Source organism: Pseudomonas tensinigenes (genome assembly GCF_014268445.2).
GTDB classification, from domain to species: Bacteria; Pseudomonadota; Gammaproteobacteria; order Pseudomonadales; family Pseudomonadaceae; genus Aquipseudomonas; species Aquipseudomonas tensinigenes.
Window position 1 is genome coordinate 880,435 of the sequence record NZ_CP077089.1, and the last position, 115,343, is coordinate 995,777.

At 60.2% G+C, this 115,343-nt stretch carries 97 protein-coding genes (1 of these 97 running past the window's edge); 43 read left to right on the top strand and 54 right to left on the bottom strand.

The window, feature by feature from the left end:
* Nucleotides 1–85: 85 nt before the first annotated feature.
* Nucleotides 86–988, bottom strand: coding sequence for a LysR family transcriptional regulator (locus HU718_RS03800; protein WP_150728861.1), 903 nt, complete (start codon nt 986–988; stop codon nt 86–88).
* Between the two features lie 163 nt (nt 989–1,151).
* On the opposite strand from HU718_RS03800, the gene amaB reads away from it, so the two are divergent.
* From amaB to HU718_RS03845, 9 genes are all read left to right on the top strand, one after another.
* Nucleotides 1,152–2,642 (top strand): L-piperidine-6-carboxylate dehydrogenase, encoded by a 1,491-nt coding sequence (gene amaB, locus HU718_RS03805; protein ID WP_186612895.1) that lies wholly within the window; start codon nt 1,152–1,154, stop codon nt 2,640–2,642.
* 90 nt (nt 2,643–2,732) lie between these two features.
* Nucleotides 2,733–4,016 carry an L-pipecolate oxidase gene (gene amaA / locus HU718_RS03810; RefSeq protein WP_186612893.1) on the top strand — a complete coding sequence of 428 codons (1,284 nt, stop codon included), beginning with the start codon at nt 2,733–2,735 and terminating at the stop codon, nt 4,014–4,016.
* Nucleotides 4,017–4,384: 368 nt separating this feature from the next.
* Nucleotides 4,385–5,518 (top strand): ABC transporter substrate-binding protein, encoded by a 1,134-nt coding sequence (locus HU718_RS03815; protein WP_038360427.1) that lies wholly within the window; start codon nt 4,385–4,387, stop codon nt 5,516–5,518.
* A gap of 240 nt (nt 5,519–5,758) precedes the next feature.
* Entirely contained in the window at nt 5,759–6,673 is a 915-nt protein-coding gene (locus tag HU718_RS03820; RefSeq protein WP_095121858.1) for an ABC transporter permease subunit, read from the top strand.
* A 3-nt stretch (nt 6,674–6,676) separates the two neighbouring features.
* A complete protein-coding gene (gene livM / locus HU718_RS03825; RefSeq protein ID WP_095047315.1) occupies nt 6,677–7,978 on the top strand; it encodes a high-affinity branched-chain amino acid ABC transporter permease LivM in 1,302 nt (433 codons plus the stop codon).
* Complete coding sequence (locus tag HU718_RS03830) at nt 7,975–8,847, top strand: ABC transporter ATP-binding protein (protein WP_016985385.1); 873 nt, start codon at nt 7,975–7,977, stop codon at nt 8,845–8,847. Before livM ends, HU718_RS03830 begins: the two co-directional genes overlap by 4 nt.
* Nucleotides 8,844–9,560 carry an ABC transporter ATP-binding protein gene (locus HU718_RS03835; RefSeq protein ID WP_186612891.1) on the top strand — a complete coding sequence of 239 codons (717 nt, stop codon included), beginning with the start codon at nt 8,844–8,846 and terminating at the stop codon, nt 9,558–9,560. The genes HU718_RS03830 and HU718_RS03835 overlap by 4 nt, the downstream gene beginning before the upstream one ends.
* Nucleotides 9,561–10,398: 838 nt before the next feature.
* Nucleotides 10,399–11,163, top strand: coding sequence for an SDR family oxidoreductase (locus tag HU718_RS03840; protein ID WP_102899433.1), 765 nt, complete (start codon nt 10,399–10,401; stop codon nt 11,161–11,163).
* 174 nt (nt 11,164–11,337) lie between these two features.
* Nucleotides 11,338–12,243: a cation diffusion facilitator family transporter gene (locus HU718_RS03845; RefSeq protein ID WP_186612889.1), complete on the top strand. Its 906-nt coding sequence runs from the start codon at nt 11,338–11,340 to the stop codon at nt 12,241–12,243.
* Nucleotides 12,244–12,379: 136 nt separating this feature from the next.
* Here HU718_RS03845 and HU718_RS03850 read toward each other — a convergent pair whose 3' ends face one another.
* From HU718_RS03850 to HU718_RS03880, 7 genes are all read right to left on the bottom strand, one after another.
* Nucleotides 12,380–13,513, bottom strand: coding sequence for an AGE family epimerase/isomerase (locus HU718_RS03850; protein WP_186612887.1), 1,134 nt, complete (start codon nt 13,511–13,513; stop codon nt 12,380–12,382).
* Nucleotides 13,514–13,696: 183 nt separating this feature from the next.
* A complete protein-coding gene (locus HU718_RS03855; RefSeq protein ID WP_186612885.1) occupies nt 13,697–14,269 on the bottom strand; it encodes a HupE/UreJ family protein in 573 nt (190 codons plus the stop codon).
* 27 nt (nt 14,270–14,296) lie between these two features.
* Entirely contained in the window at nt 14,297–14,911 is a 615-nt protein-coding gene (gene ureG / locus HU718_RS03860; RefSeq protein WP_007915910.1) for an urease accessory protein UreG, read from the bottom strand.
* Nucleotides 14,912–14,922: 11 nt separating this feature from the next.
* The gene (locus HU718_RS03865; RefSeq protein ID WP_186612882.1) at nt 14,923–15,597 is read right to left on the bottom strand and encodes an urease accessory protein UreF; all 675 of its coding nucleotides are present in this window, start codon (nt 15,595–15,597) and stop codon (nt 14,923–14,925) included.
* Nucleotides 15,594–16,094 carry an urease accessory protein UreE gene (ureE, locus tag HU718_RS03870; protein ID WP_008087160.1) on the bottom strand — a complete coding sequence of 167 codons (501 nt, stop codon included), beginning with the start codon at nt 16,092–16,094 and terminating at the stop codon, nt 15,594–15,596. Before ureE ends, HU718_RS03865 begins: the two co-directional genes overlap by 4 nt.
* 301 nt (nt 16,095–16,395) lie before the next feature.
* Nucleotides 16,396–17,028 (bottom strand): TetR family transcriptional regulator, encoded by a 633-nt coding sequence (locus HU718_RS03875; protein WP_077570695.1) that lies wholly within the window; start codon nt 17,026–17,028, stop codon nt 16,396–16,398.
* Between the two features lie 172 nt (nt 17,029–17,200).
* Complete coding sequence (locus tag HU718_RS03880; protein ID WP_016985394.1) at nt 17,201–17,623, bottom strand: hypothetical protein; 423 nt, start codon at nt 17,621–17,623, stop codon at nt 17,201–17,203.
* A 385-nt stretch (nt 17,624–18,008) separates the two neighbouring features.
* On the opposite strand from HU718_RS03880, the gene HU718_RS03885 reads away from it, so the two are divergent.
* Nucleotides 18,009–20,084 (top strand): AsmA family protein, encoded by a 2,076-nt coding sequence (locus tag HU718_RS03885; RefSeq protein ID WP_186612880.1) that lies wholly within the window; start codon nt 18,009–18,011, stop codon nt 20,082–20,084.
* Between the two features lie 117 nt (nt 20,085–20,201).
* Here HU718_RS03885 and HU718_RS03890 read toward each other — a convergent pair whose 3' ends face one another.
* Together HU718_RS03890 and HU718_RS03895 are read right to left on the bottom strand one after the other, a co-directional pair.
* Nucleotides 20,202–20,735 carry a ferritin-like domain-containing protein gene (locus HU718_RS03890; protein WP_016985396.1) on the bottom strand — a complete coding sequence of 178 codons (534 nt, stop codon included), beginning with the start codon at nt 20,733–20,735 and terminating at the stop codon, nt 20,202–20,204.
* A gap of 98 nt (nt 20,736–20,833) precedes the next feature.
* Nucleotides 20,834–21,769 carry a LysR substrate-binding domain-containing protein gene (locus HU718_RS03895; RefSeq protein WP_186612878.1) on the bottom strand — a complete coding sequence of 312 codons (936 nt, stop codon included), beginning with the start codon at nt 21,767–21,769 and terminating at the stop codon, nt 20,834–20,836.
* Between the two features lie 120 nt (nt 21,770–21,889).
* Here HU718_RS03895 and HU718_RS03900 point away from each other — a divergent pair, with 120 nt between their 5' ends.
* The 3 genes from HU718_RS03900 (at nt 21,890) to HU718_RS03910 (ending at nt 23,804) form a co-directional block, all read left to right on the top strand.
* Nucleotides 21,890–22,528 (top strand): FMN-dependent NADH-azoreductase, encoded by a 639-nt coding sequence (locus HU718_RS03900; RefSeq protein ID WP_186612876.1) that lies wholly within the window; start codon nt 21,890–21,892, stop codon nt 22,526–22,528.
* Nucleotides 22,529–22,834 carry a DMT family transporter gene (locus HU718_RS03905; protein WP_134175805.1) on the top strand — a complete coding sequence of 102 codons (306 nt, stop codon included), beginning with the start codon at nt 22,529–22,531 and terminating at the stop codon, nt 22,832–22,834.
* A 91-nt stretch (nt 22,835–22,925) separates the two neighbouring features.
* The gene (locus HU718_RS03910) at nt 22,926–23,804 is read left to right on the top strand and encodes an esterase/lipase family protein (protein WP_186612874.1); all 879 of its coding nucleotides are present in this window, start codon (nt 22,926–22,928) and stop codon (nt 23,802–23,804) included.
* Between the two features lie 129 nt (nt 23,805–23,933).
* On the opposite strand, the gene HU718_RS03915 is transcribed toward HU718_RS03910, so the two are convergent.
* Entirely contained in the window at nt 23,934–24,821 is an 888-nt protein-coding gene (locus tag HU718_RS03915; RefSeq protein ID WP_186612872.1) for a DMT family transporter, read from the bottom strand.
* Between the two features lie 96 nt (nt 24,822–24,917).
* On the opposite strand from HU718_RS03915, the gene HU718_RS03920 reads away from it, so the two are divergent.
* The 3 genes from HU718_RS03920 (at nt 24,918) to HU718_RS03930 (ending at nt 27,663) form a co-directional block, all read left to right on the top strand.
* On the top strand, nt 24,918–25,712 hold the full coding sequence (locus HU718_RS03920; RefSeq protein WP_186612870.1) for an AraC family transcriptional regulator: 795 nt from the start codon (nt 24,918–24,920) through the stop codon (nt 25,710–25,712).
* Between the two features lie 63 nt (nt 25,713–25,775).
* Complete coding sequence (locus HU718_RS03925) at nt 25,776–26,081, top strand: PsiF family protein (RefSeq protein ID WP_102899421.1); 306 nt, start codon at nt 25,776–25,778, stop codon at nt 26,079–26,081.
* 568 nt (nt 26,082–26,649) lie between these two features.
* Nucleotides 26,650–27,663, top strand: coding sequence for an AI-2E family transporter (locus tag HU718_RS03930; protein WP_064388695.1), 1,014 nt, complete (start codon nt 26,650–26,652; stop codon nt 27,661–27,663).
* Nucleotides 27,664–27,776: 113 nt separating this feature from the next.
* Here the strand turns inward: HU718_RS03930 and HU718_RS03935 are convergent, their stop codons facing one another.
* A complete protein-coding gene (locus HU718_RS03935) occupies nt 27,777–29,045 on the bottom strand; it encodes an Hsp70 family protein (protein ID WP_186612868.1) in 1,269 nt (422 codons plus the stop codon).
* Between the two features lie 292 nt (nt 29,046–29,337).
* Between HU718_RS03935 and HU718_RS03940 the strand changes: the two genes are divergently transcribed.
* Both HU718_RS03940 and HU718_RS03945 read left to right on the top strand, forming a co-directional pair.
* Nucleotides 29,338–30,288, top strand: a complete 951-nt coding sequence (locus tag HU718_RS03940) for a DnaJ C-terminal domain-containing protein (protein WP_095121889.1) — start codon at nt 29,338–29,340, stop codon at nt 30,286–30,288.
* 23 nt (nt 30,289–30,311) lie between these two features.
* Nucleotides 30,312–30,617, top strand: coding sequence for a chaperone modulator CbpM (locus HU718_RS03945; protein WP_016984795.1), 306 nt, complete (start codon nt 30,312–30,314; stop codon nt 30,615–30,617).
* A 123-nt stretch (nt 30,618–30,740) separates the two neighbouring features.
* Here HU718_RS03945 and HU718_RS03950 read toward each other — a convergent pair whose 3' ends face one another.
* Nucleotides 30,741–31,868: a sensor histidine kinase gene (locus tag HU718_RS03950; protein ID WP_186612866.1), complete on the bottom strand. Its 1,128-nt coding sequence runs from the start codon at nt 31,866–31,868 to the stop codon at nt 30,741–30,743.
* Between the two features lie 325 nt (nt 31,869–32,193).
* Between HU718_RS03950 and HU718_RS03955 the strand changes: the two genes are divergently transcribed.
* A complete protein-coding gene (locus HU718_RS03955) occupies nt 32,194–33,600 on the top strand; it encodes a hypothetical protein (protein WP_186612864.1) in 1,407 nt (468 codons plus the stop codon).
* A gap of 56 nt (nt 33,601–33,656) precedes the next feature.
* On the opposite strand, the gene ureC is transcribed toward HU718_RS03955, so the two are convergent.
* The 20 genes from ureC to cbiE form a co-directional block, all read right to left on the bottom strand.
* Nucleotides 33,657–35,357, bottom strand: coding sequence for an urease subunit alpha (gene ureC, locus HU718_RS03960; protein ID WP_150707189.1), 1,701 nt, complete (start codon nt 35,355–35,357; stop codon nt 33,657–33,659).
* Nucleotides 35,358–35,496: 139 nt separating this feature from the next.
* Entirely contained in the window at nt 35,497–35,802 is a 306-nt protein-coding gene (locus HU718_RS03965; RefSeq protein ID WP_150707190.1) for an urease subunit beta, read from the bottom strand.
* Nucleotides 35,802–36,335: a GNAT family N-acetyltransferase gene (locus HU718_RS03970; protein ID WP_016984790.1), complete on the bottom strand. Its 534-nt coding sequence runs from the start codon at nt 36,333–36,335 to the stop codon at nt 35,802–35,804. The genes HU718_RS03965 and HU718_RS03970 overlap by 1 nt, the downstream gene beginning before the upstream one ends.
* Before the next feature lie 5 nt (nt 36,336–36,340).
* On the bottom strand, nt 36,341–36,874 hold the full coding sequence (locus tag HU718_RS03975) for a GNAT family N-acetyltransferase (protein ID WP_150707192.1): 534 nt from the start codon (nt 36,872–36,874) through the stop codon (nt 36,341–36,343).
* Between the two features lie 9 nt (nt 36,875–36,883).
* Nucleotides 36,884–37,186, bottom strand: coding sequence for an urease subunit gamma (ureA, locus tag HU718_RS03980; protein ID WP_007915951.1), 303 nt, complete (start codon nt 37,184–37,186; stop codon nt 36,884–36,886).
* A gap of 157 nt (nt 37,187–37,343) precedes the next feature.
* Nucleotides 37,344–38,183, bottom strand: a complete 840-nt coding sequence (locus tag HU718_RS03985; RefSeq protein WP_186612862.1) for an urease accessory protein UreD — start codon at nt 38,181–38,183, stop codon at nt 37,344–37,346.
* A gap of 43 nt (nt 38,184–38,226) precedes the next feature.
* Nucleotides 38,227–38,925 (bottom strand): urea ABC transporter ATP-binding subunit UrtE, encoded by a 699-nt coding sequence (gene urtE / locus HU718_RS03990; protein ID WP_053116875.1) that lies wholly within the window; start codon nt 38,923–38,925, stop codon nt 38,227–38,229.
* Between the two features lie 140 nt (nt 38,926–39,065).
* Entirely contained in the window at nt 39,066–39,935 is an 870-nt protein-coding gene (gene urtD, locus HU718_RS03995) for an urea ABC transporter ATP-binding protein UrtD (protein ID WP_007918913.1), read from the bottom strand.
* Complete coding sequence (gene urtC, locus HU718_RS04000) at nt 39,932–41,011, bottom strand: urea ABC transporter permease subunit UrtC (protein ID WP_110719601.1); 1,080 nt, start codon at nt 41,009–41,011, stop codon at nt 39,932–39,934. Before urtC ends, urtD begins: the two co-directional genes overlap by 4 nt.
* Nucleotides 41,011–42,513 (bottom strand): urea ABC transporter permease subunit UrtB, encoded by a 1,503-nt coding sequence (gene urtB / locus HU718_RS04005; RefSeq protein WP_102899409.1) that lies wholly within the window; start codon nt 42,511–42,513, stop codon nt 41,011–41,013. Before urtB ends, urtC begins: the two co-directional genes overlap by 1 nt.
* A 479-nt stretch (nt 42,514–42,992) precedes the next feature.
* Complete coding sequence (gene urtA / locus HU718_RS04010; RefSeq protein WP_007914554.1) at nt 42,993–44,258, bottom strand: urea ABC transporter substrate-binding protein; 1,266 nt, start codon at nt 44,256–44,258, stop codon at nt 42,993–42,995.
* Between the two features lie 292 nt (nt 44,259–44,550).
* Nucleotides 44,551–45,930 (bottom strand): PepSY-associated TM helix domain-containing protein, encoded by a 1,380-nt coding sequence (locus HU718_RS04015; RefSeq protein WP_186612860.1) that lies wholly within the window; start codon nt 45,928–45,930, stop codon nt 44,551–44,553.
* Nucleotides 45,931–46,050: 120 nt separating this feature from the next.
* Nucleotides 46,051–48,171 (bottom strand): TonB-dependent copper receptor, encoded by a 2,121-nt coding sequence (locus tag HU718_RS04020; RefSeq protein ID WP_186612858.1) that lies wholly within the window; start codon nt 48,169–48,171, stop codon nt 46,051–46,053.
* Nucleotides 48,172–48,255: 84 nt separating this feature from the next.
* On the bottom strand, nt 48,256–48,702 hold the full coding sequence (locus tag HU718_RS04025) for a DUF2946 domain-containing protein (RefSeq protein ID WP_186612854.1): 447 nt from the start codon (nt 48,700–48,702) through the stop codon (nt 48,256–48,258).
* Between the two features lie 21 nt (nt 48,703–48,723).
* Entirely contained in the window at nt 48,724–49,203 is a 480-nt protein-coding gene (locus HU718_RS04030; RefSeq protein WP_186612852.1) for a copper chaperone PCu(A)C, read from the bottom strand.
* A 48-nt stretch (nt 49,204–49,251) separates the two neighbouring features.
* Nucleotides 49,252–49,650, bottom strand: coding sequence for a DUF2946 domain-containing protein (locus HU718_RS04035; protein ID WP_150707199.1), 399 nt, complete (start codon nt 49,648–49,650; stop codon nt 49,252–49,254).
* A 47-nt stretch (nt 49,651–49,697) separates the two neighbouring features.
* On the bottom strand, nt 49,698–50,009 hold the full coding sequence (locus tag HU718_RS04040; RefSeq protein WP_102899403.1) for a hypothetical protein: 312 nt from the start codon (nt 50,007–50,009) through the stop codon (nt 49,698–49,700).
* Nucleotides 50,010–50,350: 341 nt separating this feature from the next.
* Entirely contained in the window at nt 50,351–51,106 is a 756-nt protein-coding gene (locus tag HU718_RS04045; protein WP_186612850.1) for a cobalt-precorrin-6A reductase, read from the bottom strand.
* Nucleotides 51,103–52,200 carry a cobalt-precorrin-5B (C(1))-methyltransferase gene (locus HU718_RS04050; protein ID WP_186612848.1) on the bottom strand — a complete coding sequence of 366 codons (1,098 nt, stop codon included), beginning with the start codon at nt 52,198–52,200 and terminating at the stop codon, nt 51,103–51,105. Before HU718_RS04050 ends, HU718_RS04045 begins: the two co-directional genes overlap by 4 nt.
* Complete coding sequence (gene cbiE / locus HU718_RS04055; protein WP_186612846.1) at nt 52,193–53,404, bottom strand: precorrin-6y C5,15-methyltransferase (decarboxylating) subunit CbiE; 1,212 nt, start codon at nt 53,402–53,404, stop codon at nt 52,193–52,195. The genes HU718_RS04050 and cbiE overlap by 8 nt, the downstream gene beginning before the upstream one ends.
* Before the next feature lie 132 nt (nt 53,405–53,536).
* Here cbiE and cobG point away from each other — a divergent pair, with 132 nt between their 5' ends.
* The 6 genes from cobG (at nt 53,537) to HU718_RS04085 (ending at nt 72,621) form a co-directional block, all read left to right on the top strand.
* Nucleotides 53,537–54,832, top strand: a complete 1,296-nt coding sequence (gene cobG, locus HU718_RS04060) for a precorrin-3B synthase (protein ID WP_275957399.1) — start codon at nt 53,537–53,539, stop codon at nt 54,830–54,832.
* Nucleotides 54,825–55,451, top strand: coding sequence for a precorrin-8X methylmutase (locus HU718_RS04065; RefSeq protein WP_102899398.1), 627 nt, complete (start codon nt 54,825–54,827; stop codon nt 55,449–55,451). Before cobG ends, HU718_RS04065 begins: the two co-directional genes overlap by 8 nt.
* Nucleotides 55,448–56,182, top strand: coding sequence for a precorrin-2 C(20)-methyltransferase (locus tag HU718_RS04070; protein WP_437180869.1), 735 nt, complete (start codon nt 55,448–55,450; stop codon nt 56,180–56,182). Before HU718_RS04065 ends, HU718_RS04070 begins: the two co-directional genes overlap by 4 nt.
* Nucleotides 56,182–57,882 (top strand): precorrin-3B C(17)-methyltransferase, encoded by a 1,701-nt coding sequence (gene cobJ / locus HU718_RS04075; protein WP_150707204.1) that lies wholly within the window; start codon nt 56,182–56,184, stop codon nt 57,880–57,882. The genes HU718_RS04070 and cobJ overlap by 1 nt, the downstream gene beginning before the upstream one ends.
* Before the next feature lie 306 nt (nt 57,883–58,188).
* The gene (locus HU718_RS04080; RefSeq protein ID WP_186612844.1) at nt 58,189–65,286 is read left to right on the top strand and encodes a TcdA/TcdB pore-forming domain-containing protein; all 7,098 of its coding nucleotides are present in this window, start codon (nt 58,189–58,191) and stop codon (nt 65,284–65,286) included.
* A gap of 273 nt (nt 65,287–65,559) precedes the next feature.
* Nucleotides 65,560–72,621 (top strand): TcdA/TcdB pore-forming domain-containing protein, encoded by a 7,062-nt coding sequence (locus HU718_RS04085; protein WP_186612843.1) that lies wholly within the window; start codon nt 65,560–65,562, stop codon nt 72,619–72,621.
* A 77-nt stretch (nt 72,622–72,698) separates the two neighbouring features.
* On the opposite strand, the gene HU718_RS04090 is transcribed toward HU718_RS04085, so the two are convergent.
* The gene (locus HU718_RS04090; protein WP_095121928.1) at nt 72,699–73,295 is read right to left on the bottom strand and encodes a MarC family protein; all 597 of its coding nucleotides are present in this window, start codon (nt 73,293–73,295) and stop codon (nt 72,699–72,701) included.
* Nucleotides 73,296–73,529: 234 nt separating this feature from the next.
* Between HU718_RS04090 and HU718_RS04095 the strand changes: the two genes are divergently transcribed.
* The 3 genes from HU718_RS04095 to HU718_RS04105 are packed head-to-tail and all read left to right on the top strand — an operon-like array spanning nt 73,530 to nt 75,727.
* Complete coding sequence (locus HU718_RS04095) at nt 73,530–74,330, top strand: hypothetical protein (protein WP_150730333.1); 801 nt, start codon at nt 73,530–73,532, stop codon at nt 74,328–74,330.
* 57 nt (nt 74,331–74,387) lie between these two features.
* Nucleotides 74,388–75,089, top strand: coding sequence for a hypothetical protein (locus HU718_RS04100; RefSeq protein ID WP_186612841.1), 702 nt, complete (start codon nt 74,388–74,390; stop codon nt 75,087–75,089).
* Nucleotides 75,086–75,727 carry a hypothetical protein gene (locus HU718_RS04105; protein ID WP_186612839.1) on the top strand — a complete coding sequence of 214 codons (642 nt, stop codon included), beginning with the start codon at nt 75,086–75,088 and terminating at the stop codon, nt 75,725–75,727. The genes HU718_RS04100 and HU718_RS04105 overlap by 4 nt, the downstream gene beginning before the upstream one ends.
* A gap of 22 nt (nt 75,728–75,749) precedes the next feature.
* Here HU718_RS04105 and HU718_RS04110 read toward each other — a convergent pair whose 3' ends face one another.
* The 12 genes from HU718_RS04110 to gcbA form a co-directional block, all read right to left on the bottom strand.
* Entirely contained in the window at nt 75,750–78,524 is a 2,775-nt protein-coding gene (locus HU718_RS04110) for a hybrid sensor histidine kinase/response regulator (RefSeq protein WP_110719615.1), read from the bottom strand.
* A 99-nt stretch (nt 78,525–78,623) separates the two neighbouring features.
* Nucleotides 78,624–79,919, bottom strand: coding sequence for a phosphoribosylamine--glycine ligase (purD, locus tag HU718_RS04115; RefSeq protein ID WP_102899391.1), 1,296 nt, complete (start codon nt 79,917–79,919; stop codon nt 78,624–78,626).
* A 172-nt stretch (nt 79,920–80,091) separates the two neighbouring features.
* Entirely contained in the window at nt 80,092–81,699 is a 1,608-nt protein-coding gene (gene purH, locus HU718_RS04120; RefSeq protein ID WP_186612838.1) for a bifunctional phosphoribosylaminoimidazolecarboxamide formyltransferase/IMP cyclohydrolase, read from the bottom strand.
* Between the two features lie 83 nt (nt 81,700–81,782).
* Nucleotides 81,783–82,103 carry a DNA-binding transcriptional regulator Fis gene (gene fis / locus HU718_RS04125; protein WP_003221275.1) on the bottom strand — a complete coding sequence of 107 codons (321 nt, stop codon included), beginning with the start codon at nt 82,101–82,103 and terminating at the stop codon, nt 81,783–81,785.
* Nucleotides 82,100–83,110, bottom strand: coding sequence for a tRNA dihydrouridine synthase DusB (gene dusB / locus HU718_RS04130; RefSeq protein WP_186612835.1), 1,011 nt, complete (start codon nt 83,108–83,110; stop codon nt 82,100–82,102). The genes fis and dusB overlap by 4 nt, the downstream gene beginning before the upstream one ends.
* A 185-nt stretch (nt 83,111–83,295) precedes the next feature.
* Nucleotides 83,296–84,573: a DUF3426 domain-containing protein gene (locus HU718_RS04135; protein WP_095121944.1), complete on the bottom strand. Its 1,278-nt coding sequence runs from the start codon at nt 84,571–84,573 to the stop codon at nt 83,296–83,298.
* Between the two features lie 30 nt (nt 84,574–84,603).
* The gene (prmA, locus tag HU718_RS04140; RefSeq protein ID WP_150707211.1) at nt 84,604–85,482 is read right to left on the bottom strand and encodes a 50S ribosomal protein L11 methyltransferase; all 879 of its coding nucleotides are present in this window, start codon (nt 85,480–85,482) and stop codon (nt 84,604–84,606) included.
* Nucleotides 85,483–85,740: 258 nt separating this feature from the next.
* On the bottom strand, nt 85,741–87,099 hold the full coding sequence (gene accC, locus HU718_RS04145) for an acetyl-CoA carboxylase biotin carboxylase subunit (protein WP_102899385.1): 1,359 nt from the start codon (nt 87,097–87,099) through the stop codon (nt 85,741–85,743).
* Nucleotides 87,100–87,116: 17 nt separating this feature from the next.
* A complete protein-coding gene (gene accB / locus HU718_RS04150) occupies nt 87,117–87,575 on the bottom strand; it encodes an acetyl-CoA carboxylase biotin carboxyl carrier protein (protein ID WP_095121948.1) in 459 nt (152 codons plus the stop codon).
* Nucleotides 87,576–87,623: 48 nt separating this feature from the next.
* On the bottom strand, nt 87,624–88,076 hold the full coding sequence (aroQ, locus tag HU718_RS04155; RefSeq protein ID WP_007914604.1) for a type II 3-dehydroquinate dehydratase: 453 nt from the start codon (nt 88,074–88,076) through the stop codon (nt 87,624–87,626).
* A 241-nt stretch (nt 88,077–88,317) separates the two neighbouring features.
* A complete protein-coding gene (locus HU718_RS04160) occupies nt 88,318–90,264 on the bottom strand; it encodes a methyl-accepting chemotaxis protein (RefSeq protein ID WP_186612833.1) in 1,947 nt (648 codons plus the stop codon).
* Nucleotides 90,265–90,315: 51 nt separating this feature from the next.
* Entirely contained in the window at nt 90,316–91,986 is a 1,671-nt protein-coding gene (gcbA, locus tag HU718_RS04165) for a diguanylate cyclase GcbA (RefSeq protein ID WP_102899383.1), read from the bottom strand.
* 423 nt (nt 91,987–92,409) lie between these two features.
* Here gcbA and HU718_RS04170 point away from each other — a divergent pair, with 423 nt between their 5' ends.
* The 7 genes from HU718_RS04170 (at nt 92,410) to HU718_RS04200 (ending at nt 100,116) form a co-directional block, all read left to right on the top strand.
* Nucleotides 92,410–93,477 (top strand): DUF2333 family protein, encoded by a 1,068-nt coding sequence (locus HU718_RS04170; protein ID WP_186612831.1) that lies wholly within the window; start codon nt 92,410–92,412, stop codon nt 93,475–93,477.
* A gap of 3 nt (nt 93,478–93,480) precedes the next feature.
* Complete coding sequence (locus tag HU718_RS04175; RefSeq protein ID WP_102901632.1) at nt 93,481–94,038, top strand: NUDIX hydrolase; 558 nt, start codon at nt 93,481–93,483, stop codon at nt 94,036–94,038.
* Between the two features lie 306 nt (nt 94,039–94,344).
* Nucleotides 94,345–94,716, top strand: a complete 372-nt coding sequence (locus HU718_RS04180) for a translation initiation factor Sui1 (protein ID WP_007914613.1) — start codon at nt 94,345–94,347, stop codon at nt 94,714–94,716.
* Nucleotides 94,717–94,935: 219 nt separating this feature from the next.
* A complete protein-coding gene (gene speA / locus HU718_RS04185; RefSeq protein WP_102901631.1) occupies nt 94,936–96,849 on the top strand; it encodes an arginine decarboxylase in 1,914 nt (637 codons plus the stop codon).
* Between the two features lie 233 nt (nt 96,850–97,082).
* The gene (locus tag HU718_RS04190) at nt 97,083–98,432 is read left to right on the top strand and encodes a type VI secretion system Vgr family protein (RefSeq protein ID WP_186612829.1); all 1,350 of its coding nucleotides are present in this window, start codon (nt 97,083–97,085) and stop codon (nt 98,430–98,432) included.
* Nucleotides 98,429–99,223, top strand: a complete 795-nt coding sequence (locus tag HU718_RS04195) for a DUF4123 domain-containing protein (protein ID WP_095121960.1) — start codon at nt 98,429–98,431, stop codon at nt 99,221–99,223. Before HU718_RS04190 ends, HU718_RS04195 begins: the two co-directional genes overlap by 4 nt.
* 17 nt (nt 99,224–99,240) lie before the next feature.
* Nucleotides 99,241–100,116 carry an alpha/beta hydrolase gene (locus tag HU718_RS04200; RefSeq protein WP_186612827.1) on the top strand — a complete coding sequence of 292 codons (876 nt, stop codon included), beginning with the start codon at nt 99,241–99,243 and terminating at the stop codon, nt 100,114–100,116.
* On the opposite strand, the gene HU718_RS04205 is transcribed toward HU718_RS04200, so the two are convergent.
* Together HU718_RS04205 and HU718_RS04210 are read right to left on the bottom strand one after the other, a co-directional pair.
* The gene (locus HU718_RS04205; RefSeq protein WP_186612825.1) at nt 100,110–101,459 is read right to left on the bottom strand and encodes an MATE family efflux transporter; all 1,350 of its coding nucleotides are present in this window, start codon (nt 101,457–101,459) and stop codon (nt 100,110–100,112) included. The two genes, HU718_RS04200 and HU718_RS04205, sit on opposite strands and share 7 nt — an antisense overlap.
* Before the next feature lie 230 nt (nt 101,460–101,689).
* Nucleotides 101,690–101,983 (bottom strand): hypothetical protein, encoded by a 294-nt coding sequence (locus tag HU718_RS04210; protein WP_064388791.1) that lies wholly within the window; start codon nt 101,981–101,983, stop codon nt 101,690–101,692.
* 245 nt (nt 101,984–102,228) lie between these two features.
* Between HU718_RS04210 and HU718_RS04215 the strand changes: the two genes are divergently transcribed.
* From HU718_RS04215 to HU718_RS04235, 5 genes are all read left to right on the top strand, one after another.
* Nucleotides 102,229–102,531: a MazG-like family protein gene (locus HU718_RS04215; protein ID WP_034151553.1), complete on the top strand. Its 303-nt coding sequence runs from the start codon at nt 102,229–102,231 to the stop codon at nt 102,529–102,531.
* A complete protein-coding gene (locus HU718_RS04220; protein WP_150730313.1) occupies nt 102,531–103,280 on the top strand; it encodes a methyltransferase in 750 nt (249 codons plus the stop codon). The genes HU718_RS04215 and HU718_RS04220 overlap by 1 nt, the downstream gene beginning before the upstream one ends.
* Nucleotides 103,281–103,292: 12 nt before the next feature.
* On the top strand, nt 103,293–103,907 hold the full coding sequence (locus HU718_RS04225; protein WP_110719626.1) for a DUF4136 domain-containing protein: 615 nt from the start codon (nt 103,293–103,295) through the stop codon (nt 103,905–103,907).
* A 54-nt stretch (nt 103,908–103,961) separates the two neighbouring features.
* A complete protein-coding gene (locus HU718_RS04230) occupies nt 103,962–104,519 on the top strand; it encodes a DUF4136 domain-containing protein (RefSeq protein WP_150706232.1) in 558 nt (185 codons plus the stop codon).
* 237 nt (nt 104,520–104,756) lie between these two features.
* The gene (locus tag HU718_RS04235) at nt 104,757–106,745 is read left to right on the top strand and encodes a pilus assembly protein TadG-related protein (protein ID WP_186612823.1); all 1,989 of its coding nucleotides are present in this window, start codon (nt 104,757–104,759) and stop codon (nt 106,743–106,745) included.
* On the opposite strand, the gene HU718_RS04240 is transcribed toward HU718_RS04235, so the two are convergent.
* Nucleotides 106,742–109,495, bottom strand: coding sequence for a PAS domain-containing sensor histidine kinase (locus HU718_RS04240; protein ID WP_186612821.1), 2,754 nt, complete (start codon nt 109,493–109,495; stop codon nt 106,742–106,744). The genes HU718_RS04235 and HU718_RS04240 overlap by 4 nt on opposite strands.
* The gene (locus HU718_RS04245; RefSeq protein WP_102901622.1) at nt 109,492–109,935 is read right to left on the bottom strand and encodes a TadE/TadG family type IV pilus assembly protein; all 444 of its coding nucleotides are present in this window, start codon (nt 109,933–109,935) and stop codon (nt 109,492–109,494) included. Before HU718_RS04245 ends, HU718_RS04240 begins: the two co-directional genes overlap by 4 nt.
* A 75-nt stretch (nt 109,936–110,010) precedes the next feature.
* Here HU718_RS04245 and HU718_RS04250 point away from each other — a divergent pair, with 75 nt between their 5' ends.
* From HU718_RS04250 to HU718_RS04260, 3 genes are all read left to right on the top strand, one after another.
* Nucleotides 110,011–110,481 (top strand): A24 family peptidase, encoded by a 471-nt coding sequence (locus HU718_RS04250; protein ID WP_186612819.1) that lies wholly within the window; start codon nt 110,011–110,013, stop codon nt 110,479–110,481.
* A 126-nt stretch (nt 110,482–110,607) separates the two neighbouring features.
* Nucleotides 110,608–111,396, top strand: a complete 789-nt coding sequence (locus tag HU718_RS04255) for a response regulator transcription factor (RefSeq protein ID WP_186612817.1) — start codon at nt 110,608–110,610, stop codon at nt 111,394–111,396.
* A 1,147-nt stretch (nt 111,397–112,543) separates the two neighbouring features.
* Entirely contained in the window at nt 112,544–112,906 is a 363-nt protein-coding gene (locus HU718_RS04260) for a DUF6124 family protein (RefSeq protein WP_186612815.1), read from the top strand.
* A 116-nt stretch (nt 112,907–113,022) separates the two neighbouring features.
* Here HU718_RS04260 and HU718_RS04265 read toward each other — a convergent pair whose 3' ends face one another.
* The 4 genes in view from HU718_RS04265 to HU718_RS04280 are tightly spaced (at most 22 nt apart) and all read right to left on the bottom strand, a layout consistent with a single transcriptional unit that may run on beyond the window.
* Entirely contained in the window at nt 113,023–113,295 is a 273-nt protein-coding gene (locus HU718_RS04265; protein ID WP_150730310.1) for a DUF3613 domain-containing protein, read from the bottom strand.
* A gap of 10 nt (nt 113,296–113,305) precedes the next feature.
* Complete coding sequence (locus tag HU718_RS04270; RefSeq protein ID WP_150730309.1) at nt 113,306–114,028, bottom strand: tetratricopeptide repeat protein; 723 nt, start codon at nt 114,026–114,028, stop codon at nt 113,306–113,308.
* Nucleotides 114,029–114,050: 22 nt separating this feature from the next.
* Nucleotides 114,051–114,935 (bottom strand): type II secretion system F family protein, encoded by an 885-nt coding sequence (locus HU718_RS04275; protein WP_095121988.1) that lies wholly within the window; start codon nt 114,933–114,935, stop codon nt 114,051–114,053.
* Between the two features lies 1 nt (nt 114,936).
* On the bottom strand, nt 114,937–115,343 hold the 3' portion of the coding sequence (locus HU718_RS04280; protein WP_150730308.1) for a type II secretion system F family protein. It continues 478 nt past the right edge of the window; only the last 407 of its 885 coding nucleotides appear in the window; its start codon lies off the right edge, out of view; it ends in the stop codon at nt 114,937–114,939.

Below are 115,343 nucleotides of genomic sequence, written 5' to 3' on the forward strand. Positions count from 1 at the left end.
CGCGAAGGCGTCATTTCAGTCGAAATGGGTATTGAATGTGCCGGACTCTTCGCGAGCAGGCTCGCTCCCACATAATTCAATCGGTTCAGTCATTCGGGCTGTCGATCTGCTCCAGCATCCACTTCACAAAATCCCGTACCTTCGGCACTTCCGCCGCATGCTCCGGGTACGCCAGGTAATACGCGTCGGAACTGGGCATTGCATGCTGCCAGGGAATGACCAGTTTGCCGTCGGCCAATTCCTCTTCCACCAGAAATCGCGGCAACAACGCCACGCCACAGCCAACCTGCGCGGCACGGATGCACATATAAAAGGTTTCGAAACGCGGCCCGTGGTAACTGTGTTCGGTTTGGTAACCCTGACTGTCGAACCAGTCGTGCCATGCTTGCGGGCGCGAGGCATTTTGCAGCAGCACCAGATCGGTGAGTTGCGTCGGATCAGTGAACGGCTTGTCCGGCAGGCTGCCCGGCGCGCAGACCGGCACCAGTTCTTCGCCGAACAGTTTCAGGCATTCAGTGCCGGGCCGTGAGCCCTGACCAAAATAGAACGCCAGGTCGCTGCGCCCTTGCAGCAGATCATCCGCTTCCTGCTCATTGCACAGATCCAGATGGATCGACGGATGGCGCAGACGCCAGCCTTTCAGGCGCGGCACCAGCCAGCGCGCGCCGAAGGTTGATGGCGTAGAGACGCGCAGGACTTCAGTCTCACCGCCGTAGGAGCGCAGGTAATGCGTCGACATTTCCACTTGGGTGAGGATTTTTCTTACTTCAACCAAGTACAAATCCCCAGCCGGGGTCATCTGCAAGCGCCGCCGCACCCGGCGGAACAACAAGTGCTGCAACAACTCTTCAAGCTGCGCGACCTGTTTGCTCACCGCGCTCTGGGTCAGGTTCAGTTCCTCGGCGGCGCGGGTGAAGCTCAAGTGCCGGGTCACGGCCTCAAAACACTGCAGGGCGGTGATCGAGGGCAAGTGGCGTTTGTTCAGCATGGCCGATCCTTTTCTTGTCTTTCTGTGCGCAGCATGAATAAACGGAATGATATCTCGCGTAAAGGTCGTTTGTTGCCTTGCCATTGTGACGCTACAACTAAAGGCCTGCCCGGTCGCGAAACAGTGGCCGCACACATTCAGTTTTTTGCTTGAGGAGTGACCCATGGTTGCCGCATTGCTTGATCGTCTAGGGGTGAACCCGGCCCTTTATCAGAACGGCAAAGTGCCGGTGCATTCGCCGATCGACGGCAGCCACATTGCCGCCGTGAACTGGGAAGGCCCGGCTGAAGTCGAGCAGCACATCAGTCGCGCAGATCATGCGTTCGAGCAATGGCGCAAGGTGCCGGCCCCGCGTCGCGGCGAACTGGTGCGTCAATTCGGTGAAGTGCTGCGCGAATACAAGGCTGATCTTGGCGAGCTGGTTTCCTGGGAGGCCGGCAAGATCACCCAGGAAGGTCTGGGTGAAGTGCAGGAGATGATCGACATCTGTGATTTCGCCGTCGGCCTGTCCCGCCAGTTGTACGGTTTGACCATCGCCTCCGAGCGCCCGGGCCACCATATGCGTGAAACCTGGCACCCACTGGGCGTGGTCGGGGTGATCAGCGCGTTCAACTTCCCGGTCGCAGTGTGGGCGTGGAACACCACGCTGGCGCTGGTCTGCGGCAACCCGGTGGTGTGGAAACCGTCGGAGAAAACCCCGCTGACCGCACTGGCCTGCCAAGCGCTGTTTGATCGTGTAGTGAAGAACTTCACCGACGCCCCAGCGAATCTTTGCCAGGTGATTATTGGTGGTCGCGACGCTGGTGAAGCCTTGGTCGATGACCCGCGTGTTGCGTTGATCAGCGCCACTGGCAGCACACGCATGGGCCGCGAAGTGGCGCCGAAGGTTGCCGCTCGTTTTGCTCGCAGTATTCTGGAGTTGGGCGGCAACAACGCGATGATCCTCGGCCCAAGCGCCGATCTCGACATGGCCGTGCGTGCGATTCTGTTCAGCGCCGTCGGTACCGCCGGCCAGCGTTGCACCACCTTGCGTCGTTTGATCGCTCATGAATCGGTTAAGGAAGAAATCGTCACCCGCCTCAAAGCCGCGTACTCGAAAGTGCGCATCGGCAACCCGCTGGAAGGCAATCTGGTCGGTCCGCTGATCGACAAGCACAGCTTCGAAAACATGCAGGATGCGCTGGAACAGGCATTGAGCGAAGGCGGTCGGGTGTTTGGCGGCAAGCGTCAGCTCGAAGACCAATTCCCCAACGCCTATTACGTCTCGCCGGCCATCGTTGAAATGCCGGAGCAGAGCGACGTGGTCTGCAGCGAAACCTTCGCGCCGATTCTGTACGTGGTCGGTTACAACGATTTCCAGGAAGCGCTGCGCCTGAATAACGCGGTGCCACAAGGCCTGTCGTCGTGCATCTTCACCACGGACGTGCGCGAAGCCGAGCAGTTCATGTCGGCGGTCGGCAGTGATTGCGGCATCGCCAACGTCAACATCGGCCCGAGCGGTGCGGAAATTGGTGGCGCGTTTGGTGGCGAGAAAGAAACCGGTGGTGGTCGTGAGTCCGGCTCGGACGCCTGGCGCGCGTACATGCGCCGCCAGACCAACACCGTGAACTACTCGCTGGAGTTGCCGCTGGCGCAGGGCATCACATTCGATTAAGCAGCAGCGAGCTTCAAGCCCCAAGCTACAAGCAGATCGGCTTGCTGCTTGTAGCTCAAAGCTTGCAGCTGCTCCGACAGGAGCTTGGCAATGCCGTTACGCGAAGAGTGTCTGTGGGAAAAACTCACGCCACAAAGGCCGGATAACACCGCGCTGCGGGGCGAAGTGAAGGTCGATGTCTGCGTGATCGGCGCCGGGTTCACCGGGTTGTCGGCGGCGCTGCATCTGTTGGAAAAAGGCAAAAGCGTCTGCGTGCTGGAAGCGCATCGCGCCGGTCACGGCGGTTCCGGACGCAACGTCGGGCTGGTCAACGCCGGCATGTGGATCCCGCCGGACGAGATAGAAGCCGGTTTCGGCGAAGCGGTCGGCAGTCAGCTCAATCGCATGCTCGGGGGCGCACCGGCGCTGGTGTTCAGCCTGGTGGACAAGTACAACATCGATTGCCAGTTACGCCGCGAAGGCACGTTGCACATGGCGCACAACGCCAAGGGCGAGGCGGATTTGCGCAGCCGCGAGCAACAATGGAAACGTCGCGGCGCACCGGTTGAACTGCTGACCGGCAAGGCCTGCGAGCAAGCCACCGGCACGCAAAAAATTGCCGCCGCATTGCTCGATCGCCGCGCCGGGACGCTCAATCCGATGGCGTATGTCACCGGGCTGGCCAACGCGGTGAAAGGTCTTGGCGGGCAGATGTTCGATCATTCGCCAGTCACTCGCCTCGAGCGGCAGGGCTCGAATTGGTCGGTGCAGACTGAGCATGGTTCTGTACTGGCCGAGCAAGTGGTCATCGCCTCCAACGCTTACACCGAAGGCGACTGGACCGAACTCAAGCGCAACTTCTTCCCCGGTTATTACTATCAGGTCGCTTCGGTGCCGCTGACCGAGGACGCCGCGCAGCAAATTCTCCCGGGTGGGCAGGGCTCGTGGGATACGCGGCAGGTGCTGAGCAGCATTCGTCGCGACAAAGAAGGGCGCTTGTTGCTCGGCAGCCTCGGCAACGGCAATCAGAAACCGACCTGGTTTCTCAAGGCCTGGGCCGACCGCGTGCAGCAGCATTACTTCCCCAATCTGCAACCCGTCGAGTGGGAATGCACCTGGACCGGGCGCATCGCGTTCACGCCTGATCACCTTATGCGCCTGTTCGAGCCTGCGCCGGGACTGGTGGCTGTCACCGGTTACAACGGTCGGGGCGTCACCACTGGCACCGTGGTCGGCAAAGCCTTCGCCGACTATCTGTGTCACGGCAATCCGCAAGCCCTGCCAATTCCCTTCGCACCGATGCAGCCCCTGGCCGGTGTGGGCTTGCGCAGTTGCCTGTACGAGGCCGGGTTCTCGCTGTATCACGCGGGCCAGTGCCTGCGCATCGTCATTTGAGTGTTGAAATATGTTGCCGGAAGCGGCGCTTTTCGATGCAGCGACTAGCCTGTAATGGTGCGGGTTGTAGCAGTCCCGCACCAGCAGTGTGCAGTTCGGTGACGCGGGCTGTTACAGGCTGGTTGCACGTCGTTTGGCGCCGCGGTTGCAATGATGGCGCGTGCGGGTTGCGCCTGAAAAAATAAATGGTTTCACCTTCCGCGGTTTAGACGGTTGCACGCCCAATGAAAATGGGAACGAAACAGTCGAAATAACAAGAAAGCAGCGACTTTTTGAAGAATAAAAAACCGATGGCACGGCCCTTGCTCTGAGCATTCAGTGAAGTGAAGTCGCAGTGCCAACTAAAAAAAACCTTGGAGCACCACCTCATGTCCCAGACGTTTTACAAGAAAGGCTTTCTGGCCCTCGCAGTGGCTACTGCGTTGGGTGTTTCTGCGTTTGCTCAAGCTGATGTGAAAATCGGTGTAGCGGGTCCAATGACTGGCGCCAACGCGGCATTTGGCGAGCAGTACATGAAGGGTGCACAGGCGGCGGCTGACGCGGTGAACGCGGCTGGCGGCGTCAACGGGGAAAAAATCGTACTGGTCAAGGGCGATGACGCCTGCGAGCCGAAACAGGCCGTGACGGTCGCCAAGGACCTCACCAACCAGAAAGTCGCCGGCGTGGTCGGTCACTTCTGCTCCTCTTCGACCATTCCAGCGTCGGAAATCTACGACGAAGCCGGGATCATCGCGATCACCCCGGGTTCGACCAACCCGCAAGTCACCGAGCGCGGTCTCAGCGCCATGTTCCGTATGTGCGGGCGTGACGACCAGCAAGGCATTGTGGCCGGTGACTACATCGTCGACGTGCTCAAGGGCAAGAAAGTCGTCGTGCTGCACGACAAAGATACCTACGGCCAAGGCCTGGCGGATGCCACCAAGGCGCAACTGGTCAAGCGCGGCGTGACGCCCGTGTTGTACGAAGGCCTGACCCGTGGCGAAAAAGACTTCAGCACCATCGTCACCAAGATCCGTGGCGCCGGCGCCGACGTCGTCTACTTCGGCGGTCTGCACCCGGAGGCCGGCCCGCTGGTTCGCCAACTGCGTGAACAAGGCCTGAAAGACGTCAAGTTCATGTCCGATGACGGCATCGTGACTGACGAACTGGTGACCACCGCCGGTGGCCCGCAATTCACCGATGGCGTGCTGATGACCTTCGGCGCCGACCCGCGTCTGTTGCCTGAGAGCAAGACCGTTGTGGACGCATTCCGCAAGGCCGGTACCGAGCCTGAGGGCTACACCCTGTACGCCTACGCTTCGGTGCAGACCCTGGCTGCCGCGTTCAACGGCGCGAAGTCCAACAAGGGCGAAGAGGCTGCGGCCTGGCTGAAGAAAAATCCGGTGAAAACCGTCATGGGCGAAAAAACCTGGGATTCCAAGGGCGACCTGAAAGTCTCCGACTACGTGGTTTACCAGTGGGACAAGGACGGCAAATATCACCAGCTGGAAAAACAGAAGTAAGGGCTGACGCGATCAACTCATCCCCACCGATCCAATGTGGGAGCGAGCCTGCTCGCGAAGACGGAATGACTGCCAACACATGTGTTGAATGATCGACCGCATTCGCGAGCAGGCTCGCTCCCACAGGGACGGTGTGGGATGGGCTGATCGTGGCTGACATTGCTCCGACGTAAATCTGTATTTTTCCTAGAAGAACCGCACACCCCGGGTGTGCAGGTTCTCACTGCGTGAGATTGCGTTATGGATGGTATTTTCCTGCAGCAACTGGTCAACGGCCTGACCCTCGGGTCGGTCTATGGCCTGATCGCCATCGGCTACACAATGGTCTACGGCATCATCGGCATGATCAACTTCGCCCACGGCGAGGTTTACATGATTTCTGCTTACCTGGCGGCAATCAGTCTGGCTCTGCTGGCTTACTTCGGTATCGAATCTTTCCCGCTGCTGATGCTCGGCACACTGATCTTCACCATCGTCGTTACGGCGGTGTATGGCTGGGTCATCGAGCGAGTCGCTTACAAACCCCTGCGCAACTCCACCCGACTGGCTCCGTTGATCAGCGCCATCGGTATCTCCCTGATCCTGCAAAACTACGCACAGATCGCTCAAGGCGCCAAGCAACAGGGCGTGCCAACCCTGCTGAGCGGTGCGTGGCGTGTCGACATCGGTACCGGTTTCGTGCAACTGACCTACACCAAAGTTTTCATTCTGGTGGCCGCATTCGTCGGCATGGGCCTGCTGACCTACATCATCAAGTACACCAAGCTCGGACGCATGTGCCGTGCGACCCAGCAAGACCGCAAGATGGCTTCGATCCTCGGCATCAACACTGATCGGGTCATTTCCTATGTGTTCATCATCGGTGCAGCCATGGCGGCGCTGGCCGGCGTACTGATCACCATGAACTACGGCACTTTCGACTTCTATGCCGGCTTCATTATCGGCATCAAGGCGTTCACCGCGGCGGTGCTTGGCGGGATCGGTTCACTGCCTGGGGCCATGCTCGGCGGGATCATCCTCGGCATTTCCGAGTCGCTGTTCTCCGGTCTGGTCAACTCCGACTACAAAGACGTGTTCAGCTTCTCGCTGCTCGTACTTGTTCTGGTCTTCCGGCCGCAGGGCCTGTTGGGCCGTCCTCTTGTGTCGAAGGTGTAAGCGATGTCTTCAACCACTCAAAAATCCATCGATATCAAAAAAAGCCTGGTTGAGGCGATTCTTGCCGGCCTGATTGCCCTGATCGTTTTCGGCCCGATTGTCGGCGTTGTGCTCGAGGGTTACAGCTTCAACCTCGAACCGACCCGCGTGGCCTGGATCATCGGCATTGTCATGATTGGCCGCTTTGCCCTCAGCCTGTTCCTGCAAACGCCCAAGGGCCTGAAAATTCTCGACGGATTCGAGAGCACCGGTTCCGGTGTGCATGTGCTGCCGGCCGATCACAAATCCTCGCTGCGCTGGATCATCCCGCTGCTGATTGTGCTGGCCGTCATCGTGCCATTTGTCTCCAATTCCTATCTGCTGGGCGTGGTCATCCTCGGGTTGATCTACGTGTTGCTGGGGCTGGGGCTGAACATCGTGGTCGGTCTGGCCGGTCTGCTCGACCTTGGTTATGTGGCGTTCTACGCCATCGGTGCCTACGGTCTGGCGCTCGGTTATCAGTATCTCGGTCTGGGTTTCTGGACGGTGTTGCCGCTGGCGGCGATCACTGCCGGGCTGGCCGGGTGCATCCTCGGCTTCCCGGTGTTGCGTCTGCACGGCGACTATCTGGCAATCGTGACCCTGGGCTTTGGTGAAATCATCCGCCTGGTCCTCAACAACTGGTTGTCGCTGACCGGCGGCCCGAACGGTATGCCGGCGCCACTGCCGACGTTCTTCGGTCTGGAATTCGGCAAACGGGCGAAGGATGGCGGGGTGCCGTTTCACGAGTTTTTCGGCATCGCCTACAACCCGGACGTGAAGTATTACTTCATCTACGCGGTGTTGTTCCTCGTGGTGCTGGCTGTGCTGTACATCAAGCATCGGCTGGTGAAAATGCCGGTCGGCCGTGCCTGGGAAGCTCTGCGTGAAGATGAGATCGCCTGCCGCTCGATGGGCCTGAACCACGTGCTGGTAAAGCTCTCGGCCTTCACCATCGGTGCGTCGACCGCCGGTCTTGCGGGTGTGTTCTTCGCCACCTACCAAGGCTTCGTCAACCCGACCTCGTTCACCTTCTTTGAATCGGCGCTGATCCTCGCCATCGTCGTCCTCGGCGGCATGGGCTCGACCATTGGCGTGGTGATCGCTGCATTCGTACTCACCGTCGCCCCGGAACTGCTGCGCGGCTTCGCCGAATATCGCGTGCTGCTGTTCGGCATCCTGATGGTGTTGATGATGATCTGGCGACCACGCGGGCTGATCCGTATCAGCCGTACCGGGGTCACTCCACGCAAAGGTGCCATTCACTATGAGAGGACTGCGCCATGAGTGAAGTCGTACTCTCTGTTGAAAAACTGATGATGCATTTCGGTGGCATCAAGGCCTTGAGCGATGTCAGCCTGAAGGTCAAACGCAACTCGATCTTCGCCCTGATCGGCCCCAACGGCGCCGGCAAGACCACGGTGTTCAACTGCCTGACCGGGTTCTACAAAGCCTCGGGCGGCAAGATCGAACTCAATGTGCGCGGCCAGCAGACCAACGTCATCCAGTTGCTGGGCGAGTCGTTCAAACCGACCGATTTCGTCTCGCCGAAATCCTTCCTCAGCCGCATGTACTACAAGATGTTCGGCGGCACGCACCTGGTAAACCGTGCAGGTCTGGCGCGAACCTTCCAGAACATTCGCCTGTTCAAGGAAATGTCGGTGCTGGAAAACCTGCTGGTGGCTCAGCACATGTGGGTCAACCGCAACATGCTTGCCGGCATCCTCAACACCAAGGGCTACCGCAAGGCCGAAAGTGACGCGCTGGACTGCGCGTTCTACTGGCTGGAAGTGGTCGATCTGGTGGACTGTGCCAACCGTCTCGCCGGTGAGCTTTCCTACGGTCAGCAGCGCCGTCTGGAGATCGCCCGGGCCATGTGCACGCGGCCGCAGATCATCTGCCTCGACGAACCGGCCGCCGGCCTCAACCCTCAGGAAACCGAAGCGCTGAGCGCGATGATCCGGCTGCTGCGCGACGAGCACGATCTGACCGTGGTGCTGATCGAACACGACATGGGCATGGTTATGAGTATTTCCGACCACATCGTGGTGCTGGACCACGGCATCGTCATCGCTGAGGGCGGGCCTGAAGCGATCCGTAACGATCCGAAAGTGATCGCGGCCTACCTGGGCGCCGACGAAGAGGAGCTGGTATGACGCAACCGATCCTCGAACTCAAAGACCTCGATGTCTTTTATGGCCCGATCCAGGCGCTCAAAGGTGTTTCGCTGCAGATCAACGAAGGGGAAACCGTCAGCCTGATCGGCTCCAACGGTGCCGGTAAATCAACGTTGCTGATGTCGATCTTCGGTCAGCCACGGGCGACCAGTGGGCAGATTCTTTATCAGGGCGTCGACATTACCCACAAGTCCTCGCACTACATCGCTTCCAACGGCATTGCGCAGTCGCCGGAAGGGCGGCGGGTGTTCCCCGACATGACCGTCGAGGAAAACCTGCTGATGGGCACCATCCCGATTGGTGACAAGTACGCGAAAGAGGACATGCAGCGTATGTTCGAGCTGTTCCCTCGGCTTGAAGAGCGGCGCACGCAGCGGGCAATGACCATGTCCGGTGGCGAGCAGCAAATGCTCGCCATCGCTCGTGCGCTGATGAGCCGACCGAAGTTGTTGCTGCTGGATGAGCCAAGCCTTGGCCTGGCGCCGATTGTGGTGAAGCAGATCTTTGCGACCCTGCGGGAACTGGCGAAAACCGGCATGACCATTTTCCTCGTCGAGCAGAACGCCAACCATGCGCTGAAGCTGTCGGATCGCGCGTATGTGATGGTCAACGGCGAGATACGCCTGACCGGCACGGGTAAGGAACTGTTGGTGAATGAGGAGGTGCGTAACGCCTATCTGGGCGGGCACTGATTCCTCGACGTTATGCACAGCCCCGGCGACGCAAGTCCCGGGGCTTTTTTACATCTCAAACCCTCCTCAACCCCCTGTGGGAGCGAGCCTGCTCGCGAATGCGGTGTATCAGTCACTTGATTGTCTGGATATGCCATCGCTTTCGCGAGCAGGCTCGCTCCCACAGTTGAATTGTGCAGATTCCAGAATTGTGGAAAACAAATTCCCGAAGCTGCCAAAGCGCGACATATAGACGCTGCAAATGGCTGTTTTTCCACAGTTTTGACTTGTCCCCGGTTACTGTGGAGCTGGCTGTGAATAACGTGGGTGTATCTGGCTGCAGGCCTTGTAATCCGTGGCGTGCAAGTGTGTGGTTGTTTTTTGATCAGGTGTTTTTGCTGAAGCTGAAGGCGTCGTTGTCAACCTTTTTCTAGGCATCGCCTCTTAGGCAATTCAATGTGAGCAAGCCTGTGGATAAGTCTGTGATTAAACTCTGGAAAGACTGCGCTGAGGGCCGTAATTGCTGGCCTCGCGCAATCACTGTGCCGAGTGATCAGTCGTGCAAAATGCCATGTCCCGCACATCCACCACTTCAGGGTCAAGCAAAAAACTTTCTATTTCGCCCGCAAAGCCTTGTGTGGCGCGGCTTTGCGCGGTTCCACTTGCCCCCGGAAACTGTGGAAGGGACTGTGGATAACATGCGTGCACATGGCTACAGGCCACGGTGGCTATAGCGTTGGTGCAGTTGGTCGTTTTTTGTACAGCTTGTGGGTGTTGCCCGTGAATGCGTGGGCGGGCATGCTGCCTGCTGATTTTCTATTCCAAGGGCTGCCCCGGCGGCCGAAGCAAGGAGAACACGATGTCCAACACCCTGTTTATCACCGGCGCGACGTCCGGATTTGGTGAAGCCTGTGCCCGCCGTTTTGCCGAGGCTGGCTGGAAACTGGTGCTGACCGGCCGTCGTGAAGAACGCCTGACCGCGCTGTGTGCCGAGTTGTCGAAGCAGACCGAAGTGCATGGTCTGGTCCTCGATGTGCGCGATCGCAAGGCGATGGAAGAGGCGATTGCCAACCTGCCGCCATCGTTCGCCAAACTGCGTGGCCTGATCAACAACGCCGGTCTGGCATTGGGCGTGGACCCGGCGCCGAAGTGCGATCTGGACGATTGGGACACTATGGTCGACACCAACGTCAAAGGCCTGATGTACGCCACCCGCCTGCTGCTGCCGCGTCTGATCGCCCATGGTCGTGGCGCCGGCATCGTCAACCTTGGCTCCATCGCGGGCAACTATCCGTATCCGGGCAGCCATGTGTATGGCGCGACCAAGGCGTTCGTTAAACAGTTTTCGCTGAACCTGCGCTGCGACTTGCAAGGCACCGGCGTGCGCGTCAGCAACATTGAGCCGGGGCTTTGCGAAAGCGAGTTCTCGTTGGTGCGTTTCGCTGGTGATCAGGAGCGTTACAACGCGACTTACGCCGGTGCCGAGCCGATCCAGCCACAGGACATCGCCGAGACGATTTTCTGGGTGATGAATGCGCCGGCGCACATCAACATCAACAGCCTGGAATTGATGCCGGTGAGCCAGACCTGGGCGGGTTTTGCCATTGAGCGTAACAAGGCTTAAGACCGCGCTGAAGCCATTCGCGAGCAGGCTCGCTCCCACATGGAATGCATTGCAAAGTGGGAGCGAGCTTGCTCGCGAAGGGGGCAAATCGGCCAAAACAGGGCGATAAGGTAAACTCCCCTCGCAACAACCCAACCGCACCCCGCGGTTTTCAAGGTTTTTCGAGGAGTCAAAGTGAGTAACCGAGGTGAGCAGGCACTGCTCAAACAATCGACCATTCTGATGTTGGCCGTGGCGATTGCCGGGATCGTCACCGGTTTTGTTTCAGGTTCGCAATCCATCCTGTTTGATGGTTTTTTCTCGCTGATCGCAACGTTCATCAAAGTCCTGATGCTGATCACCGCCAAGCTGATCGCCAAGGAAAGCAACCACCGTTTCCAGTTCGGTTTCTGGCACCTGGAGCCGATGGTGCTGCTGATCGAAGGCAGCTTCCTGATGTTGATCGCGATCTACGCGTTTCTCAACGGCGTGTTCGGCATCATCAACGGTGGCCGCGACATCGAGTTGGGGTTGGTGATCATTTATGCCGCGGTGTTTACCGTGGTCGAATTCGCTTATTTCTTCTACGTACGTCGGCGTAACCGCAAGCTTAAATCCAGCCTGATCCAGTTCGACAACATCAGTTGGCTGGTGGACGCGATGCTGTCCGTGGGCCTGTTGATAAGCTTCCTTGCGGCACTGCTGCTCAAGTCTCAGGGTTATGGACAGTGGGCGGTGTATGTCGACCCGCTGATCCTGATCGTGCTGGCGCTGACCATGTTGCCACCAGCGTTCAAGATCCTTGGCCCGGCGCTGCGCGATGTACTGGGGATTGCCCCGGACACGCTGGATGATCAGGTGCGACAGGTAATGGACGCGGCGAAAACCGAGCATGGTTTCGACGATTACGTGTCGTACGTGCAGAAGCACGGGCGGGCGCGGTTTATCGAGATTCATGTGGTGTTGCCGGCGGATTATGCACTGAGCAATGTCGGACAGCTGGATGCGTTGCGCGAGGAGATTTCGGCGAAGCTGGGCAAGCCGGATGCGGCGCGCTGGTTGACCATCAGCTTTACCGGGGACAAGAAGTGGATCGCCTAGCGACCGCGTAACGGCCATTCGTCGGATCGCCGCCCGGAGCCGGCTCGCTCCCACATTGAATAGCGTTGAACACACTATTTGTGAACTGCACAAATCAACTGTGGGAGCGAGCCTGCTCGCGAAAGCTATTTGTCAGTCAGCGAAGATATTCAGCCAAGCCGCTATAGCAAGTCGCCAAGTGATAAGGCGTAGTCGAAGGCATGTCCTTGCGGCTCACTTCGCCCAACTCATCCCGACACTCATGCCAGCCACCCGCATGCAGAAACCGCTGCTGCAACGCCTGCAACTGGCGCAGCACCACCGCCTCACTGCCCTGACGCAAGGTCAGCGCGCGCAGATATTCCGCCTGAGCCCAGATCCGCTGAGTCGAGTCGCGCGGGCGTCCATTCGTTTCCAGATCGAGCATCGCCCGCACCGCGCCGGATGACTGCACCACACCGTATTGCTCGGTGAAGGCAAACGCGCGGTCGAGCGCCGCATGCAGTTTCGAACCCCGCAGCAACGCTGACGATTCGAGCAGGAAATACCATTCGAACTGATGCCCCGGCTCATACCAGTTATCCACAGCGCCGAGCGGCTTCTCCATCAGCACGCCGTATTGCGGATCGACGAACTGCCTGTGCATGGCTGTGCATAACTCCAGCAATGCCTTTTGCGTATGGGCATCTTCGCGAACCGCCAGGGTGGCGAGAAACGCTTCGGCCAGATGCATCAACGGGTTTTGCAGCGGACCGGTTTGCAGGGTGATCCAGTCGCGTTCCAGGCACGCTTCGTACAAGCCATCACCGGTCGCAAAGCGCCGGCCAATGATTTCCAGCGCCGCATTCAACGTCGACTCAGCCAACGGATCGCCGGACTTTGCCCAGTAATGCGCGCAGGCAAACAGGATAAAGGCGTGGGTGTAGAGATCCTTGCGCTGATCCAGCGGCTTGCCCAGCGCATCGATGCTGTAGAACCAGCCGCCATGCTCGGCATCATGAAAGTACCGTTGCAGCGAGCGGAACAGCGCCGCGGCGCGGACTTCAGCGTTATCCACAACCCCGATCAGACTGGAAAACAGATACAGCTGCCGCGCACAGGCCATCGCCCGATAGCGCTGCGGTGGCAGCGGCTGATGCGCGGCGTCCAGCGCCTCGTAGGGCAGCGCCATGTCGGCGTTCCAGCCCGGGCCTTGCCAGAGCGGCACTATGACGTTGACGAAGTGCTGTTGCACGTCGCCGAACAGGGCGGTCAATTCAGGCAGGGAGGTGGAGCGGGAAGCATGGGGCATGGGCGGACGTCGTCACGGGCTGGGGCGATTGCGCGACATGGTAGCAGAGAGACCGGCCTGAGCGATGTGGTGTCTGTCAGACCGCCTTCGCGAGCAGGCTCGCTCCCACAGTGGATTTGCAGCGTACACAAAACCTGTGGGAGCGAGCCTGCTCGCGAAGAGGCCAGTGCAGGCGCTAAAAGATCAGCCGGCCAGCAACCAGGCCCCAGTCACTGCCGAAGCCGCTCCGGCCAAGCGCACCAACGGCGCAGCCGCCCGAGGCAGGAAACGCACCACGGCATAACCCGCTGCATGCAGCGCTGCTGTCGCAGCCACGAAACCCGCCGCATACGCCCATGGACTGCTCATGTCCGGCAGCTCCAAGCCATGCGCCACACCGTGGAACAACGCAAACACCGCCGTCGCCACCACCGCCATGACCAACGGCGGACGCACCGCCAGTGCCACGGCCAAGCCCAGCGCCAGCACCGACGCGGCAATCCCGCTTTCCAGCGCCGGCAATTCCAGCCCTTCAAACCCGAGCAGGCCGCCAATCAGCATGGTGCCGACAAATGTGCACGGCAGCGCCCAACGCGCTGCGCCTTGCTGCTGCGCGGCCCACAGACCGACAGCGACCATTGCCAGCAAATGGTCGAGGCCGCCGATCGGGTGGCTGATGCCGGCCACCAGCCCGCTATCGCCATGCCCCGGGTGAGCGAAGGCCAATGCCGGAGTCAGCAGCAGCGCCACAGCGCCAAGAATGCGTTTGAGTGTCATGAATAAGCTTCCTTGTTGATCAGTGAATCAGGCTGCGGTCAGCAGGCCCTGGCGTTCGATGAAGGCGATGATTTGTTCAAGGCCCTGACCGGTTTTCTGGTTGCTGAAAACGAACGGCTTGCCGTTGCGCATGCGTTTGGTGTCGCTGTCCATCATTTCCAGCGAGGCGCCCACCAGCGGCGCGAGGTCGATCTTGTTGATCACCAGCAGATCGGATTTGCAGATGCCCGGCCCGCCCTTGCGCGGCAGCTTGTCGCCGGCCGAGACGTCGATCACGTAGATGGTCAGGTCGGACAGTTCCGGGCTGAAGGTCGCCGAGAGGTTGTCGCCGCCGGATTCCACCAGAATCAGATCGAGCCCCGGAAAACGCCGGTTCAGTTGATCGACCGCTTCCAGGTTGATCGAGGCGTCCTCGCGGATCGCCGTGTGCGGGCAGCCACCGGTTTCCACGCCGATGATCCGCTCCGGTGCGAGGGCTTCGTTGCGCACCAGAAAGTCGGCGTCTTCGCGGGTATAGATATCGTTGGTGACTACGGCGAGGTTGTAGCGCTCGCGCAGCGCCAGGCACAGGGCCAGGGTCAACGCGGTTTTGCCGGAACCGACCGGGCCGCCGATGCCGACGCGCAGAGGTTGGGTGTTCATGGTTGTTTCTCCTAAGAGCGAAAGAGGCGGCTGTACTGGCGCTCGTGGGCCATGCACGCCAGGGACAGGCCGAACGCGGCGCTGCCCATGTGTTCGGGGTTGATTCGGCTGGCGTCTTGCTGCGCTTGTTGCAGCAGCGGCAGCAGTTCGCTGGTCAGGCGCTGGGCGGCCTGCTGGCCCAGCGGCAGGGTTTTCATCAATACGGCGAGCTGGTTTTCCAGCCAGCTCCACAGCCACGCGGCGAGGGCATCCTGCGGGCTGATCCCCCAGGCGCGTGCGGCCAGCGCCCAGCACAGGGCCAGATGCGGTTCAGGGCATTGATCGAGAAAGCGGCGGGCGGATGCGTCGAGTTCTGGCAAGCCATTGAGCAACTGCTGCAACGAATAGCCCATCTGCCGACTTTCCAGATGCAACTCGCGGGTCTCGCGGCTGGCGCGATGGCTTTCGCAAAGGATCTGTAATTCAGCCCACTGTTCATCCGCCGCCGCCTGGCAATGCGCAAGCAACAGCGGCGCTTCGAAGCGTGCGAGGTTGAGCAGCAACTGATCGCTGATCCAGCGCCGGGCGCTGTCCGGATTGTTGACGCGGCCGTTATCCACAGCCATTTCCAGACCTTGCGAATAGCTGTAGCCGCCAATCGGCAGCTGCGGACTGGCCAGGCGCAGCAGCGCCCAGGCCGGATTCACAGGCGTACGCCGAACTGATGGAGTTTCGGCGCGTAATTGAAGTCTTCGTCACCGTGGCGTGAATGGTGATGGCCGCCGCCGTAGGCTCCGTGCTCAGGCTGGAACGGCGCCTCAATGGCTTCAACCTGTGCGCCGAGTTGTTCAAGCATCGCTTTGAGCACGTAATCATCGAGCAGGCGCAGCCAGCCGTCGCCAACCTGTAGAGCCACGTGGCGGTTACCCAAGTGATAAGCGGCGCGGGTCAGTTCGAAAGCGTTGGCGCAGGTAACGTGCAACAGTTGCTCGGGACGGGCGCAGACGCGGACGATGCGGCCGTCTTCAGCCTGTAGGCATTCGCCGTCATACAGCGGCGGCTGACCGCGCTCCAAAAACAACCCGACGTCTTCGCCCTCGGCACTGAAACAGCGCAAACGGCTTTTGCTCCGCGCTTCGAAGGTCAGGTGCAACTCGGCGGCCCAGACGGGTTGAGGGTCGATTCTGCGGTGAATCACCAGCATCGGAAAGCTTCCAGCTATGGACAATACTCTGGCTAGAGCAAGGGCCTTGCCAATCGGACGAGATGTAGGAAATCCCTGTCGGAGCGTAGTGGATGTTTCAAGATGTTGCGGGGATTTGGAAGGTTTTGGTGCATGAAGGTTTTTACATGCACCAAATAGAGGCCGTGACGCATGACCCTTGTGGGAGCGAGCCTGCTCGCGAAAGCGGTGGGTCAGCAATATAGATGTTGGCTGATACGACGCTTTCGCGAGCAGGCTCGCTCCCACAGGGGGGATATGGTGTGTCAGTGATAGAGGGGAGTTACTCGGTACTGCCGAGGCCTTGCCAATGCTTCAGGCCGATAAAGATAAAACGCAGTTGCTGGGTGATCTTCGCCTGCGGCGTCAGATGCTCCGGCAGGGCTTCGGCGGGCGGGTCGATGATGTCGGGGAGGGTGGCGAATACCGATTTGACGATCAGGTCAGCCATCACGCTCAGGCCCTCGGCATCCAGATGCTGAAGCTTGGGCATCATCGTCAGGTCAGCAGCCAGGTCGGAGCTGATGTTCTCGCGCAACCGCCCGATCGCCTGACGCACCGGCAGTGAACCGCCGTACTGCTCACGCGCCAGAAACAGGAATTGCGAGCGATTGGCGCTGACCACGTCGAGGAAGATCCGCACCGAAGCATCAATAATGCCGCCCATGACGAATTCGTTGTGGCGCACCAGGCGAATGGTCTCGCGGAAGGTCTGGCCGACTTCGCTGACGAGCACCAGGCCTAACTCGTCCATATCGGCAAAATGCCGGTAGAAACCGGTGGGCACGATCCCGGCGGTTTTGGTCACTTCGCGCAGGCTCAGGCTGCCGAATCCTCGGCCGCTTTCCATCAGGTGGCGGGCAGCGTCCATCAAGGCGTTGCGGGTCTGTTGTTTCTGTTCGGCGCGGGGCAGCATCGCAGAGTGTGTTCTTTGGCAGGACAAGCGCCGCACTCTAGCAAATCGGCTTTATCGGCGTCGAACGGCAGCGGGGGAGGCAGCGGGGAATTGGCATCTCATTTGTAGCGATGGTGCATAAAGTCAAAAGCCCAATCGGGGGATCGGGCTTTTTTTCAGGGCCGCCATGGGCTCAGCTCACAGCGCTATTGCGTTCGATAACACGGTCACCACCACCTTCGGCAACAGCCTGGCCTTGTGGGGTTTTGTCGTAGCCGTCTTCAACCAGACCTTTTTCTTCCAGGCGATTACGGCCGTTTTCAGCGACAGCCTGGCCTTGTGGGGTTTTGTCGTAGCCGTCTTCGACCAGACCTTTTTCTTCCAGACGATTGCGACCGTTTTCAGCTACCGACTGACCCTGTGGGGTTTTGTCGTAGCCATCTTCAGCCAGGGTCTGACCTTGTGGAGTTTTGTCGTAGCCATCTTCGGCTAGGGTTTGGCTGAACACCGAGTGGCTGTCTTTGACTTGCGGAGTAGCTTGATCGGCAGCCGGCAGGGCGAACGCAGTGCTGGCCAGCATCGAGAGGGTAAGGCTAAGCAGTAATTGGCGTTTCATGATGGGTTGCTCCTTGGGAGGGCGATAAAGTGGGTACGAGGGCAATGCTACTCTCGATAAGTCGATATAAAAGTTCATAAACGCAATGGTAATAATCAACAGAATTGATTGTTCTGCCGGGATGCTCTAGATCGGGCCTTTGCGGGCGACGGTTTTGCACCGGGGTGGGTATTTTCGACTCACTCGCGCCTCGCAAAAGTGCGGGTCGTGGTAACACCGTTCGACTGATCGGTCAGATTTCGCGCGGCTTTTTGCGCGGTAATTGGCCTTTCGATTAAACCTGCGGCTGGTTTGCCAGTCGTAGATTTCATGAGGGCCGCTTTGGCCCGCCGTTTCAGCCGTGCGCCGCAGTCTTTGCGTGCGGTCGTGATCAGGAGCTTTGTGCATGACGCGCACTGGAAAAATCTTCAGCTGGACCTTCGTCATCCTCGTGCTGCTACTGGCTGTGCTGGTATTGATCATCGTGTTCTTCGACTGGAACCGGATCAAACCGCCGCTCAACGCCAAAGTCTCGGAAGAACTGCACCGACCGTTTGCCATCAATGGCAACCTCGCGGTGATCTGGCAGCGCGAGCCGGACGAGGGTGGCTGGCGTGCGTGGGTGCCGTGGCCGCATGTGGTCGCTGAGGATTTGAGCCTGGGCAACCCGGACTGGTCGAAAAAACCGCAGATGGTCACGCTCAAGCGTGTCGAACTGCGTATCTCGCCGCTGGCGTTGTTGGCGCAACGGGTAGTGATTCCGCGCATCGACCTGACCGAACCCAATGCCGAGCTGCAGCGTCTGGCCGATGGCCGCGCCAACTGGACGTTCAAGTTCGACCCGAAAGATCCGAACGCTGAGCCGTCGAATTGGGTCGTCGACATCGGCGCCATCGGTTTCGACAAGGGCCACGTCACCCTCGACGACCAGACGCTCAAAACCAATCTTGATGTGCTGATCGATCCGCTGGGCAAGCCGATTCCCTACAGCGATATCGTTGGTGCGAAAGCGGCGAAAACCGCGCAGGACAAGGGCGGCGCACCGCAGGATTATGCGTTTGCCTTGAAGGTCAAAGGTCAATACCACGGCGAGAAACTCAGCGGGCAGGGCAAGATCGGCGGTCTGCTCGCCTTGCAGGACGCGAGCAAGCCCTTCCCGTTGCAGGCGCAGGCGAAGATCGGCGACACCAGCATCGAACTCGCCGGCACGCTGACCGATCCGCTCAACCTCGGCGCCCTCGATCTGCGTCTGAAACTGGCCGGTGCCAGCCTCGGCAATCTTTATCCACTGACCGGCGTGACCCTGCCGGACACGCCGCCGTATGCCACCGACGGCCATTTGATCGCCAAGTTGCATGATGAGGGCGGGGCGAAATTCACCTATGAGCAATTCAACGGCAAGATCGGCAGCAGTGACATCCATGGCGACCTGACCTACGTCGCCAGCCAGCCACGGCCGAAACTCAGCGGCGCATTGCTCTCCAATCAACTGCTGTTCGCTGACCTCGCACCCCTGATCGGCGCCGATTCCAATGACAAGCAAAAGGCCCGCGGTGGCGATAGCAAACAACCGGCGGACAAGGTGCTGCCGGTAGAAGAGTTCAAGACTGATCGCTGGCGCGCGATGGACGCTGATGTCGAATTCACCGGCAAGCGCATCGTCCATAGCGAAAAACTACCGTTCAACGACCTCTATACCCACCTGAAACTCAACGACGGCGAACTGAGCCTGGAGCCGCTGCGCTTCGGCGTCGCTGGTGGCAATCTCGATGCACAGATTCGCCTCAACGGTCGCACCGAACCGCTCGAGGGCCGGGCGAAACTGACCGCTCGCAGGTTCAAGCTCAAGGAACTGTTCCCTACCTTCGAACCGATGAAAACCAGCTTCGGTGAGCTCAACGGCGACGCCGACATCAGCGGGCGCGGCAACTCGGTGGCCAAGCTGCTGGGCGGCGCCAACGGCAAATTGAAGATGCTGATCAACGATGGCGCGATCAGTCGTGAGCTGATGGAACTGGCCGGGCTCAACGTCGGTAACTATGTGGTCGGCAAGATCTTTGGCGACAAGGAAGTGAAGATCAACTGCGCAGCGGCGGACTTCGACATCAAGACCGGTCTGGCCACCACGCAGTTGTTTGTCTTCGATACCGAGAACGCGATCATCTATATCGACGGCACCGCGAACATGGCCACCGAGCAACTGGATCTGACGGTGACGCCGGAATCCAAGGGCTGGCGTTTGATTTCCCTGCGTTCGCCGCTGTATGTGCGGGGCAAGTTCATCAAGCCGGATGCGGGCGTGAAGGCCGTGCCGCTGCTGCTGCGCGGGGCGGGGATGGTTGCTCTAGGTGTGATTGCAGCGCCGGCGGCGGGGCTTTTGGCGCTGGTGGCGCCGAGTGGTGGTGAGCCGAATCAGTGTGCGCCATTGCTGGAACAGATGAAGGCGGGCAAGGCGCCGGTTACCGTCAAACCTACCAAATAGTTGGTGCCCGCAAGGGCCCCTTCGCGAGCAGGCTCGCTCCCACAGGGGACCGCATTCCTTCATGTGGATGCGGTCGAATGTGGGAGCGAGCCTGCTCGCGAAGGCGGTTAAGAGGGTTTAGAGGTCGTTCAGGATGTCGGCCATGTCATCGGCATGCTCTTCTTCCTGCGCCAGGATATCTTCGAAGATACGCCGCGTAGTCGGGTCTTTCTCGCCGATGTACTGGATGATTTCGCGGTAGCTGTCGATGGCGATCCGCTCGGCCACCAAGTCTTCGTAAACCATTTCTTTCAGGGTTTCCCCGGCCACGTATTGCGCGTGGGACATCTTCGACAGCATGTCGGGGTTGAACTCCGGCTCGCCGCCCAATTGCACAATGCGCTCGGCCAGGCGGTCGGCGTGCTGGGCTTCCTGGGTGGCGTGCTCGAGAAACTCTTCGGCGGCCACATGGGCTTTCACGCCATTGGCCATGAAGTAGTGGCGCTTGTAACGCAATACGCAGACCAGTTCGGTGGCCAGCGATTCATTGAGCAAGCGCAGCACCTCTTCACGGTCGGCACTGTAGCCCTCGGTGACGGCGCCGTTCTCGACGTGTTGGCGCGCGCGGTCGCGCAGTGTTTGAACATCTGACAGATGCAGGTCGTCGCTCATTTCGATCTCCTGGAGGCTAATCCGATGGGCGCCACGTTCTGCGGACGCGGTCGCTACCTAAGCTGTGAGTCATGAGCGTTGCAAAAAGTTTTATCGGTTTACGCAACCCCTGTAGGAGCTGCCGAAGGCTGCGATCTTGGCGCCAGCCCGGACAAAACTGCCTCCCCCCGCAACCAGGCAAAAAACGCCCGCACCGGCGGATGCCGCTCGCGCCCCGGCACGCACAACGCGCTGTACCCGGCGCCATCGACTTGAACCTCACCCTTGTACGGCAGCAGCAAACCGCTGGTGACGCTCTCCGACACCAGAATATTGCTCGCCAGCACCAGCCCTTGTCCGGCGATTGCTGCTTGCAGGGCGTAGTGCTCCTCATCGTATTCGCGGACTGCCGGTTGCTGGTTCAACCAGTTTTCGCCGGCCTTCGCACACCATGCCTCCCAGCCATGGGCATACAGTTTCGAGTTGTGCCAGCGCACGCTGATCAACGTCGGCGTGCGCCGCGCGGCCAGTGCCACTTGCTCGGGCGAGCCGTACACGCCGAACGACTCATCGAACAGGCACAGGCCATAGAGGTTCGGATAATCGTCGAGGCTATAACGCAAAACCAGATCGACACTGGCGTCCTGATGCAGATCGATGACTTCGCAGTGGGTGTCGAGGCGCACGTTGATGTTTGGATGCTGCGCATAAAAACGCCCGAGGCGCGGTACCAGCCACAGCGCCGCGAAGGCGGCGGTGGTCGATAGCGTCAGCGTGCTGGCGTTGCGCTGCGGGCGCAGGGTGTCGACGCTTTGCGCCACCTCCAGTAAGGCACCGTGCAGGCTGCGAAACAGGCGCTCGCCGCCTTCGGTCAGGCGCACTTGGCGTGGCAGGCGCTCGAACAACGCGACGCCGAGCCAGTCTTCCAGCGAACGGATCTGATGCGATATTGCCGTAGGCGTGACCGACAGCTCTTCGGCGGCAGCCTTGAAGCTCAGCAATCGTGATGCCGATTCAAAGGCGCGCAGGGCGGTCAGCGGTAGCGAGGCGAACATTTAAAACTCCAAGGATGAAATGAATTCATCCCGACTGATTTTTGCTCATTTGAGACCTGGGCGTGACGCCTGCAATCTGAGGCGACACAGCCATCAAAGTCTAGCCTCAAGGAGTTTCAGATGAGCAAAATTCTTGCGATCCATGCCAGCCCGCGTGGTGACCGCTCTCACTCGCGGCGCCTGGCGGAACATTTTCTCAGTGCCTGGCAGGTGCGTCATCCGCAGGCGCAGCTGACTCGCCGTGAGGTCGGCCGGGCGCTGATTCCGGCGGTAAACGAAGCCTTTGTCGCTGCCGCTTTTTATCCGGAACCTGAAGCGCGTCCGTTGTCGATGCAGGCGGATCTGGCATTGAGCGATCAACTGGTCGGCGAGTTGTTCGAGCATGACCTGCTGCTGATTTCCACACCGATGTACAACTTCAGTGTCCCCAGCGGCCTAAAGGCCTGGGTCGATCAGATCGTGCGTCTGGGCCTGACCTTCGATCACACGCTGGACAACGGTGTCGCCCAGTACACGCCTTTGTTGCAGGGCAAGAAAGCCTTGATCGTCACCAGTCGCGGCGGTTTTGGCTTCGGTCCGGGCGGTGAACTGGAAGCTTTGAACCACGCCGATCCATGGTTGCGCACGGCGCTGGGTTTCATCGGCATCAACGACGTCACGGTGGTCGCGGCCGAGGGCGAAGAGTCCGCCGAACGCACCTTTGCGGTGTCGGTGGCCGAGACCGAGCAGCGTTTGCTCGACCTCGCCCGGGTGTTTTAGGTGGCCTGGCTGTTCCTGCTGATCGCCGCCGGGTTTGAAGTGACCTTCGCCATGGGCATGAAGTACGCCGAGGGCTTTACCCGGCTCTGGCCTTCTGTGATTACGGTGATTGCAGCGGTTGGCGGGATCTACTTCCTGACACTGGCGATGCGCGAGTTGCCGGTGAGCATCGCCTACCCGATCTGGACCGCGATCGGCTCACTGGGCACGGTGTTCCTCGGTTTCGCCTTGCTCGGCGAGAGCCTGACGCTGGTCAAACTGCTGTCAGTCGGGCTGATTGTGGCGGGGGTGGTGGGCCTGAAGTAGGCTGGTGGTTGAGTTGTCATCATCAGGGAGGATGCTTGGCGGGCGTTTTGCACACCTTGCATCCACTCACCGACCACAAGGATGTTTGCCCATGTCGACGCGTTATCCACTGGTGCTGGTGCCCGGCATGCTCGGGTTTATCCGGCTGGTCCTCTATCCGTACTGGTACGGCATCATCAAGGCGTTGCGCCGTGGTGGTGCGACGGTGATCGCGGTGCAGGTGTCGCCGCTTAACTCCACAGAGGTGCGCGGCGAGCAATTGCTGGCGCAGATTGATGAGATCTTGCGCGAGACCGGGGCGCAAAAGGTCAACCTGTTCGGCCACAGTCAGGGCTCGCTGACGGCGCGCTATGCGGCGGCGAAACGGCCGGATCTGGTGGCTTCGGTGACATCGGTGGCCGGGCCGAATCATGGCTCGGAGCTGGCTGACTATCTGCAGAAACACTACCCGGCGGACAGCGCCAAGGGGCGGCTGCTGGAAGCGTTGCTGCGTTTTGTCGGCTGGCTGATGGCGCTGCTGGAAACCGGTTACCACGGGCCGAAACTGCCGGTGGATATTCACGCCTCGCACCAATCGCTGACCACTGAGGGCGTGGCGCTGTTCAATCAGCGTTATCCACAGGGCTTGCCCGAGATGTGGGGCGGGCACGGGCCGGAAGAGGTCAACGGCGTGCGCTATTACTCGTGGTCGGGGACGTTGCAGCCGGGCAAGACCGATCGTGGCGGCAATCTGTTTGACGGGACGAATCGAAGTTGCCGCTTGTTTGCGAAAACCTTCGTGCGCGAGCCGGGGCAGTGCGACGGGATGGTCGGACGGTACAGCTCGCATCTGGGCACGGTGATTGGCGATGACTATCCATTGGATCACTTCGACATTGTTAACCAGTCGCTGGGGCTGGTCGGCAAAGGTGCGGATCCGGTGCGGCTGTTTGTCGAGCATGCGGCGCGGCTTGAGGCTGCCGGGGTTTAACAGTCAGACCGCGTTATCGTTCTTCGTCGGAACGCCGCCCGGAGACAGGCTCGCTCCCACAAATGACCGCATTCCTTCAGTTGAAATGCAATCCAATGTGGGAGCGAGCCTGCTCGCGAAGAGGCCCTATCAGGCGACGCTTAATTTGCGGCCCAACACGGTGGTCCAGCGCTCGGAAAGAATCACCCCACCCAAGGTCAACAATCCCCCGACCAAGTGATACATCGCCAACTGCTCCTTCAACACCACCGCCGCAATCAGCGCGGTAATCAACGGCAGCAAGTTAAAGAACAACGTCGTGCGGCTCGGCCCCAGACGCTGCACAGCCTGCATCCACGCCAGCGGCGCGAGCATCGACGCCAGCAGACACGCATACAGCACCAGTGGAATGTTCTGCAGAGTCAGCCCGGTCTTCGGCGAAGCGGCATACAGCGGAAACAACACGACAATCGCCACCAGCACCTGCAGATACAGCAACACCAGCGGCGGCAGGCGCAGCTGCCATTTTTTCAGCAGGGTGCTGTAAATCGCATAGGCCAGGGTCGCGATCAACATCATCGCATCACCCATGTTCACACCGTGCTGCAGCAACGCGCCGAGGCTGCCGGACGACACCACCACCAGCACACCGGCAAACGACAACACGGCACCGACCAGCGCGCCGGCGGTCAGGCGCTGCCCGAGGCTGATGATCGCCATGGCCAGCGACATCAACGGCATCAGCGACAGGATGATGCCCATGTTGGTCGCCGTGGTCAGAGTTGCGGCGAAGTAGGCGAGGCTTTGATAGACCGCCATGCCGAGTACGCCGAGGACGAAAATCCTGCCCAGGTTCGGGCGGATCTGCGGCCAGTGCGCGATCACCGCTTTGAGCATGAACGGGGTGAACAGCAAACCGGCGAGCAGCCAGCGGTAGAAACCGATCTCGGCCGGGAAAATCGCCCCGACCGCGAGTTTGTTGATCACGGTATTGCCGGCCCAGATAAAAATCGCCAGCAGCGGAAACGCGTATTGCATGAGTTGAAACCATTACGTTGATGAAGGGCGATTATCCCTTGTCTGGATGCAGGCCTATACTTCGAACCGGACAACCTGCCTCTGAAACCGGACAGCATGAACAGTAAACACATCGATCTGCTGGATTTCAGCGAACTGCCGTCGGCGGTGTACTTCCGTTATGCCGATTTCAACGCCCATGAATTTGCTGCGCCGCATCGTCATCCGTGGGGCACGCTGGAGTACGCGGCGCACGGCGTGCTGCACATGGACGTCGACGGCAGCCGCTTCATGTCGCCGCCGCAATACGCGGTGTGGGTGCCGCCGCAGGTCGAGCACAGTTTCTACAGCCATCAACCGGTCAACTATCGCGCGGTGTGCCTTGATCCCAAGGTCTGCACCAATCTGCCTCGGCGTGCCTGCACACTGGCGATCAGCGACATTCTCAAAGCGATTCTCAAGGACTTCGCCGCCCGCGACGTGAAGATTCCCGAACTCGATGCCGATCAGCGACTGGCGCAAGTGTTGGTCGATCAACTGCAACAGGCCCCGGTGCATGAGTGTTATCTGCCCTACGCGAGTAGCCCGGGGTTGTTGGCGATCCTCGAAACCTTGCAGGCCGAGCCGGGCAACAATCAGCCGCTGGCGCATTGGGCGCTGCGAGTGCATGTCAGCGAACGCACGCTGGCCCGGCAATTGGTTCGGGAGCTGGGGATGAGTTTTGGCGAGTGGCGCCAGCGTCTGCGTTATCTCGCCGCGATCGAGGCGCTGGAAACTTCGCGCAGCGTGCAGGAAATCGCTTTTGATCTCGGTTACAGCAGCGGCTCGGCATTTATCGCCATGTTCGCGCGGCAGGCCGGGTGCACGCCGGAGCAGTATCGCCGTAGCCATCTGGAAGGCAGGAAGGTGTAACAGGATTTGGCTACACTCCAGCAGAGGCCGCCCCCCTCGGTGCGGCGACAAGGAGAAAACTCCATGAAGATGTTGCGTGTGCCGTTGTTGATGATTGGTTTGCTCCTGTGTTCCCAGGGTTTCGCCGCCACGGCGCAACAGAACAAGATGACCACCTGCAATGCCGATGCGACCGCCAAGAGTCTGAAAGGCGATGAGCGCAAAACCTTTATGAGCACCTGCCTCAAGGCAACGCCAGCGGCCAACGATGCCAAGGCCCTGACTCCGCAGCAGCAGAAAATGAGCACCTGCAACGCCGATGCGAAAACCAAGGCGCTGACCGGCGATGCACGTAAGGCGTTCATGAGTGATTGCCTGAAGAAAAAATAACTGGATTCGGTGGGGTACCTGGTCGACGCGTCCGCTTGAGATTTGCCCTCACCCTAACCCTCTCCCAGAGGGAGAGGGAACTGACCGCGGTGTTTTCAGATATCCATCGACCTGAACTATCTGGCCGATTCTGGATTCAATACAGGACTGGCAGGTCACCGGATTTCTTCGCCACTCCTCGATCGGTTCCCTCTCCCGGAGGGACAGGGGATTGACCGCGTTGTTTCAAGGCATTCGTCGACCTGAAAAAACCGGTCGATTACGGATTCCACGGCGCTGTTTCAGGTCACTGGATATCCAGAGCATCCCCCAATCGGTCCCCTCTCCCGGAGGGACAGGGGATTGACCGCGTTGTTTCAAGACATTCGTCGACCTGAAAAAACCGGTCGATTATGGATTCCATGGCGCTGTTTCAGGTCACTGGATATCCAGAGCATCCCCCAATCGGTTCCCTCTCCCTCTGGGAGAGGGCTAGGGTGAGGGGGGCTGAAGTACCGCATATACCTAGTGCTTACCCCGGAACGCTGGCAGACTGCCAATCCTTTTACGCCGTTCGTTTTGAGGCTGTATGCCAACGTTTTCTGAGCGTCATGTAGTGTTCTGGGTCAGTTGCATCATCATTTTCGGCGGTTTGCTGCTGGTGCTGCCGCTGCGCTTGTTGCCCAGTCTGTTGGCCGGTTTGCTGGTGTATGAACTGGTCAACATGCTCACTCCGCAACTGCAACGGCTGATCGAAGGCCGCCGCGCGCGCTGGCTGGCGGTGGCGTTGCTGGGGACGTTGGTCGTCAGCGTTCTGGCGCTGATCTTCGCCGGCGCGATCAGTTTTCTCCTGCACGAAGCAGAAAATCCCGGCGCTTCCCTCGATAAATTCATGGGCGTGGTTGATCGCGCACGCGGGCAATTGCCGCCGTTCATCGACGCCTACCTGCCCGCCAGTGCTGCGGAATTTCGCGTGGCGATCGGCGAGTGGATGAGCAAGCACTTGTCCGACCTGCAACTGGTCGGCAAAGACGCGGCGCACATGTTCGTCACGCTGCTGATCGGCATGGTGCTCGGCGCGATCATCGCCTTGCAGCGCATCCCCGACGTGACCAAACGCAAACCGCTGGCCGCCGCGCTGTTTGACCGTTTGCACCTGCTGGTGCAGGCGTTTCGCAACATCGTCTTCGCGCAGATCAAGATTTCCCTGCTCAACACGTTCTTCACCGGAATTTTTCTCGCGGTGATCCTGCCGATGTTCGGCATCAAACTGCCGCTGACCAAAACCCTGATCGTGCTGACCTTCCTGCTCGGCCTGTTGCCGGTGATCGGCAATCTGATGTCGAACACGCTGATCACCATCGTCGGCCTGTCACTGTCGATCTGGGTGGCGATTGCCGCGCTGGGTTATCTGATCTTTATCCACAAGCTCGAGTACTTCCTCAACGCGCGGATTGTCGGCGGGCAGATCAGTGCCAAGTCGTGGGAGTTGCTGCTGGCGATGCTGGTGTTCGAGGCCGCGTTCGGCTTGCCGGGGGTGGTGGCGGGGCCGATTTATTATGCGTACCTGAAGAGTGAGTTGAAGTTGGGAGGAATGGTTTAACAGCAGCTTCGAGTTGCAAGCTTCAAGCTACAAGTAAAAGCAGAAGCGCGAGTCGCAGTGGCTCTTGCTTTTGCTCTTACTTGCCGCTTGCAGCTTAAAACTTGCAGCTGCCGTTAAACGCCATAGCGTTTGCGGGCTTCAATCGCCAATCCGCTACCAATGCTGCCAAAGATATTCCCTTCGACATGCCGCGCATTCGGCAGCATCGCCGAGACGCTGTTGCGCAGCGCCGGAATCCCGCTCGAACCGCCGGTGAAGAACACCGTGTCGACCTGATCCACCGCCACACCGGCATCGTTCAACAGCTGGGTAACACTGCCGCGCACCCGCTCCAGCAGCGCATCAATCGCCGATTCAAACAGCGCTCGGGTCAGCTCAACACTCAAACCGGCTTCGATGCGGTCCAGCGGCACATGGCGGCTGTCGGTATGGGTCAGCTGAATCTTGGTTTCTTCGACTTCCATCGCCAGCCAGTGCCCGGCGCGCTGTTCGATCAGCTTGAACAGGCGATCGATGCCACCGGTGTCTTCGATGTCGTAGCGCATGCTGCCCAGCGCCAGGCTGGATTTCTGCGAATACACCGAGTTGATGGTGTGCCAGGTCGCCAGGTTCATGTGGTGGCTGGTCGGCATGTAGGCGCCGCTCTTCATGCGGCTGCCGTAGCCGAACAGCGGCATCAGGCCTTGCAGGCTCAACTGTTTGTCGAAGTCGGTACCGCCGATGTGCACGCCGCCAGTGGCGAGGATGTCGTCGTGACGGTTATCGAAACCGCGACGCTCCGGCGACAGGCGCACCAGCGAGAAGTCGGAGGTACCACCGCCGATGTCGACGATCAGTACCAGTTCTTCTTTCTCGATGGTCGACTCGTAGTCGAACGCTGCCGCAATCGGTTCGTACTGGAAGGAGACTTCCTTGAAGCCGATCTTCTTGGCCACGTCGACCAAGGTGTCTTCGGCTTCCTGGTCAGCCAGCGGATCGTCATCGACGAAGAACACCGGACGCCCGAGCACCACTTGTTCGAATTCCCGACCGGCGGCGGTTTCCGCACGGCTCTTCAACTGGCCGATGAACAGGCCGAGCAAGTCCTTGAACGGCATTGCCGTGCCGAGCACGCTGGTGTCGTGCTTGATCAGCTTGGAACCGAGCAGGCTTTTCAGCGAGCGCATCAGGCGGCCTTCGTAGCCTTCCAGGTACTCGTGCAGGGCCAGACGACCGTACACCGGGCGGCGTTCCTCGATGTTGAAGAAGACCACCGACGGCAGGGTGATCTTGTCGTCTTCCAGCGCGATCATCGTTTCCATGCCGGGGCGCAGCCAGCCGACGGTGGAGTTGGACGTGCCGAAGTCGATGCCGCAGGCACGGGCTGGAGAGGCGTCTTTCATGTCTTTCGGTTCCGGTCAAAAAAACGGCCGCGCAGTGTATGTCAGTGCGCGCCAGATTCGAAGGCCGGTCATCTGCTATTTCACGACTAAACTGCCTTGAAACCTCAAGCTTTGCCCCAAACTTGCTGGCATGGGCCGGCAGAACCACCGGCGGTCGCAAGAACCGCCGTCCACTGCCGATAAACTTCTGCTGCGCCACCCGGTCACAACCTTGAGATCGGTCAACCCGGCACGCGCGAATCGGCGCATGCTGGCATCGGCGCGAAATCGATAACGGATGGTGATTCCTTCAATGGACTTCAAAGACTATTACAAGATACTCGGCGTGGAGCCGACAGCAGACGACAAGGCAATCAAGGCTGCCTATCGCAAGCTGGCGCGCAAATACCACCCCGATGTCAGCAAGGAAAAGGACGCCGAGGCCAAGTTCAAAGACGCCTCGGAAGCCTATGAAGCGCTGAAAAGCGCCGACAAACGCGCCGAATACGACGAGCTGCGCCGTTATGGCCAACATGGTCAGCCGTTCCAGGGGCCACCGGGCTGGCAGAGCCGAGGCGGCTTTGGCGGTGGCGGTGGCGACACCGGTGACTTCTCGGACTTCTTCAGTTCGATCTTCGGCAATCGCGGCCCCGGTTTCGGTGGCGGTGAAGGTCGGCAACAACGCAGTGCAGGGCGCCGAGGGCAAGACGTGGAAATGGAACTGCCGATCTTCCTCGAGGAGACGCTGGCGAACGAATCGAAGAAAGTCACCTTCCAGGTGCCGCAATACAACGCCAACGGCCAGCACGTCAGCAACACCAGCAAAAGCCTGAACGTGAAGATCCCGGCGGGCGTTACCGACGGCGAGCGCATTCGCCTCAAAGGCCAGGGCGCCCCGGGCGTCGGTGGCGGGGCGAATGGCGATCTGTACCTGACCATTCGTTTTGCGCCGCACCCGAAATTCGATGTCGAAGGCGAAAACCTGATCATCACCTTGCCGCTGGCGCCGTGGGAACTGGCGCTGGGTGCTGAAGTAGCGGTGCCGACCCTGACCGGCAAGATCAACCTCAAGGTCCCGGCCGGCAGCCAGAATGGCCAGCGCATGCGCGCCAAGGGTCATGGCCTGAAAAACAAGGCCGGCGAGCGCGGTTATCTGTTCGTGCAACTCAAAGCCGTGATGCCGAAAACCTCCGACGACGAGGTCAAGGCACTGTGGCAGGAACTGGCAAAGAAAGCCGCGTTCAATCCGCGAGAGAACTTCTGAATTCGACGACGGAGTAGCCCATCATGAGCAGCCCCCTGATCGTTCAACTGGACCTGGCAGAATTCTGTGAGGCGGCCGATTTGTCGGACGTCTACGTGATCGAAATCGTCGAGCACGGCATCCTCGAACCTCAGGGCGCGCAGCCCCGGGAATGGCGCTTCACCGATTACGAATTGGCCTTGGCCAAGCGTGCGGCAAAGTTGCGCCGTGATCTGGAGCTGGAGTGGGAAGGCGTCGCCCTGGCGCTGGATCTGCTGGAAGAGGTGCGCGAGCTACGCGCCGAGAACCGCATGTTGCGGCAACGGTTGGGGCGGTTGGTAGTTGAGTAGATAGCCTGATGTTTTCCGGTTGGTTGATCGGGCCTCTTCGCGAGCAGGCTCGCTCCCACAGGAATACGCATTCCAATGTGGGAGCGAGCCTGCTCGCGAAGAACGATAACGCGGTATCGCTGACTACACCCTCTTGGGCAAGACCACGCTGAACCGTGTGCCGTCGGTCTCATTCGAGCTGACTTCAATCGTCCCGCCATGGGCGTTGACCACTTCCCTGACGATAAACAATCCCAGCCCCAGGCTGGTCGAAGGCTGCCCCGGTTCTTCATCGGCGCTGCGCACCAACGGGTCGAAAATAGTCCCCAGCGTCTCTTCCGGAATCGGTGTGCCGAAGTTGTGCACCGACAGGCACACCGCGTCCGCTTCCTCCTGCAACGTCAACGTTACCTGCTGTGTGTTCGAGCCATGCTGCAACGCATTGCCGATCAGGTTCTGCAGCAATTGATTGATACGCCCCGCGTCCCACACACCTCGTGTATCGCCGTGAATGTGCAGCACCGGCGAGCAATGCGGGTTGCCGGCGCAGGCTTCGGCAATCGCCGCCTGCGCCGCCTCGGCCAGATCCATCGGGGCCGGCTCGATCGGCAGGCTTTTACCGAGACGACTGCGCACCAGCTCCAGCAAATCACTGATCATTGCCGCCATGTGCCCGACGCTGCGTTTGATGTTGTGAGCGCACATCAGCGCTTCGCCCTCGAGCGTGGATTTGCGCAGCAACAGGTCGTTGGACATGCCCACCGCCTGCAACGGTGCGCGCAGGTCATGGCCGAGTATCGCCAGGAATATATCCCGTGAACGGTTGACCTGTTCAGCGTAGGCCGCCGTCGACTCGGCGAGCGCTTCATCAATGGCTTCATTGAAGCGGATCATGTCCTGAAAGCAGGCCATGTCCGGTGATTCAAGACTGTCGACCCAGCGCCGAATCACACAGGCACGCAAGTGACGAAATTCCGAGGTCATCTGGACCAGGTCAAAACCGACAGTGTGGCGCAGCTCGCCATGACTGGCGCCGGCCTGGTCCAGACTCGGGGTCATTTCCGGACCTTCACCCTTGGCTTTGGCCGCTTGCTCCTGCGCTGTCTGTGGTTTGCTCATGTCTCGTGCGGCGGCCAGCAAGATAGCTTTGGCGTGGTCACGCAGTGCAGTGGCGTCCAGATAATCGGCAGCGGGGGTAATGGTGGCTGCAAATTCCTCCCAGTCATCGACGATACAGTCCACGTGCTGCCTGATGAATTCGGATAGACGCATGGCCGGTTCCTTTCTGGAGAGTCTCGCGATACTAGTCTCTTTGCCCGACGGTAAAAACTACCGTTCAGGGGGGTGTCTTGCAGACTGGATGGCGAGTTCGTTCCTGCTGACTTTCCTGCTTGTGAAATTCGCTAATCAGTTAGCCGAGTACGCGGCTATTAACAATATTCCGGTTTTTAATTTCTTTTGCCAACTGCATAGTCTGGTCGGGCCTGTGGTGGAGAAATGGAACTCTCCCTTCAGGGCACCATGCAAAAAAGTTAGAGATTCAGGTTTCGGATAAGCAAAAGGGCAATGTCGCCCTTAACGTTCAAGGATGAAAACCATGCCGCTAAAGCCGCCCTCCAAGGGTGCCGTCACCAGTGATGTGCACACACGCGCGACACCCACGCCCGATGGGCATACGTCGCCTGGGCAAGCGCCACCACGTACCGATTTCGGCCCTGCCACCGCCACGCCTTCGCGATCATCTTCTGCGCCGGGCGGATCCGCGCTGACTCTTGACGCGGATGCCACGTCGTCCACGCCCTCGGTTGCAGTGCGACAAATCCCATCTTCCTCAAGCAGGGCGACCAGGGCAGATCAACTGCCGTGGGCGGATTATCTGAGCAAAGCACCGATCGGGCTTCTGCGGCCGGCCGAGGCGCCGGGGCTGTGGACATTGAAGGGCCGTCGGTATGCCAAAGTACCTGACGGCGTGGTACAGGTGGGGGAGGACTCTCTAACGGGACAATTACGGGCCAAGCTGGCCAGTCAACTGAACCCCAAAGGCCCCGTGCTCGTTTGGGATCCCGACGTGCATCTCTGGCACCCGCTGGAGGAATCCGGGTCGCCGATCCTGCGCTCCAACCGCCGCAAGAGTTCTGTGGAAACACCGCTGTCCGACGACGAGTTCGAGATGGCTCTGGAGTTCTTGCCGGACCGGTCGCAAACCGTGGATGACGTGTTTGAGTTGGCCTCCGAATCGATGCCGATCCAGCCGTATACCGCGCAGGAACTCAGCTTCATGAGGCAAGAGGTACGCTATACATCGTTGAGTAATCAACGAGGCTCCTACAATCGCGCCAACAACGGCAAGTACCCGCTCCGGGACAGTCTCGGCAGGCCCGTGCGTATCCGCACATTGCAGAGCAAAGTTACTTTTGACTCGGGAGAAACCTACACCTCAGAGCAAATCAAGCCATATATAAAGTTTGAAGGTTATGAAACGGTTGCCAGGCTCTATGAGGAAAAGCTGCAACTGCGCCAATTTACCGAAGCAGACGTGCAGGTGCCGGGTGAACGAGCGCTGATCGGTCAGTCGATGGTGTTGGCGAACAGACGGATCGCCAAAGGTGAGGTCGTCGGCGTCTATGGTGGGACCATTCGATCAGGGAGGTTCCTGCTCCCCGCCGAGCAAGTGTTTTCGATGACCATTGGCATGGATGTGGTCCTCAGATCAGGTCAACTCGGCCCTGGCCCGATCGCCGTCGTGGGAGACAACATCATTTCCAGGATCAATACCCACTTTATTTATGACGATGCCGGCAAACCCCTGCGGCAAGCGCCGGACGGCTACAACATCAACCTGATAGGGTTTAAGGTCGAGGCTGATCTGCCGAACAGTGACGGTGTCACCCGCAAGACTTACTTGTTGAATAGCGCATTTGCGCTTGAAGACATTCCTGCCGGCACCGAACTGCGCTGGAACTATAACTACAGTGACGAAGACATCGGCCTGCTTTTCTCATGACGAGAAGCTGTTCGGCGCAATACGGGCAGCAGTGCCCGTATTGGTAAACGTCGCCGTTAGAACAGAAAATACCGTTGCGCCATCGGCAACACATCAGCCGGCTCACACCAGAGCAGCACACCGTCCGCCTTGACCTGGTACGTCTGTGGATCAACATCGATGTCCGGCAGATAGTCGTTGTGGATCAGGTCGGTTTTCTGCACGTCACGGCAACCTTTGACCACGGCAATTTTCTTCTTCAACCCCAACGCTTCCGGTAAACCTGCCTCCTGCGCGGCCTGACTGATAAAGGTCAGACTGGTGGCGTGCAGCGAGCCGCCGTAACTGGCGAACATCGGCCGGTAATGTACCGGTTGTGGCGTTGGGATCGAGGCGTTGGCGTCGCCCATCAGGCTCGCGGCAATCGCGCCGCCCTTGAGTATCAGCGTCGGTTTCACGCCAAAGAAAGCCGGGCGCCACAGCACCAGATCCGCCCATTTCCCCACTTCAACCGAACCGACTTCATGGCTGATGCCATGGGTGATCGCCGGATTGATCGTGTATTTGGCGATGTAGCGTTTGGCGCGGAAATTGTCGTTGCCTGCGCCGTCCTGCGGCAGTGGGCCGCGCTGTTTTTTCATCTTGTCGGCGGTCTGCCAGGTGCGCGTGATGACTTCGCCGACGCGGCCCATGGCCTGGCTGTCGGAGCTGATCATCGAGAACGCACCGAGGTCGTGAAGAATGTCTTCGGCGGCAATCGTTTCGCGGCGGATGCGGCTTTCGGCAAACGCGACGTCTTCAGCAATGCTCGGGTCGAGGTGGTGGCAGACCATCAGCATGTCGAGGTGTTCGTCGATGGTGTTGCGGGTGAACGGTCGGGTCGGGTTGGTCGAACTCGGCAATACGTTGGGGAAGCCGCAAGCCTTGATGATGTCCGGCGCGTGACCACCGCCGGCACCTTCGGTGTGATAGGTGTGAATGGTGCGGCCCTTGAACGCGCCGAGGGTGGTTTCGACGAAACCGGACTCGTTGAGGGTGTCAGTGTGGATCGCCACCTGCACGTCGAACTGGTCGGCAACGCTCAGGCAGTTGTCGATGCTTGCCGGGGTGGTGCCCCAGTCTTCGTGCAGCTTGAGGCCGATGGCGCCGGCCTTGACCTGTTCGATCAGCGGTTCCGGCAGGCTGGCGTTGCCTTTGCCGGTGAGGCCGATGTTCATCGGGAAGGCGTCGGCGGCCTGAAGCATGCGCGCCAGGTGCCACGGGCCGGAGGTGCAGGTGGTGGCGTTGGTCCCGGTGGCTGGGCCGGTGCCGCCACCGATCATGGTGGTGACGCCGCTCATCAGCGCTTCTTCGATCTGCTGCGGGCAGATGAAATGGATGTGCGTGTCGATGCCGCCGGCGGTGAGGATCATGCCCTCGCCGGCGATCACTTCGGTGCCGGCGCCGATGGCGATGGTTACGTTCGGCTGCACGTCGGGGTTGCCGGCCTTGCCGATCGCGGCGATGCGCCCGTCCTTGAGGCCGACGTCGGCTTTGACGATGCCCCAGTGGTCGATGATCAGCGCGTTGGTGATCAGCGTGTCGACGACTTCGGCCGCCAGCAGTTGGCTCTGGCCCTGGCCGTCGCGGATGACTTTGCCGCCACCGAACTTCACTTCTTCGCCGTAGGTGGTGAAGTCTTGTTCGACTTCGATCCACAGCTCGGTGTCGGCCAGGCGCACCTTGTCGCCGACGGTGGGGCCGAACATGTCGGCGTAGGCTTGACGGGAAATCTTCATTCGTTCGCCTTGAGATTCAATTGGTTTTGAAATCGCTCGCAATACTCGCTTTCGCGAGCAGGCTCGCTCCCACATTTGATCGCGGTCTCATGTGGGAGCGAGCCTGCTCGCGAAGGGGCCAGAGCGGACACCGTGTTACTTAGAGGTCACCCATGATCCGTCCGGCAAACCCGAACACCCGCCGATGCCCGGCATAATCCACAAGCTCAACCTCACGACTCTGCCCCGGTTCGAAGCGTACCGCCGTCCCCGCCGGAATATTCAGACGCATGCCCCGGCTCGCCGCGCGATCAAAGGTCAACGCGTCGTTGGTTTCGAAAAAGTGATAGTGCGAGCCGACCTGAATCGGCCGGTCGCCGCTGTTGGCGACCTTCAGGCTGACGGTGCGACGGCCGGCGTTGAGTTCGATGTCGCCGGGCTGGATCTGGTACTCGCCAGGAATCATCACTGGGCTCCTTGCAGAATCTTGTAATAGAGGGCGGTTGGCCGATAGGTGCCGTGCGGGTCGCAGGCGTAATCAGGAATCTGACCCGCGCGGGTGTAACCCAGCGCCTTGTAAAAATCTTCGGCGGGCGAACCGGCCTCGGTGTCGAGGTAAAGCATGCCGCGCTTGTGTTTGGGCGCTTCGAGTTCCAGCGCACTCATCAATTGCTGGCCGAGGCCGCGCCGCCGTGCGTGTTCGCGCACCAGTAGCTTCTGCACCTCGGCGCGGTTGAGACCGTTGGCCTTCTGGCACAGACCCAACTGCACACTGGCCAGCACCTGCTCGTCCTTGACCACCACCCAGAGCAGCACGCTGCCCTTGTTGACGTTGTCCTGCACCTCATCGAAATACGCGCGCGCCTGCGCGGCATCAAGGTCGGCCATAAAGCCGACGCTGGCGCCATAACCCACGGCATCCAGCAGCAGATCGATCAGACCCTGACGGTAATGCGCAAAACTTTCAGCATTGACGCGGCGCAGTTGGGCGGCGTTCATCGGTGTCACTCCTTGTTGGCGTCAGGCGGCTCCGCGCCAGGGTTGAGGGTCAGTTGCATAAATGTCAGGTCGAGCCAGCGACCGAACTTGGTACCGACTTGCGGCATCTGCCCGGTGATGCTGAAACCGGCGCGCTCGTGCAGACGAATCGAGGCGGCGTTGCCGCTTTCAATGGCGGCGACCATCACGTGCTTGTCGCAGGTCTTCGCCCGTTCGATCAGCACGCTCATCAGTTGGGGGCCGAGGCCGTTGCCGCGCTGATCGCTACGCACGTAGACCGAGTGCTCGACGGTGTGGCGAAAACCGTCGAACGGCCGCCAGTCACCGAACGAAGCGTAGCCGAGTACGCTGTTGTCGCCGTCGACGATCACCAGAATCGGATAAGCCTGGGCCTGACGGGCGCTGAACCACGCCTGACGGTTGCCGAGGTCGACGGCTTGTTCATTCCAGATCGCCGTGGTGTTGAGTACGGCATCGTTGTAGATGTCGCGGATCGCCGGCAGATCGGCGTGGACGGCATCGCGGATCGAGTAAGTCATGGCGCGGCCTCAGACGATCGGTTGGTGGACGGTAACCAGTTTGGTGCCGTCGGGGAACGTCGCTTCGACCTGGATTTCCGGGATCATTTCCGGGATGCCTTCCATCACTTGTTCGCGGCTGAGCAGGGTGGTACCGAAGTGCATCAGCTCGGCCACGGTCTGGCCGTCACGCGCGCCTTCGAGCAGCGCTGCGGAGATATAGGCCATGGCTTCCGGGTAATTGAGTTTCACACCGCGGGCCAGCCGCCGCTCGGCGACGAGGCCGGCGGTGAAGATCAGCAGCTTGTCTTTTTCGCGTGGGGTCAGGTCCATTGTGGGGTTCCGTCAGGGCAGATTTAAAAGAGTGGGGACTGTTGGCACAGATCCCTGTGGGAGCGAGCCTGCTCGCGAATACGGACTCACATTCAGCATATTTGTTGGCTGACATGACGCTTTCGCGAGCAGGCTCGCTCCCACATTGAATTGCATTTCAGGTGTTCCAGATTCGGGGTGGCTGAGCCTCACGGCCCAGCAGCACCGGGCGTAGCAAGCGCCATAAATCGATAAGCCATGCGCGGGCGAGCAGTGCTTCAGACGCCAGACAACGGGCGACCAAAAGGCCGGGCAACTGGGTCAAATCCCCGCGCACTTTGTGATCCAGCGAGCGGCAGCGCTCCAGCAACTCAGCATCAATCTCACCGGTGACCAACAACGTCGCAAATACCGGATTGCCATCCAGTCCGATTGGCGAATCAAGTAAACCGTCATCTCCGACAATGCGCTGACGTTCATGCCAGAGCAATCGACCGTCGCGACGAATATCCAGATGCGCTTGAAAATGCCCGAGGTCGAAACGTTCGCCACTGGCCGGGCGACCCAGCGCCACCACATCCCAGTAGAACAGCCGCGCATCACCCTCAAGATCAATCGAAGTGGTCAGCTCGGCCTGCGCCGCGCTGTAGACGATGGTCTCCTGCGGCAGCCATTCCAGCGTCGCCCCGGCAGCCACTTTCAAGTCGAGCTGCTGATAAGCCGGCCCACCGGCGCGATACCACTTCGCCGCGCCGGGGCTGGTGATCTGCGCCCAGGCGTCGGCTTCGACGCGCGCGCTGATGTCCAGTCGATCACCGCCGGCAATCCCGCCCGGCGGGTGGACGATGATGTGCTGGCAGACCTCGGGGCCTTCGGCGTACAGGTGTTTTTGCACCCGCAGCGGGCCGAGGTGTCGGCGCATGACCGGGCGCGTGCAGTCGCCGAAACGGGCGTAGGCGAGTTCCAGCTCGGCGTGCCAGCTCGGGGTAAACAGGGCAGGTGCAACAGTCGAATTCATGGTGTGTAATTATCGTTAGGAAGCTACAGATTAATTCGTTGTACTAGATCGTTACCAGCCCGCGTACACCCTCGGCCTCCATATTTTCACCGCGACCCTGCTGGACGATCTCGCCCCGGGACATCACCAGATACTGATCGGCCAGTTCCGCGGCGAAATCGTAGAACTGCTCGACCAGCAGAATCGCCATATCACCGCGCGCCGCGAGCTTCTTGATCACTGCGCCGATCTCCTTGATCACCGAGGGTTGGATGCCTTCGGTGGGCTCATCGAGGATCAGCAAGCGCGGGCGGCTGGCCAGTGCGCGGCCAATCGCAAGCTGTTGCTGCTGACCGCCGGAGAGGTCACCGCCGCGACGCTGCTTCATTTGTAGCAGCACCGGGAACAGTTCGTAGATGAAACTTGGCACTTCTTTGGCTTCACTGCCGGGAAATCGCGACAGGCCCATCAGCAGATTTTCTTCAACGGTCAGGCGTCCGAAGATTTCCCGGCCTTGCGGCACGTAAGCAATACCGGCGTGAACGCGCTGGTGCGGCTTGAAGGTGGTGATCGGTTTACCTTCCCAATTCACTGCGCCTTCCTTGGCCGGCAAAAGGCCCATCAGGCATTTGAGCAGGGTGGTTTTGCCGACGCCGTTGCGGCCGAGCAGGCAGGTGACTTCGCCGACCTTCACGTCGAAAGACAGGCCACGCAGGATGTGGCTACCGCCGTAGTACTGATGCAGCTTGTCGACTTGCAGCATGTTCGAATTCCTTCTGTTGCACACAGAATCCTGTGGGAGCGAGCCTGCTCGCGAATGCGGCATGACATTCAGCATTTTCAGCGCCTGATGCACCGCTTTCGCGAGCAGGCTCGCTCCCACAGGTTTTGTATTCGCAAACCTTAGCGGCCGAGGTAGACCTCGATCACGCGCTCGTTTTCCTGCACTTGCTCAAGCGAGCCTTCCGCCAGCACGCTGCCTTGGTGCAGCACGGTGACGTGGTCGGCGATCGAGCCAACAAAGCCCATGTCATGCTCCACCACCATCAACGAATGCTTGCCGGCCAGTGACTTGAACAACTCAGCAGTGAACTCGGTTTCAGCATCGGTCATCCCCGCCACCGGCTCATCGAGCAGGAGCAATTGCGGGTCCTGCATCAACAACATGCCGATCTCGAGGAACTGCTTCTGGCCGTGGGACAACAACCCCGCCTGACGATTGACTGAAGTAGTCAGGCGAATTGTCTCCAGCACTTCGCTGATCCGGTCCTTCTGTTCGCCACTCAAACGCGCACGCAAACTGGCCCACACCGACTTGTCGGTCTTCTGCGCCAGCTCCAGGTTTTCAAACACGCTCAGCGCTTCAAACACCGTTGGCTTCTGAAACTTGCGGCCTATACCGGCCTGGGCGATTTGCACTTCGCTCATCTGCGTCAGGTCGAGGGTTTCACCGAACCAGGCCTTGCCGTGACTGGGCCGGGTCTTGCCGGTGATCACGTCCATCAGCGTGGTTTTGCCCGCGCCGTTAGGGCCGATGATGCAGCGCAATTCGCCGACGCCGATGTACAGGTTGAGATTGTTCAGCGCACGGAAGCCGTCGAAGCTGACGCTGATGTCTTCCAGTGTGAGGATCGTGCCGTGGCGGGTATCCAGCCCCGGGCCGACGCGTTGGCCGAGGCCGATCGAGTCGCGGCTGGTGCCGGCGTCCTTGTTCGGTTCCACGGGAAAGAAGGCCGGTTCCAGCATGAATTCAGCGCTCGCCGTGACTCTCATTGTTCACCTCGTTTCTTCAGCAGACCGATCACGCCTTTGGGCAAGTACAGCGTCACGACGATGAACAGCGCGCCGAGGAAGAACAGCCAATATTCCGGGAATGCCACGGTGAACCAGCTCTTCATGCCGTTGACCACACCGGCGCCGAGCAGTGGGCCGATCAGCGTGCCGCGACCGCCGAGGGCCACCCACACCGCCGCTTCAATCGAGTTGGTCGGCGACATCTCGCTCGGGTTGATGATGCCGACTTGCGGCACATACAACGCCCCGGCCAGGCCACACAACACCGCACTCAACACCCACACAAACAACTTGAACCCGCGTGGGTCGTAGCCGCAGAACATCAAGCGGTTTTCCGCATCGCGCAATGCTGTCAGCACGCGACCGAACTTGCTCTGCGCCAGGCGCCAGCCGATGAACAGACTCGCCACCAGCAACAACACCGTGGCCAGAAACAACACCGCGCGAGTGCCCGGTTCAGTGATGCCGAAACCGAGGATGGTGCGGAAATTGGTAAAGCCGTTGTTGCCGCCGAAGCCGGTCTCGTTGCGGAAAAACAGAAGCATGCCGGCGAAGGTCAGGGCCTGGGTCATGATCGAGAAATACACGCCCTTGATCCGCGAGCGGAAGGCGAAAAATCCGAACACCAGCGCCAGCAACCCCGGCGCCAACACCACCAGACACATCGCCCAGAGGAAGCTGCTGGTACCGGTCCAGTACCACGGCAATTCGCTCCACGACAGGAAGGTCATGAACGCCGGCAAGCCATCGCCAGCGGCCTGACGCATCAGGTACATGCCCATCGCATAACCGCCGAGGGCAAAAAACAGACCGTGACCCAGCGACAGCAAACCGGCATAACCCCAGACCAGATCCAGCGCCAGGGCGACGATGGCGTAGCAGAGGATTTTGCCAACCAGCGTCAGCGTGTACGCCGAGACCGACAGGGCATTTTCCGCTGGCAACAACGACAGCAGCGGCAGGGCGATCAGCAGTGCAAGAATCACCGCGCCGACCGCGATCGTGACTTTCGGCCCGGCCTTTTGTGTGGCCGTGACTAACAGAGGCTGGTTCATCAGTCGATCACCCGTCCTTTCAGTGCGAAGAGGCCTTGCGGACGTTTCTGGATAAACAGAATGATCAGCGCGAGGATCAGGATCTTGCCGAGCACCGCACCGATCTGCGGTTCGAGAATCTTGTTGGCGATACCCAGGCCAAATGCCGCCAGCACGCTACCGGCCAGTTGCCCGACACCGCCGAGCACCACCACCAGGAACGAGTCGATGATGTAGCTCTGGCCGAGGTCCGGGCCGACGTTACCGATCTGGCTCAGCGCCACGCCGCCGAGTCCGGCGATACCGGAACCGAGGCCGAAGGCGAGCATGTCGACGCGCCCGGTCGGCACGCCGCAGCAGGCGGCCATGTTGCGGTTCTGGGTGACGGCGCGAACGTTGAGGCCCAGGCGCGTTTTGTTCAGCAACAGCCAGGTCAGCACAACGACGAACAAGGCGAAGGCGATGATGACGATGCGGTTGTATGGCAGAACCAGATTCGGCAAGACCTGAATCCCGCCGGACAGCCATGCCGGGTTGGCGACTTCAACGTTTTGCGCGCCGAACAACAGGCGCACCAGTTGAATCAGCATCAGGCTGATGCCCCAGGTGGCGAGCAGGGTTTCCAGCGGGCGGCCATAGAGATGACGAATCACCGTGCGCTCCAGCGCCATGCCGATGGCCGCCGTGACAAAGAACGCCACCGGCAGTGCGATCAAGGGATAAAACTCGATCGCTTGGGGGGCGTAGCGCTGGAACATCAACTGCACCACGTACGTCGAGTAGGCACCGAGCATCAGCATCTCGCCGTGGGCCATGTTGATCACGCCGAGCAGGCCGAACGTGATCGCCAGACCGAGTGCGGCGAGCAGCAGAATCGAACCAAGCGACATGCCGCTGAACGCCTGACCGAGCACTTCGCCGATCAGCAGTTTGCGTTTGACTTGGGCGAGGCTGGTTTCGGCGGCGGTGCGTACGCCGGCATCGCTCTCGACGCCGGGTTCGAGCAGGCCTTCGAGGCGCGTGCGCGCCAAAGGATCGCCGGTTTCGCCGAGCAGGCGTACTGCGGCAAGACGCACGGCCGGATCGGTATCGACCAGTTGCAGGTTCGCCAGCGCCAGGCTCAGGGCGGCGTGGACGCCTTCATCTTTTTCGCCAGCCAGTTGCTGGTCGAGGAATTTCAGCTGCGCGGGTTTCGCGCTTTTCTGCAATTGCTGCGCGGCAGTCAGACGGATTTTGGCGTCGGCGGCGAGCAATTGATGGCTGGCCATGGCGGTGTCGATCAGACCCCGCAGGCGATTGTTCAGGCGCAGGGTTTTCGGTTGGCCATCGATGGTCAGTTCGCCTTGTTGCAGGGCGTTGATCAGTTCGATACGGGCCGGATCGGGCTGCGCGGCCCAGGTTTCCAGCAGTTTGGCTTGCTGCACAGGATTGGCCGCGACGAAGTCTTCGGCATCGCCGGCATGGGCCAGCATTGGCAGCAAGAGTGCGATGGCTATGAGAAAGCGGTGTATGGCAGTGGGCATTAGTGGAGTTTCCTTTCTTGCGGTGGCCGATGGAGCGGTGTCCGGCTGTGAATCCGCCCCTCACCCTAACCCTCTCCCAGAGGGAGAGGGGACTGACCGAGTTGTCAGGTCATCCAACACCGACCTGACATTCCTGCGTCGAACTCAAGTTCTGAAAGCCATAGATATCTGCTCCCTTCCCCCCTCTCCCAGAGGGAGAGGGGACTGACCGAGTTGTCAGGTCATCCAGCACCGACCTGACATTCCTGCGTCGAACTCAGGTTCTGAAAGCCATAGAGATCTGCTCCCTTCCCCCCTCTCCCAGAGGGAGAGGGGACTGACCGAGTTGTCAGGTCATCCAACACCGACCTGACATTCCTGCGTCGAACTCAGGTTCTGAAAGCCATAGAGATCTGCTCCCTTTCCCCTCTACCCCTTGGGGGAGAGGGTTGGGGTGAGGGGGAAAAGATCTTCGCCCCACCCCAAAACCCAAGTCAGACTCAGTTGCTCTTCACCGCATAATCCGGCTTCTTGTCGTTGCCCTGAATGAACGGGCTCCACGGTTGAGCGCGGATCGGCCCTTCGGTCTGCCACACCACGTTGAACTGACCGTCGGCCTGAATCTCGCCGATCATCACCGGTTTGTGCAGGTGGTGATTGGTCTTGTCCATGGTCAGGGTGTAACCCGACGGCGCCGCAAAGGTCTGGCCGGCCAGCGCTTCACGCACTTTGTCGACGTCGGTGGACTTGGCTTTCTCAACCGCCTGCGCCCACATGTGGATGCCGACATAAGTGGCTTCCATCGGGTCGTTGGTCACGGCTTTATCCGCGCCCGGCAGGTTGTGTTTCTTCGCGTAGGCTTTCCAGTCAGCGACGAATTTCTTGTTCTGCGGGTTCTCTACCGACTCGAAGTAGTTCCATGCCGCAAGGTTGCCCACCAGCGGTTTGGTATCGATGCCGCGCAGTTCTTCTTCGCCGACCGAGAACGCCACAACCGGCACGTCGGTGGCTTTCAGACCCTGGTTGGCCAGTTCTTTGTAGAACGGCACGTTGGAGTCGCCGTTGACGGTGGAGATCACGGCAGTCTTGCCACCGGCGGAGAATTTTTTGATGTTGGCAACAATGGTCTGATAGTCGCTATGACCGAACGGTGTGTAGACCTCTTCGATGTCCTTGTCGGCGACGCCTTTGGAATGCAGGAACGAGCGCAGGATCTTGTTGGTGGTGCGCGGGTAGACGTAGTCGGTGCCGAGCAGGAAGTAGCGTTTGGCGCTGCCGCCTTCTTCGCTCATCAAATATTCAACCGCCGGGATCGCTTGCTGATTAGGCGCGGCGCCGGTGTAGAAGACGTTCGGCGACATCTCTTCGCCTTCGTATTGCACCGGGTAGAACAGCAGACCGTTAAGCTCTTCAAACACCGGCAACACCGATTTACGCGACACCGACGTCCAGCAGCCGAACACCACGGCAACCTTGTCCTGAGTCAGCAACTGCCGGCCCTTTTCGGCGAACAGCGGCCAGTTCGATGCCGGGTCAACCACCACCGGTTCGAGCATCTTGCCGTTCACACCGCCCTTGGCGTTGATCTCGTCGATGGTCATCAGCGCCATGTCTTTGAGCGACGTTTCGGAGATCGCCATGGTGCCGGACAACGAATGCAGAATCCCGACCTTGATGGTCTCGGCGGCCTGGACAGTCCAGGTCATGCCCATCGCGGCAATGGATGCCGTGAGTGTGAAAGCCTTGATCAAACTGCGACGCTTCATTGTGCGATCTCCATGAACGTTTGAAGTTTTTTTGGTTGGCAGATGCGGACGACTGAAGGGTGTTTTGCAAGGGCTGTGCCCGGTCGGGTTTGGGCAGGAAAATGTCGTGTTAGAGCGGTTGCGCTGCTGAGCTCTGCACCATGAAGGGACGCACATGAGGCGTTGGTGCAGGCGGTCGCGCCAGAATGGGGCGCGAACAATCCGTGTAGGAGCTGCCGCAGGCTGCGATCTTTTGATGTTGTTTTTCAAGATCAAAAGATCGCAGCCTGCGGCAGCTCCTACATGGGGTGGATCAGGATGAAGTCGAGGCGGACTCGGTTTGCCTGCTCAGGCGCGACAGCAGCAGGCGATCCAGTAGCCACACCACCACCAGCGAAGCCCCCACCAGCGGAAAAATCACCGCCAGCGCGAGCATGATCACCACCCCGGTTTTCCACTTCGGCAAATCATGGCGCAGCGGCGGCACACCCAATTTGCCCTGTGGCCGACGCTTCCACCAGATCACCACGCCGCTGACGGCACTGAGCAGAATCATCAGGCAGATCAGCAGCACGACGATCTGGTTGAAGGTGCCGAACATCTTGCCCTCGTGGAGCATCACGCCGATTTCCGTGGCCCGCGCAACCGTGCCGTATTGCTCGAAACGCACATCGGCGAGGACCTTGCCGGTGTACTGATCGACGTGCAGGGTTGCATCGTTGCGCGGGTCATCGGCGAACACGGCGATGGTGAACACGCCGGTGGCGGTGGTCGGCAAGGTGATGCTGTAACCCGGCTCGACTTTGCGCTGGGTGGCAATGTTCTGCACGTCTTGCAGGCTGATGGCGGGTGCTGCGGGGCCAGCGTTGGTGGCGCCGTGGTTCATGTGTTCGGCGTGGTCGCCGGACATCGGCATCGGCGTGTTTTCCATCGCCCATGGTACGGTCTGGCGCGTGGCGGTGTTCAGGCTGCGGGCTTCGACGTCGGAGGTCGGCACGTTGTCCCACATCGCCGCCGGGAACACGTTCCACACCTGCGCGTATTGCTTGCCCCAGAAACCGGTCCAGGTCATACCGCTGAGCAGCATCACCAGCAGCAGGGTTGCGCCCCAGAACCCGGTGACTGCGTGCAGATCGCGCCACAACACGCGACCGCGACTGTTCAGCCGCGGCCACAAAATGCCCGCGGCCTGACCGCGCGGCCACCACAGGAACAGGCCGGACACCACCAGCACTACGCCCCAACCGGCAGCCATTTCGATAAGACGATCACCGACGGTGCCGATCATCAATTCGCCGTGGATGGCTCGGGCGATGGCTTGCAGGTTCTGCTTGGCATCCTGCTCGCCGAGGATGTCGCCGTGATACGGATCGACGAATACGTTGAGTTCCTGGCCGGCGTTTTTCACCACAAACTGTGCGCTGCGTTCGGCGTTGACCGGCGGCAGGTACTGGGTGATCTGACCTTGCGGATAGGCGCTTTTCACCCGTTGCAGCAAGTCATCGGCGGGCACCGTGTGATGGCCGGCCGGGACGTTGAGCAGGCTGCTGTACATCAGTGAATCAAGCTGCGGTTTGAACAGATAAATGATGCCGGTCAGGGCCAGCATCACCATGAACGGGGCGACGAACAGGCCTGCGTAAAAATGCCAACGCCAGGCCAGGTTGTAGAAATTCGGTTTGGGCTGTTTCATCACGTGTGCTCCGCTGGGCGAATTTTTTAGATCAAGAGATCGCAGCCTTCGGCAGTTCCTACAGGGAGTACGCGCTCCCCTGTAGGAGCTGGCGCAGCCTGCGATCTTTTGACTTTCTTGTTAGAAACTCATGTCGACCTTGGTCCAGAGCGTGCGCCCCGGTTCATTGATCGCTTGCGGGTCGTTGGCCGGGTAGCCGAACCCGGCGTTGCCCGCCAGGTTCAGGTGTTCGGCGTAAGCCTTGCCGAACAGGTTGTCGACGCCGCTGCTGACCTTCCAGTTCTTGTTGATCCGGTAGGCACCGTTAAGCGAGAACACGCCGAAGCCCGAACTCTTGTCGTAATCCTTGCCGACCACGTTGCCCTTGTTCTGGTCGATGCGGTTTTGCGCGGCGACTACTCTCCACAGTGCCCCGGCGCTCCAGTTGTCTTCGGTATAGGTCAGACCGAAGCGTGCATCCAGCGGCGGCATCTGCGGCAGAGCCTTGCCGTCACTGCTGTTCTTGCCCCAGGCGTAGGCCAGGGTCGCATCGGCTTTCCAGTGGTCGGTGAGTCTGTAGGCGGCACCGAGCTCACCGCCCATGATCCGCGCGTCGATGTTCTCGGCGCGCGAGGTGCTCATGCCCATCATTCCGGGCGTGTAGTCGAAGAGGATGTAGTCGCGCACGAAACCGACGTAGCCCGAGGCCCAGGCTTCGAGCCCGGCGCTCTTGTAGTTCACGCCGAAGTCGAACTGCGTGGTCTTTTCCGGTTTGATCGAATCGAACGCGTTGACCGAGCCGGCCGGGCCGGACTTGGGCGAAAACAGCTCCCAGTAATCCGGGAAGCGCTGCGCGTGACCCAAACCTGCATAGAGTGTGGTCGGGCTGTCGGCAAGGTCATGCTCGTAGCGGATGAAACCGCTCGGCAGGGTGTCGGCACGGGTGTCATCGGCGGTCGGGTTCGGGCGAGTCATCATTCCCGAACCGGTGCTCTGCCGGTAATCCTTAGCCGAAGCGCGGTCGACACGGGCGCCGCTGATCAGCCGATCACGGTCGGCGGCGTACCAGGTCATTTCGCTGAACACGCCGTAGTTATGGAAATCGGCGTCCTTGCTGTAGGGCTGATCCTTGTAGGTGTCGATGCCCATGCCGCTGCGTTGGCGGTGTTCGTTGGTCTGCGCGTCGAGGCCGGTGATCAACTGGATATCAGCCCAACGCCAAGTGGCTTTGATCCGTGCGCCAAGGGTGCGGCGATCGACGTTGGACGCCATCGGCCCCGCCATCATCCCGGTGCCGGACGGCGTGCGCAGGGTGTAGTTGTCCATCACGTGGTCGGCGTAGTTGTAGTAGACCTGCGCTTCGAGTTTCTCCAACACATCAGTGATGTTGGATTTTTCCAAACGCAGACCGAGGCTTTCACGCAGGAACTGCGAGCCGTCCATGCCGCGTCCGGCGTAGCGTGCTTCGCCGTCACCCTTGCCGGCGGTGAGCTCGATCAGGGTGTCGGCGTCCGGGGTCCAGCCGACGGCGACGTCGCCGTTCCACTTGTCGTAGCGCGAGGCGACGATGTTGTTGTTGCCGTCGCGGTAATCGTCGGAATGCGCGGTGTTGCCGATTACCCGCACGTAGCCCAACGGGCCGCCAGCAGCGGCATCGACGACCTTGTCGAAGCGTCCGTGGGAGCCAGCCAGAATGCTCGCGTTCACCCGTGTGCCGAGTTCGCCGAAGCTCTCCGGTTCACGATCAAACAGCACCGTACCTGCCGATGCACCCGGACCGTAAAGCACGGTTTGCGGACCTTTGATCACGGTGAGTTTGTCGTAGGTTTCCGGCGAGATATACGAGGTTGGCGCGTCCATCCGGCCCGGGCAGGCACCGAGCATCATGCTGCCATTGGTGAGGATGTTCAGGCGTGAGCCGAACATGCCGCGCAGTACCGGATCGCCGTTGGTGCCGCCATTGCGCACCAGCGCAAAGCCCGGAATGGTCTTCAGATAATCGCCGCCGTCACTGGCCGGCACCGGTTGGCGTGGATCTTTGGGGTTGGTGACGATGGTCAGTGGCGAGCTAGGGGCGATTGCAGTAATCACCGTCGGGCTGAGTTCTTCGTTGTGCGCGGCGTGATCATCGGCCAGCACCAGCGGGGACAGCAGGACGCCGCAAAGGACGGCGGTAGCGTGCCTGAAACGAATCCGCGATTCGTTCAAAGCGAAGGATGCCGGGGTGGAACCCGAGCGTGGAACAGCAGCAAACCTGGACATGACAATTTCCATCAAACAGTCGTAAACGACACGGCCGGCAGCCTGAAGCTGTCTTCTCAACCGTGTGCAATCAAAGGTGCGTGTTTACGTGGCGATGGGCGGGGCGCGGGTGCGGGCGCCGGGGAAGAAGGTTTGCCGGGCGTGGCCCAGGTGTGGCGAGGGCGGGGTGAAGGTGTTCAGCGGCGGGATATTGAAGGCGACGAAATCGCCACCGCCGGTCAGTGCCGGGCAATTGAACAGCAGGCTGCAATAGCCGCATTTTTCCCACAGCACGTGGTGCGAGGATTGCGGTGGGCAGTGTTCGGCATTCGATTTCGCCTCATGCCCGGAGTGATCCATGCCCGGCATGTCCATCGACATGTCCATGCTCATCGGCATCGAAGTCGAGGCGTGTTGATCCATCGGCATCGACTGAGAAATCAGTGGGCCGATGAAGATCATCAACATGGCGAACAGGGCGATCCAGCTGCCGCGGGTCAGGTGTTCAGTCTGACGGCGTTGCCGGGAGGGCCTGGCGCTCAGCGGGCGCATGGGCGGAGTCTGCCGGAAGGCTTACTGGGCGTGCGCGTGGGCCTGCGTGGTTTCCGGCGGTTTCTTCTGCACCGAGACTTCGACGGTGATGTCACCGGCCTTCTCGAAATGCAGCGTCAGCGGGAAGCGTTTGCCGTCGCTGAGCAGGCTGCGGTCTCTCGGGTTGAGCAGCATCACGTGATAGGCCATTGGCGCGAAGGTCACATTGCCGCCGGCCGGAATGGCCACGCTCGGCACTTGCTGCATCTTCATCAGATCGCCCTGCATGACGTGCTCGTGCAGTTGCGCTTCTGGAGCTATCGGCGAGTCGACGCTGAGCAACCGATCGTCAGTTTTGCCGGCGTTGTGAATGATGAAATACGCGGCGACCGTCGGTGCATTCGGCGGCAACTCTTGCGACCACGGATGGGCGATTTCCAGCTCGCCGGCCTTGTATTCGTGAGCATGGGCAAAGCACGCCGGCAGCAGCAGCGCAGCGATAACGATGAGTTTGTTCAACATGGCAGTTCTCCAGAACGATTTGAAACGCAGGTCAATTGCGCGAACAAATCAAACCAGAGGGGAAGCGCGGGGATTGAGACTCGGCCATTGCTGGCGCGGCGTGGGTGTTTGCAGAGAGGCGGGCGCGACGCTGCGATTGCTTTCATAACGGGCGAAGTAAAGCTGCGGCGAATGCCCCGGCAACGCCACCAATGGCGCCGAGCCAGAGCAGCACCAGCAATGCTGCATGTTCGAATGCGTGTCGTTGGCCGGGGCTTTTTGATCGATGGGGCCGATATTGATCGCCACCATCTTGGTCCCGCTGCCGGTGCAGAAACTGCTCCAGAGCAATTGCTCGGCCGGTGAATTGGCCGCCTGCGCCATCGCCCCGGTCATCGGCATGGCGAGCATGTTGAACAGCACTGCAAAGCAGGCGATCCAGGCAATTGCTAGCCGGTGTCGGTTCATGGGACAGATCCATTGGGTGGGCGATCAGGCGCGGCTATTTAGCCTGATCAGGGCCGATAAGTAAAAAAGCGTCGTGCGGTCTGGTGTCGCAGCGCTGCCTGCAAGAGCTTGAGAAGCCTGCGCCCCAGCTCGATTTCGCCGTTATAAATGAGTGTAGCGGCTTCGATTCGCATTGCCTGGGCGAAATTCGAGTCGCTTTCTATTCGTGCACGAATGGTCTGCTTGTAGTCTCGGAGCGCCACCCGGTTGAGCTGCCCATCGCCCGAATCTTCGATCTCATAACCCTTGATGTATTCGCTAAGATCGGCAGGCGTTTTGAGGTAATCCTTGACGTCGAAACGGGAGAATTTTTCTGACATTGGATATGTACGCCCTTGGAATCAAAGACGTTGAGCGTAGAGGTGGACGCTGAATGCCGATAGTCAGTGATTCGTTAAGTTGTTGTGGGCAGTGTCCGGTGCGTTTGTAGGATTCAGGTCAGATATCCGGCCGAGCCCGTGACATTGTGGGAGCGAGCCTGCTCGCGAAAGCGGTGGGTCAGGCAATGATGTGCAGACTTTGCCGACGTTTTCGCGAGCAGGCTCGCTCCCACACTGTTCGGTGGCGACCACATTGCCTGTTCACCCCGCGAACCCAGTGGAAGCGGCGGTGCGACGATTCGACTTGCCGGCGCAGGCGGCCGTGAGATCTGTGCTTATTTTCAGATACGGTTAAAGGTCGCGAGGGCAGCGAGGGCAGCGAGGGCAGCGAGGGCAGCGAGGATTTTGTCGACCGAGGCAAACTCCCGATCAACCCCCGGCAACCCCGGCCGCTTCAACACCAGCACCGGCACCGCACGCTCGCGCGCCACTTCCAGCTTCGGCTCGGTCGCGGTGCTGCCGCTGTTCTTGCTGATCAACACATCGATCTGCCGCCGTTCGAACAGTGCGCGCTCATCCTGCAGCAGAAACGGCCCCCGCGCGCCGATCACTTCGCAGCGTCCGTTGCCGGGGTAGACGTCGAGGGCGCGCAGAGTCCAGAACTGGTCCTGAGGGATTTCATCGAGATGTTGCAGTGGTTCGCGGCCGAGGGTGAACAACGGCCGGCGAAACGGCTTGAGGGCGGTGATCAACTCGGCCCAGTCGCTGACTTCGCGCCAATCACCACCGGGCTGCGGCTGCCACGCCGGACGGCGCAATGCCCAGCAGGGAATGTCGGTCAGTCGCGCGGCGGTCGCGGCATTCTGGCTGATCTGTGCGGCATAGGGATGCGTGGCGTCGAGCAGCAGATCGATGCCTTCGTCGCGAATGAATTGCGCCAGACCTTCAGCGCCCCCGTAGCCACCGACGCGCACCTGACAGGTCAGATCCGTCGGCACCCGGCCAACGCCAGCGAGGCTATAGATATGTTCTGGCCCCAGTGTGCGGGCAATCGCCAGCGCTTCGGTCACGCCGCCCAGCAACAATATCCGCTTCATGCAAAACCTCCGGCATGCCCGACAATGCCGCCCTGACGATCAATCGCAAACACCTCGACCTGCACCTGCGCGGGCACCACGCTGCGGGCGAAATTCAAAGCATGGCGGCAGACTTCATCTCCCAGCGCGATCCCCGCTGAACTGGCCATGGCCAGCGCCTGCTGGCTGGTGTTGGCCTCGCGAATGCTTTGTTGCAACGCCTCATCGGCGCCAATCGCCGCCGCCCACGCAGCCAGTTGCGGCAAGTCGATGCTCGAATGCCGCGAGTGCAGATCCATATGCCCGGCGGCCAGTTTGCTGATCTTGCCGAAGCCGCCGCACAGGCTGAGTTTATCCACAGGCACTTTGCGCAGATGCTTGAGCACTGCGCCGACGAAGTCGCCCATTTCGATCAGAGCGATTTCCGGCAGGTTGTAGACCCGACGCATGGTGTCTTCGCTGGCGTTGCCGGTGCAGGCGGCGATGTGCAAATAACCGTTGGTTTTCGCCACGTCGATGCCTTGATGGATCGAGGCAATGTAGGCCGCGCAAGAGAACGGCCGAACGATGCCGCTGGTGCCGAGGATCGACAAACCACCAAGAATGCCCAGCCGTGGGTTCATGGTTTTCAGCGCCAGTGCTTCACCACCCTCGACGTTGACCGTGACGTCGAAGCCGCCGGCATAACCCGTCTCGGCGGCGAGCAGCGTCAAGTGATCGCTGATCATTTTGCGTGGCACCGGATTGATCGCCGGCTCACCGACGCCGAGCACCAGTCCCGGCCGCGTCACGGTGCCTACGCCGGCACCAGCATTGAAGCGAATCCCCGGTTCGGCCATAAGCCGTACCCGCGAATAGAGCAGAGCGCCGTGGGTCACGTCGGGATCGTCACCGGCATCCTTGATCGTGCCGGCCTCGGCACCGTCCTCGGTCAATCGGCAGAACTCCAGGCGCATCTGCACCTGCTTGCCTTTGGGCAAGACAATTTGCACGGCATCGGCCGACAGCCCACCGAGCAACAGGCGCGCGGCGGCGAGGCTGGTGGCGGTGGCGCAGCTGCCGGTGGTCAGGCCGCTGCGCAGGGGTGCGGGTTGTTCGGCAGTTTCGTCACGCATCGAGGGGTTTGACCAGGTCGAGCAGGGTGATTGGCAGCGCCTGACGCCAAGTGTCGAATTCGCCGAGCGGCTGCGCCTGGGCGACGTGTATGCGCGTCAGTTCGCCACCGTAACGTTCGCGCCAATTCATCAGGGCCACTTCGCTTTGCAGGGTCACCGCGTTGGCGACCAGACGGCCACCGGGTTTGAGCTGTTCCCAGCAGGTTTCGAACACGCCTTCACGGGTGACGCCGCCGCCGATGAAAATCGCATCCGGGCGCTCCAGTCCGGCCAATGCCTGCGGTGCCTTGCCGCGAATCAGATGCAGGCCGGGCACGCCCAGTGCATCGCGGTTGTGCTCGATCAGTTGCTGGCGACCTTCGTCGGCTTCGATGGCCAAGGCGCGGCAGCTCGGGTGCGCGCGCATCCACTCGATACCGATCGAACCGCTGCCGGCGCCGACGTCCCAGAGCAGTTCGCCGGGGGTCGGGGCGAGGCGGGCTAGGGTGATGGCGCGTACGTCGCGCTTGGTCAACTGGCCGTCGTGCTGGAATGCCGAGTCGGGCAGACCGGCCAGGCGCGACAGGCGCGGGGCGTTGCTATCGGCCTGGCACTCGATGGCGATGACATTGAGGTCGGCTATCGGCGCGTCGTCCCAAGCGTTGGCGGTGCTGTCGATGCGCCGCTCGGCGTCACCGCCAAGATGCTCGAGAACGCTCAGGCGACTCGAACCAAATCCGCGCTCACGGAGCAATTGCGCAACAGCCGCCGGACTCTGACCGTCATTGCTCAGCAACAACAGCCGCACACCGCTGAACAGTTGTGCATTGAGTGCCGCCAGTGGCCGGGCCACCAGCGACAGCGTCACCACCTCCTGCAACGGCCAGCTGAGGCGGGCCGCAGCCAGCGAGCACGACGAAGGTGCGGGCAGAATCAACATTTCGTCGCTTGGCACCTGGCGGGCGAGGCTGGCACCGACGCCGTAGAACATCGGGTCACCACTGGCCAGCACGCAGACCGCTTCGCCGCGCTGCTCAAGCGCCGGTGCAAGGGAAAACGGGCTGGGCCACAATTGCCGCTCACCGCGAATACACACCGGCAGCAGATCCAGTTGGCGCTGGCCACCGACGATCCGCGAGGCACCCAGCAGGGCACGCCGGGCGTTTTTGCCCAGGCCCTTGAAGCCGTCTTCACCGATTCCCACTACCGTCAGCCAGGGTGACATCTATATTCCTCTAAACACGCCGTTCCGACGGGCAGTCTTTTCATGCCAGCGGACAAAGCAGGCATAATACCGCGCCTTCGCCCGCGAAGCGCCTTTCCCACGCAGCCGGTCCGCCCCTTGAACGAACGCCCGATGTCCACCGCTTTACGCCCCTCGGCCTGTCCGGGGTTGCTGCGTATCGTCCAGGCACTGGACGGCGGTATCTGCCGGATCAAGCTCAATGGCGGGTCGATCAGTGCCGATCAGGCTGACGCGGTGGCCGAGGCTGCCGAACAGTTCGGCGCGGCGATCGAGGCGACCAATCGGGCCAATCTGCAGATTCGCGGGATCGGTGAGCAATCCACAGCGCTGATCGAGCGTTTGCTTGCTGCCGGTCTCGGCCCACGCACCGCCGCCGGTGACGATGTGCGCAACCTGATGCTCAGCCCGGCCGCCGGCATCGACCGGCAGATGCGCGTCGACACCCGTGCACTGGCCGAGCAGATCCTCGACACCTTGCAAAGCCATCCACGCTTTCATGAGTTGAGCGCCAAGTTCGCCGTGCAACTCGATGGCGGTGAAGCACTGGCGATGCTCGAACATCCGCATGACCTGTGGTTGTCGGCGTTTGAGCGCGACGGTGAACGATTGTGGGCATTCGGCCTGGCCGGGTGCCCGACGGATCGCGCAGTCGGCGCCGTGGCGGCAGAAAACGGCCATGCGCTGGTGGTCGCGGTGCTGGAATTGTTCCTGCAACTGGCCCGCCCCGAGCAAACGCGGATGCGCCATTTGCTCGATGAACTGCCGATGCTGGCCTTTCTCGACGCCCTGCGCACGCGCGTGCCGATCAAGTCGGTCAGCCAGTGGCAGCGCACTGCCGTTGCGCGGGATCTGCACATCGGCGTTCATCCGCAACATACCTCGGGGCGGGTGTACGTCGGCGCCGTGCCGCCGCTCGGGCGTCTTGATCCGGCGATGTTGCGCGCCGCTGCACAACTGGCTCGGCAGTACGGTGACGGCAGCCTGCGGTTCACGCCATGGCAAAGTCTGCTGCTGCCGAATGTCGAAGCGGCCGATGCACCTGTGGTGCTTGAGGCACTTGGGCAGTCGAACCTGCTGACCGATTCCGGCGAGCCGTTGGCACAACTGATCGCCTGCACCGGTGCCAATGGCTGCGGCAAAGGCCTGGCCGACACCAAACAGGATGCGCGCCATCTGGCGCCGCTGCTGCCCTCGGGTATCAGCGTGCACCTGTCCGGCTGCCCGCGTTCGTGCGCTGCCGCTCACCGCGCGCCAGTCACTTTGCTGGCGGTCAGCCGCGGTCATTACGACCTCTATTTTCGCGATGCAACGCTGCCGGGTTTCGGCGCGCTGCACGCACGCAACCTTACTATTGAAGCGGCCGCGACCCTGCTCGCCGCCCGCTCTCGGAGCCCCCTTGATGCTTGATTACATCCGCGACGGTCAGGAGATCTATCGCAACTCCTTCGCGATCATTCGCAGCGAGGCCAATCTCGCGCGAATCCCGGCCGATCTGGAAAAACTCGCGGTGCGGGTCATCCACGCCTGCGGCATGGTCGAGGCCATCGACGGTCTGCAGTTTTCCGAAGGCGCGGGCAAGGCCGGGCGCGATGCGCTGGCCGCCGGTGCGCCGATCCTCTGTGACGCGCGGATGGTCTCCGAAGGCGTGACCCGCGCACGCCTGCCGGCCAACAACCAGGTGATCTGCACCCTGCGCGACGACAGCGTGCCAGAGTTGGCCCGTGAGTTGGGCAACACCCGTTCCGCCGCCGCGCTGGAACTGTGGCGGCCGCACCTTGAGGGCAGTGTGGTGGTGATCGGCAATGCGCCGACCGCGTTGTTCTATCTGTTGGAAATGCTGGATGCCGGGGCACCGAAACCGGCGCTGATCCTCGGCTTCCCGGTGGGTTTCGTCGGCGCCGCCGAATCGAAAGCCGCACTGGCCGCCGACAGCCGGGGCGTGCCGTTCGTGATCATGCAAGGCCGCCTCGGTGGCAGCGCCATGGCCGCCGCCGCCGTTAACGCCCTCGCCACGGAGATCGAATGATGCAGGCCAAAGGACGTTTGATTGGCCTGGGCGTCGGCCCGGGTGATCCGGAACTGATTACCGTCAAAGCCCTGCGCCTGCTGCGCGAATCGCCGGTGGTGGCGTACTTCGTCGCCAAAGGCAAAAAGGGCAATGCGTTCGGCATCATCGAAGCGCATCTGCAAGACGCGCAGAATCTGCTGCCGCTGGTCTATCCGGTGACCACCGAAGCGCTGCCGGCGCCATTGTCTTACGAACAAGTGATCAGCGATTTCTACGATGAGGCTGCCGAAACCGTCGCGGCACATCTGGATGCCGGGCGCGACGTCGCGGTGATCTGCGAAGGCGATCCATTCTTCTACGGCTCCTACATGTACCTGCACGATCGCCTCGCCAGCCGTTACGACGCGCAAGTGGTGCCGGGCGTTTGTTCGATGCTGGGCGGCGCTTCGGTGCTGGGTGCGCCGTTGGTGTATCGCAATCAGAGCCTGTCGGTGCTTTCCGGCGTATTGCCCCATGAAGAGCTGAAGCGACGTCTGGCCGATGCCGACGCGGCGGTGATCATGAAGCTGGGGCGCAACTTCCCCAAAGTGCGTCAGGTGCTGGAAGAACTCGGTCTGGCCGAACGCGCGCTGTACGTCGAGCGCGCAACCATGGCCAATCAGAAGATTGTGCCAATGGATCAGGTCGAGCCGATGTCGTCGCCGTACTTCTCGCTGATCATCGTGCCGGGCGAACGGTGGCAAGGCTGATGACTCAATCCACCCCCGCCATCGTCATTCTCGGTCAGGGCAGCCTGGCCACCGCGCGGCGCATTCAGCAGGTCTATCCAGCGGCGCAGATTCACGGCCTCGCCGGGCGCGTCGAAGGCGCCGATCGCACCTATCAGGAATTCGGCGCGACCGTGCGCGAGTTGTATCAGCAAGACACACCGATCATTGCCCTGTGCGCGGCCGGCATTGTCATCCGCACACTCGCGCCGCTGCTGCTGGAGAAAGGCGCCGAACCACCGGTACTGGCCGTCGCCGAAGACGGCAACGCGGTGGTGCCGCTGCTTGGTGGTCTCGGCGGGGTAAATGTCATGGCGCGGGACATCGCTGCCGGGCTGCAAGTCGCAGCGGCGATCACCACCAGCGGCGAGTTGCGTTTTGGCACGTGCCTGCTCAACCCACCGAGTGGTTACGCGCTGGGCGATCTGGAACTGGGCAAGCGATTTGTCTCCGATCTGTTGGCCGGGCACAGCGTGCGCATCGAAGGCGCGGCGCCCTGGCTGGATCAGGCGCAATTGCCGGAAGATCCGCAGGCGCAGCGCTCGATTCATGTCGGCAGTGCCGAGCGTGTGGCGTGTGCCAATGAGTTGTTGATTTATCCGCGCAGTGTCGCGGTGGCAATCAGCGCCGAAGTGGCGGATTTGCCGAACGTCGTCCGCGCGGCGTTGCAGCAAGCGAATCTTGCAGTGCAGGCGCTGGCCTGTCTGTTGGCGGCCGAGACCGAAATGGCCTCGACGAATCTGCATGAAGCGGCAATGGAATTGGGTGTGCCGTTGCGCTTTGTCTCGGTATTGAACGATATCGAGGCGACGGCATTGGCGGCTGTGCCACAGGCGAAGGTCGTCATTGCCAACGACATGGCAATCGCTATTGCCGAGCAGCCTTTGGACGTCGCGCAAATCGGCCGAGCACGTGGGCGTGTGGCGGTGATCGGTCTCGGTCCCGGCGCTGCCGAACTGATGGTGCCGGCGGTAAAAGCCGAACTGGCCCGCGCCACCGATGTGCTCGGCTACGAAACCTACGTGCGCATGGCCGGGCCTTTCCGTGATGATCAAATCCAGCACTGCACCGACAACCGCGAAGAAATGCAGCGTGCTCGTCACGCCTTCAGGCTGGCGGCCGAGGGGCGTTCGGTAATTGTTGTATCGTCCGGCGACCCGGGCGTATTTGCCATGGCGGCGGCGGTGCTGGAGGCGTTGCACGAGTCCGATGATCCGGCGTGGCACAGCGTTGACCTGGAAATCCTGCCGGGTGTCTCGGCCTCGCTGGCCACCGCCGCGCAGGCCGGTGCGCCGCTGGGCCATGACTTCTGTGTGATGTCGCTATCGGACAATCTCAAACCGTGGTCGATCATCGAAAAACGTCTGGACCTGGCTGCCGAAGCGGATCTGGCGCTGGCGTTCTACAACCCGATCTCCCGCGCCCGTCCGTGGCAACTGGGCCGGGCACTGGAAATCGTCGCACAGCACCGCACGCCGCAAACCCCGGTGGTTCTGGGCCGTGACATCGGTCGCCCGGGCCAGACCTTACGCACCACGACGTTGGGCGCGTTGACTGCGGACCAGGTGGACATGCGCACGATGGTATTGATCGGTTCTTCGACCACGTGCACGTTTCCACGGGCAACCGGTGGGGATTGGGTTTACACGCCGCGTTGGTATGGTGAAAAGCCGATTGTCTGAGTTTGCCATTATTGATCGCCGGGGGAAGTTGTAAATAACTTCTCTCGTCGTGACATCAGGTCAACACTTGCGAAGTTGAATGCCGGCAGTAAGACAAGGCCACGCCCTTTCCGGGGGACGTGGCCTTTTCGCTGTTTACGACAAAAGAAATAACAGGCGCAGTTGTTGCTGAATCATACCGTTGTGCAATTTGAATGTTGGTCGATGTTTCATTCGACATTATTTGAGCTTGTTCAAGTTTGAGTGCGCCGTGTTTATTCAATAGTTTTGCCCGACTTAGAACTGTTGAATCAAGGAAGAATACGGATGAGTGCTACGGGAAACACTGCAGGCGAACTTTCATTCACTTCGGCTGCAGAGTATTCGACACTTCAAGGGGCATTGAGCGAGTTTGCCGACTCAGGCGAGTATGCGGCGCTGGCCGAGTCTCATGAACTTGCCAGCAAGACCTTCACAGCGGTCGAAAAACTGCTGCCGGCGAAACTGTTTCAGGAGCGACTCGAGGCCTTGATGGATCGCAAGTCGACGCCGGCGCCTTTGGCCATCCATCGGATTCGAACCCGGTTGAATCGCTATGTGGCGAGATTGTCAGCCACGGTGGACATGCTGAACGGCGTCGCCCGGCCCGTGCCGAACATCATGCACTTCGTCTGGGTCGGTGGCAGTGAGGTGGGCAACAATCAGCGCGATTACATGAACATCTGGCGCAAGGTGCTGGAGCCGCAGGGGTATCGGTTCAATCTCTGGTACGACAGTGATGCACTGCTCGCCTTTGAGATGAATCGGGTGATTCTCGACAGTGCAAGAGCGGATGCGATGGCATCGGAAGGCGACAAGGTCACCAAGCCCCTGCAGTTGTCGCAGATGATTGAAGACCGCGCGCGGGTATTGAAACATCAGATGTTCGATTACCTGAACCAGCCACAATGGGCTGGTCGGGCGGACGAGGCGCGTATCGATCTGATGGTTCGTGCTTACGGCAAGGATCGCGCGACGCTTGAGGCTTTCCGTCAGCAGTGCCTGGAGACGCATCAGGCCATGGTCGGCACGGACTTGCAGTTGCGTGACGTCCGCCACGAATTTGCCGGGCATTTCCTACAGGATGTCTATCAGCGTGAAGTGGCCATGCGCGGCAATTTTGCCGCGGCGAGTGATGTCGTGCGGTTGCAGGCCGAGTACCTGGAGGGGGGGCGTTACAGCGACATGGATTACTTGCCGCCACTGGCCGAGACGTTGGGCGGCGTGGATATCAGTGGTTTTGATGGCAATCAGCGACTCGGGGTACTGAAACTTTTACTGGATCACAACCAAGCGCTGATGCCCGGCCGGGATCCGCACCGCTATACAGAGATAACCGGCGAAATTGGAGCTCGGCATAAAGAGGCATTAACCACTTTTGCGCGCGGTAAACCCGGTATTCATGAGGTTTTCGTCGCACCGCAGGAGCGCGCTGTGCCGCAGGATGCCCTTCGCTTGGGAACTGCCCATGGCAGTGCGAATACCGGGGAAATGAACGCGCATTTCATCGCCCACCCGGGCAGTGCCATGACCCTGTCTTACATGCAGATGATTCGAAGCAATTATGACTGCCTGCTAGAAGTGGAGAGCCGCTTGCTCGCTGCCGGCATCGACATTGCGGATGAGGGACGGGCGTTGCCCATCATTCAAAATGTGGTCAATGAAAAGGCGGCCGAGGGCAAGTTTCCCGATTCAAAAACTCACTATTCGTCAGCGAAGCTGATCGATGCCATTCGCACGTATTATCAGGACGGTATTCGGGTCGATGCACGCGGCACCATTGCCCTTACCGGGCCGGGTGCGGCGGCGGCAGGACTTGGCAAATATATCGAACAGCGTCTGCAATCCGATCATATCGATGAGGTTCGCAATCGACTGAAATTGGTCGAGGGCTATAACGTTTCCACGGAAGAGGAGCGGATCTCCGGCTGGACCGTGAATGGCGATGAAAACAAATGGCTTGAGCAAGAGCAGGACAAATGGCGCAACGGCAAACTCAAGTCACGTTACGCTGGTCAGTTGGCGGATCTGCTGAGGCCGCAGACCCTGACCTTTAAACAAGGCTGGCCGGTAATCGAGGGCAAACCGGTGCTGTTGACCTCGGTGCTGCAACAGCTGATGGATGACTTGGGCGAACCGTTCATTCGCGCAATGAAAGACAAGTTGAGCGGCGATGTCACTTTCAACGAAGCTTTTGCCATCGGTTTCGATGCCCGCCAGCAAATTCTCGCCCAGCCTGCCCTTGAACTGCCGCCGTCTTACGGGGCGGAGTCCACCAGTAACCTGAACGAACTGTTGGTCCGGGTTGCCCGCGGCTCGCTCGTCGTCGAACAACTCAGCCCGTTGCTGCGCGTGATGCTGGGCGGAATGTTCGGCGCGGCGAGCCTGGATATCGATGGCTTTGCCGGTGCGTGGAAGGACCTTTCCAGCCTCGCTGCGCAAACCGCCGAAGATGGGCTGTTTGCCCGCTTCAACGCTCTCGAAAGTGCCTTGCGCCAGCACGCGTCGCCGGCCTTCAAGGCAGGCCTGGCAAGCGTTGAACCTTCCACCACGTACACCGCCCGCGAACTCAAGGTGCGTGCCTTGGGCGAGCCATTGACGTTGCGTCAGTGGGGTGAACGTATCGCCCGGATCAACAGCACGGCACGCCGTGAATATCACGCGCAGATTCTGCGCAGCGGTGAGGCGGTTCGTACCGAACTGTTCAAGGCTGGCGCCATGTCCGCCAGGAAAGTGCCGCAGGACCTGCTCATGACCACGCCGGGCGATCCTGGTCGTCGATGCTATCCGCTGGCACTGATGATGGCGGCAGCGCTGACCGGTGGTGAGGCGGCTGAGCGTGCCCTGATCGGCCGGGTGGCGAACGTCAGCCATGCCCCGGAGGACGCCGACTCGCGGGCTTTGTTATTGGCGCTGGACGAATTGCAGGCTGTGCCGCTGACAGCCGTGGGCAAGCCACACGGCCATCATGGCCTAGACTCCATCGCACAAATGCTGGAGGCGAAAGCCGCTTCGACGGTCATGCTGCTCGACACCGGCAATCACGCGTTGCTGGTGGGGAAAACAGTGCAGGGCAGCCAGACGGTTTACCGGTTTTACGAGCCGAATTTTGCGATTTACGGGTTTGCCCGGGTAGAGCAACTTAAAGAGGGCATGCAGCGCTATCTGAGCAGAGATAACGCTGCAATGGCCCGGCTATACGGTCTCGCGGAGGGCGACCGTGCGCGGTTCAATGTTGTCGAGCTCGATACCACGGCGATCATCGGCCGGACACTTTTGTCGAATACGCCGCTGGGCAGCTTTTTGCAAAACGCTCCGATTGTCGATCCAGGCAGCGCTTCGGTCTGGCAAAAACAAGCCGTTGGACGCCAGCGATCGCTGGGTGAAAACGCCCGGATGGGCGCCAGTCTGGCGCAACTGGATGCGCGTTATTGGGCGCAGGCATTCGAGCAGGCCACCGGTCAGTTACGTACCGAAAACAAGTTGGGCGGTGAGTTTCTGCCGCTGCTGGAAACGCTGCACAAGCACCCCGACGCAGGCTACAGCGTGACGCTGGTAGACGCGCGCAATCCGCAAAACGCTCGAGTCGTTACCACCACCGACGCGCGCTTCAGCAAAGTCCAACAGCACATCCAGCGTCTGGTGCAGTCCCTGGCCGGCAAAAATACTGCAGCGGGCGAGGCCGACGGCGGTAGTCGGTTGAGTTTCGCCTTTGCGATTCAGACGCTGATTACCGAGATGCGCCATCGCGAATACCAGGCCGGGGAAGAGCAGGTGCCGGCGTTGTCGATCGCCCTGCAGGTGCAGGTCTATGTCAGTTATGCCCAGTTAGGTTATGGCGTATTGAACGATGCGGCACAGATCGTCAGTCTGGTTCGTCAAGTGGCTGCCAGTGAGCAGGCATTGGCGCTGCGCCAGTCATCGCTGTCCGGTCGGCTGCTGGGCCGGGCGTCCGTAGCTGCCGGGATTGTCTTCTCCGCCGTCAATATAGGGTTTGACCTCTATGGTCTGGCAGTGGCGACCAATCAGGAACAGCGTTCACGGTTGGCCACGCAACTGGTATTCAATGTCGCGGCTCTGGCGCTGGATATCACCGCATTGGCGGTTGGCGGAGCGGTGGGCGGTGCCGCTGCGATTCTGTCGGTGCCGCTGCTCGGCGTCGGCATTGGTGTGACGGCGATCGCCAGCAACCTGGGACAGATCAGCGACAAGGCCAAAGGCGTGGGCGCGTACTTGCGCAAGATCCAGGACGCCTACGGCCCTGGCGTTTACACGCGCAAGGACGGGGCGCTGAGTTTTGAACCCGAAGCCGTCATCACCGAGCTGGACTTGCAAGGCAACCGGATCCGTTTCGACAGTCAGAAGTTTTACCCCATGGATCGCGGTGGACTTGAGCTGCCGCAGTTCAACAATCACCCGTCGCGACTGCATCAGGCGATCGATATCCGCGAGACGCTCGGACTGCCGCAAGTGGTCAGTCTCATCCGGCCGGCGCCCGGTGACGTAGAGACGGTGGTGCTCCCGTGTACACCGCAGTGCTACTTCGGTTATGAGTACCAGGTCGGAACGTCCGGCTATGCCTATGAGCCACAGCCTGGCGAGTTGGCGCGCGAGCCCCGGCAAGCAAGCGAAAAGGCCTCAGCGAGCTTCCTCAGCACGTTTCTGCCATTTGGCGTCCTGGCTGATGAGCTCCACCAGCCACTCATGCAAACCTGGTATCCGAGCCTGCGCAACAGTACCGTCAACAAGCTGGAGTACGACAGGCATGGCAACCAGCGTTTCTATTTCTTCGCCAACACACCGTTCCCGCACATCCTCTACAAGCTCTACCCGTTCAACAAGCCCACACGGATTGTGGTGACGCTGGACGAACAGGTGCGCCAGTTGCTGGTGCCGACATTGCCGGCAGAATGGAAGCAGTGCATTTCCTACGAGATCTTCAGCCGTTCACCAGGTGCTCGCCAGCTCTGGTTGACTCCCGGTCTGGTTGCCGTTTTCCTGCGCAATTACGCGGCGACCCAGTGGGTACTTCATGCGCCATGGGTCAGCGAAAACAAGGTGCGATTTGAAGAGTCGTTTCTCAGTGTCGATGGAATACGGATCGAGGGTCAGGTGGACTTCATCCAACTGAGCAATGGCGAGATGTTCAGTCTCGACTGGAAAAACCAGCGTCTGCTGCTGGTGTCTGTCACCCAGGAGCAACAGGATTCGCAGGCTGCGCTGCTGGCACGCGTTCGGACACGCGTGGTGGAGCGACGCGTTGCAGCGGCTTTTGTGCCGTTACACAAATTCCGGGTGCCTATGGACGCTGCGCTGCGGCCCGTCCTGGTCACCGCCTACTACGACGTTGCGCGTGCCCGGCTGTTGTATGCGCGCAACCTGCCAGAGGATGTCAATGACGGCGTTGTATTGGCTGCAGCCAACGCCGGGCAGGCATGGTTTTATCACCCCGGGCACGCGACGGTCTGGCGGGTCGATGCGATCACCGGCACGGTCAAGCATCGCTACCGACTGATGAACCCTGGCGGTGGTGCAAGGATCATTGGCTGCGAACAGACTGCCAACGGCCTGCGTCTGCGGCAGAAAATGCTTGAAGTCAACGGAGGGGTAGAGATCGCATTCGAATACCTGCTGACCGAATATTCTGCATTGCTTACCGGCATCCATACATCAGCCGCCTGGAGCGATTACACGCCTAGGCGTCCGGCCGATTACTGGCATGCATTGGTGGCTCGTTTCAATACGCCGCAGACCTATGCCGATGGCACGTCTGGCATGGCGTCGAGCCTGAGCACCTGGGGGCCCGCCGGGTTCGTGCAGATTCGCAGCCATGAGAAAGAAACGCTGCGAGATCTGGGCTGGATCCGTCTGGCTGACCGGCTGTATTTCCAGTTGGCCCATAGCACCGGGCTCAAGCTGGACACGATCCTGCTGACCTGGAATGACGGCTTGGACGACGTGCCGCTGTTCTACAGCAAACAGGCCCGATTGCTGCGTCGTGGAGCCGGGCCGGCGGGTGGGCAAGTCGTCGCCGAGGATGTCATCGATGTCAGTTCATTCGCTGAGCGCTACATCGCAACCCGGGCAGACGGACGCCTGTTTGAGGTCGACAAGCAAGGCGCGCTGCAATTCGTTGGCATCGGCACCCACTGGTTGCGCAGCCATGCCGACTGGCTCACCGCATTACCGGCGCTGGCCAATGATTATCGGGATGCGCCGTTTTCGATCATCGGGTTGAGTAACGTTTCCGGCCTGCACTCAGTGGCGGCGTGGTGTATCGGCGCGAAGGTATTGCTCGCTGAGGTCGGTGAAGGTACGGAGCTGGCCTTGCTTGGGCTGACGCCCGACAAGCAGGCCGCGTGGCTGCTGGACGTTTCGGCGGGGCAGCTTTATCGCCAGGCGCTGGTGCAGATCCAGACGTTGCGCGCAGCGTTTGCCAACGGCCCGCGGTTACTCGATCGCACGTTGCTGCCAGTGGCGGAAAAAGTCTGGGGGCAATGGTCATTCGCCGAGGTGCTGACGCAGGGGCAAGGGTTGCTCGGGCGTACCCGCCAAGGCGTTAACCTGGAACTGCTCGATCAACAGCCGGCACGTATCGTCGGCGTCGAAAAACAATGGTCATTCATCCCCGGGCAGGCCGCCGAGCAGTTGCAGGCCCGCTTGAAGGCGTTATTGAGCGGACAAGCCCATGCACCGGTTGTGCACGTCGAAGACTCCCTGGGTCGCTATACGTACTTTGTGCCGGAACTGGATCGCCTCTTTGATATTTCGGGTCGGGCCGATGGTCAGTGGTCGGTGTTTCTTGGCGCGCGCGACACATCGGTGGCCATGCTGTTCGACCCGATTGACAGCCTGATCTACAGCCGGGGGGCGGCGCAGGGCATCCGGGTTCAAGACAGTTACGCCCGGCGCGAAGGCGAGCTTCTGGCGCTCGAGGTGAGTGGTGAGGGCACCGATATCATGGCAATGCTGCCTGACGGGGTCGAAAAACTGATTCTCACCTATGGTGCCAAGGCATTGAGCTATCGGGTGTCGGAACAAGCCTGGCAACGGCTGGACTGCATCGTAGTCGATCGCCAGCGTCCGCAAGGTGCAGTCGATACGCCTATCTGTACTTTGGTACTGGACGTGGACGCTGCCGAGCGCCTGTTGGTGTCTTTGGTCGACGGGCAGTTGGTAATCTCAGACCCGGATACGGCCCACAGCCTGATCGTGCGTAATGTCGCGCCGGAAGATGACGAGTCAGGCAGGCCACTGCAGATAAGCATCAGGCTCGGCGCGGTGGACTACCGGCGAGGTGTCAACCAGTGGCTTGATGCGCTGGCATACGTACAGTCCGATGTAGAGGTTGCAACACTGGAGAAGTTAGTAAAACAGCTGGCCTGAAATATACAGCCAAACTAAAACGTAAAAAGGTCGTGGTCGAGAGTTCACGACCTTTTTACGTTTAATTGTTTTTATTTGTTTTAGGTTGTTCAGGTTTTAAAGGTGTTGATGCTCGGCGGAAATATACGGAAAGCGATTGTTCTGATGATTGATCAGATATTTAAGTTGCACATGATTTCTGAAAATAATTGAGTTTGTTCTTTTTTGAGATTTGCCGATTTAATGATTAGCGTGGTGCTCGTTACTATTCTTTTGAAAGATTTCGAGGGCATCATGCGAGATATTGAAGTTGCAGTTGGCGAGGCTTTTGTGAACTTTGCAGCGCTCTTTGCGCGTAGTGATTTTGAACAGGCGTTACTACTGCATAAAAACAACAAACACTACGACGCGCTGCTGCGCTATTACGCCGCCTGTGCCGGCGCCAAGGATTCACAGCAGTTGCTTGAGCCCTTGAGGCTATTACGTCAGACGCTGGAGCCTTTGCTGGGATCGAGTCGGGTGCGGCGTGAGGTGGAACCGCCGTTGCCAACCGAGCAAGCGTCCGCCCCGGATCTGGCGCGAATTTACGAGCGGGTCGAAGCCTTCGAGTCGCGGGTGCATGTGGGGGTCGAACTGCTCAAAACCGCGCCGACACGCGTTGCAAAAACGCTGCACTTCGTCTGGCTGGGGGGCGGGCTTGGCGAAATTCAGCGTGATTACCTCAATGTCTGGAAACAGGTGCTCGCCGGGCAGGGGTACACGCTCAATCTCTGGTACGACAGCGATGCGCTGCTGGCATATCAGACCAACAAGCTGATGGTCGAGGCGGCCAAGGCTGACGCCCTGGCCCATGTCGGCGATAAAACCGTCGATGAAAATGCGCTGGCTGACCTATACGAAGAGCGTGCCATTGTGCTGAAGCGGCAGATGCAGGCACACCTCAATGAGGCTGTGGCCAAAGGGCAATCCGCCGATGACGCACGGATTGATCTGCTGGTTCGCGCCTATGGCCAGGATGCGGCGTCATTGCAGGTACTGCGCGAGCAGAACCGTCGCACCCTGCAAGCCATGGCCGGAGGCGATCTGCAGTTGCGCGACCTTGACGCGGCGTCTGTTCCCTTGCAGCTTCAGAGCCTCTACGAGCAGGAAATGCGTTTGCGCGGCAATCTGGCGGCAGCTTCGGATATCGTGCGGGTCGAAGTGCTGTATCGCGAGAGTGGCAGCTATGCCGATGTCGATAACTTGCCGCCTTTGGTGGCGAAGTTGGCGGGGGTCGATCTTGAGGTTCTGGGTGTCGACGCCCGCCTGGGTATTTTGCAACTGCTGCTCAACCATAATCCCGATTGGATGCCGGGGCGTCAGCCCTCCAACAGCTATGCCAAGCGCATCCCGGCAGAGCACCGTGCGGCATTTGAAGCGTTCGCTCAGAGCCGCCCGGCACTGAGCCAGGTTTTCCAGGCCCCGACCGATTTGCTGGCTCGCCCCTTCATGTTGCGAGCAGTCGCCGAAGGCAATTCGATGACCAATGCGTTCCTGATGGCCCATGCCGGATCGGCGACGCTGCAAGCGGTGATCGAACGTATCCGCTTCAACTATCAGTTGGTCGACGACACGCTACGCCAGGCGGCGCAGCGTGGTGTCGCACTGACTGACTCTGAAGGTGTGTTGTCGTTGGCGCAGACGATTCTGGAACAGACTTACGGCCCGTTCCGCGAACTGCCGAATCAGGAAGAAATGCTCGCAGGCTTTCTCGCCAGTGCGGCTGCGAGCTACTTCAGCGACGGGATCCGGCGCCAGAGCGAAGGCACCATCTATCTGACCGGCCCGGGTGCGATACGCGACGCCATGGCCGATTACGCCAGAGTGCATCTCACTCCGGAGCAGGCCAGGGAAATTCGCACCGAGGCCGCCATTGCACGCTACGCCTCGGTCAACCGTGCCACCGAAGAAGAGCTGGATCACTCCTGGAAAGACAACGCGACCGATCCGGTGAAATGGGTCGAGGATGAGCAGGCGCGCTGGAAGCAAGGCCATTACAAAACCCGCTACAAGGGCGATGTCGCGCAATTGCTCAAAGGTTCGAGCATTGAGTTCGAGCAGGGTTGGCCTCTGATTGAAGGGCGTGCGGTGCTGCTGACCGATATCTTGCAGCGTCTGGTCGACGGGCTCGGCGATCGCTTTGTCGAGGCCATGCGTCAGGGCTTCGACGGGCCGATGACGTTCGAGGATCCTTTGCCCCTGAGTTTTGCCGATCGTCAGCTCATCAAGGATCAGCCGCTCAGAGCGCGACCTGCGGCTTTTCCGCCAGACAGGCGATTCCTGAATCTGGGGCTGGATGAAGTGCTGAGCGCGATGGCCCATGGTGAGCTGACACTGGCCGAGACAACGCCACTGCAGCGCTTGGCGTTGGGCGTGTTGCTGGGAATCGACTCGCTGCACAGCCAACGCTTTGACGCGTACAGCGGTGATTTGGATAACCTGGCCAACAGTGTTCGTGAGCTGGGTGCTTCGAGTCGCTATGCCGTCATTGAACGACATCTGTATACCCGCAAAGATGCAGCGTTCCTGAGTGGTCTGGCCGGCGAGATCGCTGAATCGGCAGCATCGGTCAGCGCGCTGGATCTGAAAAAAGCTGCGCTGATAAAGGCGCAGACCCTGCAACAGTGGGGACGCTACGTTGCACAGATACAACAAGTGGCCACGCTTGAACATCGCTTGCAGATTGGCCAGCAGATGGATCAGGTCTTCAGTCAAATCGAAGTCAGCGGCGTGAAACCCGTACCGCAAGATCTACTGCTTGATGGCGTTGGCGAAACGATTGGGGGGCGCTGTTATCCCCTGGCCTTGATGATGGCCGCTGGCATTGCGACGGGCGAAGCGGCTTCCCATCACCTGCGCGAACGTTTTTACCTGGCCGTTCTTGAGCCACAGCAGAATGATTCGATTGTTTTTGTACAAGCGCTGGAGGAACTGCGAGGGACCCGGCTGAGTGAGGTGGGCACGACGCTCTCGCGGGCCGATCTGGGTCAGATCACCACGGCACTGGAGAACCATACAAGCACCCGAACGTTGTTGCTCAACTCGGACAATCACTCGATGCTGGTGGCGAAAACCGTAGAGGGTGAAAAAGTCCTCTATCATTTTTACGACCCCAACTTCGGCGTGTTCGAATTCGAGAGTGCCGCGATGCTCAAGCGGGCGCTGGAGCACTTTTTCCTGAAGATGGGCATGGCCAAATATTATGCGGCCTACGGTGCCGAGATCCGGCCGACGTTCGACCTGATCGAGTTGCAGGGCGAGCGCGTGGCGGCCTTGCCATTGTCCACCGGGTTCGAGGTGGCGAAGATGCTCAAGGGCGAGCCGTTGCCCGGGCAGCCAGCCGGCAAGTTGCGCCAGCGTCTGAACAGCGCCCATGGTCGATCACTGGTCGAAAATTCTCATCTGGGGGCCAGCCTGCTCGGGCTGGACAGTCATTGGTGGGGGCAGCAGATCGCTCATGCGACGACAGCGCTGCAAGACCTTCATACGTCGACCACGCCGTTGGTGCCATTGTTCGACACCCTGGAAGTCACCCCCGAGGGCCAGTATCGATTGCATATGATCGACCCGGCGCAGCCTGAACTTGTGGTGCAGGTTGTCAGCGACGACCACCGACTGCTGCGGATCAAAAACTGGTTGTCCGAGCAGTTTACGACGCTGGCGCGCAAACCGGTCGCAACCGTGGCGGTACTGGATCCGACCGAGGCTGGCAGTGTTCATACCCTCAATGCCGGTTTCGCGATCCAGGCGCTGATGAACGCCTTGCGCGGACGTGAAGGCGAAGGCCGCACGCTGACCACCGCGGTACGTCTGCACGCTTACCTCAATTACGCGCAGTTGCTGCATGGCAATGTCGTGGATGTAGTCGGTCTGGTTCAACTGGTCAAAACCGCGTTGGGGGAAGAAAAGATCATCGCCCGCACTTGTGCCTCAGTAGTCTCAGAGGCGTTGGGCCATGCAGCCAATGAAGGTATCGGGGCCGTGCTGGGACTGGCCAACGTCGGGTTTGATATTTATCAGTTGGTAACCGCTGGCGACGATGTTGAAAAAGCGCAATTCGGCACGCAACTGGCGTTTGACTCCGCCAGTCTGGCCTTGACGGCCGGCGGGGTCGGAGCGGCAGTAGCTGGCGCGTCGACTGCCGCTGCGGTGCTGGGCGGCGCCGGGGTGATTTTGGGCGGGTTGGCTGTGGGCGTGGCGGCGCTTGCCCAAGGGTTTGCCGCCATCGCACGCAACGCCCAGGAAGTCGGGACGTTTTTTGCGGATCTGCAAGAGGCCCATCGCGGCGTCGGTTATCGCTTCGATGCCGCCCTGAAGGCGTGGGTTGTGGCGCCGGCGCTGGTGGTCAAAAGAATCGATCTGGCAGCCACTGCGCTGATACTCGACAGCCCCAGGCTTTACCCGTTACGCGACCACTTCGGTGTGCCGGATTTCGACGCCGACTATTCCCGGGCGATCAATGTGCGCCAACACCTGGGTTTGCCCGGGCAGCTTGAGTTCGCACCGGCCGAGGGACAAGCCATCGTCCTGCCGTGCACCCCCGAGACCTGCTATGGCTATGAATACAAGGCGCTGCCGTTTGCTTCTTCGCGGCATGACCGCGGTTTCGACATCGCCCGCCGTCTGGAAAAACGGCAAGCAAACGGCAACTGGCTGTTTCTGTTTTCGTTTTACTCATTTCCTTCGCACTACATCGTCAGCCGTCTGCTTCCTCAGTATCGCGAAACCGTTATCGAGGTTCTTCTGGACAGGACTCAACGCACGCTGGTGGTCCCGTCGCTGCCCAGCGCCTGGAAAAATCAGGTGTCATACAAGATTTTCGGCGTTGGCGCGCATTGCACCCTGGCGCTCAGTCCAGACGCTCACATAGAACTCGTGTCGTCGAGCCAGCACTCCTCCAGATGGGTACTGGAGGCCGGTTGGGCGCGCGAAAGTGATGTCCGGATCGAGCAACTGGGCGATCTGTATATCGGTAATGTTCACGTGAAAGTGACCGGTCATGGACGTCATTCGCTGCTGATTCGCACGGGCGATCATCAATTGTTCAGCGTTAATCGTGGCAAGCGTCAGTTGGATGTCCTCCAGCAAAGCGCTCCGGAAGGGCTTGATGAGCAAGCGTTACTGACGCATTTCAGAGCGCTGGCCCGCGAGCATCGCCTGGTACTGCCCTATACGCCGGTGCGTGACTGGCTGATCCCGTTCGAGTCGCCGCAGGCGCCGCGCTCCACCACCGCCTGGTATGACGCCCGGGAAGACCGTTTCGTCTACATCCGCAACGAAGACATCGCTGATACCGAGGACGCACAACTGGCACTGGTGGCCGATGGGTATGCGTATTTCTATCTGCCGGACAGCTATGACATCTGGCAGGTCGATGCCGTCAGTGGGCTGGTCAGGTATCGCTATCGGTTGATCGTGGCTGAGGGCGAAAGCCTGATTGGCCCTGTCGAGATGGATGCACATGGCGTGATTCATGTCGAGCAGACTGTCACCGGCGCCCATGGGCCCCGACGGTTCAATTACCTGATTCACCGGCAGCAACTGCTGCTGAGTTCCGTCACCCACGACATGGCGCCGGAGCTGCAGGCGACTGTATTCGCCAGCGAAATCCTGGGCGACTGGGCATCGGTGCTGGGCGAGCACACAGTGCTTCGTCCCGTCGCTGAGCGAGACGGTGAGACGACCGTCGACTGGCAACCGGCGACGTACGTTTCCGTCAGTTGGACATTCGACACAGACAAGCGCGATATCGTCTGGATTCGCAGTCTCGATCGCTTGTTGATTCATCCATTGCCTGTGGCGCGTCATGCCCGTGGCTGGCCGGACTCGATCAAGAATCTGGCGGACCTGGTGCTGTTGCCGATGGCGCAGCAAAAAAATGTCTACTTCATCTACAACCGTCTGGACCAGACCCTTTGTCGCCGGCAGCGGGTGGTGGCGCAAGGTGTCGAACAGTGGTCGGATCGCTGGGTGCAGCCGCCAGGGCTCAAGCAAATCGTGGCGGTCGAGAACGGCTACCTGATTCTGGACGACGAGGGACGACTCTTTAATCTGTCTGTCCAAGGCGAGTTCCCCCTGTACGGTGTCGGTGAGCAGTGGCTGAAGGATCATGCGCACTGGTGGCTGGCGCTGGAGTCGCTTGCCAAACGTTATCCGGTGGACAGTTTTGCGATCGTTGGTTTACGCAACCTGGCCGGAGACGGCAACCTGAGTGCCTGGTGTGTGAACGGCCGCCTGCTCTTGTGCGATCCGGGACGCGACGTTCCAGTGCGCTTGCTGGGCATGGCCTCCGATAATCGGGCGGCCTGGCTGTTCAATATGTCCACAGGTGAAATCTGGACACAGGGGTTCGTTGAACCACAGCAGCTTGTCCGGGCATTTGCAGAAGGGGCGCAACTGCTGCACAGCGACGTTCTGCCAGTTCCCGAGCGGGCGTGGCGTGACTGGCGGTTTAGCGACGTTGCCGTGGATGGCTCCGGGTTGCGCGGTACAACCGTTGACGGCGTAACGCTGCAACTGGGGCATCAGCAGACAGCCTTGGTCACCGCTGTCGACCGTCGTTGGGTGGCGGCACAAGGCGAGCACCTGGTAGAGCACATGCAAGCCTTGTTGGCCAGGGTTGAACATGGCGCGTTTGTGTCAGTGGAGTCCGCGCCTGGCCATTTGCAGTGGTACGACGTGCGCAGCGCTCGGCTGGTGAGCATTGCCGCCGACCGCCTGCCTGCGGACGTTGTCATGCTGGGCACCCGCAATCAGGTCAATGTCTTACTGCACGAGCGTCGGCAGGGCACGGTGCAGGCGTATCCAGGCATGCACAGCTTCGGGCCGTTCGACTATCTTCAGCGCGATGCACAGGTCATGACCCTTGAAGGCCACGACAAAATAAATGATCTGCTACCGCTGATTGCCGACGATGTCAGCACGCTGGTCGTGCGATTGGGACAGGGCGGTGTGACCTGTCATTTGTCGAAGGACGCCTGGTCGAGACTGGACGCGGTTGTCGTCGACTGTCGCCATGCACTGGGGCAATCGCCGGCGATCCCGGGCAAGTTGATCTGGGACTTCGACACGCCGGATAACCTGTTGTTCGAGATCGTGCAGGAGCATTTGGTCATCGTCGATCCAGCCAATGAGCATGCACTGATATTCCGTGATGTGGGCTCATCCGATCCGTCATTGCGCGGGGAAGTATTCCTCGCCTTCAAAGCCCGGCAATCCTTGCCGATCTCCGCGTGGGTGCGGCAGTTGCAGACCAGGAAAGGACGTGGCAGCGTGACATTCCAGGCACTGACCGCCGAGCCGGCCATTGCCGGCTAAGCCCGCCTCACGATAGAACGCCGCGAACAAGGCTGTTCGCGGCGTTCTGCTGTCCGATCATGGTTCGAGGCACTGGTTCAGGACACCAGATAGCCTTTGACCCCGGTGAAGATGATCTGCGCTGCCAGTGCGCAAACAAACAAACCCATCAAACGACTGACAATCTGCAAACCCTGGTCGCCGAGAATCCGCTCAATGCGGTTGGACAGGTAGAGCACCACGCCGACGGTGAAACTGGCCAACGCAATACTCATGATCGCCGTGAGTTTGTCGTCCCAGTGCGGCTGGCTGACCCCCATCACCAGCAGTGCACCGATAGTGCCGGGGCCAACGGTCAACGGAATGGTCAGCGGTACGATGGTCACGTCCTGCTGCACGTTGTCGGTTTGTACCACGGACTTGCCTTGCGCCATGCCCAGCGCAGAGATGAACAACACGCTGCCGGCACCGATACGGAAGGCATCGACCGTGATGCCGAACACATCGAATATCACCCGCCCGAACAAATACAGCAGCACACTGGAGACCAGAGTGGCGATCGCCACCTTCCAGGCCAGGCGCCGTTGCTCCTTGCGCGAATAACCACGGGTCAGGCTGATAAAGCAGGACAACACGAAGAACGGGCTATAGAGCACCAGCATCTTCAGGTAAACGCTGAACAACACGTGGAGCATGGTCTTGGCTCGCAGCAGGAGAGTGTGGGAAGGAGTCTATCAGTCGTTCAATGACTTGTGGGTGTCATCACTTTAAAGTCTTTTGATGTTGTTGTGTTATTGGTTGTTTGTGTGTTGTTTAGTTGCTTTGGTAATTGGTGTTACATGTTTTGGTTTGTTGTTGGTTAATGCTTTGGTTATGGTTGTTTTCACAAGTTCATGAGGACTTGTTTTAATAAGGATAAGGAATCCATGATGCATAACCAATACATTCAACGAGCTTATATTTCCAACTGCGTTGGCAACTTGCAGCAATATGAAATTGATGAGCCTGCGGCTATTCAGAGTCGCAGTTTTGCTCTGAGTATCGACTCGGGAGACGTGGTTGAAGCCCCGACCAAAGGTTCTATCGTTGGCGAAGGTATCTTGTCCTTCTCGGGTGGTCTCAGTGACCAGAATCGATCCGATGCGCAGAACGCTTTTCTCTTCGCCAGTCTGGTGGCGAACAAAAAGTATCCGCTGGAGCATCAGGGCCAGGAGTGGTATCTGTTATTCCGCGAGGTCATGACCAACGCCGGCTGGACACCGGTCAGCAAGTACTACAGTAACCTGGAAGTCGCCGGTACCAGTGTCCGGATGGATAAACTGGTGCTGGAAATTCTCGGCTCGGTGATTGCAGGTGTCGCCGTCCCGGGTCCCACCACCGCGTTGATGCTGAAAGTCGCTGGGGACGCCATCGCCGCGTTGCAAAAACGTGACACAGCCCTGACGGTGTACGAGCGAAATCTGCTGAACAATGGCGTCGGTGGCGTTACGGCCGCAGCCTGCACTGAAGTAAACGGCGAAGCCATCATGGCGATGGGTGCCGTACGTTTCCTGCGCAGGAACACTTCAACCAAAGTCTTGTTCGTAGACGTGGATGTCCGCAATGTTAAGTTGTACCGTGGTGAAACGGTATTTGCCAAAAATACACTGGTCGCTGATGCAGCTCGCGATACTATCCGGAAAAAACTGGGTTTGAATGCTGTTTCGAAAATCGAAGAATATGATATTTAATTGATGTGAAAGGGTGGTCGAAAGTCGGCCGCCCTTTTTTGTATGGGAGAAAACAATATGACTGACGATTGTTTGATATTGGTTGTCGGCGCTTCCATTCTGGTTTTGCCTGAAACGGATCAGATGGAAGTTTATGATGATCTGATTGACTCAACGTTATTGGCGCAACTGGTGGCCAACAAAAGGATTGAAAAGTCTCCGGGCGTGAATTGGTACGAGGCTTATGTAGGCGTTCTCGATGACTTCTGGTTACGCCATCAAAAGTCCAGTCAGACCTGGAAGGTCAGCGACGAAGCGGAAGAAACTTCCCTGGATTTTTTTACCGCCGCGCTAAGCCAGGCCGCTTTGGGGCAAACCCGCACAATGACCAACGTGCTGGCACGAATGGCAAAGATGCCGGGCGAAGAGCCTGCCATCCAGTTGTTGCGCAGTTACATGACAGTTTCTGACGCGGGGCAATCGATCACCGCACCGGCATCGTCGATGGATGTGCGCTTGCTGGTCACCTGCGCGAACTCACCGTCCTCGATCACAACCTCGTATGTCCAATTCAAGACTCGCGAAGCGCTGACTTCCAATCCGTTGCAACAAGTGTTTCAACCCGCTGATGTACGAGGCGTGGTCCAGGCGAATCACGCGCGGGCCAATCTTTCCGAAACCCTTTATGGGCCTGCGCGCAGGGCCATTGCCTTGAAAGTCAGGGATCGGCGTGCCAGCAGCGTCGCAACATTGACTCTGCCGGCGGAGATTGAATCGTGACGGATCTCAATACACCGCAGGCCGCAGTGGTGGGTGCCAGTGTCGTGGCATTTGCCGGTGGTCTGCCGGCGTCACATCGGGACGACATCTACATGAGCACCGCCTATGCACAACGGGCTACACGCGCGGCGTTCAATGACGGACTGTCGGGTGACTGGTTCGAGTATTACTGCAACGTGCTCAGGTTTGTCGGCTGGGATATGCCGAAACCGCAAACACTGGCGCCATTGAATAACCGCCGGATGGCCACGCAGGCCACGCAGCGTATCTCAAGCAACCTCGGCGAAGCATTCTGCGAGCCAATGCGCCGTGCTCTGGTGGCGATGGAGCGAAACGCAGTGGCGCTCAACCTGTTTGAGTCCGCCAGCCTTCGCGCTAACGCGGGTTTTTTTCAGATGATTCCCTGCGTCCTGAACGGACCGAACAAGGTGGAAATGGGCGTCTATCATCGACAGTTTCAGATTGAGCGAGCCGTGCCGGGATTTCTGTTCAGCGAAGATCAAACACTGATCCACGACAGCGTTGAACAGTTCGCCGCCATCACCTTCAATACCCTCCACTACGCACAGTTTCGAGAGAAGGTGAAAAAGTCGGTAATTACTGGCTCGCTCAAGTACTTGAGCGATCTGGAAATATGATCGACTCGGCGACCAGGACAACTCAGAACGTCGAGGCTGTCCGGTTCTGCTGATCACGCTGGGCGACCCAGTGCTCGATCAGCTCGCGCAACTGCGACAGCTCGACGGGCTTGGACATGTGCCCGTCCATCCCGGCCTGGCGCGCGCGCTCTTTGTGCTCGGCGAGAATGTGCGCCGTCAATGCCACGATGGGCGTGCGAATGCGTTGGTTACTGACTTCCCATGCGCGCAATTGCTGGGTCGCGGAGAAACCGTCGAGTATCGGCATTTCGCAGTCCATCAGCACCAGATCGTAGCGTTGCGCCTTCATCGCTTGCAGCGCTTCCTCGCCATTGCTGGCGGTGTCCGGTTGCAGATTGAGCTTGCCGAGCATGCCGCGAATCACTTTGGTCGAAATCGTATTGTCTTCGGCAACGAGGATGCGGAAATCGCTTGGCACTTTCGCTGCGGTGGCCGGGCTGACCACTTGCGGCTGGAACACCACCTGGCCTTTGTTGCGCTGGTTCAGTTCATCGGCGAGCGTCGTCTTGAGGGTGTAGCCGGCCACCGGTTTGGCGAGGATGCGTTTGATCCCCGAGTTGCGCGCAATGATCTTGCTTGGCGCATTGCTGATGCCGGTAAGCATGATCAGCAAGATGTCGTGATTCAGACTCGGGTCTTCCTTGATCTTGGCCGCGAGCTGCATGCCGGTCATGCCCGGCATGTTCTGATCGAGCAGTACCACATCAAAGTAGTCACGCAAGTGCGCCTTGGTGCGCAACAGTGCCAGCGCTTCTTTGCCTGATGGCACGGCGCTGACGTTCAAGCCCCAGGCACTGCATTGCTGGACCAGTACTTTGCGGCAAGTGTCGTTGTCATCGACCACCAGCACCCGTGCGCCTTGCAGCGGACTGTCGAGGTCGGAGGTCGGATGTTCCAGACGATCCGGATCCAAAGGCAGGGTCAGCCACAAGGTGCTGCCCTGAGTGGTGCCGCTCTTGATGCCGAACTCACCGTGCATCAGACGGATCAATTGCCGTGCGATCACCAGCCCCAGATTGCCGCCCAGGCGATTGGCCGAGAGGAAATGCTTGCTGTGCAGTTCGGCGTGCATCAAGGCATCACGCTCTTCCTGCTCCATTGGCTGGCCGCTGTCCTGCACGGCAATGCGCAGGCGCGGTTTGCTGCTGCGCTCATCGAGGGCGACGACGATCAGTACTTCGCCCTCGTCGGTTTTCTTCAGGGCGTTCTCCAGCAGGCTCAGCAGTGTCTGGCGCAGGCGTGTCGGGTCACCGCTGATCACCCGTGGCACTTGCGGCTGGATAAAGCTGATCAGTTCGACATTCTGCTGCTCGGCCTTGGCGCGGTAGATGCTCAGGCAGTCATCGATCAAGGCATTGAGGTCGAACTGCACATCATCCAGTTCGATCTGTCCGGATTCGAGCTTGGAGATGTCGAGGATCTCGTTGATCAGCGTCAGCAGTTCGTTGCCGGCACTGTGGATGGTCTGTACGTAGTCGCGTTGCTTGACCGACAGCGGTGTGCCCAGCAGTAGCTCGGTCATGCCCAGCACGCCGTTCATCGGCGTGCGGATTTCGTGGCTGATCTTGGCGAGGAATTCGGCTTTGGCGTTGATCTCGGCATTGCTCGCGGCGAGGTCGCGGCTGACGCTGAAGCGGCTTTCGGTGATGCTGCGCTGGCGCTCGCCCAGGGCGATGCTCATCAACAGACCGCTGATGCAGATGAACGCCATCAGGGTCATGATCAAGCCTTGCGGCGAGACCAGTGTCAGCCCCAGCAAGGCCGGAAGAATGATCAGCGTGCCGATGTTGAACACCACCATCGCCGCGACGAACAAGCGCGCCGGGCGATAACCCTTCTGCCAGTGATAGAACGCGACAAACAACATGCTCAGGCCGGCCAGGGCCACCAGTGCATAAGTGATGATGTTCAGCGGCAGGGTGTTGACGAACAGCAACAACAGGCTGCAGGTCACGATAAACAGAATGTCGCCCAGCAACAGTTTGTTCAGCGGGTGCGGGCCGAGCGGGGCGAAGAAGCGCAACGCAAACATCAAGCCGGCGGGGGCGGTCAGCAGTAGGGCCAGATAGGCGCCCGGTGTCTGGATCGCGTGCCAGTTCGGCAGCCACGGGCCGGCGAGGTTGAGCAACAGCAACAGACTGAGGCCCAACAGGCCTTCGCAGACTGCCAGCCATAAGCTGCTGCGCGAGCGCGAGTAGGCGTAGCGCACCAGATTGTGCAACAGCAGCATGCCGAGGCAGCCGAACAGTAAACCGAAGACCAGCGTCTGATTGTGGTTGGCCGCGCTCATCACCGCCGATTGCAGGGTGACGTGCGGGCGCAACTGATGGTCGGACACCAGGCGCAGATAGACCTCGAGGGGTTTGTCGCTCTGTGGCAACGGCAGCATGAAGTCGCTGCTCGGCAACGGCCGTTCGGCCTGCGGCTGGTCGGTGCCGGTGTTGCGTTGCTCGATCAGCTGGTTGCCGTCGAGCACGTAGAGATTGAGCTGTGACAGGTCGGGGGCAAAGATGCGCAGCACTTGTTCGTGCTTGCCCGGTGCCAGCCGGAAACGCAGCCACAGGGCGCCATCGGGCGCGGACGCGGTGAGGCGGTCAAGGTCGATGGGGCTGAATTGATTGGTGTAGCGAGCGGAGCGGATGTCGCTCAGTTGCAGATTGCCCTGATCGTCGAGCAATACCGACCATCCACTGCCTTGCGCGGCCTGGGCCGGGAGCATGCAGAGCAAGGTCAGCAACGTGACGGTGAAGCTTATGGCAATCCTGAGCCAGCGCACGGCGAAATCCCTTCGTAGGTTGATGCCAGAATATAACGATGCGCGACGGTGGAACAGCCCGGCAGGGAATGGCATTCCTCGCCGGGCTACAACGACAGCTTATTCCTGGGTTTCGCCACGTTCACGGGCAATGGCACGGTAGCCAATGTCCTTGCGGTAGAAGCAGCCTTCCCAGTCGATGGCCGCTGCCAGCTTGTACGCTTGCTGCTGAGCTTCACCGACGCTGGCGCCCATTGCGGTGGCGCACAGTACGCGACCACCGGCGGTAACGACGTTGCCGTCCTTCAGCGCGGTGCCGGCGTGGAAGACTTTGCCTTCTAGGCTGGCGGCTGCATCCAGACCGTTGATCGTCGCGCCTTTGGCGTAGTCGCCCGGGTAACCGCCAGCGGCCAGCACGATGCCGACGCTCGGGCGTGGATCCCACTGCGCTTCGACCTTGTCCAGCGCTTGCGCCAGCGCGGCTTCGACCAGCAGCACCAGGCTCGATTGCAGACGCAGCATCACCGGTTGGGTCTCCGGATCACCGAAGCGGCAGTTGAACTCGATGACTTTCGGGTTACCGGCCTTGTCGATCATCAGACCGGCATAGAGGAAACCGGTGTAGACGTTGCCTTCTTCGGCCATGCCGCGCACGGTCGGCCAGATCACCAGATCCATCACGCGCTGGTGCACGTCGGCGGTGACCACCGGGGCAGGGGAGTAGGCACCCATGCCGCCAGTGTTCGGGCCGCTGTCGCCGTCGCCAACACGCTTGTGGTCCTGGCTGGTGGCCATCGGCAGCACATTCTTGCCGTCGACCATAACGATGAACGAAGCTTCTTCGCCGTCGAGGAATTCTTCGATGACCACGCGCGAACCGGCGTCACCGAAAGCGTTGCCAGCGAGCATGTCACGCACGGCGTCTTCGGCTTCAGCCAGAGTCATGGCGACGATCACGCCTTTACCAGCGGCCAGGCCATCGGCCTTGATCACTATCGGTGCGCCTTTTTCACGCAGATAAGCCAGGGCTGGCTCGATCTCGGTGAAGTTCTGGTAGTCGGCGGTCGGGATCTTGTGGCGCGCAAGGAAATCCTTGGTGAAGGCTTTCGAGCCTTCCAGTTGCGCAGCACCGGCGGTCGGGCCGAAGCAGTCCAGACCACGTGAGCGGAACAGGTCAACGACGCCAGCCACCAGTGGCACTTCCGGACCAACGATGGTCAGGGAAACGTTTTTCTCGGCGAAGTCGGCCAGTTGCTCAAGGGCCAGCACGTCGATGGCGACGTTTTCGCACTTGGCCTCAATGGCGGTGCCTGCGTTGCCCGGTGCGACGAAAACCTTCTGCACGCGCGGATCCTGAGCCACTTTCCAGGCCAGGGCGTGTTCACGGCCACCGCTGCCAATGATCAAAACGTTCAAAGAGAGACTCCTTCGGAGAAAGCTGCAAGCTATAAGCTGCAAGCGAGAGCGAATGTGTGGCTCTTAACTACAGCTTATTGCTCTGAATTAATAAGGCTGCAACTGCAAGAAGGAGCGACACCGGTCTGCTCTTTCTTGCAGCTTGCAGCTTGAGACTTGTAGCTGCCGTGTATCAGTGACGGAAGTGGCGCATGCCGGTGAAGACCATCGCGATGCCGGCTTCGTCAGCAGCAGCAATCACTTCAGCATCACGCATCGAGCCACCCGGCTGGATCACCGCAGTGATACCGACCTTGGCCGCGTTGTCCAGACCATCGCGGAACGGGAAGAACGCGTCGGAGGCCATCACCGAACCGGCCACTTGCAGACCGGCGTGCTCAGCCTTGATCGCAGCGATACGGGCCGAGTTTACGCGGCTCATCTGGCCAGCGCCGACACCGATGGTCTGACGGTTCTTGGCGTAGACGATGGCGTTGGACTTAACGTACTTGGCAACCTTCCAGGCGAAGATCAGGTCGTGGATTTCCTGTTCGGTCGGCGTGCGTTTGGTCACGACTTTCAGGTCATCGGCGCTGATCATGCCGATGTCGCGGCTCTGCACCAGCAGACCGCCGTTAACGCGCTTGTAGTCCCACGCAGCAGCGCGGTCAGCCGACCACTCGCCGCAGGCCAGCAGGCGCACGTTGGCTTTGGCTGCAACAATGGCGCGAGCTTTTTCGCTGACGCTTGGAGCGATGATCACTTCAACGAACTGACGCTCGACGATCGCTTTGGCGGTCTCGGCATCCAGTTCACGGTTGAAGGCAATGATGCCGCCGAACGCCGATTCGGTATCGGTGGCGTAAGCCAGTTCGTAGGCCTGACGGATGCCGCCTTCAGCGTCCGGGCTGACTGCCACGCCGCATGGATTGGCGTGCTTGACGATCACGCAGGCTGGCTTGACGAAGCTCTTCACGCATTCCAGCGCGGCGTCGGTGTCGGCCACGTTGTTGTACGACAGCTCTTTGCCTTGCAGTTGGGTCGCAGTGGCGATGCCGACTTCGGCAGGCTTGGCTTCCACGTAGAACGCCGCGCTCTGGTGCGGGTTCTCGCCGTAGCGCATTTCCTGGGCCTTGATGAACTGGCTGTTGAAGGTGCGCGGGAATTCGCTGCGGCCTTCAGTGCTCAGGGTTTCAGCGGCCTGGTTCACGGTGCCCATGTAGTTGGCGATCATGCCGTCGTAGGTGGCGGTGTGTTCGAAGGCCTTGAGCATCAGGTCGAAACGCTGAGCGTAGGTCAGGCCGCCGGCCTTCAGGCCTTCGAGCACGCTGGCGTAATCGCTGGCATTTACCACGATCGCTACGTCTTTATGGTTTTTCGCTGCCGAACGGACCATGGTCGGGCCGCCGATGTCGATGTTTTCGATGGCGGTCGGCAGGTCGCAGCCTGGCTTGTTGATGGTGGCTTCGAACGGGTACAGGTTGACTGCAACCAGATCGATCGGCTTGATGCCGTGCTCGCTCATGATCGCGTCGTCGATACCGCGACGACCGAGGATGCCGCCGTGGATTTTCGGGTGCAGGGTTTTCACCCGACCGTCCATCATCTCGGCGAAACCGGTGTAATCCGCGACTTCCACTGCGGCAACACCGTTGTCGCGCAGCAGCTTGAACGTCCCGCCGGTGGAGAGGATCTCGACGCCCAGAGCTTCGAGCTCCTTGGCGAATTCGAGGATCCCGGTCTTGTCGGAAACGCTGATCAAGGCGCGGCGGATCGGCAGGCGGGTAGTCTGGTCGGTCATCTCAATTTCCATCAAAAGCAAAGGAAGTCAGCAAAAAAGGCGACCGTTTTTTACGCGGGCGCCTTTCTGGTTTGATTGAATGCTTACAGCAGATCGTACTGCTTGAGTTTCTTGCGCAGCGTGCCGCGGTTAAGTCCCAGCAGCTCACTGGCCTTGGTCTGGTTGCCCTTGACGTAGTTCATCACGCTTTCGAGCAGGGGAGCCTCGACTTCGGAGAGCACCAGGTTGTACACATCCGTGACGGACGCGCCCTCAAGGTGGGCGAAATAATTGTGCAGCGCCTTCTCGACACTCCCGCGAAGGGTCTGACCTTCTTCGCTCGGGGTATTGAGGTGCTGTTTCAAATTCACGTTGTCGCTCACGGGTGCTGTTCCACTCACTAAAGTCTCGGTCATCATCGTCATGCGGCCACCCCTTCTTCGTCCCCTGTCAGGCTCTTGTAATGCTCGGCGAAGAACTCCCGAACATTGGCGCATTGTGTTTCCGTACCATCCAAACGATTGAAGTGGGCGCGAAACTCCTTGGCGCCCGGCAAGGTTGCGAGATACCAGCCCACATGCTTGCGCGCAATGCGCACGCCCATCACATCCCCATAGAAAGCGTGAAGTGCGGCCAGATGCTCTAGCAGTATGTGTTCCACCTCGATCAGTTCCGGTGCCGGCAATTTCTCGCCTGTGCGCAGGTAATGATCGATCTCGCGAAAAATCCATGGCCGCCCTTGGGCAGCGCGGCCTACCAACAGGCCATCGGCACCGGTCGCGTCGAGCACGTAACGGGCCTTTTCCGGCGAATCGATATCGCCATTGGCAAACACCGGGATCGACACGGCCTGCTTGATTGCGGCAATCGTGTCGTACTCGGCTTCGCCCTTGTACAGATCGGCGCGAGTGCGGCCATGCACTGCCAGCGCGGTGATCCCGGCCTGCTCGGCGATCTTCGCCACGGTCAGGCCGTTCTTGTTGTCGCGATCCCAGCCGGTGCGGATCTTCAGGGTGACCGGCACATCAACCGCCGCCACAACGGCCTGCAGGATCTCGGTCACCAGTGCTTCGTCCTTCAACAACGCGGAACCGGCGGCCTTGTTGCAGACCTTCTTTGCCGGGCAACCCATGTTGATATCAATAATCTGTGCGCCCAGTTCGACGTTGGCCCGGGCCGCGTTCGCCAGCATCTGCGCGTCGCCACCGGCAATCTGTACCGAGCGTGGCTCGGGATCGCCTTCGTGGATCATGCGCATGCGCGACTTGCGGGTGTTCCACAGGCTCATGTCGCTGGTGACCATTTCCGAGACAACAAGCCCTGCGCCCAGACGCTTGCACAGCTGACGAAAGGGCTGGTCGGTGACCCCCGCCATCGGGGCGAGAATCAAGCCGTTCTGCAATGTGTATGGGCCGATGCGTACCGCCGACATAGGACTTCCCTGAAGTGGGGCCGGATCATGAGAGTTCGAAAAAGGGTTGGCATGATACCCGCTCTCGATGACTGGATAAAGGCTGAATTGAACAAAATCTGAACAGTTATTCTGTTATCGCCACAGGTTTGGTTGTGGGTGGCAAAGTCAGAAAACCGTCGTCAATTCAGAAACGATGAAGCGGCTCACTCGGGCGAATGGAAACTCAGGCTGTAGTTCACCGCCTTCGGGCCTGGATCGAGGATGTCCAGCGCAATGTGGATCGGCGTCTGCGGCGGCATTTCCGCCAGACCTTCGAGATCACCTCTGAGGTATTCGCCGGGTTTGAAGCGACGACTGGCGATCAGGTGGCCGTTGAGGTCGGCAAAGCGCAGCTCCAGCAATGGAAATGGCTGGGAGAATGTCGCGCGGTTATAGATGATTGCGTCGACCACCAGTGCACCGTTGAACTCCGGATGGCTGCGCACCACCAGGTTGCTGCTCTTGATTCGGGCGATGTCCACTTTGGACGGCACCGTGCAGCCGATCTGCGGGCAGATTTGCTGGAACCACGGGCGGTATTGATCCTGCCGGGCCAGCTCATCGAAATGATAGGAGATGTACTGGGCAGCCAGTCCGCCTGCCGCCAGCAAGACCAACACCAGCCAAAGCAAGCGACGTCCCCACGGCGAGCGGCGTTTCTGCCAGTCCAGTTGCAGCGGGTCGTCGGTCAGGTCCTGCAGCACTTCGGCGCGTACGCCGGGTTCTGCGCGCTCACGTTTTTTGCGCAGCGGCTCGATTGATGGCAAGTCGTCGTCAGCGCTTTCGTCGCTGGCCGACAAGCGCTCGCGGCGGGCATTCGGGTCGATCGGGTCGTGCAGGCGCAGATGCGGGATTGCCGGTTCGTCATCCAGATCCACCGGTTCCAGCGATAGCGAAGGTTCGGTTCGCTCGGATTTGACCGGTTCGATGTCGGCGATTTCTGCCTCGTCGTCCTCGGGCTCAGCCGTGTGTTCATCGGCGCGCTCGCTGAACAGACTGTCGCGCCAGAGCGTTTCATCCGGTTCAGGGGTGTCGCGGCGTGCGCTCAGGGCATCTTCGCGTGGACGACCGAATTCGGTGGTCGGCTGGATTTCCCGTTGTTCGAGGCGGGCCAGTTCTTCGTCCAGATCGAGGCTGTCGAGATCCAGCTCGGACGCGCTCCACTGCTTTTGGCTGATGGCACGCGGCGCGGGCTGTTCGACGATGGCCGGCGCCTGGACAACCGGCGGGGCCTCGATAATCGGCGGCGGCTCGACAACCGACGGTGCAACCGGCGTCACCGCGTCCTTGCCGGCGTGTTGTTCCAGCAGCTGTTTGGCGGCGTTGAACACTTGCAGGCAGGAGCCGCAGCGAACCACCCCGCGGGCCACGCTCAATTGAGCATGGCTGACGCGGAAACTGGTTTGGCAATGCGGGCACTGGGTGACGAAGCTGTCGGTCATGCGGCGATCCGGATTATGCAGGCGGTCATATTAGCGCCGACGGCCAGTGATGCGCACCCAGCCATCGCGGTTGGCGATCGGGTCGAGGTCGAAGTCCTGCGCATAAGCGGCGGCGACTTCCTCACCTTGCTCGGCGAGAATGCCCGACAGCGCCAGACGTCCACCGGACTTGACCAGGCTGGACAGTTGCGGCGCCAACGAAACCAGTGGGCCGGCGAGGATGTTGGCGACCAGCACGTCGGCTTGAACCTGCGGCAGATCTTCCGGCAGGTACAGCGGGAACAGTTCGTCGGCAATGTTGTTGCGCCCGGCGTTGTCGCGCGAGGCTTCCAGCGCCTGCACGTCGATGTCGGTGCCGACCGCTTCCTTGGCGCCGAGCAGCAGGGCGGCAATCGCCAGAATCCCCGAGCCGCAGCCGAAGTCGAGCACGTTGCAGTCTTTCAGGTCCTGACCGTCGAGCCATTCCAGGCACAGCGCGGTGGTCGGGTGGGTGCCCGTGCCGAAGGCCAGGCCCGGATCCAGCAGCAGATTGACTGCGTCTGGCTCCGGCGCGGCGTGCCAGCTCGGCACGATCCACAGGCGCTGGCCGAAGCGCATCGGCTGGAAGCCGTCCATCCAGCTGCGTTCCCAGTCCTGATCTTCGATGACTTCGCTGTGATGCTCGGGCAACGGGCTGCCGGTCAGCAGTTCCAGATGGGCCAGAACCGGTGCCGGTTCAGTGCCGCCTTCGAACAGCGCGAGCAGATGCGTGTGCGCCCACAGCGGGGTGGTATTGAGTTCCGGCTCGAAGATCGGCTGATCTTCGGCGTCCATGAAGGTCACCGACACGGCGCCCACTTCAAGGAAAGCGTCTTCGTAGGTTTCGGCTTGTTCCGGGCTGATGGCGAGACGTACTTGCAGCCAAGGCATGGCGGGCACCTTTGAAAAATATTGATTGCAGCCTAGCGGCCGGCGAGAAGCGCGCAAGTTTACGCGAGCGCGCTGGGTTTGTGGGAGATGCATTGCACCCTGTGGGAGCGAGCCTGCTCGCGAAAGCGGAGTGTCAGTGAATGCATATGGATCTGATACACCGCTTTCGCGAGCAGGCTCGCTCCCACAAGGGGCTTGTGAAACCTGCAGAAACAACAAAGCCGCCCGAAGGCGGCTTTGTCTGGTGCGGGTTGAAGCTTAGTGCTTCTCGCCAGCCAGCTTGTGCTCGAGGTAGTGAATGTTCACACCGCCCTTGCAGAAGCCTTCGTCACGAACCAGATCACGGTGCAGCGGGATGTTGGTCTTGATCCCGTCAACCACGATTTCGTCCAGGGCATTGCGCATGCGGGCCATGGCTTCGTCGCGGGTCGCGCCGTAAGTGATCAGCTTGCCGATCAGCGAGTCGTAGTTCGGCGGAACGGCATAGCCACTGTACAGGTGCGAATCGACGCGAACGCCGTTGCCGCCTGGCGCGTGGAAATGCTTGACCGTACCCGGGCTCGGCATGAAGGTTTTCGGGTCTTCAGCGTTGATCCGGCATTCCAGCGAGTGACCGCGGATTACCACGTCATCCTGCGTGAACGACAGCTTGTTGCCAGCGGCGATGCTGAGCATCTCCTTGACGATGTCGATACCGGTGACCATTTCCGAAACCGGGTGCTCCACCTGAACACGGGTGTTCATTTCGATGAAGTAGAAACGACCGTTCTCGTAGAGGAACTCGAAAGTCCCGGCGCCACGGTAACCGATGTCGATGCACGCCTTGACGCAACGAGCCAGTACTTCCTCGCGCGCCTTCTCGTCGATGCCCGGTGCCGGCGCTTCTTCGAGAACCTTCTGGTGACGACGTTGCAGCGAGCAATCGCGGTCGCCCAGATGGATCGCATGACCCTGGCCGTCGGAAAGAACCTGCACTTCCACGTGACGTGGATTGGTCAGGAATTTTTCCAGATACACCATCGGGTTGCCGAACGCCGCGCCAGCCTCGGTCCGGGTCAGTTTGGCGAAGGCGATCAGGTCTTCTTCCTTGTGCACAACACGCATGCCGCGACCACCACCGCCGCCAGCGGCTTTGATGATCACCGGGTAGCCGACTTCACGACCGATGCGCAGCGCCGTTTCTTCGTCTTCCGGCAACGGGCCGTCGGAACCTGGAACGGTCGGTACGCCTGCTTCGATCATCGCGTGCTTGGCCGAAACCTTGTCGCCCATCAGGCGAATGGTGTCGGCTTTCGGGCCGATGAAGGCGAAGCCGGAGTTCTCGACCTGCTCGGCAAAATCGGCGTTTTCCGCGAGGAAACCGTAGCCTGGGTGAATGGCGGTAGCGCCAGTCACTTCAGCGGCAGCGATGATGGCCGGGATGTGCAGGTAGGACTGAGCGGCAGACGCCGGGCCGATGCAGACGGATTCGTCTGCCAGACCCAGGTGCATCAGCTCTTTGTCGGCCTTGGAGTAAACGGCGACGGTCTTGATGCCCATCTCTTTGCAGGCACGCAGAATCCGCAGGGCGATCTCACCGCGGTTAGCGATCAGAACTTTTTCCAACTTCGCAGTCATCAAAGGCTCTCCGCAGTTCAAACGATGGTGAACAGCGGTTGGTCGTACTCAACCGGCTGGCCGTCTTCGACGAGGATGGACTCGATCACACCGCTGGTTTCAGCTTCGATGTGGTTCATCATCTTCATGGCTTCGACGATGCACAGAGTGTCGCCTTTCTTCACGGTCTGGCCGACTTCAACGAAGGACGGCGAGGTTGGCGAAGATTTGCGGTAGAACGTGCCGACCATCGGCGAACGGGCAACAGTGCCGTTCAGCGCAGGGGCAGCAGCGGCAACCGGGGCTGCAGCAGCTACCGGAGCAGCAACAGGTGCGGCAGCCGGTGCTTGCATCGGCGCTGGCGCGTAGTACTGCTGAGCCGGGGTCTTGCTGTGACGGCTGATGCGTACGGACTCTTCGCCTTCCTTGATCTCGAGCTCGTCGATGCCGGACTCTTCCAGCAATTCGATCAGTTTCTTAACTTTACGGATATCCATGAATCATCAACTCCCAAGGGTCGGTCAGGGGCGCTTAACGCTTGTATTTCAAGTCGTTGCCTGTGTTTCAAGCTGTTCTAGTGCAGCCTCCAGGGCCAGTCGGTAACCGCTGGCGCCAAGGCCGCAGATCACTCCCACCGCTACGTCGGAGAAGTAAGAGTGATGGCGGAAAGGTTCGCGTTTGTGCACGTTGGACAAATGCACTTCGATGAATGGGATGCTCACTCCCAGCAACGCGTCACGTAATGCGACACTTGTGTGTGTAAAAGCTGCTGGATTGATCAGAATGAAATCGACACCTTCGCCGCGCGCGGCGTGGATGCGGTCGATCAATTCGTACTCGGCATTGCTTTGCAGATACAGCAGATGATGGCCTGCTTCACGGGCGCGGCGCTCCAGATCCTGATTGATCTGCGCCAGGGTCGTTGAACCGTAGGTGCCGGGTTCGCGGGTGCCGAGCAGGTTCAGGTTGGGGCCGTGCAGCACCAGTAGGGTTGCCATCTGCGTAGTCCTTGTTATGAATGAGCAATCGTCAGAACCCGGCGACTATGCCGCAAAGACTTTGTGACTGTCCAGTTCTATGCAATAGCCAGCACGATGGCCGATGTTTGCGCGAAATATGTGACCAAGTGATTTGATCCGGTCACTAGCGGTGGCTGCACTGACGCCTTCGCGAGCAGGCTCGCTCCCACAGGGGGGCATATTGCAATGTGGGAGCGAGCCTGCTCGCGAAAGCGCTTCATCAGACGCGGAAGGCTTGTACGGCCGTATGCAACTGGCCGCCCAGCACCAGCAGATTCTCACCCTGTTCGCGCCCACGACCGATACGCACCAGATTATCCCCACCCAACTGATGAATCCGCTCGCTGTGATCGCGAATCTCGCTGACCGCACCGCTTTGCTGCGCAGTGACATCGGCAATGCGGATCGCCGTGTCGGAAATGGTCTGGATCGCGCCGACTATTTTATCCAGCGCACCGTCCGCCGCTTGCGCCTGATTGGCGGTGGCTTCGGCGTGTTCGACCTGCGCCCGCATGCCTTCGACCGATTGCCGTGCCGCCGTTTGCAGGCCGGCAATCAGCGTCTGAATCTCGGCTGTCGCACCCGCAGTGCGTTGTGCCAGTGAGCGCACTTCTTCGGCCACCACGGCAAAACCACGGCCCATTTCCCCGGCGCGCGCTGCTTCAATCGCTGCGTTCAGCGCGAGCAGGTTGGTCTGGTCGGCAATTGAGCGGATCACCGTCAACACGCCGCCGATGGTCGCCGACTCTTCAGCCAGATGCTCGATCATTTGCGCGTTGCCCTGAACCTCACCAACCAGCGCGTGCAGGCCGGTCAGGCTCTGGCCAATCACCGTCTGGCCATGCTCGACCGCCAGTCCGGCATGACGACTGGCGTCAGCGGCCTGCTGCGCATCGCCGGCAACCTGCTGGATTGTCGCTTCAAGTTCGCCGAGGGAATCGCGGATCAGCGCGGTGTCGCCGGCCTGATGTTCGGCGCCGCTGTGCAAGTCGTTGCTCAGCTCGGCGAGGGTGCGGCTGCTGCCCGCGACTTGTTCGGCATTGCCGCGAATGGTCCCGACCAGATCCACCAGATACGCGCGCAAGCGGTTGAGCGAGGCTTCAATGTCGTGCAGTTCACGGTTGGTCTTGCCCAATTGAATATCGCGGCTGAAATCGCCTTCGGCCCAGGTCGATAGTGCCGGCGCGAGATTGGTCAGCGTACGGGCCAGTCGCCGCTGCAAGGTGTCGATCAACAGCGCGATCAGCAGAATCAAACCAATCATCACGCCTTGCATCAAGCGTACTTCACCTTGGATTTGTCCGTGCTGGGCCCGCACGACTGGCTCCAGTCCGGCAATGGCTTGCTGCACCGCGGCGATTTTCTGATGGGTGGCGGCACTGAGGTCAGTGCGCTTCTGAATCTGATCGCGGGTGCGCTCAAGCTCCGCCGGATAACGTCCGAGCAAACTGTTGAGTTCGCGCTTGAGGCCGACGCCAGCATCTTCCGCGACAGTTTTTTCCGTGTTTTCGATGCCCATCATCGCCGCGAAGTCGTCGCTGCCCGATTCACTCTTGGCCACAACGCCGAGCAGGGGCAGGGCATCAATCGCTTGGGCCTGCGAGCGGATGTTGCTGACCTCGCGCTCTACATCGGCGGCCAGCTCACTGCGCCCGCTGCTGACCAGTTTGTCCCGCGCCAGCGACAGTTTGCCCAAATGCTGCGAAGCGGCGAGCAGCGGTGCCAGATAAGCCGCGTTACCGTTGGCGTAAGTGCTGAGCTGATCGAGGCTGGCGCTCAATTCGCGCTCGGCCTGCAACAACAAGGCTTGCGGGTCTCCGGCCAGTTTGCCGGCAGCGAGCAGGTCGGTTTTGCTGAATTCTTCCAGGCCAGTCAGGCTCGGACGCAGGGGTGCGGCCAGCGTCGGCGGCAACTCATCGAGTTCTTTGCGCAGGCTATCGAGGGCCTGACTGGCGCCGCTCAGGCGCAGGGCGTCACCGCTGGCGAGATAGTCCTCGACGTTGCGCGCCACCTCGTTCTGAAATTGCTGCGACAGTCCCAGATAACGCTCCATCAACAGATACGGGCGTTCGAGGGCTTTTTGTGACCACCACAGCGTGGCGCCGAGTGCGAGGCACACGGCGACCAGCAGCAGCGTATTGAGATTGGTGAGCAACTTCAGGCGCATGACGGCTACCAACGGCAGAAATGGTAAGCGCCTGAATTTATTGCGGTTCTGTTACAGGGTTATGACCGAATCAGTGGAATCCGATGAAAAAGTGGCACTTTGCTTTGAGTCGCGCGCGGTCTGCACGCGATTGCGTCCGGCACCCTTGGCGCGGTACAGCGCCTCATCGGCCTGGCTGGCCATCATCAGGCTGTCGCAGTCGTCGTGCATTTCCACCACGCCGGCACTGAAGGTGCACCATAAATCCTGCGGCTGCGCCGGGTAATGGATTTCAGCGAAGCGCTGGCGGATCTCGTCGAGGACTTTGTGCGCGGCTTCTATATCGGTGTCGGGCATGACGATGGCGAACTCTTCACCGCCGTAGCGGCCGATGAAGTCGGTCTTGCGCAAACGCTGTTTGAGAAACAGCGCCAGGCTTTTGATCACCCGGTCGCCCATCGGGTGGCCGTGGCTGTCGTTGACCCGCTTGAAGTGGTCGATGTCGAGCATGGCAAAGCTCAGCGGCTTGTTCTCGCGGCGGGCGCGGAACGAGCAGTCTTCGAGCAATTGCAGAATGTGCGTGTGGTTGTACAGACCGGTGAGGCTGTCGCGCACCATCCGTGCTTTCAGATTGCGTGCACGGGCGGCGCGGTTGCGCACTGTGGTGATCAGATGGCGCGGCTTGATCGGTTTGGTCAGGAAATCATCGCCACCCTCGCTCATGGCGTCGAGCTGCTTGTCCAGATCGTCCTCGGCCGACAGATAGATGATCGGCACGCTGACATAACGGTCGTTGTGGCGAATCACCTTGGCCAGTTCGGTGCCGGTGCAGGCCGGCATGTACATGTCGAGGATGATCAGGTCGGGCTGGAAATCGGCCAGTTCGGCCATCGCCTGAATCGGTTCGATCAAGGTGCGGGTGACAATGCCGGCGCTGTTGAGCAGGCGTTCGGTGTGCAAGGCTTGCGCACGCGAATCGTCGATGATCAGCACTTTATAAGGTTCGTACTGGGCGACGCAGGTGAGGACCTCGATTTTTTCCAGCAGGCTCGACGCTTCGAGGGTGCCGGTGAGGAATTCCTGGCCGCCAGCGCGCACCGCCGCGAGACGAGTCGGCGTGTCGGTTTCGTGCAGGCTGAAGAACAGCAGCGGCAGCGGTTCTTCCAGGCCAATCTGGGCTTCGGCGGCGAGCTTCAGGCCGATGCCGGCGCCGCTGAAATCCACGTCCATGACGATCGCTGCCGGCAGGCGCTCGACCATTGAGGAGCGAAAGGCCGAAACACTGTCCAGCGCCTGTGCGCTCAGACCGAAGAATTCCAGTTGTTTGGCCAGCCGTTCGGCGCGGTCGTGGTCCTGCAGCATCACGTAGATCGGTTTACGCAGCGGCGGCAGGAAGGTCTGGTCGAGTTGATCGCCGTGGCGCAGGCCGGTGCGCGACAAGCGCTGCATCAAGCGATTGAGGTCGGTGATCAGGCCGCTGCTGAGGCGGCCGCGATTGGCGTCCACTGCTTCCAGCGATTGGCTGATGTGCCGCGCGAGCTGAGTGTGTTCCGGCTGTTCGAAGCGCTCGGCAAAACGCAGCAGGCGCAGGTTGGCCTCGCTCAGTTCGGCGAGGTCGACAGTGGACCACTCACTGCGTTGCAGGCGCTGCCATATCTCAAGAATCTGACGTGCCTGATGAATTACCCGCTGGGCAAAGTGGTGCTTGAGACGCTCACGGCTGGGGTCTTCTGGCTCGGTCATATCCTGACTACTAGTTAGGCTGCATGCTGAGATCGACTGGTGGCTCTATGCTAGCACCTCTTTTCCCTTACACGAGTGTCGTACGTCAATAATCTGCAATGCGTCACCATTCAGTTTCTGACCGGGCGGTTTTGTTTTTGACTTTGGTGTCTGACAAGTCCCCGTAGGCCGGGCACTCCCTGACTAAGCTGGGTGGTCAGGATGACGGGGCAGTGGTGCTTTTATCCGTGCAGTGAATGACCTTTGCGATGGTTTCAATCCGATGGGCTGAAGCGTGGGCATCGGGGATTCCCTTAGTGAGCGTCGAAGCGTCATTCGCCCACATGATTTGCGGCTTATCTATACTCGCGGGTGCCCGGCCTTGGCACGTTGTTGTATGGTTGTGGTCGAACCGTTGAACCCAAGATTTGAAAGGATATCGCCATGCTGGACTGGAAAAACCGCGCGGGCAGCGCGCCTGAACGTGCCGCCGAGCCCAAGTCGGCCACCCGCAGCTATGTCGGTGGGGTGCTGTTCAGCCGTGCATTGGCCACGCTGATCGGCATTTATCTGCTGGTGACCATTGGCCTTGGCTGGTACTGGAGCCAGGAGCCGGCGCTATTTCCGGTTGCGCAAAACGCTCAGGTAGCTGCCGAGAAAGAAGGCAAGCAGATGGTGATCGGCTACACCACCGTCGAAACCCTCAAGACCGTCGCCGGCACCTTGCTCAACAAACCGGGCGGCTACATCTCCAATGACCGCTTCCCGCCAGGTCTGTGGATGGACAACACGCCGAGCTGGGAATACGGCGTACTGGTGCAGGTGCGTGACCTGACCCGTGCCCTGCGCAAAGACTTTGCCCGTTCGCAATCGCAGTCGGCGGAAGATGCCGATCTGGCCAAGGCCGAGCCGCGCTTCAACTTCGACAACAAGAGCTGGATCCTGCCGTCGAGTGAGTCGGAATATCAGGAAGGTATCAACTCGCTGAGCCGTTATCAGGCGCGTCTGTCCGATCCAACCCAGAAAAACGCGCTCTTCTATGCCCGCGCCGACAACCTGAACAACTGGCTCGGCGATGTCGGCACCCGTCTCGGCTCGCTGTCGCAACGACTGTCGGCCAGTGTCGGTCGGGTCAAACTCAACACCGCGCTGAAAACCGAAGTGCCGGCCATCGGCGAAGTGCCGCAGGTTGACGAGGAAGTCGTCGAGACACCATGGATGCAGATCGACAACGTGTTCTACGAAGCACGCGGTCAGGCCTGGGCGCTATCGCACCTGTTGCGCGCCATCGAAGTCGACTTCGCCGATGTGCTGGCGAAGAAGAACGCTACCGTCAGCGTGCGTCAGATCATTCGTGAGCTGGAAGCCTCGCAGGAACCGGTCTGGAGTCCTATGATTCTTAACGGCAGTGGCTTCGGCGTGCTGGCCAACCACTCGCTGGTCATGGCCAACTATATTTCCCGTGCCAACGCTGCTGTGATCGATTTGCGTCAACTGCTCAATCAGGGCTGATTCATGAGCCAGAACGCCAAAGAGGCGGCCCATCGCGCCGCCTCGGATGCCGAACAGATCGCCTGGGTCGACGAGCAGGACAACCTGCTCGGCGCTCTGGTGCGCGCGGATTTGCGCGAGCGTGGGCTGATCGGCCGTGGCACGTACATCATGTTGTTCAATTCCGCCGGCGACCTTTGTGTACATCGGCGCACGTTGAGCAAGGCGATTTATCCCGGTTACTGGGATGTCGCGGCGGGCGGCATGGTGCAGGCGGACGAGAGCTATGCCGAGTCGGCGGCCCGTGAACTGGAAGAGGAATTGGGCGTCAGCGGCGTAGAGCTGACGGCCCATGATCATTTCTACTTCGAAGACACCGGCAACCGTCTTTGGTGTTCGGCGTTTTCCGCTGTATGGGACGGCCCGCTCAAACTGCAGCCTGAAGAAGTGCTGGAAGCACGCTTTATTCCGGTCGAGCAGGTCATGCAGGAAATCCAGCAAAAGCCTTATTGCCCGGACTCTCTGGCGGCGTTGAAGCGCTATCTGAAGGCGCAGCAAAGCGACGTCGCAAAGAACACATAAATTGGCGCCGATTGGCACTTAGCAATTGGGATTTTTGCCGTTACACTGCGCGACCATTTCAAGCTGCACCGAATAGTTTGAGGTTGGCCTGCTGACTCACTGTAGGAGCTGCCGAAGGCTGCGATCTTTTGATCTTGTTTTTCAAGAGCAGGATCAAAAGATCGCAGCCTTCGGCAGCTCCTACAGGTCAGCAGTCTCGTCGCCAAATTCCGGTGCAGTAGCGCTGCCCCTGCCTGAGTGGGGCTTCGCGGTCGCTGACCTTGCCCAAGGTTGCGATCAGTCTTTGTCCTCCCAAGAGGATTGCCGGTGGCCAAAAAAGCCGCATCCTTCGCCGCCTTGGGCGGCCTGGTATTTTCCACCGACGCAGGTCGTCATTGCCCGGAATGCAGCAAGCCGGTGGACGCCTGTATCTGCAAACAAACCGTGATCCCGGCCGGCGACGGCATTGCCCGCGTGCGACGTGAAAGCAAGGGCCGTGGCGGCAAGACGGTGACCACCATCACCGGCGTGCCATTGGCTGAAGACGCGCTCAAAGAGTTGGCGACAACGTTGAAGAAACGTTGCGGCACCGGCGGGGCGTTGAAAGACGGCATCATCGAAATCCAGGGCGATCATGTCGAGCTACTCTTGGCTGAGCTGATCAAGCACGGTTTCAAAGCGAAGAAGTCCGGCGGCTAGCAGCCTCTGTGAAACCCACCTGCGGCTTGATCCGGCGCTGAAGCAGTTCAGATCCGGCGTCGTCTCCATGGTTTTCACAGAGCCTGTTCATGACCGGTTTCTAAACTCCACGCGGTCAGCGCGGTCTACCGCCGCGCTGACGAACCGTCATTTTCATTCTTTAGAATGCGCCGACCTGAGATCAGGCGACGCACTATGACTTCTTTATAGGGGACTTCGATGTCCGTACGACGCACACGCAAAGACGATGGCAGCCAATGGACAGTTGCGGACAGCCGCAGTGTTTACGGGATTCGCCATTGGGGGGCCGGGTATTTCGCGATCAATGACGCCGGTCGCGTCGAAGTTCGTCCGAACGGACCGAGCAGCTCGCCTATCGACCTGTTCGAGCAAGTCGACCAACTGCGCAAAAGCGGTTTGTCCTTGCCGTTGCTGGTTCGTTTCCCCGATATCCTGCAAGACCGTGTCCGCCAGTTGACCGGTGCCTTCGATTCGAACATCGAGCGCCTGGAATACCAGAGCAAATACACCGCGCTGTACCCGATCAAGGTTAACCAGCAAGAAGCGGTAATCGAGAACATCATCGCCACTCAGGATGTTTCCATCGGTCTTGAAGCCGGCTCCAAGCCTGAGCTGCTGGCCGTGCTGGCGCTGGCACCGAAGGGCGGCACCATCGTCTGCAACGGTTACAAGGATCGCGAGTTCATCCGTCTGGCGCTGATGGGCCAAAAGCTCGGCCACAATGTTTTCATCGTGATCGAGAAAGAATCCGAAGTCGGTCTGGTGATCGAAGAAGCCGCCTCGCTGAAGGTCAAGCCACAGGTCGGCCTGCGCGTGCGTCTGTCGTCGCTGGCGTCGTCGAAGTGGGCCGACACCGGCGGTGAGAAATCCAAGTTCGGTCTGTCGGCGGCGCAACTGCTGTCGGTGGTTGAGCGCTTCCGCGCGGCGGGCCTGGATCAAGGCATTCGCCTGCTGCACTTCCACATGGGCTCGCAGATTGCCAACCTGGCTGACTATCAGCACGGTTTCAAAGAAGCGATTCGTTACTACGGCGAGCTGCGCAACCTCGGACTGCCGGTCGATCACATCGACGTCGGTGGCGGTCTGGGTGTCGACTACGACGGCACGCACTCGCGCAACGCCAGCTCGATCAATTACGACATGGACGATTACGCCGGTGTCGTGGTCGGCATGCTCAAGGAATTCTGCGATGCGCAGAGCCTGCCGCATCCGCACATCTTCTCCGAAAGTGGCCGCTCGCTGACCGCGCACCACGCCATGTTGGTGGTGCAGGTGACCGACGTCGAGAAGCACAACGACGAAATCCCGCAGATCGAAAACAAGGAAGCGCTGCCGGAAACCGTGCAGTGGCTGGTTGATCTGCTCGGCCCGACCGACATCGAAATGGTCACCGAAACCTACTGGCGCGCCACGCACTACATGAGCGACGTGGCCGCCCAGTACGCCGACGGCAAACTGACCCTGGCTGAAAAAGCCCTGGCCGAGCAGTGCTACTTCGCCGTGTGCCGTCGCCTGCACAACTCGCTGAAAGCGCGTCAGCGTTCGCACCGTCAGGTGCTCGACGAGCTCAACGACAAGCTGGCCGACAAGTACATCTGCAACTTCTCGGTATTCCAGAGCCTGCCGGACACTTGGGCGATCGATCAGGTGCTGCCGATCATCCCGCTGCACCGTCTTGATGAAGAGCCGCTGCGCCGTGCGGTGCTGCAAGATCTGACCTGCGACTCCGACGGCAAGATCAATCAGTACGTCGACGAGCAGAGCATCGAAACCAGCCTGCCGGTACACGGTTTGAATGAAGGCGAAGACTACCTGCTGGGCGTGTTCCTCGTGGGCGCCTATCAGGAAATCCTTGGCGACATGCACAACCTGTTCGGTGATACCGACTCGGTGAACATCTACCAGAACGCCGATGGCAGCGTTTACCACGCCGGCATCGAGACCCACGACACCATCGAAGACATGCTGCGTTACGTGCACTTGTCGCCGGAAGAACTGATGACTCACTACCGCGACAAGTGCGCCAGTGCCCGCATCAGTGCCAGCGAGCGCACGCAATTCCTCGATGCCTTGCGTCTGGGCCTGACCCGTTCCTCCTACCTGTCCTCCTGAGGTCAGGTGGCGATCTCGCCGGGTTGTCTGAAATGTTCCCACTAGCTGTGGAAAATTCAGATGACCCGGTGGGATACATCCCAAAATCTTCGCGAAATGCTTGCCGGTCCCGGCCAGCAAAGTCATCCGGTCTGCTTTTCGCGTAGGTCATTTCCTAAGTTGTACTTCAGCTCTCTACTCGGCCATGGCTCTCGGCGAGAATCCCCGACCGCCCCTCCTGTAGAGATCCGCCTATGTTCGATCAAGCCAACGAGTCCTCGTTTCGTCTCGATGTAGCGGGCCTGTCCGACCCTTGCGAAGTCCTGGCCTTTACCGGTAGCGAAGCCCTGAGCGAGCCCTTTGCATTCGAAATCGATGTGTTGATCGACGATCCGCAACTGGACCTTGCCGACCTGCTTTACCGTTCGGCGTTCCTGTGTTTCGGGGCGTCGGGGGAGGGCGTACACGGGCAATTGCAGAGCCTCGTCCAGCACGAACACGGGCACGGTTCAAGATTGTGCCGGATCCGTCTGGGGCCGAAACTGGGTTGTCTCGACTTGCGCATCAGCCAACGCATCTTCAGTGGCTGTTCGGTGCCACAGATCATCGAGCAGGTGCTCAGGGAGCACGGAATTATCGGCGCTCAGCGCCGCTTCGAATTGCACGGCGATTACCCCGTCCGCACGTTCTGTACGCAATACCGCGAATCCGATCTGCAACTGCTCCAGCGCTTGTGTGCACAGGCGCGAATTCACTACTTTTTCGAACACGGGCCCGACCGGCATTGCCTGGTATTCGGTGATGATCCGACGCAGTTGCCCTTGGCTGGCACCGTGCTGTATCGGGACGAGCCCGATAGTCAGAGCGTGTCCCCCGGCGTGCGCCATTGGCAATTTCAGGAAACCTTGCAGTCCGCGCCGCCAGACGCAAGGCCGGCACACAGTGCCGAAGGCTGCAGTCATCTCGCGGCGTTACGCAGCGGTTATTGGCTGCGATTGGCCGGGCACCCTTTTGCCGAGTGCAATCGCCATTGGTTGCTGACCCGTATCGAGCACAGCGCTGATCCATCGCTCGACCTTCCTTATGCCAACCGTCTGTTTGCGACACTGCAACTGCCTTCGTGCCTGCCGGCCACTGTGCCGACACGACTGCGCATGCACAGCCTGCAACGGGCCTGGGTTGTGACGGTGGACGAGCCGCAGCCCGACTGCTTCAGGCCTGTGGCGGTGCAGTTCGACTGGCTTTATCAGGGCGAAGGGGCGGCGCCGAGTCATTGCTGGCTGCCACTTGCACCAGCCCTGGTCGACGCGCCTTTGTTAGCACTGAGCGAGGGTGTCGAAGTGGTGGTGAGTTTCTTTGAAGGCGATCCGGATCAGCCGATGATCAGCGGCGTGCTACAGCCGTCGGTCGCTGGGGCGGACATCAGCGATGAGCCAGCGTTACCGGACAGGCTGGTGAGTCAAGGCTTGCAGCAACTGCTGGCCTCTGGCGAACCGTTATTGCTGTTGTGCCTGATCCCCGGCGGCGGCAGTTTCAGCCACTGCTCGCAAGCCGTGTGCAGTTGTCGGCTAGTGACCGCGCTTGAACAGAGCGGCGCAACATGAGTGGCGCGGCGCGCGAGCCGATGGCGCAGTGGTTGCTGCTCGATGGCCCGGATGCGACGCGGGCATTGACGATTTTGCGCCAGGGATTCGCCGATGCGCAGCGGTTCTGGTTGTTCGACGGCACTGAGTTTGCACCGGTTTGTGAATACGGCCCGGTGCTGGTCGACTTGCGCGGTTGTCCGGCACTGGCGTCGTTGTGTTACAGCGATCCGGACACCTGGCGCGGGTTGTTGCTCGCGAGCGAGGCATCGGCGCAGGATCTGCTGAGTCATTTGCAGTGCATGCTCACGGTCTCTTTCGGGCTGAGTCATCGGGCTTTGCTCAGTTATTACAACCGTCAGACCGCGAGCTATTTTTTCGACGCCTGTGATGCCGCTGACCTGAGTCGCTGGCTCGGGCCGATCCGCCAGTTGCGCTGGTTCGGCGGGACGTGGGCCGACCGTGCTATCGGCAGTCAGGGCTGGCAGCAGTTGCGCAATCCGGGGCTGGCTGTCGAGCCACTGAGCGTCGAGGAGAGCCTCACTCGCCGTCAGCGCGAACGCCTGCAAACCTGTTTGTTGGAGCAGCATATCTGGCGCTGGTGTCAATCGCTGGGAACCGACTACGCGGCGATGGCCTCCCATGTTCAACAAGGCCTGGCGTTGGGATTCAGCGATCGCTCGGTGCTCGACGCCTGGTTATGGCTACGCTTGCTGCATCCGCGAGCCGTGCTGGTGCCGCCACCGGAGGGTTTGACTCAGCAGGAACGGCTTGAACATGTGCGACGTCAGTGGCGCGGCGATCAGACTTGAAGTGAGGTTCGGCGCCTATGGCAGGTTTTTTTCGCAAGGGGCTCGGCTTGATGCCCGGCGCTCTTCTAATGTTGGCGCTGAGCGCCTGTTCGCCAGTGAAAGTGCTCAATGCGCTGACCCCCAGTCAAACGTACGACAAGACCACGGGTATCGCTTATGGCGACGATCCCCGGCAGAAGCTTGATGTCTACGTACCACGTCACGCATTGGCCGGTGCGCCGGTGGTGGTGTTTTTCTACGGCGGCAGTTGGAACAGCGGGTCGCGCGACGATTACATCTTTGTCGGCGAGGCGCTGGCGTCTCGCGGAATTGTCGCGGTGGTGGCGGACTACCGGTTATATCCGCAGGTGCGTTATCCGCTGTTTCTTGAGGACAGCGCGCGAGCGGTGGCCTGGACCCGAACGCACATTCGCGAGTTTTCCGGCAATGCACAACGGATGTATCTGATGGGGCACAGCTCTGGTGGATACAACGCGGCAATGCTGGCCCTGGACGCCAATCTGCTTGGCGCGGTCGGAATGTCTCCCAAGGATCTGCGCGGCTGGATCGGTCTGGCCGGGCCCTACGATTTTCTGCCGATCGAGAATCCTGATGTGCGTCCAGTGTTCTTCTGGCCGCTTTCACCGCCGCAATCACAGCCGATCAACCACGTCAGTCGCGGTGCGCCCCCCGCGCTGCTCATCGCCGCGAGCAGGGATGATCTGGTCGACCCGGCGCGCAACACCGCGGGCCTGGCGCGAAAAATGCGCGAGGTCGGGGTGTCGGTGCAGGATCTGTACTATTCGCGGCCCAGTCACATTACGTTGGTGGCGACGCTGTCGAGGCCACTGCGGGGACTGGCGCCAGTGCTCGATCAAGTGGTCGGTTTCATCGAGCACACACCGATTCAGTGAGCGGCGCCGTTGAACCAGCCGTCATTGCGTTTGAGCCACCAGGCTTGCGCTCCGAGGGTCAGGCTGCGCAGCACCATGAATAAAAGAAATGTTATCCACAGACCGTGATTGCCCAGACCTTGCAGTGCCCAGGCAAAAGGCATGAGCAATACCACCGAGATGAGCATGCCGTTGCGCATTTCCCGCGCGCGGGTGGCGCCGATGAACAGGCCGTCGAGCAGGTAGCTCCAGACCGCAATCAACGGCAATACGGCGAGGTAGGGCAGGTAAGTGAACGCGGTATCGCGCACGCTCTGGATGTTGGTCTGCATCTCGATGAACAAGTGCCCGGCCAGTACAAACAACAGGGCAAAGCCGAGGCTCGCGATCAGTGACCAGCCACCGGCGACTACCAGTGATCGGCGCAAGCCCAGGCGATCACGGGCACCGATGGCGTGCCCGCACAAGGCCTCGACGGCGTGGGCCAGACCGTCCAGGGCATGGGCCGTCAGCAGCAAGCCATTGAGCAATAGCGCATTGGCGGCAACCGTGGCATCACCCAGTCGTGCGCCTTGCACGGTGATCAGAAAAAATACCGATTGCAGCGCCAGACTGCGGATGAATATGTCGCGGTTGACCGCCAGCAGTGGGCGCCAGCTCTGCCAAACCCTCAATGTCACCCAGACAATGTGCCCCGGATAGGCCCGCAGCGCCTTGCGGGTCAGCCACAGGCCGAGGAGGGCACCGCTCCATTCGGCAATCACCGAGGCCCGCGCCGATCCGACCACACCCCAGTCCAGGCCGATTACGAACCACAGGTTGAGGGCGATATTGATCAGGTTGGTGGTCAGCAGAATCGCCAGTGGCGCCCGGGCGTTTTGCGTGCCGAGGAACCAGCCGACCAGCGCATAGCTGGCCAGCGCCGCTGGCAGGCCGAACAACCGCGTGTGGAAAAAATCCCGGGTGAGCTGATCCAGCTCCGCCGACGGTTGCATGAAGTGCAGCGCGACCCCGCTCAGCGGCACACCCAACGTGCCAAGCACCAGTGCCAACCCCATCGCCAGCAGCAAGCCCTGCAGCAGAATCTGCCGCAACGCCGCGCCGTCGCTGCGCCCCGCGGCCTGCGCAGCAAAACCGGTGGTGCCCATGCGCAGAAAACCCATGGCCCAGGCGAGAAAGGTGTACAGGCTGGCACCGACCGCCACCGCGCCCAATTGGTGGGCGTGGGGCAAGTGGCCGATGACGGTGCTGTCGACCAGCGCCACCAGCGGTACGGAAATATTGGAAAGAATCATCGGCGCAGCGAGTGCCCAGACCTTGCGGTGCGTTGGGCGGTCGCGCCAGTCGGCGATCAGAGTGGACATGCGAGCTCCTTGGGGGAGCGGCATTGTAGCGGTAGAAGCCACCCTCACCCCAGCCCTCTCCCAGAGGGAGAGGGGGCCGACCGAGGTGTCTGGCGTCATCCATCGACCTGAGAGAATGTGCCGATTATGGATTCGCTGAAGCTCGCTCAAGTCGGTGTAGCTCTTGAATATCCCCCATTCAGTCCCCTCTCCCTCCGGGAGAGGGTTAGGGTGAGGGGCTCTTCAACGGGTTAATGAATAATCCAGCTCAACAACCACAACCCCAGCAACAACCAGATGATCCCGGCAATGATCGACGCATTCATGAACGCGCGAATCGCCGACCACAACAACATCAGGCCAACGATCAGCGCGATGATGCTGATGATCGAGGTGTCCATGCCCAGCGTCTTCGCCAGACCGTCGACAAAGTTGCCGCCGGCATTGCTCAGAATGTTGAACAAACCACTGAGGCCATCAACGATAAAGCGGATGATCGAACCGAGCGCCTGGCCGAGCCATTCGAAAAAGCTTTCTACCTGCATGTGTGCATCCTGATGAAAGAGCTGAGCCTTGGGCCACAACGCGGGTGGCCGAGTTCCCTGCATGATAGAAGGTTTGCACCCATTCTGTGTGAGAGCGAGCCTGCTCGCGAATACGGTGGATCAGATAACTGCTGGGTTGAATGACACACCGTATTCGCGAGCAGGCTCGCTCCCACATTAGATCACCCGCGCCGCTTGCCTTTGGTGGGTATCCCCCCGAAGCTATACGCCTTCAGGAGAGCCCGATGAACCTTGTTGAACTGACCGAACGCCTGCACGCCATTCGCGACCGCAATGACTGGCGGCAATTTCACAGCCCGAAAAACCTCGCCATGGCCGCCAGCGTCGAGATGTCCGAACTGGTGGAAATCTTCCAGTGGCTGACGGAAGACCAGTCGCGCCAGCTGTCGGCGGACAAGCTCGCCCACGCCGGGCAGGAAGTCGGCGATATCGTCCTGTACCTGTTGCTGCTGTGCAGCGAGTTGGGGTTGGACATGAATGAAGTGGTGCGCGCCAAGCTCGCCGACAGCGAACGGCGGTTCAGCTGATGAGCGACCGGCATTTCGATCAGTTGGCGACGCGTTTCGCCGAAAAAATCTACGGCGGCGCCAAAGGTGCAATTCGCCTCGCGGTGTTGCAGGCTGACCTCGCCGAAGCGTTGCCGGATCGTCCGTTGCGGGTTTTGGACATCGGTGGCGGCCTCGGCCACATGTCGCTGTGGCTGGCCGAGCGCGGCCACGACGTGACCTTCACCGAACCGGCCGCACCGATGCTTGAAGGCGCGCGCCAGCGTTTCGCTGAAGCCGGGCAAACCGCGACGTTCATTCAGGCATCGTGGCAGGAACTGCTCGGCCAGCTCACTGAACCGTACGATCTGGTGATCTGCCACGCCGTGCTGGAATGGCTCGCCGAACCCCACGCGATCCTGCCGGTGCTGCATCAACTGACCAAACCCGGTGGCTGGCTGTCGCTGGCGTTCTACAACCGCGATGCGCTGATTTACCGCAACTTGCTCAAAGGCCATTTCAAGAAAATGCGCAAGAACAGCATGGCCGGGGAAAAGCAAAGCCTGACCCCGCAACAGCCCCTCGACCCACGGGAATTGGCAACGCAACTCGACGGCTTGTGGCAGGTCGAAACCCAAAGCGGGATCCGGGTTTTCCACGACTACATGCCGGTGGAGTTTCAGGCCCGCGCCGAACTTGTCGATTTGCTCGAGATGGAGCTCGCTCATCGTCGTCACCCAGGCTTCGCCGGGCTTGGGCGCTACTTGCACTGGATCTGCCGGCCGATCTGATCGGAGCGCGACATGAAAGCTCAATCCGGGTTATTGCTGATGTGTCTGGGCTTGGCTGCTTGCCAGAGTAGCAATCCCTACGTGGCGCAATCGCGACCCTTGCCGCCGGCGCCGGCGCAAGCGGCTAACACTTTCGACCGCAGCGCTTACCCGGCGCCGCCGCGTGATTATGGACGCTACCGCAGCTGGGCCTGGCTCAACGGGCAACTGCCGCCGGGCACGGCGTGGGCCGATTCGGCGCAGGTGGCCGAAGCGGTAAGCAACGCGCTGGATCAGCGCGGTTTGCGCCCGTTGCACGACAATCGCCCGGCCGACCTGTTGGTCAGCGCCAATCTGCGTCTGGAAACCCGTTTGCGTCAGGTCCAGGACGACTACGGTTATTACGGCGGCGGATACGGCGGCTATGATCGATATGGTCGCGGTTACGGCATGTACAACACGGTGCCGATCGTGCGCACCTATTCCGAGCAAGTCGTGGTGGTACAGGTCAACCTGTTCGACGCCGGCAGTGGGCAACCGGTGTGGAGTGCCAGTGCCGAAACCGCGAACAAGGGCAGCGAAATCGATCGCACCGATTCGATCCGCGAGGCTGTGGAAAAGGCCATGTCGGCGTATCCTCCCAGTTAGCTTCGTGCCCATTCGAAGCACCCGCAGGTTCATGTCTTCCACCGGAGAAAACCCATGTTCCGCCGTCTCGCTTTATTGGCCATGGCCGCGCTGCTCAGCGCCTGCGCCGCCAACCAGGTCAATCACGACTTCGATGCCAGTCGCGATTTTGCCGCCTATCGCAGCTGGAGCTGGAAAGACCCCGCCCTGCAATATCGCCCCGATGATCCGCGGATCAAAAGCGACCTGACCGAGCAACGCATCCGCCAGGCCGTGGCCGATCAGCTTGACCAGCGCGGGTTGCGTCCTGCGGCGGCGGGCGCCAAGGGTGATCTGAACGTGCAGACCTACCTGATCGTCGAGGATCGTCAGCAGCAAGTGACGACCAATTACGGCGGCGGTTGGGGTGGCCCATGGAACGGCTACTGGGGCGCGCCGATGTACAACGAAACGCGCAACATCACCTACAAGGTCGCGACCATCCAGATCGACCTGCTCGACGGCAAGGACGGCAAACTGGTGTGGCGCGGCAGCGATGAGCAGATGCTCGCCAGTAAGCCGAATCCGCAGGATCGCAGCAATGCCATTCGTGAGACGGTCGCCCGCATCCTTACCAACTATCCACCGCGCTGAATCCGTTAAAAATTGGGAGCTGTTGAGCTCCCATTTTTTTGTTCCACCATAAATTCCAATGTGGGAGCGAGCCTGCTCGCGAAAGCAGGGTGTCATTCAACTGTTATTTATCTGACACGACGCCTTCGCGAGCAGGCTCGCTCCCACAGGGATGTTTGTCTGTTCGAAATGGCGCGTTGCCATTAGGCGCGTCTACACTCAGTTGCACCAATGGAGCTAGCGGCAAAGGAGTGCGCCATGTCGCCTCGTTCGCGATTCAACGGCCCGGCCCGCCAGCGCGGGGCGATTGGCTTGATGGCGGCGGCCATCCTCAGTCTGGCGGTGGTGATGCTGCTGTTGGTGGTCGACACCGGCCGCTTGTACATGGAACAACGCAAGTTACAGCGCGTGGTCGACAACGCCGCCCTCGAAGCCGTCAGCCGTGGCGGTAATTGCCTGCCGGGCCTGAGCGCCGCCAGTTACGCCGGGCAAAGCGCCGTGCGCAATGGCTACATCGTTGATACCAGCAACACCCTCGCCACCACGTGCGGCACCTTGGTGACCGCCGCCACGGGCCTGCGCACATTCGCGGTGGATGCCACGCAAGCAGCAGCGGTCAAAGTGGCCGCCAGCCGCACGGTGACCACCAGTTTTGCCGGCGGCGTACAGGCTTTGTTCAGCGGCACACCGGTCGGTCTCAATACCACGCTCAATGCCTCGGCGGTGGCCGCCAAACCGCAGCCGACGGTGGCCCAACTGAATATTCGCAGCACCCTGGCCAGCATCGATACGGCGCAGTCGAACATCCTCAATCCGCTGTTCTCCGGGCTGCTCGGCGGCAACGTCAATCTCACGGCACTGGGCTGGGATGGCCTGCTGAACACCGACATCAACTTGCTCAAATACCTTGATCAGCTGGCGATCAATCTCAACGTCGCGGCGGGCAATTACACGCAATTACTCAACACTCAGGCCACGGTGACGCAACTGATTCAGGCCGCGGCGACGGTGGTGCAACTCAACGGCGCGACCGCGCAGGTGATCACTGCGCTGGGCCAATTGCAGGTGGCCGCGATCAACGCGGCGCCGGTCAAACTGGGCGACATCCTGCAATTGCAGACCGGTACGACATCGGCGGGATTGGACGCCAATCTGCAACTGCTGCAGCTGATTCAGGGCGTGGTGCAACTGGCCAACAGCAAGAGTGCGGTGGCGGCGACGTTGCCGATCAGTGTGCTGGGGCTGGCGAATGTCACGGTGCGGGTGAAAGTGATCGAGCCGCCGCAGTTTTCCGCGATTGGCGATCCGGCGCGGGCCAAGGCGAATCCGTTGGGGCCGGATCGGATTTATGTCCGAACCGCGCAGATTCGTACGATGTTGTCGGTGAACTTGCCGGTGCTGTCCGGGGTGACCGGGCTGGCCAATGCGGTTGTCGGGCTGGTCGGGACATTGACCTCTACGGTCAATGAACTGCTGCATCTGAATCTGGTGGCGGTACTGAGTTCGGTTATCTGCATCGGCTGCCAGCAGTTGGATCCTCTGCTCCTGCCGTCGCCGAGAATCGACATCAGTCTGGATGCTGGCGGCGCTAAAAGTTATCTCACCGATTACAGCTGCCCGACGGACACGACCGGCACCAAGAGCCTGACCGCACACACCGTCACCTCGATTGCCGATCTCAAACTCGGCAATATCGACGCCACCAATGCGTTTTCATCCGCTGCCGAGCCGACGGTCGCGCCGCTGGCGCTGATCGATTTGGGGATTGCCACGTGCTACAGGGTCGCCGGGCTCGGCAGTTGCGATCCGCACTCTCATATTACCTATGGCGCTGGTGGCATCGCGATCATGCTCGACACGTCGGTCGCGCAAAGCTCCCAAGACCTGCTGTTTTCCAGCGGTACGCCGTTCGCCACGCCGGCCAACCTCAAATTGCCACCGAGTATCCAGTCGGCGGCTCCGACCAATAATATCGTCGGCAGCCTCAGCAACACGCTGGCGGGGATCAATCTGATTGTTTACAAACCGCAGAGCGGCAACCCGTTTGGCGCCATTGTCACGGGCGTTGCTTCGCTGATCAGTGATGTCACCAGCAAATTGCTGCCAGTCGTGACCAGCCTTGTCAGCCCGTTGCTCGATCCGCTGCTGAACAACCTGCTCAAAGGTCTGGGCATCAACCTGATGGACGTCGACGTCGGCGCCAATATGACTTGCGGCCAGACCGGCAAGGCCTATCTGGTGATCTAGGCATCCGCGGCAATCGGCAACTCGATGCAGAACCGCGCGCCCTCCACCGAGTTGCGCACGCTCAACTCGCCGCCCATGTTGTCGATGATGCCGTAGCTCACCGACAACCCCAATCCGGTGCCCACGCCGATCGGTTTGGTGGTGAAAAACGGCTCGAAGATCCGCTCCAGCAGACGCGGATCAATGCCGCCGCCGTTGTCCTCGACCCACAGCCGTACACTCTGTTCATCGCGTTCAGCGTAGATCGCAATCCACGGTTTGAAGCTCGAGTCCTTCTCGCGTTTGCTCAGCAACGCATCGCGCGCATTGACCATCAGGTTGATCAACACCTGCTCAAGCTGATCGACATAGCCGCGCACTTGCACCTCGAACCCGGTCTCGCTGATGCGCAAGTCCACGCCTTTGCCGCGCATGCCTTCGGCCAGTAGCGACAGCGTGCCTTCGATGGCCGAGGCGGGGTTGAACAGTTGCTGCTCGATCTCCGAACGTCGGCCGAATACGCGCATGTGATCGACTACTTTCGCCGCACGCTGAACCTGCGCATCGATGCGGTTGAGTTTGTCGGTCAGGTAATCGACCTGCACATCGCCGTTGCCCAGACGCTTGAGCACGTTGACGATGGCCATGCGCATCACGTTCAGCGGCTGATTGATTTCATGGGCAAGCCCGGTGGCCATTTCGCCAAGGGTGGCCATTTTCGCGCTTTGCGTGAGTTGCTGCTGCGAGCGGCGCACTTCGGTGTTGTCGCGGCCCACCGCTTGCACTTCGATCAATTGGCCGTGTTCATCGAACACGCCACGATCGGACCAGACCCACCAGGCGTGTTCGCGGCCGGGCAGTTGCAGGCTGATTTCTGCGGTGCTTACCGGGTGCTCCGCCGTCAGTGATCCGAGACGCTGGACGAAGGCGGCGCGTTGTTCCGCGGACATCCAACTGCCGAGATCGACCCCCGGCAGTTGCTCCGGTGTGCATTCCAGGTACGTCGCCAGCGGCCGGTTGCCGAAGGTCAGAATCAGGTCCGGGCGGTAGCGACAGATCATCGCCGGCGAATCCTCCACCAGAATCCGGTAGCGCTCTTCACTTTTTTTCACCTGCTCGGCCGCCAGAGTCGCTTCGGTGACGTCCAGCCACAAACCAACCGCTTCGACCGGCAGGCCGAGGTCATTGCGCAGCAACTTGGCTTCATCGAGCAGCCAGTGATATTCACCGTGACGGTCGCGCAGGCGATAACGCGCGCGCACCGAACCTTCGCGCAACAACTGACGGCTGCGGGCGAAATACCGGTCGCGATCGTCAGGGTGAATCATTTCGATCAGTGCGCCGCTGCCGCAGTCCTCAAGGCTCCAGCCCAGCAAAGGTTGCAGGCTGGCACTGAAGAACGCCGGGATCAGCGCGCCTTCGTGGTAGTGCTGGACGTAAATTACTGCGGGCGAACTGGCGATCAGGTTGTCCAGCCGTGCATGCGCGGCGGCAGCCCGTTGTTGCTGGTTCTGGATATCGCTGATATCGAGCATGAAACCGGCCAATCGGCGAAACTTGCCATTGCCAATCACTTGGCCCTGCACGCGATACCACGTGGGCGCCTGCTCGTTATTACCACCGCGCAGGCGCACCGATAACGTCAGGGCTTCACCGTGTTGTTGCAAGGCTTGCAGACGGCTGCGCAACTCGTCGCGGTCGGCGGGATGGATTTGCGCCAGCCAGTCTTCCAGCGCTAATCCGCCAGGGTTCACGTTCAGGGCCGCCGCCAGCGCGGGGGCCAGTTGAATGTGGGCGTCGCCTGCCAAAATCTCCCACCAGCCGGTGCCGAGCAGGGTTTGCAGCGCTTCGATGCGTTCCAGTTGCAGGTGATGTTGCTGTTCGCGCAGGCGCCCGAGCAACGGCCCGGCGAGCGCGCCGAGCAGTGTCATCCAGTCGCGCTCGGTCAGGTATGGCGCGGCACTGTCCACGGGATAAAAACCGCAGAGCAGCCAGGCCACCACACCGCGCTCATCGCTATACGGCACCGCGAAACCTTCGGCACTGCCGAACAGGGCCTGCACCCGCGAATGTTCATCGAGGCCATGGTGTGCGCCGACGCGTTGCGGCGCGGCGCCGTTCAGGCTGTCCAGCGGCGTGCCCAGGCGCTGGCCGTCATGCCATAGATCCGGCGCATCGTGCGCGCGATACTGGCGATGGATTTGCCAGCCCTGTTGCTCATCATCGAGCAAGGCCAGCGCCAGACAGGGGATATGCCAGCGCTGGGCGATCATTTGCAATTGTTCGCTGACGATCACCGGCAAACGCACTTGGCTGCAGGCGCGTACCTGTTCACTGACCTGCCCGGCAATCAATTGGCAGACGTCACGGTGACGCGATTGTTGGCGTTCGAGCAGCAAGTCAGCGATGTCGATCAACTGCATCAGCCAGCCGTTGCCCTGCGGCTGCACCCAGCCGCGCAGGTGCACGGTTTGCTCGCCCAGACCGAAAAAATCGAGATCCAGCAAGAGCCCCTGCCACTCCCGTGGCCGACCTTCGATGGTCAGTGTGCTGTGGGGCAGCAGATAAGTGCTGAGTGGCAAGGGCTGATCTTGAGGTTTGAACTGCGCCAGCAGATGGCGCAGCGGGCCGGCCATTTGCACCACGCCACCGTCGTCGTTCAGGTACAGGTGCAAGCCTGTTGCGGGTGAGCCGAGTGGGTCGGGCAACTCGTGGGCGGCGGGCGGCGTGCGTTTGAGCAAGCGCCCGAAGAGCTTGTCCCCCGACGTCAAAATTGCAGACTCGATTTGGCTGTCAGGTAGGTGGGCAGATTGGGCACTGTGCCAACGACCGGAAGCACCAGAAACGGCATGACCTGATTCAACTTGCTGACCGGATAATCCACTCGCACCGTCAGCAGGCCTGATGCGCTGTACTGGCTGCTGGTATCAACGCCGATCACCAGGTTGAAGACCGGCGGAATCCAAGACAATTGCTGGGTCAGCGTGGCGTTCGCGGTGTTGAGCACGACTGTTGAATAGTTGGGTGTGTTGGGATCGACCGCGACACTGCGACGTACCGCTTCGGACGTGGCCTGGTTGAACGATTGCATCATCACCAAGGGCAGGCTGTAACTGACCAGGCCGTAAAACACGGCGAAAAAAATGATGAACACCAAGGCGAACTCGATCGCCACCGCACCTTTTTGCGACTTCCGAAAGCCGGTTTTCATGAGTGCGTCTACCCTGACTGTCACTGCGTAGTATCAGCATAGAATCATTCCGCAAAAATGGACGGTTTTTACCCGATGTACAGTTTTGTCCTCCTGATCTGGCTGGGGCTGTGCGCGGCGCAAGACGCTCGCCAGCGGCGCATTGGCAATGGCCTGACCCTCGGTGTGGCGGCGCTGGCGCTGGTTTATCTGCTGTGGACCGGCAGCACCTGGCTGGGCGCTGACGCAGGGCAGGGCGGCTGGGCCTGCCTGATCGCACTGGCGCTGACCCTGCCGGGGTTTTTCATGGGCCGGATGGGCGCCGGCGATGTGAAATTAATGACAGCTCTGGGGCTTGCGACGGACGGTCTGTTTATTCTCGGCGTGTTTATTGGTGCGGGGATCGCCAGCCTGATCTGGCTGCTGCTGGCGCCAAGAGTCTGGCTCCATATGAGTCAAGGGCTTAGAGAACGTCTGCGATATCTGGCGCCGGACATGTCAAAAAAGCTGCCATTTGCACCGTTCGTGCTGGTCGGTGCTGTGCTCGTTGTACTTTGGATCCATTAGTCGCCAAGCGCCACTAGTTCTATGTACATAGTCGGAAAGTACGTCTACTTTCAAAGTAACTGGTTATACAGCCAAAGGCTGACAGTACAGGAATGGTCAGCTTTGGCCTGGGACATGGAGTAGCACGTGAACAAGCTTACGTCTGCGGTAAAAGTCCTCGTGGTCGACGATCAGCCGTTGATTGTGGAGGAGTTGTGCGAGTTTCTTGAAAGCAGCGGTTATCGCTGTGTGCCGTGTGAGTCGAGTCAGCAGGCGATCGAGCGGTTCAGTGAGGACGCGGAAATCGGTCTGGTGCTGAGTGATCTGCACATGCCGGACATGGATGGCATTCAGTTGATTCAGGAATTACAGCGGCTGGCGGGCAAGCGTCGGGCGTTCGAGGCGATCATGCTGACTGGGCGTGCCGACAAGCAGGATGTGATCAAGGCGTTGCGTGCCGGGATTGCCGATTACTATCAGAAGCCGATTGATCTGGATGAGTTGCTCGAAGGTGTGCGACGTCAGGAGGTGGCGCTGCAGGAGCGGCAGAAGAATCTGCATTTGGGGCATTTGAATCAGAAGTTGCAGTTTTTGTCTGAGTCGATTGATGACCTTTATCAGGATCTGGACAAGGTGCGGCGTAGTCCTCCGTCGGTGGTTCGCGATGGGTTGGGCGGTGAGCCCGTTGAGGCTGAGGCGCAGGAGATGCCGGAGATTTTCAATCAGCTGTCGCCGCGGCAACTGGATGTGGCGCGGTTGGTCGGTAAGGGACAGACCAATTATCAGATTGCCTGTGAGTTGGGGATTACCGAGAACACGGTGAAGCTTTATGTTTCGCAGGTGTTGCGGTTGACGCATATGCATAATCGGACGCAGTTGGCTTTGGCCTTGTCGCCGAGTGCTTCTGCTTCTCGGCAGCGGGTTACGGCGCATTGACTTGGCGGCCTGTGGGCCGACCAGGTTCTTGGGGTTTGGTGTGTTTATCCGTTTTTTTGGGTGTTGCGGCTGGCGGTTCCGCCCTTACGGCGGGTCACTTTTTCAGACGCCAAAAAGTAACCAAAAGGCTGGGCCCCGGCGTTCGGCCCCTCGCTAGGGCTCGGGGTTCCTTCGTTCCGGGATCTATCCGGGGGCATCGCCTACGGTTTGCTTCGCTGCACCTCCTCTCGATGTGTTTGGCTTCGCCAAACGGTCGCTGCGCTCCCACCCCCGGATAAATCCCTCCACTCAGCCTGCCGAAGGGGCCAACAGATCAAAAGCTGCAGCCGAGCTAACGCTCATCCTGTTGAGTGGTTAGGAGCGGGTGAGGGGCTTTTGATCTGTTTCAGAGTCTGAATTCGACTCGGAATTTCATGTCGGCGTAGCTCTCCCAAACGACTCGATCAGTCCCCTCTCCCTCTGGGAGAGGGCTAGGGTGAGGGGCTTTTGATCTGTTTCAGAATCTGAATTCGACTCGATATTTCACGTCGACGTACCTCTACCAAACACCCCGGTCAGTCCCCTCTCCCTCTGGGAGAGGGCTAGGGTGAGGGGCTTTTGATCTGTTTCAGAGTCTGAATTCGACTCGGTATCACGTCGGCGTAGCTCTCCCAAACGACTCGATCAGTCCCCTCTCCCTCTGGGAGAGGGCCAGGGTGAGGGGCTTTTGATCTGTTTCATAATCTGAGTTCGACGCGGTATTTCACGTCGGCGTACCTCTACCAAACACCCCGGTCAGTCCCCTCTCCCTCTGGGAGAGGGTTAGGGTGAGGGTTGGCTTTTGCTGTTTAAAATTGTGTCAAATAACCAGAACCTTCCCACACGGTTTTCAGGTTGTCCGTCGGACGTGAGCTCTCTAGTCTCTGGCTGTCGCTGAACACTCAGCGATCGGGTGTGAGAACCCGGCAATTTATGGTCATCCAGTCCTTGTGCACGCATAATCGCCGCCAGCTTGTCTGCTGTCTGCAATGTGTCATGGCGGCTGTGTGCGGGCAGACTTCGGTCTGGCCGGGTGTCCATAACCGGTATTCTCACCCCGCATACAGCTGCCACCTTTTGCCCCGTGAGAATGGCAGAGGGTGGCGGCAAAGACTTTGGAGTTGTTTCAATGGACAAACTGATCCCCGACCCACCCCTCGAATCCACCACCCCGCTCGAAGAAGCCATCCGCGCCGACAACCTCGCCAAAAACCGCGAAGCGATCAAACGCGCTCTCGATTTCTACCTCTGCCCCGAACCTGCAAACCCCCGCCAACCGAGCACGATGTTTCTCATCCATCCGAAAATCGATACGGAAAGCCTGCTCGCCCACGCCTGCGAATCCCTGGCTTCGGCCAATACGCTGGCCGGTAACTTTGCCGATCAACTCGGCCGGCCCGAGCGTAATACGGCGCTGGCGATTCAGCAGATCATCATGCTGGCTGAACTGGCGGTAAACCGGGCACTGGATCGGGTCGATCCGCAGACCTGATCCGTCAGGCACACCGCGTCATCGTTCTTCGCGAGCAGGCTCGTTCCCACAGGTGGTGCATTTCAAAAGGTGGGAGCGAGCCTGCTCGCGAAAGCGCTCGCAAGGTCAGCACCTCACTAATTCTTGGTCTCGATCTTCCCACCCGCATCCGGATCATAAAAATCCGGAATCTCATATTTGTACTTCTTCAACCAGCGCTGCATCGCCAGATCCCGTTCGGTCGCGGTCGCCGTTTGTGGCTTCGGCGAGGCGGCTTTGTTGCGGCTTTGCAGGACCAGCCAGCCTTCGGTTTCCTGTTGTTGCGCCGAGGCGGGGCCGGCGTCGATGGCGGCGGCGCTGAGGGGCAGGCTGAGCAGGGTCAGGTAGCACAGGCCTTTGAAGGGATGCATGGCTGTCTCCTTATTTGAGCGATGACGGCAACGGCTCAGCGATGGCGGCCACTTGATTGCCAGTGGCGGGTTTGGCCTTTACCGGGGCTTTGAGTTTTTCTGCGCGTTGCTGGGCTTCGGTGAATTGTTGCGGGGTCAGTTTGGCGCGGCTGACGATTTCGGCGGCTTGTGGCCAGTCGTTCTGGTACAGCAGCAGGGTGACCATGTTCAGGGTTGCCAGTTGGTTGTTCTGCTTGAGTTCGATGGCGGTGAGGAACTCGAAGCGTGCGTCGTTGAGGCGCAGTTGGTTGAGGTAGACCACGCCGAGGTCGTTGCGGATTTTCTCGTCGGTGGGGGCCAGGCGGGCGGCGCGTTGCAGGTGGGCCTGGGCCTGGCCGTTGTCGCCGCGGGCGGCGTAGAGTTGGCCGAGGCCGTGTTCGGCTTCGGCGGTCAGGCAGCCGCCAAGCAGGCCGCGGTACAGCGGCTCGGCTTCGCTGCGGCCGAGCAGGCGATAGACCTTGGCTTTGCGCAGGCGAACTTCGCTGATGTTGTCTGGCAGGCTTTGCAGGTTGGCCAGGCTGGCGTGCAGTTTGCCGTCGCTGGCCAGGTCGTCCGCGAGGTTCAGGGCCAGCTCCTGCTCCTGGGTCATTTTGCTGCAACTGCTCGGTGACAGCAGCGCCGTCCACGGTGCTTGGCCGTCGGTGGCGCAACCGCCGAGCAGCAACAGACTTGCCATGACTATCAGTACTTTCATCAAACGCTCTCCATGAGCAAGGTCAGTTGGCGAATGCCCGGGCTATCGCGGTGAAACCCGGGCCGGCGAGGACGATCAGCAGTGCCGGAAACAGAAACAGCATCATCACCACCGACATCTTCGCGGACATTTTCGAGATGTATTCCTGCAAGCGGGTCAGGCGCCGGTCATCCAGCAGTTGCTTGAGCGCCAGCAGCGACTTCATCGCGCCACCGCCTTGTTGAATCAGTTGCTGGAGGATCACGCAGGTGTCAGTGAATTCGTCGACGGCGAGCATCACCGCGGCTTTGTTCAACTCCTGGCCGAGTTCCAGGCCAGAGTCGACACGGGTCAGGATCAGGCGCAGTTCGCTGGTCAGTTCCGGCAGCAGCTTTTGCGCTTCAATGCTGAGTACGCGCAGGGCTTGTTCGACGGCCATGCCGGATTCGAAGAGGATGCGCAGCAGTGGAATGAACGTCGAGACCTCCACCGCGATGGTTTTCTGCCGCCGCGTCGCTGCGTAAGCCAGCAGACGTTTGGGCAGCAGATAGCCGCCGCCGGTGGCGAGCATCGGCACGATCCAGCGGTTGTCAGCCTGGGGGAAAAACACCTCTTGCAGAAAAATCGCCAAACCCAACGTCAGCAGCGGCGTGCCGATCTGGCAGGCCGCAAACAGCGCGCGTTCATTGGCGCGGCGCCAGCCGATGCGGTTGAGCAGGGTCTGGGTTTCGCTGTCGATGCTCACCGAACGCTGGCCGAACTTGCTGCTGCCCAGTGCGCGCAGCCAGCTGCCGAAGCGGTTTTCACGTACCAGATGCCCTTGCAAGCGCTGATTGACCTGACGCACCCGACGCCGTTCGGTCAGCAAGTGATTGACCACGAGTAGCAGGGCGCCGAGCAGCAACATGAGAGCGGCGAGGTAGACCATGTCAGACGCTCCGTAACATGCGCCACAGCGCCAGGCTGCCGAACACTTGCAACACGGCAGCGCTGATCAGCATTTTCTGCCCGCTCGCGTCGTTCCACATCCCGAGCATGTAGCCGGGGTTGGTCAGCATGAAGTAACTCACCAGCAGCAGCGGCAACGAACCGAGCACCCACGCGGTCATGCGTGTTTCGCCGGTGAGCGCACGCAGTTGCCGCGCGCCTTGGTCGCGTTCGCGGATCAGTTTGATCAGGTTCTCCAGCAGCTCGCTGGCGTTGCCGCCGTAGCGATGATTGACCTTGAGGCCGAGGGCGAACATGCGCAGTTCGTCCTGTTCATAAAGTTCGGCAAAGTCGCTGACCGCGTCGGGCAGGCTCACCCCCAGTTGCACGTTGCGCTGGACCCGGCCCA

What these genes read in the sequence shown, in the direction of transcription:
- HU718_RS03800 (WP_150728861.1), bottom strand. Translation starts at nt 988, where the DNA reads ATGCTGAACAAACGCCACTTGCCCTCGATCACCGCCCTGCAGTGTTTT.
- amaB (WP_186612895.1), top strand. Translation starts at nt 1,152, where the DNA reads ATGGTTGCCGCATTGCTTGATCGTCTAGGGGTGAACCCGGCCCTTTAT.
- amaA (WP_186612893.1), top strand. Translation starts at nt 2,733, where the DNA reads ATGCCGTTACGCGAAGAGTGTCTGTGGGAAAAACTCACGCCACAAAGG.
- HU718_RS03815 (WP_038360427.1), top strand. Translation starts at nt 4,385, where the DNA reads ATGTCCCAGACGTTTTACAAGAAAGGCTTTCTGGCCCTCGCAGTGGCT.
- HU718_RS03820 (WP_095121858.1), top strand. Translation starts at nt 5,759, where the DNA reads ATGGATGGTATTTTCCTGCAGCAACTGGTCAACGGCCTGACCCTCGGG.
- livM (WP_095047315.1), top strand. Translation starts at nt 6,677, where the DNA reads ATGTCTTCAACCACTCAAAAATCCATCGATATCAAAAAAAGCCTGGTT.
- HU718_RS03830 (WP_016985385.1), top strand. Translation starts at nt 7,975, where the DNA reads ATGAGTGAAGTCGTACTCTCTGTTGAAAAACTGATGATGCATTTCGGT.
- HU718_RS03835 (WP_186612891.1), top strand. Translation starts at nt 8,844, where the DNA reads ATGACGCAACCGATCCTCGAACTCAAAGACCTCGATGTCTTTTATGGC.
- HU718_RS03840 (WP_102899433.1), top strand. Translation starts at nt 10,399, where the DNA reads ATGTCCAACACCCTGTTTATCACCGGCGCGACGTCCGGATTTGGTGAA.
- HU718_RS03850 (WP_186612887.1), bottom strand. Translation starts at nt 13,513, where the DNA reads ATGCCCCATGCTTCCCGCTCCACCTCCCTGCCTGAATTGACCGCCCTG.
- HU718_RS03855 (WP_186612885.1), bottom strand. Translation starts at nt 14,269, where the DNA reads ATGACACTCAAACGCATTCTTGGCGCTGTGGCGCTGCTGCTGACTCCG.
- ureG (WP_007915910.1), bottom strand. Translation starts at nt 14,911, where the DNA reads ATGAACACCCAACCTCTGCGCGTCGGCATCGGCGGCCCGGTCGGTTCC.
- ureE (WP_008087160.1), bottom strand. Translation starts at nt 16,094, where the DNA reads ATGCTGGTGATTCACCGCAGAATCGACCCTCAACCCGTCTGGGCCGCC.
- HU718_RS03875 (WP_077570695.1), bottom strand. Translation starts at nt 17,028, where the DNA reads ATGCTGCCCCGCGCCGAACAGAAACAACAGACCCGCAACGCCTTGATG.
- HU718_RS03880 (WP_016985394.1), bottom strand. Translation starts at nt 17,623, where the DNA reads ATGAAACGCCAATTACTGCTTAGCCTTACCCTCTCGATGCTGGCCAGC.
- HU718_RS03885 (WP_186612880.1), top strand. Translation starts at nt 18,009, where the DNA reads ATGACGCGCACTGGAAAAATCTTCAGCTGGACCTTCGTCATCCTCGTG.
- HU718_RS03890 (WP_016985396.1), bottom strand. Translation starts at nt 20,735, where the DNA reads ATGAGCGACGACCTGCATCTGTCAGATGTTCAAACACTGCGCGACCGC.
- HU718_RS03895 (WP_186612878.1), bottom strand. Translation starts at nt 21,769, where the DNA reads ATGTTCGCCTCGCTACCGCTGACCGCCCTGCGCGCCTTTGAATCGGCA.
- HU718_RS03900 (WP_186612876.1), top strand. Translation starts at nt 21,890, where the DNA reads ATGAGCAAAATTCTTGCGATCCATGCCAGCCCGCGTGGTGACCGCTCT.
- HU718_RS03910 (WP_186612874.1), top strand. Translation starts at nt 22,926, where the DNA reads ATGTCGACGCGTTATCCACTGGTGCTGGTGCCCGGCATGCTCGGGTTT.
- HU718_RS03915 (WP_186612872.1), bottom strand. Translation starts at nt 24,821, where the DNA reads ATGCAATACGCGTTTCCGCTGCTGGCGATTTTTATCTGGGCCGGCAAT.
- HU718_RS03920 (WP_186612870.1), top strand. Translation starts at nt 24,918, where the DNA reads ATGAACAGTAAACACATCGATCTGCTGGATTTCAGCGAACTGCCGTCG.
- HU718_RS03925 (WP_102899421.1), top strand. Translation starts at nt 25,776, where the DNA reads ATGAAGATGTTGCGTGTGCCGTTGTTGATGATTGGTTTGCTCCTGTGT.
- HU718_RS03930 (WP_064388695.1), top strand. Translation starts at nt 26,650, where the DNA reads ATGCCAACGTTTTCTGAGCGTCATGTAGTGTTCTGGGTCAGTTGCATC.
- HU718_RS03935 (WP_186612868.1), bottom strand. Translation starts at nt 29,045, where the DNA reads ATGAAAGACGCCTCTCCAGCCCGTGCCTGCGGCATCGACTTCGGCACG.
- HU718_RS03940 (WP_095121889.1), top strand. Translation starts at nt 29,338, where the DNA reads ATGGACTTCAAAGACTATTACAAGATACTCGGCGTGGAGCCGACAGCA.
- HU718_RS03945 (WP_016984795.1), top strand. Translation starts at nt 30,312, where the DNA reads ATGAGCAGCCCCCTGATCGTTCAACTGGACCTGGCAGAATTCTGTGAG.
- HU718_RS03950 (WP_186612866.1), bottom strand. Translation starts at nt 31,868, where the DNA reads ATGCGTCTATCCGAATTCATCAGGCAGCACGTGGACTGTATCGTCGAT.
- HU718_RS03955 (WP_186612864.1), top strand. Translation starts at nt 32,194, where the DNA reads ATGCCGCTAAAGCCGCCCTCCAAGGGTGCCGTCACCAGTGATGTGCAC.
- ureC (WP_150707189.1), bottom strand. Translation starts at nt 35,357, where the DNA reads ATGAAGATTTCCCGTCAAGCCTACGCCGACATGTTCGGCCCCACCGTC.
- HU718_RS03965 (WP_150707190.1), bottom strand. Translation starts at nt 35,802, where the DNA reads ATGATTCCTGGCGAGTACCAGATCCAGCCCGGCGACATCGAACTCAAC.
- HU718_RS03970 (WP_016984790.1), bottom strand. Translation starts at nt 36,335, where the DNA reads ATGAACGCCGCCCAACTGCGCCGCGTCAATGCTGAAAGTTTTGCGCAT.
- HU718_RS03975 (WP_150707192.1), bottom strand. Translation starts at nt 36,874, where the DNA reads ATGACTTACTCGATCCGCGATGCCGTCCACGCCGATCTGCCGGCGATC.
- ureA (WP_007915951.1), bottom strand. Translation starts at nt 37,186, where the DNA reads ATGGACCTGACCCCACGCGAAAAAGACAAGCTGCTGATCTTCACCGCC.
- HU718_RS03985 (WP_186612862.1), bottom strand. Translation starts at nt 38,183, where the DNA reads ATGAATTCGACTGTTGCACCTGCCCTGTTTACCCCGAGCTGGCACGCC.
- urtE (WP_053116875.1), bottom strand. Translation starts at nt 38,925, where the DNA reads ATGCTGCAAGTCGACAAGCTGCATCAGTACTACGGCGGTAGCCACATC.
- urtD (WP_007918913.1), bottom strand. Translation starts at nt 39,935, where the DNA reads ATGAGAGTCACGGCGAGCGCTGAATTCATGCTGGAACCGGCCTTCTTT.
- urtC (WP_110719601.1), bottom strand. Translation starts at nt 41,011, where the DNA reads ATGAACCAGCCTCTGTTAGTCACGGCCACACAAAAGGCCGGGCCGAAA.
- urtB (WP_102899409.1), bottom strand. Translation starts at nt 42,513, where the DNA reads ATGCCCACTGCCATACACCGCTTTCTCATAGCCATCGCACTCTTGCTG.
- urtA (WP_007914554.1), bottom strand. Translation starts at nt 44,258, where the DNA reads ATGAAGCGTCGCAGTTTGATCAAGGCTTTCACACTCACGGCATCCATT.
- HU718_RS04015 (WP_186612860.1), bottom strand. Translation starts at nt 45,930, where the DNA reads ATGAAACAGCCCAAACCGAATTTCTACAACCTGGCCTGGCGTTGGCAT.
- HU718_RS04020 (WP_186612858.1), bottom strand. Translation starts at nt 48,171, where the DNA reads ATGTCCAGGTTTGCTGCTGTTCCACGCTCGGGTTCCACCCCGGCATCC.
- HU718_RS04025 (WP_186612854.1), bottom strand. Translation starts at nt 48,702, where the DNA reads ATGCGCCCGCTGAGCGCCAGGCCCTCCCGGCAACGCCGTCAGACTGAA.
- HU718_RS04030 (WP_186612852.1), bottom strand. Translation starts at nt 49,203, where the DNA reads ATGTTGAACAAACTCATCGTTATCGCTGCGCTGCTGCTGCCGGCGTGC.
- HU718_RS04035 (WP_150707199.1), bottom strand. Translation starts at nt 49,650, where the DNA reads ATGAACCGACACCGGCTAGCAATTGCCTGGATCGCCTGCTTTGCAGTG.
- HU718_RS04040 (WP_102899403.1), bottom strand. Translation starts at nt 50,009, where the DNA reads ATGTCAGAAAAATTCTCCCGTTTCGACGTCAAGGATTACCTCAAAACG.
- HU718_RS04045 (WP_186612850.1), bottom strand. Translation starts at nt 51,106, where the DNA reads ATGAAGCGGATATTGTTGCTGGGCGGCGTGACCGAAGCGCTGGCGATT.
- HU718_RS04050 (WP_186612848.1), bottom strand. Translation starts at nt 52,200, where the DNA reads ATGCGTGACGAAACTGCCGAACAACCCGCACCCCTGCGCAGCGGCCTG.
- cbiE (WP_186612846.1), bottom strand. Translation starts at nt 53,404, where the DNA reads ATGTCACCCTGGCTGACGGTAGTGGGAATCGGTGAAGACGGCTTCAAG.
- cobG (WP_275957399.1), top strand. Translation starts at nt 53,537, where the DNA reads ATGTCCACCGCTTTACGCCCCTCGGCCTGTCCGGGGTTGCTGCGTATC.
- HU718_RS04065 (WP_102899398.1), top strand. Translation starts at nt 54,825, where the DNA reads ATGCTTGATTACATCCGCGACGGTCAGGAGATCTATCGCAACTCCTTC.
- HU718_RS04070 (WP_437180869.1), top strand. Translation starts at nt 55,448, where the DNA reads ATGATGCAGGCCAAAGGACGTTTGATTGGCCTGGGCGTCGGCCCGGGT.
- cobJ (WP_150707204.1), top strand. Translation starts at nt 56,182, where the DNA reads ATGACTCAATCCACCCCCGCCATCGTCATTCTCGGTCAGGGCAGCCTG.
- HU718_RS04080 (WP_186612844.1), top strand. Translation starts at nt 58,189, where the DNA reads ATGAGTGCTACGGGAAACACTGCAGGCGAACTTTCATTCACTTCGGCT.
- HU718_RS04085 (WP_186612843.1), top strand. Translation starts at nt 65,560, where the DNA reads ATGCGAGATATTGAAGTTGCAGTTGGCGAGGCTTTTGTGAACTTTGCA.
- HU718_RS04090 (WP_095121928.1), bottom strand. Translation starts at nt 73,295, where the DNA reads ATGCTCCACGTGTTGTTCAGCGTTTACCTGAAGATGCTGGTGCTCTAT.
- HU718_RS04095 (WP_150730333.1), top strand. Translation starts at nt 73,530, where the DNA reads ATGCATAACCAATACATTCAACGAGCTTATATTTCCAACTGCGTTGGC.
- HU718_RS04100 (WP_186612841.1), top strand. Translation starts at nt 74,388, where the DNA reads ATGACTGACGATTGTTTGATATTGGTTGTCGGCGCTTCCATTCTGGTT.
- purH (WP_186612838.1), bottom strand. Translation starts at nt 81,699, where the DNA reads ATGACCGACCAGACTACCCGCCTGCCGATCCGCCGCGCCTTGATCAGC.
- fis (WP_003221275.1), bottom strand. Translation starts at nt 82,103, where the DNA reads ATGACGATGATGACCGAGACTTTAGTGAGTGGAACAGCACCCGTGAGC.
- dusB (WP_186612835.1), bottom strand. Translation starts at nt 83,110, where the DNA reads ATGTCGGCGGTACGCATCGGCCCATACACATTGCAGAACGGCTTGATT.
- HU718_RS04135 (WP_095121944.1), bottom strand. Translation starts at nt 84,573, where the DNA reads ATGACCGACAGCTTCGTCACCCAGTGCCCGCATTGCCAAACCAGTTTC.
- prmA (WP_150707211.1), bottom strand. Translation starts at nt 85,482, where the DNA reads ATGCCTTGGCTGCAAGTACGTCTCGCCATCAGCCCGGAACAAGCCGAA.
- accC (WP_102899385.1), bottom strand. Translation starts at nt 87,099, where the DNA reads ATGACTGCGAAGTTGGAAAAAGTTCTGATCGCTAACCGCGGTGAGATC.
- accB (WP_095121948.1), bottom strand. Translation starts at nt 87,575, where the DNA reads ATGGATATCCGTAAAGTTAAGAAACTGATCGAATTGCTGGAAGAGTCC.
- aroQ (WP_007914604.1), bottom strand. Translation starts at nt 88,076, where the DNA reads ATGGCAACCCTACTGGTGCTGCACGGCCCCAACCTGAACCTGCTCGGC.
- HU718_RS04160 (WP_186612833.1), bottom strand. Translation starts at nt 90,264, where the DNA reads ATGCGCCTGAAGTTGCTCACCAATCTCAATACGCTGCTGCTGGTCGCC.
- gcbA (WP_102899383.1), bottom strand. Translation starts at nt 91,986, where the DNA reads ATGACCGAGCCAGAAGACCCCAGCCGTGAGCGTCTCAAGCACCACTTT.
- HU718_RS04170 (WP_186612831.1), top strand. Translation starts at nt 92,410, where the DNA reads ATGCTGGACTGGAAAAACCGCGCGGGCAGCGCGCCTGAACGTGCCGCC.
- HU718_RS04175 (WP_102901632.1), top strand. Translation starts at nt 93,481, where the DNA reads ATGAGCCAGAACGCCAAAGAGGCGGCCCATCGCGCCGCCTCGGATGCC.
- speA (WP_102901631.1), top strand. Translation starts at nt 94,936, where the DNA reads ATGTCCGTACGACGCACACGCAAAGACGATGGCAGCCAATGGACAGTT.
- HU718_RS04190 (WP_186612829.1), top strand. Translation starts at nt 97,083, where the DNA reads ATGTTCGATCAAGCCAACGAGTCCTCGTTTCGTCTCGATGTAGCGGGC.
- HU718_RS04195 (WP_095121960.1), top strand. Translation starts at nt 98,429, where the DNA reads ATGAGTGGCGCGGCGCGCGAGCCGATGGCGCAGTGGTTGCTGCTCGAT.
- HU718_RS04200 (WP_186612827.1), top strand. Translation starts at nt 99,241, where the DNA reads ATGGCAGGTTTTTTTCGCAAGGGGCTCGGCTTGATGCCCGGCGCTCTT.
- HU718_RS04205 (WP_186612825.1), bottom strand. Translation starts at nt 101,459, where the DNA reads ATGTCCACTCTGATCGCCGACTGGCGCGACCGCCCAACGCACCGCAAG.
- HU718_RS04210 (WP_064388791.1), bottom strand. Translation starts at nt 101,983, where the DNA reads ATGCAGGTAGAAAGCTTTTTCGAATGGCTCGGCCAGGCGCTCGGTTCG.
- HU718_RS04215 (WP_034151553.1), top strand. Translation starts at nt 102,229, where the DNA reads ATGAACCTTGTTGAACTGACCGAACGCCTGCACGCCATTCGCGACCGC.
- HU718_RS04220 (WP_150730313.1), top strand. Translation starts at nt 102,531, where the DNA reads ATGAGCGACCGGCATTTCGATCAGTTGGCGACGCGTTTCGCCGAAAAA.
- HU718_RS04225 (WP_110719626.1), top strand. Translation starts at nt 103,293, where the DNA reads ATGAAAGCTCAATCCGGGTTATTGCTGATGTGTCTGGGCTTGGCTGCT.
- HU718_RS04230 (WP_150706232.1), top strand. Translation starts at nt 103,962, where the DNA reads ATGTTCCGCCGTCTCGCTTTATTGGCCATGGCCGCGCTGCTCAGCGCC.
- HU718_RS04235 (WP_186612823.1), top strand. Translation starts at nt 104,757, where the DNA reads ATGTCGCCTCGTTCGCGATTCAACGGCCCGGCCCGCCAGCGCGGGGCG.
- HU718_RS04245 (WP_102901622.1), bottom strand. Translation starts at nt 109,935, where the DNA reads ATGAAAACCGGCTTTCGGAAGTCGCAAAAAGGTGCGGTGGCGATCGAG.
- HU718_RS04250 (WP_186612819.1), top strand. Translation starts at nt 110,011, where the DNA reads ATGTACAGTTTTGTCCTCCTGATCTGGCTGGGGCTGTGCGCGGCGCAA.
- HU718_RS04260 (WP_186612815.1), top strand. Translation starts at nt 112,544, where the DNA reads ATGGACAAACTGATCCCCGACCCACCCCTCGAATCCACCACCCCGCTC.
- HU718_RS04265 (WP_150730310.1), bottom strand. Translation starts at nt 113,295, where the DNA reads ATGCATCCCTTCAAAGGCCTGTGCTACCTGACCCTGCTCAGCCTGCCC.
- HU718_RS04270 (WP_150730309.1), bottom strand. Translation starts at nt 114,028, where the DNA reads ATGAAAGTACTGATAGTCATGGCAAGTCTGTTGCTGCTCGGCGGTTGC.
- HU718_RS04275 (WP_095121988.1), bottom strand. Translation starts at nt 114,935, where the DNA reads ATGGTCTACCTCGCCGCTCTCATGTTGCTGCTCGGCGCCCTGCTACTC.